This window comes from Spongiactinospora sp. 9N601 (assembly GCF_044326295.1).
Taxonomy (GTDB): domain Bacteria; phylum Actinomycetota; class Actinomycetes; order Streptosporangiales; family Streptosporangiaceae; genus Spongiactinospora; species Spongiactinospora gelatinilytica.
Genome location: NZ_JBIRBB010000025.1, coordinates 1 through 111,630, shown reverse-complemented (window position 1 = coordinate 111,630; position 111,630 = coordinate 1). Strand labels below are relative to the sequence as shown.

The following is a 111,630-nucleotide window of genomic DNA, read 5'->3' as shown; positions in this document are numbered from 1 at the left end:
GCATACGCCGGCAACTCCACCCGCCGGCCCCGCCCCACCAGCTCACCCCAGACCGGCGAAACCCCCCGCACATGCAACGCCGCCACCGCACCCAGCACCGACTCCACCTCAGAGCGACCCCGCCGCAACACGGAAACCGACGTGACCTCGGCCATCTCGCCGACGAACGACGACAACACCGCATCCGGGCCGAACTCCACGAAAGCCGAAACCCCGTCGCCAAGCAGCCACCCCACGGCGTCGGCGAACAGCACCGGCTCACGAACCTGACGCACCCAATACTCCGGCGACGCCAACTCCTCCACCGAAACCACACCCCCGGTCACCGTCGACACCAGCGGAACCACCGCAGGCCCGAACGACACCGACTCCACCACCGCACGAAACTCCGCCAGCATCGGATCCATCCGATGCGAATGAAACGCATGACTCGCCCGCACCCGCCGCGACCCCGCAAACCGCGCCGCCACCCGCAAAACCGCGTCCTCATCCCCCGACACCACCACCGACGACGGCCCGTTCACCGCCGCCATACACACCCCCGCCTCCAACACCGCCGACACCTCGGCCACCGACGCCGGCACCGACACCATCAACCCACCCACCGGCAACGCCTGCATCAACCGCCCACGCGCCACCACCAACCGCGCCGCATCCGCCAGCGACACCACCCCCGCCACATGCGCCGCCGCCAGCTCACCCACCGAATGCCCCACCACGAAATCCGGCCGCAACCCCCACGACTCCCACAGCCGGAACAACGCCACCTCAACCGCGAACAACGCCGGCTGAGTGAACCCCGTCCACCCCAACGCCTCCGCGTCATCGAGAACCTCGAACAGGTCCCACTCGACGTGTTCCGCCAACGCGGCGGCGATCTCCCGCAGGTGCGCGGCGAAGACCGGGGAGGCGGCCATCAGCTCGGCGGCCATCCCGGCGCGCTGGGCACCCTGCCCGGTGAACAGCCCGGCCCACCGCACATCCCCGGCCGCGACACCACGCACCACCCCGGCACCCGCGTCGCCCTCGGCCAGACCGCCCAGAGCCGTCAGCAGCTCGTCCCGGTCCGAGGCCAGGATCACCGCACGGTCGGTGAGGCCGGAGCGGGCGAGGCCCTGGGAGAGGGCGAGCGAGGACAGGGAGATCTCGGGAGCAGCGGTGACGAACTCGCGCAGCCGCGCGGCCTGAGCCCGGAGGGCGACGGAGCCGCGCGCGGACAGCGGCACCGGCACCAGGGCCGGGCAGTCGGCGAGGTCGTCTGAGAGGTCGTCGGCGGGGATCTCCGCCGGAACGTGCTCGATGATGACGTGCGCGTTGGTACCGCTCACCCCGAACGCCGAGACCCCCGCCCGCCGCGGCCGATCCACCGAGGGCCACTCGACGGCCTCGGTCAGCAACGCCACCTGCCCGGCACTCCAGTCGACATGCGGCGTCGGCTCATCCACATGCAACGTCTTCGGCAACCGGCCGTGCCGCATCGCCTGAACCATCTTGATCACACCGCCGACGCCCGCCGCCGCCTGGGTGTGCCCGATGTTCGACTTCAACGACCCCAAAAACAACGGCGCCTCACGCTCCCGGCCATAAGTCGCCAGCAACGCCTGCGCCTCGATCGGATCACCCAGCCGCGTACCGGTCCCATGCGCCTCCACCACATCCACCCCGGCCGAAGACACCCCCGCATCCGCCAGCGCCGCCCGGATCACCCGCTGCTGCGACGGCCCGTTCGGCGCGGTCAGCCCATTCGACGCACCGTCCTGATTCACCGCCGACCCGCGCACCACCGCCAGCACCTGATGACCATTACGCCGCGCGTCCGAAAGCTTCTCCAGCACCAGCATCCCGACGCCCTCGCCCCAGCCGGTGCCGTCCGCCGCCGCCGCGAACGACTTGCACCGCCCGTCGGCGGCCAGCCCGCGCTGGCGGCTGAACTCCACGAAGACACCGGGTGAGGACATCACCGCAACGCCACCGGCGAGCGCCAGCGTGCACTCGCCCCGGCGCAGCGCCTGCACCGCCAGGTGCAGCGCCACCAGCGACGACGAACACGCCGTGTCAACCGTCATCGCCGGGCCTTCGAGGCCCAGTTCGTAGGCGATCCGGCCGGAGATCACCGCGTCCAGGCTGCCGGTGAGGACGTGTCCTTCCAGGCCGGCGGGCACCTGGTGCAGGCGCGGGCCGTAGTCCTGGCTGCTCGCGCCGATGAACACACCGGTGCTCGTGCCGCGCAGGCGGGTCGGATCGACACCGGCCCGCTCGAAGCCCTCCCAGGACGCCTCCAGCACCAGCCGTTGCTGCGGATCCATCGCCAGCGCCTCACGCGGCGAAATCCGGAAGAAGGCGGCGTCGAAGTCGCCCGCGCCGTCCAGGAAGCCGCCGTTGCGGGTGTAGGTCGTCCCGGGGTGGTCGGGGTCCGGGTGGTAGAGGGACGCGATGTCCCAGCCTCGGTCCTGCGGGAACTCCGCCACCGCGTCGATCTCCCGCTCGACGAGCCGCCACAGGTCGTCCGGCGATTCCACCCCGCCGGGGTAACGGCAGCTCATGCCCACGATCGCGATCGGCTCGTCGGCCGCCGCCCGCGCGACCGGCACCGGATCGGGAGCGGGGGCGGGGGCGCCGAACACCCGCTCCAGCAGGTGGTCGGTGAGCGCGTCGGGGGTCGGATAGTCGAAGACGAGGCTGCTCGGCAGCTTGACGCCGGTGGCCGCGGACAGCCGGTTGCGGATGTCCACCGCGGTGAGCGAGTCGAAGCCCAGCTCCTTGAACGTGCGCCCGGCGATCTCCTCGGCCGCCAACCCGCCGAGCACCGCGACCACGGCCGCCTGGACCATCTCGCGGACCGTGCGGCGGCGGTCGGCCGCAGCGACGGCGCCGAGCCCCGCCGATCCGGCGGGCGTCTCGGCGAGCGCGCGGCGCGCCTCGGGCAGCTCGGAGATCAGCGCGCTGGGCCGGGCGACGGTGAACGTGGGCGCGAACCTCTCCCAATCCACGTCCGCCACGGTGAGGAAGGTCTCGTCGTCGGCGAGCGCCTGCGTCAGCGCCGTCAGGGCGTCATCCGGCCGCATGAGCCCGAGCCCGAGCCGCTGGAAGCGGGCGCCGGCGTCGCCCGCCGCCATGCCGTCGCCCGCCCAGGAGCCCCACGCCAGCGAGACGGCGTGCAGTCCCCGGGCGCGGCGCCGTACGGCGAGCGCGTCGAGCGCCGCGTTGGCCGATGCGTACGCGCCCTGGCCACTGCCGCCCCACACGCCCGCGCCGGAGGACATCAGCACGAAGGCGTCGAGTTCCCGGTCGAACAGCGCGTCCAGGTTCTCCGCGCCGGTGACCTTGGCCGCGCTCGCCGCAGTGACCTCAGCCGCCGTGAGGTCCCGCAGGTCTCCCCAGTGCGGCACACCGGCCGCGTGCACGACGGCGTGAACCGGGCCCTCCGCCTCCACTGAGGCCACCAGCGCGGCCAGCGCGGCCCGGTCGGCGACGTCGCAGGCGGCGATGGTCACCCGGGCGCCGAACGCGGTCAGCTCCGCCTCCAGCTCGGCGGCGCCGGGGGCGTCCGGGCCGCGGCGGCCGGTCAGCACCAGGTGCTCCACGCCGTCGGCGGCGAACCGGCGGGCGATGTGCGCCCCGATGGCGCCGGTGCCGCCCGTGATCAGCACCGTGCCGCGAGGCCGCCACGCGGCGTCGGCGGGCGCCGCCCGGGGGGCGCGTACCAGTCGCCTGCCGAGGACGCCGGACGGCCGCAGCGCGACCTGGTCCTCGCCCATGCCCGCGAGCACGGCGGCGAGCCGCAGGCAGAGGGTCTCATCCGGGTCGGCGGGCAGGTCGATGAGGCCGCCCCACCGGGCGGGCAGTTCCAGCGCGGCGGTACGGCCGAGCCCCCACACGGCCGCCTGCGCGGTGACGGGCGCGTCCACCGCGACCGCGTCGCGAGTGACCGTCCACAGCGGCGCGGGGAGGTCCGCCTGGATCATGGCCAGCGTGGCGGCGAGCGGGTCCGGGTGCGTGAGCGCGACGAGGCTCAGCACTCCGGCGATCCCGGGAGTGCGCGCGACGGTTTCGGCGAGCGAGCCGGGTGAGGTGACCACCGGTACGGCGCCGCGGGCGGCGAGGGCCGCGCTGATCGGTCCGGCGGGCTCGCCGTCCGTCACCACCAGCCAGGTCCCGGACAGCGCGGGCACGGGAGGCTCGCTGACGCGTCGCCACTCGACGCGGTAGCGCCGGCCGTCCAGGACCGATCCGGCGGCGGCCCGTGCCCGCGGGGGCTCCAGCCAGAAGCGGGCGCGCTGGAACGCGTAGGTCGGCAGGTCGATCGTCCGGCGACCCGGCCCGAAGGCGGACCGCCACTCCACGGGCACGCCCTGGACGTACGCCTCGGCGACGGACGTGAGGAACCTCCGCAGGTCGCCCTCTCCGCGGCGCAGCGAGCCGACCGTGAGGACGTCGTGCCCGGACCGCTCGGCGGTGCTCGCGACGCCGTAGGTCAGGACGGGATGCGTGCTCGACTCCACGAACGCGCCCACGCCGTCGTCGATCAGCGCGTCCACGGCCAGGTCGAAACGGACGGGTTCGCGCAGGTTCCGGTACCAGTAGGCGGCGTCGAGCGCGGCGGTGTCCAGGCGTCCCCCGGTGACCGCGGAGTAGAACGGCACCGCCGACGGGCGCGGGCCGATCGGGGCGAGCAGTTCCAGCAGTTCGTCCCGGACGGCTTCGACGTCCGCGGAGTGCGAGGCGTAGTCCACCGGGATCACCCGCGCTTCGGTGCGGGCCTCGAACTCGCGCAGTGCGTCGGCGTCGCCGGAGACCACGGTGGCCGCCGGGCCGTTGACGGCCGCGACCCCGATCCGGCCCGCCCACGGCGTCAGCAACTCGCGCACGTCCTCGTACGGCAACGGAACCGACACCATGCCGCCCCGCCCCGCCAGCGACCGGCCGATCACCTGACTGCGCAGCGCCACCACCCGCGCGGCGTCCTCCAAGCTCAACGCCCCGGCGACGCAGGCGGCGGCGATCTCGCCCTGGGAATGCCCGACCACCGCCGACGGCTCCACACCGACCGACCGCCACAACTCCGCCAGCGACACCATCACCGCGAACAACGCCGGCTGCACCACATCCACCCGCTCCAGCGCGTCGGCGTCGTCCAGGACCTCGAACAGATCCCAGTCCACGAACTCGCCCAGCGCCCGCGCGCACTCCCGCATCCGCCGCCGGAACACCGGCGAAGACGCCAGCAACTCCACCGCCATCCCCGGCCACTGCGACCCCTGACCCGGGAACACGAACGCGACCCGGCGGGCCGTGCCGCCGTCGCCGCGCACCGCGTCGGCGACGAGCAGTTCGGCCCGGTCCGCGCCGATCAGCACCCCCCGGTACGGCAGGCGCGCCCGCGTGGTGGCCAGCGACCAGCCGATGTCGGCCACGGCCGCCTCCGGGTTCGCCGCAGCGAACTCCTTGATCCGCTCAACCTGCGCGGCCAGCGCCGACGCCGTCCTGGCGGACACCACCCACGGCACCACCGCAGGCGCGGCGGGAGTCTCGGCGGCGACCGCCGGCAGCGGCTCGGCCTGCTCCAGCACCACGTGCGCGTTGGTGCCGCTCACCCCGAACGACGACACCCCCGCCCGCCGCGGCCGATCCACCGAGGGCCACTCGACGGCCTCGGTCAGCAACGCCACCTGTCCGGCGGTCCAGTCCACGTGCGGCGTCGGCTCGTCCACGTGCAGGGTCTTGGGCAGCACCCCGCGCCGCATCGCCTGCACCATCTTGATCACACCGCCGACGCCCGCCGCCGCCTGCGCGTGCCCGATGTTCGACTTCAACGACCCCAAAAGCAGCGGCCGATCCCGGTCACGCCCGTAGGTGGCCAGCAACGCCTGTGCCTCGATCGGGTCGCCCAGCCGGGTACCGGTGCCGTGCGCCTCCACCGCGTCCACTTCGGCCGGAGACAGCCCCGCGTCCGCGAGCGCCGCCCGGATCACCCGCTGCTGGGAGGGACCGTTCGGCGAGGCGAGCCCGTTGGACGCGCCGTCCTGGTTCACCGCCGACCCGCGCACCACCGCGAGCACTTGGTGACCGTTGCGCCGCGCGTCCGACAACCGCTCCAGCAGCAGCACGCCCGCGCCCTCCGACCAGCCGGTGCCGTCCGCCGCCGCCGCGAACGACTTGCACCGCCCGTCGGCGGCCAGCCCACGCTGCCTGCTGAACTCCACGAACAGTGAAGGCGTGGACATGACGGTCACACCCCCGGCCAGCGCCATCGTGCACTCGCCCCGGCGCAGCGCCTGCGCTGCCAGGTGCAGTGCCACCAGCGACGACGAGCACGCCGTGTCCACGGTGAGCGCCGGGCCCTCCAGGCCGAGGGTGTAGGCGACGCGACCGGAGGCCACGCTGGCGGCCGTGCCGCTGGCGAGATACCCCTCGAACTCGCCGGAATCGTCCTGCGCGGTGAACTGCTGCGCGCCGTACCCGCCGTTCATCACTCCGGCGAACACGCCGATCTGGGCGCCGCGCACCGAGTCCGGCGCGATCCCGGCCCGCTCGAACGCCTCCCAGGAGGTCTCCAGCAGCAGCCGCTGCTGCGGGTCCATCGCGGTGGCCTCGCGCGGGGCGATGCCGAAGAACGTCGCGTCGAACTCACCCGCGTCGTGCAGGAACCCGCCCTCCCGGACATAGCTGCGCCCGGTGCGCTCGGGGTCGGCGTCGAAGAGGCCGGTCAGGTCCCAGCCGCGATCGGTGGGGAAGGCGGTGACGGCGTCGCCGCCGGACTCGACCAGCCGCCACAGGTCCTCCGGCGAGCGCACGTCGCCCGGATAGCGGCAGCTCATGCCGATGATCGCGATCGGCTCGTCGGCCCGGACGGCGACGGCCTCCGGCGCGGGCACGTCCTCCCGGACCCCGGAGAGCCCGGCGACCAGATGCTCGGCCACCGCCTGGGGGGTCGGATGGTCGAAGACCAGCGTGGCGGACAGCCGCACGTCGAGCGCGGAGTTCAGCCGGTTGCGCAGTTCGACCGCGGTGAGCGAGTCGAAGCCGAGTTCCTTGAACGGGCGGTCGGCCTGGACCGCGTTCGCGGAGCTGTATCCGAGGACTCCGGCGATGTGGTCTCGCACCAGCCGCAGCACGGCGTCCAGCCGTTCGGCCGGGGGCAGGGCGGTGAGGTCGCCGCCGGAGACGGCGGAGACGGCGGAAACGCGCCTGGCCGGCGTGCGCGTCAGGCCGCGCAGCATCGCGGGGAGCATTCCGGCGGTGGCCTGGGCGCGCAGCGCGGCGTGGTCCAGCCGTACGGCGGCCGGGGCGGCCACGTCGCCGCGCAGGCCCGCGTCGAACAACGCCAGCGCGTCGGACGTGGACATCTCGGCCATCCCGGACCGGGCGAGGCGGGCGCGGTCGGCGGCGGTGAGGTCGCCGGTCAAGGTGCTCGCCTCCGACCACAGGCCCCAGGCGATCGAGGTCGCGGGCAGGCCCTCGGCGCGGCGGATCTCGGCGAGCGCGTCCAGCACGGAGTTGGCGGCGGCGTAGTTGCCCTGGCCCGCGGTACCGAGCACCCCGGCCACCGAGCTGAACAGCACGAACGCGGTGAGCTTCCGGTCGCGGGTCAGCTCGTGCAGATGGACGGCGGCGCCCGCCTTCGGGGCGTGCACCGCGGCCATCCGCTCGGGTGTCAGCGCCTCGACGATGCCGTCGTCCAGGACGGCCGAGGCGTGCACGACCGCCGTGATCGGATACTCGTCGAGCAGCGCGGCGAGGGCGTCCCGGTCCGTCACGTCGCATGCGACGATCGCGACCTCGGCGTCCAGCGCCGCCGCCCCGGCCGCGCCCGGGGCCTCCATGCCGCGGCGGCTCGCCAGCACCAGGCGGCGCACGCCATGCGCCTCCACCAGGTGGCGGGCCACCGCCGCGCCGACCGTCCCGGTTCCCCCGGTGATCAGGACACAGTCGTCCTCGGACCACGCGATGCCGTCGTCCGGCGACGGCGTTCGGACGGCCGCGAGGCGCGGTGCGGCGAACGCGCCGCCGTGGACCCACAGTTCGGGTTCGCCGGTCGCGACGATCTCCGCCGCCAGCGCGGCGATCGTGTCCGGCGCGTCGGTGTCCACCAGCACGAACCGGCCGGGGTGCTCGGTGACGGCCGAGCGTGTCAGGCCGCGGACCGCCGCTTGGGCGAGGTCGCGCCCGGCGTCCCGGGTGACCACGAGCAGCCTCGCCCGGCCGAACCGCTCGTCCGCGAGCCACGCCCGCACGACTCCCAGGGCGTCGTTCGCGGACGGCTCCAGCAACAGCACGGCGTCCGGCACCGGGTCGAGCCCGGCGAGGTCGGCGGCCGTCTTGACGACGGCGGACGACCCGGCCGGCGCAGCGGCGGGCCGCGCGACGGCCACGGGTTCGACGGCGAGCAGCACGCCCGCGTTCCGCGAGATCAGGTGATCCGGTACCGGCCGGAGCACCAGTGACTCGACGGTCAGCACGGGGTTCCCCGCGTCGTCGGCCGCCTGGACGGCGAGCCCGTTCTCGGTCGGGGTGAGCCGCATCCGCAGCGCCGCCGCGCCGGTGCTGTGCAGCGACACGTTCCGCCAGGAGAACGGCAGGCCGGAGGATTCGAGGACCACCGGATGCAGGGCCGCGTCCAGCAGTGCGGGGTGCAGCCCGAACCCGGTGGGGCTCGGCGTCTCGGGCAGGACCGCCTCGGCGTAGATCTCGGAGCCGCTGCGCCACGCCCGCCGTAGTCCCTGGAAGACGGGACCGTAGTCGTATCCCCGGTCGCTCAGCGCGGTATAGACGTCGCTGACGTCGATCTCCTCGGCGGCAGGTGGCCATTGCCGCAGCGCCTCGCCGCGTGCCGTCCCGGTCGCGAGCACACCGGTGGCGTGCGGGGTCCAGGAAGAGTCGTCGGCGGCGTCGTCGGGGAGGGAGTACATGGTGAACCGGCGTCGCCCGGCGTCATCGGGCGCGGCCACCGCCACCTGGAGGCGGACGCCGGCGTCCGCCGCGAGCAGCAGCGGGGCCTCCAGGACGAGTTCCTCCACCAGGTCGCAGCCGAACTGGTCGCCCGCGCGGACGGCGAGCTCGGCGAACGCGGTGCCCGGCAGCAGGACGGTTCCGCGTACGGCGTGGTCGGCCAGCCACGGGTGGTCGGCGAGGGAGATTCTGGCGGTGAAGAGGTACCCGCCGGAGCCGGGGAGTGCGACGGCGGCGCCGAGCAGCGGATGTTCCGGTGCGAACATGCCGAGTCCGGCGGGGCCGGCGGCCCGGGGACGGCTGTCCAGCCAGTAGCTGCGGTGTTGGAAGGCATACGTCGGCAGATCCACCCGGCCGCCGCCACCGATCACCCCCGCCCAATCCACCCCGACCCCAGCGGTGAACGCCTCCCCCAGCGACGTCAGGAACCGGCGCCGATCCCCCTCACCCCGCCGCAACGACCCCGCCACCGGGCCGTCCACCCCCACCACCACAACCGGATGCGCACTGCACTCGATCAACACCGCATCCGCGAACGCCTCCAACGCCACATCGAACCGCACCGGACGCCGCAGATTCGCAAACCAATACCCCCCCTCCAACTCCGTCCCGTCCACGAACCCGCCACGGACGGTGGAGAAGAACGGCACGCTCCCCGCGCGGGGGCGGACCGGCGCCAGCAGGCCGGCCAGTTCCTCGGCGATGGCGTCCACCTGCGGCGAATGCGACGCGTAATCCACCGCCACCCGCCGCGCCCGCTCCCACAACACGAGCACCTCATCCAGCGCCGCCGGATCACCCGCCACCACCACCGAAGACGGCCCGTTCACCACCGCCACACACACCCGCCCCTCCCACCGGGCAAGCTCCCCCTCCACCACACCCACCGGCAACGGAACCGACACCATCCCACCCCGCCCCGCCAGCGACCGCCCGATCACCTGACTGCGCAGCGCCACCACCCGCGCCGCATCCTCCAAACTCAACGCCCCCGCCACGCAGGCGGCGGCGATCTCGCCCTGGGAATGCCCCACCACCGCCGACGGCTCCACACCGACCGACCGCCACAACTCCGCCAGCGACACCATCACCGCGAACAACGCCGGCTGCACCACATCCACCCGCTCCAGCGCGTCGGCGTCCTCCAGGACCTCGAACAGATCCCAGTCCACGAAAACGCCCAGCGCCCGCGCGCACTCCTCCATCCGCCGCCGGAACACCGGCGAAGACGCCAGCAACTCCACCGCCATCCCCGGCCACTGCGAACCCTGACCGGGGAACACGAACACCGGCCCCCCAGAGGTAGCCGCGACACCACGCACCACCCCGGCACCCGCGCCGCCCCCGGCCAGATCACCCAGAGCCGTCAGCAGCTCGTCCCGATCAGCGGCCACCACCACCGCCCGGTGATCCATCACCGACCGATGCGCCGCCAGCGACCAGGCGACATCACCAACCGAAACCTCCGGCCGCCCGGCCAGCCACGACCGCAACCGCACCGCCTGCCCCGCCAGGCCAGCGGCATCCCGCGCCGACAACACCACCGGCAACGGACCCTCCACCGGCTCACCCCCCGCCACCACCGGCTGGTCGGGAGCCTGCTCCAGCACCACATGCGCATTCGTGCCGCTCACCCCGAACGACGACACCCCCGCCCGCCGCGGCCGATCCACCGAGGGCCACTCCACCGCCTCGGTCAGCAACGCCACCCGTCCGGCACTCCAGTCCACATGCGGCGTCGGCTCATCCACATGCAACGTCTTCGGCAACACCCCATGCCGCATCGCCTGAACCATCTTGATCACACCGCCGACGCCCGCCGCCGCCTGGGTGTGCCCGATGTTCGACTTCAACGACCCCAAAAACAACGGCGCCTCACGCTCCCGGCCATAAGTCGCCAGCAACGCCTGCGCCTCGATCGGATCACCCAGCCGCGTACCGGTCCCATGCGCCTCCACCACATCCACCCCGGCCGCGGACACCCCCGCATCCGCCAGCGCCGCCCGGATCACCCGCTGCTGCGACGGCCCGTTCGGCGCGGTCAGCCCATTCGACGCACCGTCCTGATTCACCGCCGACCCGCGCACCACCGCCAGCACTTGGTGACCATTACGCCGCGCGTCCGATAGCCGCTCGACCACGAGCACGCCCACGCCCTCGGACATGCCGAAGCCGTCGGCGGCGGCGGAGAACGCCTTGCTCCGGCCGTCCGGGGACAGGCCGCCCTGGCGGGAGAACTCGACGAACATCCCGGTGCCGGGCATCACGGTGACCCCCGCCGCCAGGGCCATGCCGCACTCGCCCCGCCGTACCGACTGGACGGCCAGGTGCAGCGCCACCAGCGACGACGAACACGCCGTGTCAACCGTCACCGCCGGGCCCTCCAGGCCGAACAGGTAGGCGATCCGGCCCGACATGACGCTGCCGGTGTTGCCGATGAAGACGTATCCCTCGACGTCGGAGCCCTCGTCCATGCGGGGGCCGTAGTCCATGGTGAACGCGCCGACGAAGACTCCGGTACGGGTGCCGCGCAGCTCGGCCGGGCGGATTCCGGCGTGCTCGAACGCCTCCCAGGTGGTCTCCAGCAACAGGCGCTGCTGCGGGTCCATCGCGGCGGCCTCGCGCGGGGAGATGCCGAAGAACTCCGCGTCGAACAGGTCGGCGTCCTGGAGCAGGGCCGCCTCCCGCTGGTAGAACGTGCCAGGTGGGCGGGTCTCGTCGTCGAGGGAGGCGGCGACGTCCCAGCCCCGTCGCTCGGGCCAGCGGGCCGACACGGCGTCGATCTCGTCCCGGACCAGCCGCCACAGGTCGTCCGGCGACGCCACCCCGCCCGGGTAGCGGCACCCGATGCCCACGATCACGACGGGGTCGTCGTCCGCCCCCGCGACCGGGCGCGTCTCGTCCTCCGGCGCGCCGCCGCCGACCAGGGTGACCCGTACGAACTCCGCCACCTGGGCCGGGGTGGGGTAGTCGAAGACCATGGTGGCGGGCAGGTCCGCGCCGACCGCGCGGGCCACGCGGGCGCGGATCTCCAGTGCCGTCACCGAGTCGAACCCCAGGTCGCGGAACTGCGTGCCGGGCGGGATCTCGCCGGGGGCCGTGAGCAGCGCGCCGACCTCGCGGCACACCAGCGCGACGAGCAGCGCCCGCTGGTCGTCCTCGGACAGGCCGGCCAGCCGTCCGCGCAGTGACGACTCGGGGTGGGCGGGGGTGTCGTCCGCCACCTCCGGCAGCGGCACGATCCGGGGGTCGTGCCCGGCGTACAGGGCGTCCCAGTCAAGGGCCACGCCGTCCACATACAGCTCGCCCAGCGTGCGCATGACCTGGCCCAGGTCGGCCTGGTCGCGGCGGACCGACCCGCGCACGACCACGTCGGCACCGGCCGCCTCGGCGGTGTCCTGGACGGCGGCGGTGAGCACCGGGTGCGGGCTGATCTCCAGCAGGACACCGGCCCCCGCGGCCAGCGCGGCCTCGGTGGCGTCCTGGAACCGCACGGTGTCGCGCAGGTTGCGGCACCAGTAGCCGGCGTCCAGCGGCACGTCGGCGGGCAGCGGGCCGCCGAGCGCCGAGGAGTAGAACGGGATGCGCGGCGGGCGCGGCCGGATGGGGGCGAGCGACTCGCGGATGTCCGGGATGATCCGGTCGATGTGCGCGCAGTGCGCGGCCAGCGCGACGTTGATCTCCCGGGCCTGGATGCCGTCGGCGACGAGTTCGGTGAGCAGCCGCAGGGCGGGATCCCGGTCGCCGGAGACGATCACCGCGCGGGGACCGTTGACGACGGCGATCTCCAGCGCGCCGCCGTACGCGGCGAGCCGCGGGCGCACCTCGTCCAGCGGGGCGGGGACGGCGATCATCGTGCCCGCACCGGTCAGCGTCGCCTGGGCCTGGCTCCACAGCGTCACCACGCGGGCGCCGTCGTCGAGGGACAGGGCCTCGGACACGACGGCGGCCACGATCTCGCCCAGGCTGTGCCCGAGCACGGCCGACGGCTCCACGCCGAAGCCACGCCACAGCCGCGCCAGCGATACCATCACCGCGAACAGCGCCGGCTGCACGACGTCGGTACGGTCGAGCGAGGCCGCCCCCGGCGCGCCGGTCACGACGTCCGTCAGGGACCAGTCGGTGAACCGCTCGATCGCCGTGGCGCACTCCGCCATGCTCGCCCGGAAGACCGGCGAGGAGGCCATCAGCCCGGCGGCCATGCCCTGCCACTGCGAGCCCTGGCCGGGGAAGAAGAAGACCACGCCGCCCCGCGCGGGGCCGCCGCCCACGGTCAGGCCGGGCGCGCCGTGTCCCTCCGCGAGCGCCCGCAGCCCCGCGGTGAAACCGTCCACGTCGTGGGCGGCGACGGCCGCCCGCCGTACGGCCCGCGCGCCGGAGCCCGGCGGCGTGCGCCGCGACAGCGACAGCCCGATGTCGGCGGGCCGCCAGTCCGGGTCCGCGCCCAACGCCTCCAGCAGCAGGCGGGCCTGCACGCGCAGCGCGCCCTCACTTGCCGCGGACAGCCCCCACACCAGCGAGTCGGGATAGCCTTGCACGATCTCTCATCGCTCCTTAGTCACCGCGGGATTCGCCGCGGAGGGTTCAGCCTGCGGCCGGGGAACCGCTGCGGCCGAGTGCCAGCCGCACGAGGTCTTCGGCGGCCATGTCCTTGATCGCCGCTGCGCCGTCCGGCGGCTCGGCGGTCTCCTCGCCCGGGACGGCCAGCCCGAGCAGCGGGTCCAGCAGCCCGGCGGCACGCAGCCGGTCCACCGGTACGGTGGCGAGCAGCCGCCGGATCACGGCGTCGTCGGGTTCCGGCCCGGACTGGTCCGCCGGGGGCAGCAGCCCGGCGAGGACGTGGTCCGCCAGGGCCTTCGGCGTGGGATGGTCGAAGATGGCCGTGGAGGACAGACGCAGCCCGGTGACGGCGTCCAGGCGGTTGCGCAGCTCCACGGCCATCACCGAGTCCATGCCCATGTCCAGGAACCCCCGGTCCACGGCCACGGAGGCCGGAGCGGCGTGCCCCAGCACTGCGGCGACGTGCTCGCGGACCAGATCCAGCGCCTCGCGCTCGCGGGCCGCGCCGGTGAGCCCGCCCAGCCGGGCGCGCAGCGCCTCCGCCCGGCCGCCGGACGCGCCCGCCCGGGGCCTCGGCATCCTGATCAGGCCGCGCAGCAGCGGCGGCAGCCGGTCGAACGCGGTGAACACCCGCCGCATGGCCCGGAGGTCCAGGTGGGCCGCGACGACCGCGGGCTCGCCCGCGCCCGTGGCACGGTCGAGAAGGGCGAGCGCCTCGCCGGACGGCATCGCGGTCAGCCCGGCGTGGGTGAGCCTGGCCCGGTCGGTGGCGGCGACCCGGCCCGCCATGCCGTCGCCCGCCCATGGCCCCCAGGCCACGGACATGGCGGGCAGGCCGTCCGCCCGGCGGAGCGCGGCGAGGGCGTCCAGGAACCCGTTGGCCGCCGCGTAGTTGGCCTGCCCGGCGCTGCCGAGGGTGCCGGCGAGCGAGGAGAACAGGACGAACGCCCGCAGGTCCAGGTCCTTGGTCAGCTCGTGCAGATGCCAGGCGGCGTCCACCTTGGGGCGGAACACCTCGGCAAGGTGCGCAGGGGTCAGCGTCTCGATGACGCCGTCGTCCACGACGCCGGCGGCATGGACGACGCCCGTCAGCGGGTGCGTGTCCTGGATGCCGTCCAGCACCCTGCCCAGCGCGGCGCGGTCGGCGGCATCGCAGGCGACGGCCGTCACGTGCGCGCCCGCCGCGGCCAGCTCCGCCGCCACCCCGTCCGGCACCGCCCCGCTCCGGCTGAGCAGCAGCAGGCGGCGTACGCCGTGCGCGGTCACCAGGTGCCGGGCCACGGCCGTGCCCAGCGCGCCCGTGCCGCCGGTGATCAGGACCGTCCCTTCCGGGTCGAACGCGGCCGGTACGGCGGGCGGCGCCGCGAGGCGGGCCAGCCGCGGCGCGAGCGGCTCGCCGTCCCGGATCGCGAGCTGCGGCTCGTCCGCCAAGGCCACCGCGGGCAGGGCGCGGAAGGACGCGTCCACGTCGTCCAGGTCCACCAGCGCGAAGCGGCCCGGATGCTCGATCTGCGCCGAACGCACCAGGCCCCACACCGCCGCGCCGGCCAGGTTCCGCGCGGGCCCGCGCGCCGCCACCGCGTCCCTGGTCGCGATCAGCAGGCGGGAGCCGGCGAAACGCTCGTCCGCCGTCCATTCCCGGAGCAGCGCCAGCGTCGTGGCGGTCGCGCGGAGCGCGCCCGCCGAACCCGGCTCGGCCGCCGGATCGCCGGACACGACCACCAGCCCGGGAGCGGGGCCGTCCGGCGACACGGCGGCCCGCAGCGATTCGAGGTCGGCGTGCCAGCGGCCGTCCCCGAAGGCCGAGCGCAGGGCGGCGGACAGCCGTACGTCGTCGGGGCCGACCACGGCCCAGCCGCCGCGCGGCTCGTCCGGCGCGGGTGTCACCGGCGTCCACTCGACGGTGAACAGCGCGTCCTTGGCCGGGTCGCCGAACGCGAGCTGATCGGGCGAGACCTCGCGCAGGCGCAGCGCGTCCACGGTGAGCACGGGGCCCCCCGCCGGGTCGACGGCGGTCAGCGACACCTCGTCCCGGATCCCGGCGGGGGCGATCCTGACCCGCAGCGCGCGGGCACCGGTCGCGTGCACCGACACGCCCTGCCAGGCGGACGGCAGGCGGGCGGGCTGCTCCTCCTCGGTCTCGCCGAAGCGGGACACCGCGATCGCCTGCACGGCCGCGTCCCACAGCGCCGGATGGACGGCGTAGGCCCCGGCGTCCTGGTCGTCGGCGAGCGCGACCTCGGCGAACACCTCCTCGCCGCGCCGCCACACCGCGCGCAGTCCCTGGAAGGCGGGCCCGTAGTCGAATCCGTAGCCGGCCAGGCGCTCGTAGGCATCGGCGTGGCCGATCTCGGTCGCCCCGGCGGGCGGCCATTCGCCGGGCATGGCCGCACCCGCGACGTGCGGGCCGCCCGCGAGCGTGCCGGAGGCGTGACAGACCCACGGCTCCTCCGCGTCGCCGTGCTCCGGCCGGGAGTACACGCCGACCGCCCGGCGGCCCTTGTCGTCCACAGCCTCCACGACGAGCCGCAGGTGCACCGGCGCGTCCGGGAGGAGCGGCAGCGGGGCGTGCAGGGTGAGGTCGCGCACCGCGACCGGGCCGAGCCGTTCGCCGGTCCACGCGGCGAGCTCGACGAACGCGGTGCCCGGCACCAGCGCGGTTCCCCCCACGGCGTGGTCGGCGAGCCACGGGTGGGTGTCCGGCGACAGACGCCCGGTGAAAAGCGCCCCTCCGGAGGACGGGATGTCGGCGGCGGCGCCGAGCAGCGGGTGGCTCAGCCCGGTCAGCCCGAGCCTTCCCGGATCGTGGGCGCCCGTCTCGGCGACCCAGTACCTCCGCCGCTGGAATGGGTAGGTCGGCAGGTCCAGGTGGGGCACCGGACGGCCCGCGTGCACGGCCGTCCAGTCCACGGCGTCACCATGGGCGTGCAGCGCGCCCAGGGCCGCGGTGACGGTCTCGGTCTCGGGGCGGTTACGCAACAGCGTGGCCATGACCAGGTCGGCCCGGTCGTCCAGGGTGTCCCGGGCGGCGACGGTGAGCGCGCCGTCCGGTCCCAGCTCGACGAACCGGGTGACGCCCTGGGCACGCAGCCACCGCAGGCCGTCGGCGAAGCGGACGGTCTCCCGCACGTGCGACAGCCAGTACTCCGGCGAGCACGCCTGCTCGCCGGTGAGCCCGGTCCCGGTCACGTTCGAGACCATCGGGACGCGCGGCGGCGCGGCGTCCACGGCGGCGAGCACGCGGGCGAACTCGGCCAGTATGGGTTCCATCCGCGAGGAGTGGAAGGCGTGCGAGACGCGCAGCGGCTTGGTGCGGATTCCCTGGGCCCGGCACTCGGCGACGATCTTGGTGACGTACGTCAGGTCGCCGGAGATCACCACGGCGGACGGGCCGTTCACCGCCGCCACGCTGACGTCGACGCCGAGTTCGGCGATGAGGTCGCGCATCCACTCCTCGGTCACCGCGACGGCGGCCATCGCCCCGCCGTCGGGCAGCGCGCTCATCAACCGGCCCCTGGCGGCCACCACCCGGGCGGCGTCGGCGAGGGAGAACACCCCGGCCACGTGCGCGGCGGCCAGTTCGCCGACGGAGTGCCCGATGAGGAACGCGGGCCGTACGCCGAAGCCCTCGGCCAGCCGGAACAGCGCGACCTCCAGGGCGAAGGTGGCCGCCTGGGTGTAGTCGGTGCGGTCGAGCAGCCGTGCCTCCGCGGTGTCCGGGCGGGCGAACACCACCGACCTCACCGGCCGGTCCATGTGCTCGTCCAGTGCGGCGCAGGCCGCGTCGAACGCCTCGGCGAACGCGGGGAACGCCAGGTGAAGCTCCCGGCCCATCTGCGCGCGCTGCGCCCCCTGGCCGGAGAACATCCAGGCCAGGCCGCCGGGGGACGGCACGCCCCGGACCACGGCGGGATCGGGCTCGCCGTCGGCCAGCGCGCCGAGGCCGCGCAGCAGGTCGGCGCGGTCGGTGGCGAGCACCGCCGCCCGGCACGCCATCGCGGGCCGCCTCGTCAGCGCCACCCCCACCGCAGCGGGGTCGGCCGCGGGGTCGGCCGCAAGGTAGGTGCGCAGCCGCCCGGCCTGGACGCGGAGTGCCTCGTCCGTCCGCGCCGACAGGACCCACGGCACCGCGCCCGGGACCGCCGGGGCGGGGGCGGGTTCCGGCACGTGTTCGAGGATGAGGTGCGCGTTGGTGCCGCTCAGCCCGAACGAGGACACGGCGGCGCGGCGCGGGCGGCCCGTCTCCGGCCACGGGGCCGGGGCGGTGACCAGTTCGAGCCGGCCGTCCGACCAGTCCACGTGCGGCGAGGGGGAGTCCACGTGCAGGGTGGGCGGCACGGTGCCGTGCCGCATCGCCAGCACCATCTTGATCACACCGGCCACGCCCGCCGCCGCCTGGGTGTGGCCGAAGTTCGACTTGACCGACCCGAGCAGCACCGGCCGGTCGGCGGGCCGGTCCTGCCCGTAGGTCGCCAGGACGGCCTGCGCCTCGATCGGGTCGCCGAGGGTGGTGCCGGTGCCGTGCGCCTCGACCACGTCCACGTCGGCCGCCGAGAGCCGAGCCGCGCTCATCGCCTGCCGGATCACCCGCCGCTGGGACGGGCCGTTGGGGGCGGTGAGACCGTTGGACCGGCCGTCCTGGTTGACCGCGGAGCCCCGGATGACGGCCAGCACGGGGTGACCGTTGCGGCGGGCGTCGGCGAGCCGTTCCAGCACCAGCACGCCGACCCCTTCGGCGAAGCCGGTGCCGTCCGCGGCCCGGGCGAACGACTTGCACCGGCCGTCCGGAGACAGCCCGCGCTGCCTGCTGAAGTCGACGAACAGGCCCGGCGTGGTCATCACCGTCGCGCCGCCCGCGAGCGCCAGCGAGCAGTCACCCGCGTTGAGCGCCTGACCTGCCAGGTGGACGGCCACCAGCGATGACGAGCACGCCGTGTCCACGGTGATCGCCGGGCCCTCCAGGCCGAACGCGTACGCCACCCGCCCGGAGGCGAGGCTGCTCATCTGGGCGGCCGAACCGTTGGCCATCACGCCGGTGAACACGCCGGTCGGGCTGCCGCGCAGGGCGCCGGGATCGAGCCCGGCGCGTTCGATCGCCTCGGCGGAGCACTCCAGCAGCAGCCGGTGCTGCGGGTCCATCCACAGTGCCTCGCGCGGGCTGATCCCGAAGTGGTCGGCGTCGAACATTGCGGCGTCGGCCAGGAAGCCGCCGTGCCGCGTGTAGCTCTTGCCCGGGGCCTCGGGATCGGGGTCGTAGACGGCGGCGACGTCCCAGCCACGGTCGCGCGGGAACTCCGTCACCGCGTCGACGCCCCGGGACACCAGCGTCCAGAAGTCGGCGGGCGAGCCCACCCCGCCCGGATAGCGGCAGCCGATGCCGACGATCGCGATCGGCTCCTGATCGCGGCTTTCCGCCTCGTGGAGCCGCCGGCGCAGATCCTTGATTTCACCCGTCGCACGGCGGAGATAGGCGACATATTTCTGTTCGTCGATCAATGTTGAGTCTCCCGACCGACCTGCCTGAGATCCGCCCAATCAAACGTCACCATCATCAGGAGGCCGACAGGCATCCTCCAGGCGGTTTCAGCGGCGGTTTCCCCGGGCCATTGCCGCCTTCTGCCGACAATCACTTCCAGCGGAATTCCGGCAGAAATCCCGGCAGAATCGCCGGCGGAACCAGAGTGGTCAGGCGGCGGGGCCGCGCGGGGCCGGGTCGCCGGACAGCAGCTCGGTGAGGCGGGCCGCCTGCCGGTCCCAGCCCCACTCCGCCTCGACCCAGGCCCGCCCGGCGCGCCCGAGCCGGGCGGCGAGCGCGGGGTCGGAGAGCAGCGCCACCAGCCGACCGGCGATCACCGGGAGGTCCCGGCCGTCCACGACGTATCCGGTCTCGCCGTCCAGCACGGCGTCGGGCGCGCCGCCCGAGTCGCCCGCCACGACCGGCAGCCCGCAGGCCGACGCCTCCAGATAGACGATGCCCAGGCCCTCGACGTCGAGCCCGGCCCGGCGGGTACGGCACGGCATCGCGTAGACGTTCCCCGCCGCGTAGTGGGCGGGCAGCTCCGCCCACGGCACCGCGCCGGTGAACACGACCGCGTCGGACACCGCGGCGTCCCGGGCGACCTTGGCCAGCCGCGCCCGGTCGGGGCCGTCGCCGACGATCAGCAGCACGGCGTCCGGCACCGACCTGCGGACCAGCGGCATCGCCCGGATCAAGGCGTCCTGCCCCTTACGCGGGATCAGCCGGGACACGCACACCACCACCGGCCGGTCGCCGAGGCCGTACCGGCGGCGCACGGCCGAGCCGTCCGCCCCGGGGTGGTAGACGCCGGAATCGACCCCCGGGGTGAGCCGTTCCAGGCGGGGCAGCACCCGGGCGAGCCGGCTGCGGGTGTATTCGCCCAGGTAGGTGACCACGTCAACGACGCGGCCGACGCGGCGCAGCACCGACCGCGCGCCCGGCAGGGCGGCCCAGGCGATGTCGCGCCCGTGGGTCAGCGCCACCGCACGACCGATCCCGGTCCGGCTCCGCAGCTCCGCCGTCATCACCCCGAGCGGCGCGGCCGTGCCGTACCACACCGCGTCGCACCCGGTCGCCCGCGCGATGTCCGCCGCCTGGCGGGTCACCGCGGACACCGGCAGCAGCATCCGGGTGTCCGCACGGACGATCTCGAACGGCTGCTGCCGGTCGAAGTCGGCCGCCCCGGGCGCGGCGGTGGTGTAGACGACCACCGACCCGGCCGGCTGGCGGACGGCGAGGTTGTGCACGAACGCCTGGATGCCTCCCGGCGTGGGAGGGAAGTCGTGAGTCACCAGCAGGGTGCGCGGCATCGTCAACCGGCCCGCGTCATCGGGCCGCGCTTGCGCGCCGGTACGGAAAAAGCATTCCGGCATCATATACACGGCCGCCGGGCGGACAAGAGGATGATTTCCCAGGGCATTTTATCCATCGTTTCTGCCTGGTTCCGCACGCACCGGCCGACCATCATTCCTGGAGAACTGCACGGCATTCCTGCCGACATGCCGGAAGACGGGAAGCAACCGAATGGACAGGGATGCCGGGACACTCACACCCGCGCGGATACTTCGCATCGCCGTACTCGGCGGGACGGGTTTCGTCGGACGGCGGCTCAGTGCCGCCCTCACCGCACTCGGCCACGAGGTGGTGCGGGTGGCGCGGCACGAGGACGGCGGCGCGCAGCCGGTGCGGATGCTGGACCTCGCCACGGCCGATGTCGGCGCCGTCGCCGGATTGCTGAGCCCCTGCGACGTGATCGTCAACACCGCGGGCGGCATGTGGGGTCTCAAGGACGACCAGATGGCCGGGGCCAACCTCACGCTCGTCGAGAAGGTGCTCGCGGCGGCCGGGTCGCTGCCGCACCGGCCGCGGATGGTGCAGTTCGGCAGCGTCCACGAGTACGGCATCGCCCCCGTCGGCGTCTCGATGTCCGAGGACGACGAGCCCCGGCCGGTCAACGCCTACGCCCGGGTGAAGCTGGAGTGCGCGCTGGCCGTCGCCCGGGCCACCGAGGAGGGCGTCGTGGACGGCGTCACGCTGCGGGCCGGCAACATCACCGGCGCCAGGCAGCCGCCCGCGAGCCTGCTCGGCGTGGTGGCGGCCGAGCTGTCGGCGGCGAGCCGGGAGGGCCGGACGGCGGTGCTGCGGATGAAGTCGCTCGGCGCGCTGCGCGACTTCGTCAACCTGTCCGACGCCGTGGAGGCGATCGTGACCGCGGCGACGATCCCGGAGCTCCCCGCCCGCGTCTTCAACATCGGCACCGGCGAGGCGACCAGCGCCCGGGAGATGGTCCAGCGGCTCATCGAGGTCAGCGGCGTGCCGGCCGAGCTGGTCGAGACCGAGCCGGCCACGGAGGAGACCACCTGGCAGCGGATGCGCATCGACCGGGCCCGGCTGCTACTGGACTGGTCGCCCAGGTACGACCTGAACGACGGGATCAAGGAACTGTGGGAGGACCACGCCTGCGGCCGTGAGCCCGACCGGCCTCTTTCCCCGCCGGGCGGCGGCCCCGTCATGACGGCACGCGCCGCGAGAGCGGAATAGCCGGGACCTCCGATGCTGGCCAGACTCCTGCGCACCCACCTCGCCCGCCACGCGCGGCCGATCGCGGCCGTGGTGTCGCTCCAGCTCGTGGGCGCGGTCGCGGCTCTGAACCTGCCCAGCCTTAGCGCGGGCATCATCGACCGGGGCGTGGCCACCGGCGACGTCCCCTACATCCTCGGCACCGGCGGCTGGATGCTCCTGGTCGCCGCGCTCCAGGCGGTCTGCCTGGTATCGGCGGTCCACATCGGCGCCCGCGCCGCGATGGGGTTCGGGCGGGAGCTCCGCGCGGCGATCTTCCGGCGGGTCGGCGAGTTCTCCGGCCGCGAGATGGCCCGCTTCGGGACCGCCTCGCTGATCACCCGCAACACCAACGACGTGCAGCAGGTGCAGAACCTCGTGCTGATGATGTGCACGATGTTCGTCGCCGCGCCGCTGATGTGCGTGGGCGGGGTGATCATGGCAGTCCGCGAGGACGTGGGACTCACCTGGCTGATGGTGCTCGCCGTGGCCGTGCTCGCCGTCGCCGTCCTGCTGGTCGCCCGGCGCCTGATCCCGCAGTACCGGCTGATGCAGACGCTCATCGACGGCGTCAACCGGGTGCTGCGCGAGCAGCTCACCGGCATCCGGGTGGTGCGGGCATTCGTGCGGGAGTCGTATGAGACCGACCGCTTCGGCCGGACGAACGCCGACCTGACCCTCGCCGCGCTGCGCGCGGGCCGGTTGATGACGCTGATCTTCCCGATCGTGCTGCTGGTCCTGAACGTGTCCAGCGTGGCCGTCGTGTGGTTCGGCGCGGCGCGGGTGGAGGCCGGGGCGATCCAGGTCGGGTCGCTGACCGCCTTCCTCAGCTACCTCCTCCAGATCCTCATGTCAGTGCTGATGGCGACCTTCATGCTGCTGATGGTGCCGCGGGCGGCGGCCTGCGCGGAGCGGATCATGGAGGTGCTGGACACGCCATCATCGGTGGCCCCGCCGGTGCGGCCGGCGGCCGGGCCGTCCGGACCGGGCGACCTGGAGCTGCGCGCCGTCCGGTTCCAATATCCGGGCGCCGCCGAGCCGGTGCTGCGCGACATCGGCTTCCGGGCGGAGGCCGGGCGCACCACCGCCGTCATCGGCGGCACCGGCGCGGGCAAGACGACCCTGCTGTCACTGGTCCCCCGGCTGATCGACGCGAGCGGCGGCGCGGTGCTCATCGACGGCGCCGATGTCCGCGACCTGGACATGGAGTTCCTGTGGAGCCGGATCGGGCTGGTGCCGCAGCGGCCGTACCTGTTCTCCGGTACCGTCGCCACCAACCTGCGGTACGGCCGGCCGGACGCCACGGACGACGAGCTGTGGGCCGCCCTGGAGATCGCCCAGGCGCGCGAGTTCGTCGCGGCCATGCCCGAAGGTCTGAACGCCCCCATCGCGCAGGGCGGCACCAACGTCTCCGGCGGTCAGCGGCAACGGCTGGCCATCGCCCGCGTGGTGGTGAAGCGGCCGGACATCTACCTGTTCGACGACGCCTTCTCGGCGCTCGACTACCGCACCGACGCCCGGCTGCGCGCCGCGCTGCGGCCCGTCACCGCCGGCGCGGCGGTCGTCATCGTGGCCCAGCGGGTGTCCACTATCGCGGACGCCGACCAGATCGTGGTCCTGGAGGACGGTGCCGTCGCGGGAATCGGGCGACACGCCGAGTTGCTGGAAAGCTGCCGGACGTACGCCGAGATCGTGGCGTCCCAGCTCGCGACCGGACCGCTGGCATGAGCGGGCCGGATGCCGGCAAGGCCGGGCGGGAGGCACCGGGGCCGGTCGCCGGGCGGCTGGTCCGCAGGCTCGCGCCGCACCGGCTCCACCTGGTGGCGATCATCGGGATGGCGGTGGCGGGCGTCACGCTGGGCGTCATCGGCCCGAGGATCCTGGGGCACGCCACGGACATCGTCTTCTCCGGCGTGATCGGCAGGAGTCTGCCCGCCGGCGCGAGCCTGGACCAGGTCGTCGCCGGACTGCGCGCGGACGACGAGCACAACGTGGCCGCCATGCTCGTCCGCATGGGCGTGGTCCCGGGCGCGGGCATCGACTTCGCCTGGCTGGGCCAGGTCGTGCTGCTGGCACTGGCGCTGTTCGCGGGCGCGAGCGCGCTGAACGGGGTGCAGGGGGTCCTGCTCAACGGTCTGGTGCACCGTACGGTCCGGCGGCTCCGCGCCGACGTCGAAGCGAAGATCAACCGGCTGCCGCTGGCGTACTTCGACGACCGGCCGCGCGGCGAACTGCTCAGCCGGGTGACGAACGACATCGACAACGTCACCCAGTGCCTGCAACAGACGCTCAACCAGATGCTCACCGCGGTGCTGACCGTGATCGGCGTGCTGACCATGATGTTCGTCGTGTCGCCGCTGCTCGCGGTCATCTCCCTGGTGACGGTCCCGCTGTCGGTACTGGTCACCAAGTGGATCGCGACGCGCTCCCGGCCGCACTTCGACGCCCAGTGGGCGGCCACCGGCGAGGTCAACGCGCTGGTCGAGGAGGCGTTCACCGGGCACGAGCTGGTCAAGGTCTTCGGCCGCCGGGCCGAGGTCGAGGCGGCGTTCGCGGCGAAGAACGACGAGATGTTCCGGGCCGGCTTCGGCGCCCAGCTCATGTCGGGCGTGATCATGCCGGCGATGATGTTCATCGGGAATCTCGGCTACGTGGCCATCGCCGTGGTCGGCGGCCTGCGCGTGGCGTCGGGCTCGATGACGCTGGGCGACGTGCAGGCGTTCATCCAGTACACCGGTCAGTTCACCTCGCCGCTGTCGCAGGTCGCGTCGGTGGCGAACCTGCTCCAATCCGGCCTGGCCTCGGCGGGGCGGGTCTTCGAGCTGCTGGACGCGCCCGACGAGCGGCCCGACCCGCTGGTCCCGGTACGGCACGGCCCGGTGAAGGGGCGCGTCGCGTTCGAGCGGGTGTCCTTCCGGTACCGGCCGGACGAGCCGCTGATCGAGGACCTGTCGCTGGTGGCCGAACCGGGACAGACGGTGGCGATCGTCGGCCCGACCGGCGCGGGCAAGACCACGCTGGTCAACCTGATCATGCGCTTCTACGAGGTCGGGTCCGGGCGCATCACACTCGACGGCGTCGACATCACCGAGATGCGCCGGGACGCCCTCCGCAGCAAGATCGGCATGGTCCTCCAGGACACCTGGCTGTTCGGCGGCACCATCCGGGACAACATCGCCTACGGACGCCCGGGCGCCGGCGAGGCGGAGATCTCCGCCGCCGCCCGGGCGGCCTTCGTGGACCGCTTCGCGCACAGCCTGCCCCACGGGTACGACACCGTCATCGACGCCGACGGCGACAACGTCAGTGCCGGTGAGAGACAGCTGATCACCATCGCCCGCGCGTTCCTCGCCGATCCGGCGCTGCTGATCCTGGACGAGGCCACCAGTTCGGTGGACACCCGCACCGAGGTGCTGGTGCAGCGCGCGATGAGCACGCTTCGTTCGGGACGGACCAGCTTCGTGATCGCGCACCGGCTGTCCACCATCCTCGACGCCGACCTGATCTTGGTGATGGAGCAGGGACGTATCGTCGAGCAGGGCGGACACGCCGAGCTGCTCGCCGCGCGCGGAGCGTACTACCTGCTGCACGAAGCGCAGTTCGCGCGGGCGACCGGTGAACCCTCAGATCGGAGCCGTCATCAGTTCGGAGGATGAGGTGGATGCAGGTGGACGGCCGGCCACGGCCGCGGCGCGGCCACCCGCACGGGCCTGGTCACAGTACGCCGCTGCACGCGTCGACCGGCGCGGAGTCGCCCGCGTCGATCGTCCAGACGCCCTCCAGGGCCGCCAGCCGGCGCGGGGTCAACACGATGATCGCACTCGCGCCACCGCTCGTCAGCAGCGGACGTACCTGCGCCGCCTCCTTCACGTTGTCGAGTACGAGCAGCGCCTGCCGGGATCGAAGCGTCGTGCGGAGCCATCCGGTCTGTTCCTCCAGAGTCCCATGACGTGCGGGTTCGATCTCGAAGACGCGCAGGAGCCGGCCGACCAGCCCGTCCGGGCCGTGCGCGTCGGCCTCGGCGTGCACGTAGAACTGGCCGTCGGGAAAGTACGGGCGGAAGCGGGCCGCGGCCTGGACCGCCAGGGCGATCTTGCCGGGCCCCTGGCTCCCGACGAGTTCGACCAGCCGGGGAGCGAGCGGACCGGCTGCGTGCGCGGCCTGCCTGGACGGCTCCTCGATCAACACCTGCCGCATCCACTCGATGAGCGCGGACAGGCCGGTGTCCGACGGGTCGGGGAAAGCACTCACCACGGAATGGGGGATTCGGGGTGGCCCCACCGATTTCCGCGGCCCGGCGCCGACCCGGTACCGGGCCGTCCGCCGAAACAGCTCCAGAAACTCGCCTTCTATGCGCAGCGCGCGGGCGAGCAGCCTCACTGAATTTCGATGAGGCTTGACCGTTCTGCCACGTTCCAGATCAGAAATCGCGCGAATACTCAGGCCGGAACGCTCGGCCAATTCCTCCTGAGTAAGGCAGGCACGCATACGAAGCGTCCTGAGCAGCGCGGCGAAATCGCCATCTGAACTAGCGTGACTTTCTAATACCTCCGGTATTTCCATCTAACGCAGATCCTTCCATGCGCCGGCCGGCACAACCGCGCGGAAATCTGCCTCGCCTGGAAGCGTCCTGCGACGTCGATGGGACATGGGCAGGCCAGACCGGTCGCCCGGAAGAATAACGCCACAACCGGCCACCACGTTTGCAACCTCCGAAGTCGCGACTCCGCAGCGAACAACGTGCATACTCAGTCATGGTCCACCACAAGCCCCCGTCGGCCGGTCGCTTACACGAGCATTCCTCGCGTTATGCGGTACGCATTGACCACTATGCCAAACCGGACTGTAGCACACAAGCGCCAAACGACCAGGTGACCACGCACGAGCTTCCTCGCCCAACCCTTCAACAAACTGTAGAATTTTCAAAAATTCTCCGGGTGATGCTGTAGGCATTGCCGGGACCTCGACGACATATGAACTGAACGCGTTCAGCAGTCGCGTGGAAGTGTGGATTTACCGGCGAAGGTACCCGCCTAGGGTTTTGGCACGTGCCAATGGGGGCGCCCGGACCCCCTTAAGGACGCCCTGCGACGTCCCGCCCGCCCGCAAAGGCACACCCTCGCCGCCGGGGAGGCGGAAGCAGATCGAACCACCGGTCTCGCCGGCACACCCCCGCGCCGATCAACGGCCGCTACACCCGAACTCAACCGGAAAACCACGGATAGGCGACGCGGGGGTATTCACCACCCGGCCCGACAGCGAACTCGGCTCGCGCCTGCGAAGCCCGGACGCCGAGGACGCCGACTCCAGCAGGGTCTTCAGAAGTCCGTCCGAGGCCGTGGAGCCGAGGTCAGCGAGCTGTAGGCGGAATTCACCGGACGGCCCGACGGCGTCCCCCTGAGTCACATCCAGCCCAAGCCGAGCACCGTCGTGCATCGAGCGCACGTGATGCACAGAGCCTTTCCCCGGCCGCCTGAGCCAGGTCAACAGCCGACCTTTCCACGGTCGCCCGACACTTGTTTCATTCCATGAATTCCGCCATTTCCACCCTTCATGTTATTTTCGGCAGGCCACCATAAAGAAATAGACATGAATTCATTCTCCCGGGTGGCCGCGTCACCACCACCGACCGGCCCGCGGAACGCGTCCTGGTGAAGGTGACCGCCGGTGGGCTCACCGGATGGGGTGAGGCGACGCCGACTCCCGCATGGACGTACGAGACCACCGAGTCGATCTCTACGACGATTCACCACTACCTCGCCCCGGCCCTGGCCGGCCGGCCACGCAAAACGCTCGGCTGGGAAACCCCAGCCGAGCGCCTTACCACTCCGCCGGCCGGCGGTCACCCCGGCGGCCTCTCGCGACGCCGCTCAGCGCCCTCCCCCACATCGGGGCCCGGGCCGGACGAGGCCATCACGGGACGCCTGAACGACGAACGCCTCTGATCGCCGGGAACAGGGCCGACCGCTTCCAGTCCTCGGGTGGAGATGCTGCCTTGATCCCAGCCTTTCCCTGTCCAGCGCTGCCGGCATCGACAGCATACATACTAGTATGTATGCTGCCTTTTGTGACCCTCACCTGCACCGCACACGAGCGCCGAGTGCACTATGCAAGCCTGCTGGAAGTCGCCGCGAAGCTACGCGCACGCGAACTCACGCCAGTGGAGTTGACCGAGACACTGCTGGCCCGGATCGACCAGGTCGATCCGGTGCTGCGCAGCTACGCCACGGTGACGGCGGACGTCGCCCTTGCTCAAGCCAGGAACGCCGAGGCCGAGCTGGCAGCGGGCCGGTACCGAGGCCCCCTGCACGGCGTGCCGATCGCCGTGAAAGACCTCTGCTTCACCGCCGGCATCGCCACCGCGGCCGGCACCACGATCCGCTCCGGCTACGTGCCCGCCTACGACGCGACAGTCGTCCAGCGTCTTTCGCAAGCCGGGGCCATCCTGCTCGGAAAGCTACAGCTCACCGAAGGCGCATTCGCCGAGCACCACCCGTCCGTCACACCGCCCCGCAACCCGTGGAACCCGGACTACTGGTCCGGTGCCTCTTCGAGCGGCTCCGGCGTCGCGGTGGCGGCCGGCCTCGCCTTCGGTTCCCTGGGCACCGACACCGGCGGGTCGATCCGGTACCCGTCGGCGGCCAACGGCCTCACCGGCATCAAACCCACGTGGGGACGGGTGAGCAGGCACGGGGTCTTCGCGCTCGCCGCGAGCCTCGACCACGTCGGCCCGATGGCACGCTCGGCCCAGGACGTGGCCGCGATCCTGGGAGCGATCGCCGGGGCAGACCCGTACGACCCGACCGCGGCCGGCGTACCGGTGCCCGACTACCTGGCCGGCCTCGGCGCCCCGATCGGGCCGGTACGCATCGGAGTGGACCGCGCCTACAACGAGACCCGTGTCGACCAGGCGACCATCGGCATGCTCGATGACGTCGTCGCCGTACTGCGCCGCCTCGGCGCGACGATCGTCGAGGTCACCCTTCCTGACACCAGCACCATCAATGCCATGTGGCCCCGGTACGCCGGTGTGGAGGCCGCGATCGCCCACCAGGCGACCTATCCCTCGCGCGCCTCGGAATACGGCCCGGCCGACACACCCGGCTCGATCGCCGGGCTCATCACGCACGGCCACACCGTCTCCGCGATCGAGCTGATGCACGCGCACCATCAGCGGCTCGCGTTCACCGGCGGACTGGCGCGTACCCTGTGCGACGTGGATGTCCTGCTGGCTCCGGTGCAGCCGACCACGAGCCTCACGCTTGCGCAGAAGGAGGCGCTGTATGCCGACCCCGAAGCCCTGACGGACTTCCTCCGCTTCGTCACCCCGTTCAACATGGCCGGCGCCCCGACCATCACCCTGCCGGGCGGTGTCGGCGAGGATGACATGCCGCTGGGGTTCCAGTTCGCCGGTAGGCCGTTCGAGGAACAACTACTGATTCGGCTCGGCCACGCCTACCAGCGTGAGACGGACTGGCACCTGCGGCATCCGGCCCTGTGATACGGGCCGCGACAGGCACCGCACCGCATTGCCGGGAGGCACCATGAAACCGAACGCTCGGGAGCGCTTGATCGAGGGCACGCGGCAACTGCTGTGGGAGCGCGGCTACGTCGGCACCAGTCCGACCGCGATCCTGGCGCGCTCCGGCGTCGGCCAGGGCAGCATGTACCACCACTTCGATGGCAAGCCGGACCTGGTGCTGGCGGCCGAGCAGCGCAGTGCGGAACTGATGCAACAACAGATCGCCGAGGCGTTCGCCGTGGAAGGCACCGCGCTCGAACGCGTCACGAGATATCTGGGGCGCGAACGCGATGTGTTGCGTGGGTGCAGCGTGGGACGGCTCACCGCCGATCCGGAGGTCATGGCCGACGACACCTTGCGCGCACCGATCCGGGAGACCTTCGAGGTGCTGCACGAACACCTCCGGCGCACGGTCGCCGAAGGTGTGGCGGCCGGTGAATTCGCCGGCGAGCTGGACATCGACGAGACCGCTTCCGCCATCGCCGCCGTCATCCAGGGCGGCTACGCCCTGGCCCGCGCGGCGCAGGCGGTAGAGCCCTTCGACCGCGCCATCAGGGGAGTGCTCTCACTCTTGCGGGCGAGCGCTCCGCGCGCGAACTGAACCCCGAGCACCACCACCCATCGACCAGGGCCCTCGACAAGCTCGAAGGCCCTTCTCCTCCCGTGCGCAAGACGTCGTCCGGCGTAGGCCCTCGGGGCAGAGCCGCTACTCGCTCGACCCACAGCCCCATCGGGTAGCGACACCACAGGCACCGGGAATCTTCTCCGCCCACTGACCTTCGCCGGCTTCGGCGCGCGGCCAAGGCGTGTTCTCCCATACCCCCATCGGAGTGACCGTGTCACCTGACGCCGCCCAAAGTCGGCGACCACCACCTGCTTCTGCCACCAGCCGGACACTGGGCCTCACCGGCCTGTGTCTCGGCACCGCTCTGATCATCATGGAAGCGAACGTCATCAACGTCGCGATCCCAGTGATACGTGCCGACCTGCACGCAAGCCTGGCCGGCGGACTGTGGGCCATCGACGCCTACACGCTCGTGTTCGCCGCTCTGCTACTGTCCGCCGGCCGGCTCGGAGATCGGATCGGTGCCCGACGCGGCTACCTGACCGGACTGGGGCTGTTCGCCGTCGCCTCGATCGCCTGCACTGTCGCTCCCAATACGGGTCTGCTCGTCCTTGGCCGCGCCTGCCAAGGTCTGGGAGCGGCGCTCCTCGCCCCGGCACCACTGACCCTGATCACCCGCATCTTCACCGTGCCGGCCGAACGCACCAGAGCGGTCTCGGCCTGGGTGAGCGTAGGGGGTATCGGCTTCGTGATCGGCCCGTTCATCGGTGGACTGCTGGTCGACACGCTCGGCTGGCGGAGCATCTTCCTGCTCAACGTCCCGGTCGCCGCCGCCACCGGCTGGCTTGTCGCCCGGTACGTGGCGGAGGTTCCGCCGCAACGCGTGTCGTTCGACATCCGCGGGCAGGCCCTCGCGATCGTGGGCCTCGCCGCCATGGTGTGGGCGCTGGTCGAGTCGAGTGTCGCAGGCTGGTTCGACCCCGCCGTGCTCACCGCTCTCGTGGGCGGCACCGCGACCCTCGTCGTGTTCGTCGCAGCGCAGCATTCCTGGGCGCGAGACGGGCGGCAGGTCCTCCTGCCCCCGGCCATCATCGCCGCGCGTCCCGTGCTCGCCGGTCTGCTCGGCGGTGCGACGTACAACTTCACGCTCTACGGGATGCTGATCGTCTACACGTTCAACTTCCAGCAGCTACGCGGCTACTCCGCCTTGCAGACCGGGTCGGCCTTCCTCCCCTTGACCGTGGCCGCCACCCTCGCCTCGGCCTTCCTCGGCGCCCGTTTCATCACCGCGTTCGGTCCGCGTACCGGCTTGGCCACCGGAATGACCCTCTCTGCCATCGGACTCGCGCCTCTCACCATCGCCTCCGCACCGTATCCACTCATCGCGGCCGGCTTCTGCGTCTTCTCCATCGGTATGGGGCTCTCCGCGCCCTCCCAGACGCTCGCCGTCATGACGTTCGCCCCCGACCGGCACCAGAACATGGGATCGAGTGCCCTGAACACGGCTCGGCAGACAGGCGGCGCAATCGGGGTCGCCCTCCTCGGAGCGGTCGTCGCAACAGACCCCGACCGGGGCACCCTCGCAGCCATCGCCATCGCCATCGGCATGTGCCTGATCGCAGCCGCGACCGCCCTGCGTCTCATTCCACGTGAAATAGCCCGCCCCGGCACGAGCCGGTGCTCTGAGCTCGAACCACTCCATGATGGCCAGACGTAAGCGATCGTGGCAGCGTACCGCCCAGCACAACGTCCCGCCAGGACGCTGTGCGACTCCGGCACGTTATCCGGTACATCGCGGCGGACGCCGCACGACGGCCGGCATGGGCACCGCGCCGAAGATCGCCGCCCTGCGCGGTACGCACATGACCCTCGCCGCGGCCACCGACGCCTTTCTCGCCACCCCGCGCACGGCCAACACAATTCGGACTGGAGCGCATCCTGGCCGGTATCGAGGCGCTCATCGCCGCGCGGAACGCCGCCCACACGAGACCGGCGTGTTCGAACAGCGTCCCCGTACCGGTAATGATCGACGCCTCGGAGACCAGGACGGTGTCGCCCGCGACCAGGAGCATGTCCTCCAGGACGGCCGGGATCGGACGAACCGTGTCATCGCCCGGCTCCTGTGTACTGGTCTACGGCCGCAAAGACAGTGAGCGCGTCTCGGAGTGCGGCCACATCGTGGGTCCGGATGAAGTCGACGCCTTGGCCGGCGGCGTACAGCTCTGCGGCCAGGCTGGCCGGCCCGATACCTGACAGATCCCGCCCGGTGATCGCGCGGAGGAACGACTTCCGCGACGGGGAGACCATGATCGGCACATCATAACGGGCTCTGATCGCGTGGAGTTCGGCCAGGACGGTCAGCGACGGTTCCGGTGTGTCGCCGAGGAAGTAGCCGAGCCCGGGGTCGATGATCAGCCGCTCGTTGTCGATGCGTGCTGCTTGGAGTGCGGGCAGCCGCCGGTCGAAGAACTGCACCAATTCGTCCAGAACCGTCTGCGGATCGGTTCGCACCTTGGTTGCGGGGCCGTGGCGCTGCACCGAGTGCATGACGACGAGACGGCATCCCGTGTCGGCCAACTCCTCGTACCGCCCCTGGTCAGGGAAGCCCTGGATGTCGTTGAGAAACGTCGCACCACGGGCCGCGGCGAACCGCTGGGTCTGGGGTTGGTATGAGTCGACCGACACCGGAATCCCGGCGGCGACCAACCGGTCCAGGATCGGGTCCAACCGCCGTACCTCCTCGGCGGCGGTCACGTGCGCGGCTCCTGGATGACTGGCGGCCGGCCCGAGCTCGATGACGTCGGCGCCCGCTGCGTGCAGTCGGCGAGCCTGCGCAAGCGCGTCCTCCGGCGCCAGGAACCTGCCACCGTCCGAGAACGAGTCCTCGGTGACGTTGACGATGCCTACCAGCCGAGGCCGGCGCCAGGGCCCTCCCGATGGAGCAAGATGATCCACAGCCGTGTCTCCCGGATCGCGATCCACAAGAGCCCAGGCGCACGGCACAACGTCACATCGACGGGGCCGCTCCCTGATGGTGATCCATCGCGACACGCCAGTTACGGCCCAGCCATACGGTAGCAGGAGCGGTCTGAACGGCATGGCTACGAATCAGCCGGGCAGGAGCCACCGTCGTCCAGGAGATCGGCCCGCGTCGCAGGGGCTCGGGTGCCCAGGGCGGCCGGCACCCCGATCAGCACCACAGCCAGGGCCTTGGCCAGGCGCCGCCACCACGTGGATAAACCTGAGTCGCGCCTCCTCGCCACGGCGGGTGGCGGCCTTCTGAAGGAGCCTCCTGAGGATGCCGTCCAAAGACCTGGACGGTCGTATGGGCTGCCGTATCCCTCTGTCGGCCGCCGGTTCGCCATCGACCGCGCTCAGCCACAGCCGATCAGCGGGCGGCATCGCCGGTCGGCGCCGCCAAGCGGAAGAGATGCCGCGGACGTCGGTAGATCGTCAGCGGGCAGTTGTGCTGCTGGTCAGCCGCCGCGTGGACCTGACAGGCCCCCCGGCAGAAGCGATGTGACAGAAGATTCCCGGGCTCTAGTCCAGCGGATAGCGGGCCGCAGAACACGTGTTGCCGTGAATCGCCCCGTGCTCGATGTACCAGCGATCCGGGCGAACGCCTGCTCCCGGGTGATCCCGGAAGGACATGGCCATGCCCCCATGCGGTCGCAGCGCCGACCAGATGAGTCCCGTCCCATGGCCGTCACAGGCTGCGAGTGGATTCGGGCAGAGGGCTGCCGCCCGACGACGGCACCAACCGCCGCGTGCGGGCCGTCCTCGCCTACCTGCGCAGCACCGCGACGGCATGACCGGCTCGGCCACGATGCCGCTCAGGTGATGTCGCGGCGCAGCGGCGCTGAACAGGGCCGCGCCCGTGTAGCCGATCGGACGAGGCCCCGATGAAGGCCGGCGGAGGTTCCGGACGTGGGCGGCCTTGAAGGGAGGAATTGCCGGTGCAAGGATGAAAGCTGACGGAAAGGGGGGACCGTCATGCTGCAGGTGAAGAGCACTGAGAAGCCGGACGAGCGCCGTGACTTCCCGATGGGACACATCGAGATCTGCAACCTGACCGGGCTGAGCTTCGGCGTGGCGACATTCGAGCCGGGCTGGCGGTGGTCGGAGTCCGTCAGGCCCATCGTGGGCACCGACTCGTGTCAGGTTCACCACCACGGGTTCGTGGTCAAGGGGAGGCTGCGCATCCGGATGGACGACGGCGCCGAGGCCGAGGCCGGGCCGGGCGAGGTGTTCGTGTGCTCGCCCGGGCACGACGCCTGGGTGGTCGGCGACGAAGAGGTCATCGCCTACGACTTCGCGGGCGGCGCCGCAGAGTACGCCCGGGCGTAGACCGCCCGGCCGGTTCGAGCCGGGGCGCGCCCGGCGCACGTCCGCGTCGGCCGCGCCCCGTCGAATGTCATGAAGAGTCCGGCCCGCGCCGGGCCGGACCCGGTTCCTGCGTGTCGATCTTGATGACCCGTCGCCTGCTAACTGTGAGTGACGAAGGGCTCATCGGGTCGAGAGCGGAAAGCCCAGCCGGCAGGGGAACCATGTCCGAACCACCACGGGAGCCTTGTAAGGGGTAGATCTGACCGCATCACCGAAGTGAACCCGGAAGAGCACAGGAGACTTCAGGCCCGGGGCACCTCGGACGGCGGCAAGGACGGCGCGTCCATCCAGGGCGAGCACGACCACGACGTGGTGGAACTGCAGGGCCGCGCGCATGGGAGACGACGAACTCTTCCCGATGCTGAAGGCGGTCCTCGCCCGGCACCGGCGACAGCGCCTACATCCACGAGCGGATGCACCTCTACTACCAGGACCGGGCTGGAGCGACTCGCGGTCCACATGCCCGCCACCCGCAAGCTCGCGGACGCCATGGCGCACGCCGGCGGCCACGACCGTTACCGCCCGGGATACTACGACAGGCCGGCCTGAAGGGGCAGTACTAGCCCGACCTGCCGGCCGAAGGTCTGAAACTGCTGGTTCTGATCGCCGGCGGATGGTCAGGCTTCGGCGCGTACTCGGGATCGGGCGAGCCGATAGGGCGCGGGTCGGTGAAGGTGCGGGTCCAGCCGGAGAACGACTCGTTGGATGCGATGGCGACGCTGTTCTTCTCCTCGCGTTCGGTCAGAGCCTGAAAGAGGAGTGCGGCGCCGTGCCGGTCGAACTCCATTCCCGCGGTCAGGCCGCGGGGCAGTCGCCTGTGCGGCGGCAGGAACATCACCGCGCCCGGGATCGCGGCCGGCACCGAGCCCGCGAGCACCAGGTCAACCCGGCGGCTCCGCTCCGTACAGTGCCTGAATACCCAGACCGGTCTCCGTGTTTCCCGGCGCGAGCAGTGGGCGATGCTCGACCCGACGTGGCGATCGCCGTGCCGGTCACCCCTGACCGTGACCGTTGATCAGCCAGCGCCCGCCGACACGATCGAGGAAGAACCGCTCACTGTAGTCGCCGTCGTCACCGGTGTAGAACTCACACTGCTCGAAGACATAGCTGACCCGCACTCGTACGCACTTGTCGATGTCTCCGCAGTTTTCCACCTCCGGTTCGCCGATCTCCACATCGGTGACACTGATCCAGTTGGTAAAACTGCTCGCCGGGCCGGTGAATTCTGCCTCGTACTGCGGACTCGTGGTATCCCACATCAGCCGGCCGGTCTCCTTGTCGTGTCCGGCCAGCGCGTCGAAATAGGCGCGCACGACCTCGACCGGGGACGCGCCCGCGGCAGGCGGCTCGGCACGCCGTACTTCGACGCCCTCGCCACACGCCGAGCATCCGGCCACCGCCCCGCCGGGCAGGACCAGAAAAAGCGCCAAGAGCCAACGGCGTAAATGCATTCGAAGATCCTCAAGAAGCGGCGGGCGCCGCCAGGGGCGCCCGCCGATGGACGAAGAGTTCGTTACTTGTTCACCCTACCGAATCCCATCCCCTTGAACTCCTTGGGATCCCAGCGTTCCCCGAGGTTCATGTAAGGACCGCTGCCGGTGCCGTTCACGCCGCCGTGCTGGGCGTACCAGATGTCCTCCAGCGCGTACGGATCCGCCATGTTCTTGAAGGTCACTATGCCCATATGCGATGGCCGACCGCTTTTCCGGTTGGTGAACCAGATTACATCACCGATGCGAACCTGACTCAAAGTCCGGCGGACCGTTATACGGTTCTCCCCGCGGAAGTGATTCCAGTTGTTATCCGCCGCGGCGAACGTCCAGGAGTCGTTCTGATGGCCGTTGTCCTCCCACCAGGAGCGTTTGGCGCGTTTGTCCAGCCAGCTCCACGAGGAGCCGTGGATCTGCCGGTAACGTCCGCCTCGGGCGAGCGCCTTAGAGATGAAGTTCGCGCAGTCGTTCGGATACTCCCAGCCCTTGTTCGTGGGACCGCCGACATTCTTGACCGCCCAGGAGGCCGCGGCGTCCGGGCTGCCCGCGAGGTCGCGCGCGGGCGGCGCGCCCTGGTCGAAGTGCAACTCGGTGTACTCGGGCGGCTCGACGTCCGAGTACGGCACGCCGCCGGGCCACGCGTTGATCTCGACGCCGTCGATGGCGCTCAGAGCATCGGACGCGCCGCTGCTGTTCTGGCGGGTCAATCGGAACCCTGAACCGACCGCGGCGAAGACGCAGTCGCTCTGATCCTCCCAGTCATTGTCCAGTTCCGTGCCTTCGCCCGGAGCATAGGACGTCACCCCGCTGATCCCGGCGCGCATGATGACGCTTCCATTCGCCGCGGGCGACAGCAGGATGTCCGACAACTTGATGTCATAGGTCGCCCGATTGCGGGCTCCGCTGGTCAGCAGGCGATTCTCGTTACCGTAGAGGATGGGGGCGATGGCGGCGGCCTCCGAGTAACCGCCCGTGGCATCGCCGGTGTTCTCGTACCGCTTGTCGCGCATGCCCTCCGTCGCGTCGAGGAAGCGCTCGACCGCCTCCACATATCGACCCGGGTTCTGGACGGCCTGCGGCGCGACCGGGGCGGACGTCTCCCAGGGGCCGTCGCCGTACGCCGTCCGGGCCCGGACCCGGAACCGGTAGCCCGTCCCGTTCGTCAGGCCATCGACGATCACGCGGTCGGCTTCGGCGTCCAGCGTCCGCAGCACGCCGCCCGAGGCGTTGAGGACCTGAACATCGTAGCCGTCGATCGGCGCGTCCGATCCGAGCGACTCCGGCTTGCCCCAGGTCAGCAGCACGCCCTGGTGACCCGCGCGCGTCCGAAGACCGGTGACCTTGCCCGGCGCGGTCGCCGGCAGGTACTTGACCGTGATCGACACCGACGACATGCCCAGCGTGGTCGGGGGAAGAGTCTCGTCACCGAGCAGCACGAGACCGGGGTCGACGAAGTACTCGCCGGTCTCCTCCTGCCGCCACTGCCGCAGGTTCCCCGCCACGTCGAACCGCGCCGCACTCACCGCCGCCCGTTGCTGCGGCGACTCGGCCAGGTCCGCGACCGCCTCGGCCCCGGTGGGCGAATCGGACAGCTCGGCCATCGGCGGGTAGATCGCGACTTCGGCGCCCGCTGGGCAGGGGCCGCCGCAGTCGGCTCCCGCGAGGTTCAGGACGGCGGACGTGATCTCCGCCCCCGCCGGGACGCTCTCCAGATCGGCCTTGACGAGCGAGACGCGTCGCCGGTCGCCGCTGCCACCGATCTCCACCGTGCCGGAGTCGGTGAGCGCACACGGCTCGTCGTCGCAGACCGCGCCGACCTCGGCCGTCCTGATGCTCAGATCCTCGCCGTCCAGCACGACGGTGTGGGTGCCGATCGGCTCCTGCGGCGCCGAGCCCGAGGTGGTGAAGCCGATCGCGGGCGTCTTGTCCGAGCAGACCCCTTCCACACATGCCTGCATCTGCCAGGTGTAGGACCGGTTGGCGGCGAGGACGCCGCCGGGCACCCGCAGCGAGACGCGACTGCCGCCGCTGACCGTGCCCTCTCCGTACGGTGTGCCGCCCACCGGTGCGCCGGACGCGTCGTAGAGGAAGAACCGTCCGGTGACCAGCCCGCCAGAGGGGCGTGCGAGCACGCCGGACAGGATGGGGTTGGTGGGTTCGGTCAGCCCGGTGATCAGATCCGTGGGCGGGTGCGGAGCGTCGGAGGTGATTCGGTAGGTGGGGGTCTCGTTGCACACCGCGGGAGCCGGGCCGGTGATGCACGCCTTGAACGACACCCTGAAGGTGTCGGGATTCGCCATGGTGAAGACGTACTCGGAGAGCCGACCCGACGGCACGTTGGTCGCGGGCGGCGGACCCGTGATCGGACCGGAGGCGTCGGAAACGGTCACCGAGTAGTCGACGTTCTCGCCGCCCGAGGTCGTGGATCCGTAAACGACCTTCACTTTGTCGCTGTGCGCGATCACGTCGTTCCCCGAGATCGAGTCGACGCTCTCCAGCGTGACTTCCGGCATGGAGGGAGGCAGCCGGTAGTCCACGGTCAGCTTGGGCGGGCTGGCGAACTCCACGGTCTCTTCAGATGAGGTGAACACCCGGTGGTTCCCGGTCACGGTCTCCGCCGGTGCGCGCAGCACAATGCCGTGATTGGCGGCACCCGCCTGCCAGTCCCGCACGATCCCGGTGACGTTCCAGCGCATGAACCCGCTGCCGCAGACGCCGGCCTGCGACCCTTCACGGCTGATGGCCGCGTCCTCGGTCGTGTTGGCGGGTTGCGGCGACCAGTCGATGGTGCGGGCGTCCCACGCACCGGTGATCCGTCGTGCCTCGACACCCGGGCCGACCGAAGGGCCGCACGCCGGCGCGTCCACGTTCCGCAAGGAGAGTTCCGCCGAAACAACGGAGTGCGGAAGGTCGGTGGTGTCGAAACGGAGATACGTTCGCGCCACTTCGCCGGGGTAGGGCGTGCCCGCCGACAAATACTCTCCGCCCACGTTGTTATGGTCGTGCACGCTGTTGACGTCGGTGTCGTCGCTGAGCGGCAGCAGCACCCCGGACTCGATGGTCACGGGATACTTCGTCGCGGGATCGCGCAGAAAATCGGAATCCGGTGTGAGAACGAGGGCAGTGCCTGCGCCGCCACCTTTGACGCGGGCTTCGACGCCGCCGGAGTCGCCCTTGCCCGCCCGGCGGACCGCGGCGGCCCGTCCCGGCTCTCCCGCCGCTCGCATCACAGGCCGGGCGGACGACGCGAGCACCTTCCCCGCGCCTTCGGAGACGATCAGCCGGCCGTCGTCCGTCTGTCGCACGCTCGCCCCGCCGGCCGCGATCGGGATCTTGAACTCCACCGCGCCCGCCGGGCGCTCGTTGAGCACGATGCCGAAGCGCAGCCCGGCCGGCAGGGCGGTGACCACCAGATCCCCGGCCGGTCCCGCGACGCCCGGGTAGACGGCGGTGTTCTTCTCCACCTTGGGCTTGGCGAGGTCGGACGGCCAGCGCAACTCCAGTGATCTGCCGCCTCCGTAGTCGAGCGCGGCAAAGGGCGCGCCTCCTCCGGTGGACAGGCGGATGTCGGCCTTCGCGGTCTTGGGCCGCAGGACGCCCTGTGAGTCGATCAGAGTGGTATCGATATTCCGCCACATGCCATCGGGCTGCTTGACCCGGACCGGGCCTCCGTGGACTTCGGAGACCAACCGCCCGTCGGGGTGCGCGGTGGTGCTCATCGTTTCTGTGGTGGTCGCGGAAACGTGGACGGGCCGTCCTCGTTCCTTCGCAGCGGCCAGCGCTTCCGCCAAAGCGGCGTGTTTCACGACTTCGTCCGCCGGACGCGGTAGTCGCGTCTTGGCGGGCGCGACGGAGATCTCCTTGAAAGGCGGCGCCGCCGACGCTGGAGTGGGGGTGGCGAGAGTGCCAGCTATGGTGAGAAAAGCGACGACGAGCACACCGACGCCGCGTTTCCCTTCTTTCGGATGGTACACAGAACCCTCCTTGACACTGCGTTCGCAAAGGATCACGTGAACCATAGGCGGGCGCACAGGGGGCGTAAAGGATCGCCTGAGTGACGAGCCGTGCGCCAAACGTGGCACCAGGAAGAAGAGTAGTAACAACGGATATCGGGCCGCACCCTACACAGGTCATGGGCTCGCCGTATGGTGAGAATCGTTATCTGGAAATCAATCTTCTCTGCATTCCACCGATAACTCGGAGCCCATATCCCGCCCGATGTCAATATCAGGAGGGAGAAATTCCCTCCGGGGCGAGCGCGGTGGTGGGAAGGGGGACGGATGCCATCCTGGGGGCGGAGGGGCTTCGCGGGCGCCGCAGGCCGATCCTCCGAGCAGGCCGTACCAGAAGTGATCGGTGACCAACCGGCCGCCGATTAGTGGCGCAGCCGACGAAGCCGGTCAGGTCAGGCTGAGCAGGGCTGCATGGTCGCCGCAACGGCCTTGTGGGGCAACGGTGAGCCGGAGATCGGCCGCCACGACCGTTACGCCGCTGGCGCGGATCTTGCGCAGCTTCTCAGGCCACTCGGCGCCCGGATGGTCACTGAAGGGAAACTCGCCCATGGGCGAGAAGCATGGGGGCCGCCCCCGAAGAGGTGACGTGAGCTCGCGGTGATCGCGCCGGGTGTCCCCCATCGCCGGCGAAGAGGCCGCCGTCTTCCTGCGCCGGGGCGGCGGTGAGCGGGTTGTAGTGGCGGATGAAGGGCGCCGCGGAGAACATCCTGGTCTGGAGTTCGTCCGGGAGCCGCAGCAGGGACACGCTGTCCGCCTGGCTGGTGTAGGCCTTCAGCGCCTTGATCTTGCGTTCCGCGTAGTCCGCGGTGTCGTTCACGGTGGTGATCAGCTCGTTGGGAATGCCGAAGTCGGCGGCAGTTCGTCCTCCATCTGCACGCCGAGCGCCCGCGTCTGCTTGAACAACTCCCAGGCCCGCGAGCGCGGCACGGCTGTGTAGTAGAACTTGTCCGGAATGCCGGTCACCTCGGTCGTCGCCACCGCGATGCGGTGGGCCTGAAGGTGGTCGGGGTGGCCATAGCCGCTGAACGACCGGGCCAGATAAGGAAATCGGTGACGCGGAGATCGCGATAGCCGAACTCGCCGCCAACGCGGAAACACACGCCCGCCCGCCGTACGCACTACGGATCGCGGCCAGCAACGGTGAGCCCGCCTGGTGCGAGATCATCGACGGCGATCCCGAATTGCGCGTGGTCTCCCGCCTTCTGCGCGGGATGAGCGGCTTCGACCCGTGCGCCATGCGGGCGGCGTTGTTGATGGTCCACTGGAGGGCGAGGGCCTCCCTGGGAACGGATAGCTGTTTTATGAGTCCGGTCAGGCGGCTGCACGTCGGGTCCAGGACGATCGTCCACGGTCCGTACCGGGCGGCCACGACTACTCCCTGGTCCTCGTCCTCCTCATCGATCAGATCCCATGCGGTGCTCTCGATGTCGTCCCAGGTGGCGGGGTGGACACCCAGGCGGGGTCGCCGCCCAGGGCACCTACCACGCCATCGAAGTCGGTATTTCTGATCCATGCGATGGACGCATGGTCGGGTAGGTAGGTGTGGGCGTTGAGATAGTGCCGGCGAAGTGCAGCTGTCCGGCTGTTCCTCCGGGAGGAAATAAAGCGCCGGAGGCGGCCCAGCCGGTGGACCGCCTCCGTGATGCTTACCTGAGTTCCCCGTCATGCGGCAATGCTCGTTCCTCTTCGTCGGTGGAAGGGCTTGTCTGCCCTCGCATAAGGATCCGGAGCAGCACCGGCAGCCAGCTCGCGCACAAAACCGGCGGCGCTTCAGGAAACATCACCCGAACCGGAACCTGCACCCTTCGGGATGTAGACGGTTTCCGGCGTCCAGCCTCCGATGGGCCGCTGTCGTCCCCTGCCTGAGAGGTCATGATGGGTCATCGCCTCCCCGCCCTATGGAGGCAGGTGCCGTGGCCGAGATCTCCCCGGACGATGGGACGGATCTAAGGCTGGCTGATGATCTGTGATCCACCGCAACAGTCGCTGAGCGAGCTGCCGGCCGCTCTCACCGGGCTGGAATCACGCCTTTCCCTCTGACGTCGTGGACATCCCGACGGCGGTGGGAGTTCCTGAGCGAGGTCAGCCGGGGCGGGGTCAGCGGGTCTGCTGGTGCCAGCGGTGCAGCAGGGCGGGGAGTTCGCCGAGCAGGAATTCGTAGAAGGCGTGCATCTGGGCCAGGCGCTGGTGGGCGGGGTCGCCGTTGTCGGTGGCGGCGATCCCCGTGGCCGCGGCCTGGAGCATGTCCTGGATGACGGTGTTCTGGCTGGTGAACAGGATGGCCCAGGCATCGTCGCGGAGCCGGTAGTGCTCGCGTCGGCTGCCGGGAGCGGGCAGGCGTTCGATCAGGCTGACCGTCAGCAGGGATTTGATGGCGCCGGAGACCGCGCCCGCGCTGGCCTCCAGCCGCTCGGCGATCTCGCCGGCGGTGACGCTCTCCTGGTCGGTGAACAGGAAGACCATCAGGGTGCGGGCGGCCATGCGCTGCATGCCGCCCTCGATCAGGGTCAGGGCCAGCCGTTCGGCCGCCTGCCACCGCTCATGCCTGTCGTTCACGTATGCCTCCTTGCGCGAAGCAGGATACCGAACATCTCAATCCTTCAGAAATTTCTGAAAGTCCGGTATAGTCTTCACATCGGCCTCTCGCGAGAGCGGTTCGATGGTGTGCCGGGAAGCCTGGTCGGCGATGTGACCCTCTCATCAGCCTCGACAGGAAGTTGACCGGCCATGACCCTGCTCAGTCGTTTGTACGGCGTGCGCCCAGCCCTGCACCACCGGGTGCGCGTCCGGCGGAACGTGGAGATACCGGCCGCCGATGGTGTGCGGCTGCTGGCCACGCACTACTACCCGGCCGGTCAGCGGCGACCGCCGCTCGTGCTGCTGCGCAGCCCCTACGGCCGAGGCAACGCCCTGGACCGGCTCCCGGCGCTGCTGGCCGAGCGCGGCTACCAGGTGCTGTACCAGAGCCTGCGCGGCACGGCCGGGTCCGGCGGGCGCTTCGACGGCTTCGTCATCGACCCAGCCGACGGCGACGGCACGCTGAGCTGGCTGCGCGCTCAGCCGTGGTTCGGCGGCGAGCTGGCCACGTGGGGCGCCAGCTACCTCGGTTACGTGCAGTGGGAGCTGGCCGCCCGGGACATCCCCGAATGGAAGATCGCGCTGATCCAGGACGCGCCGTCCAGCTTCGCCGAAGACTTCATGTACCCCGGCGGAGCGTTCGCGACGGGGAACGCGCTGGGCTGGGTGCAACTGGTGGACCGGATGTTCACCGCCGGTGGCGGCATCACCCGCCAGGTGGCCGGCATGGTCGGCGCCGCGCGGCGGTTGTCGCGTGCCACGCTTGCCCTTCCGTTGCAGGAGGCCGATCGGGCCCTGACCGGGCACCCTGTGCCCTGGTTCCGGGAATGGGTCCGCCACGGCCCCGGTGAGGAGTACTGGACGAGCACCGACCACCGCGCCAACACCGCCCGCATGCCGCCGGCGGTGCACCTACAGGGCGGCTGGCACGACTTCTTCCTCACGGGCATGCTTGCCGACTACGCCGCCCTGCTCGCCGCCGGGCGTCAGGTGCGGCTGCTGGTCGGCCCGTGGAGCCACGGCCGCGGCCTCTACACCCGCGAAGGGCTGGCCGACGCCCTCGCCATGCTGGACGCCGCGCTGGTCGGCCGGCAGGCGCCCACGGGCGTGCGGCTCTTCGTCACCGGTGCGGGCCGCTGGATCGACGTGCCCGCCTGGCCGCCCGCGCACGAACCGGCCCCCTGGTTCCTGCGCCCGGACGGCAGGCTCAGCCGTACCCTGGAGGATGGCCAGGCCGGCCCCAGCCGCTACCGCTACGACCCCACCGATCCGACCCTCACCGTGGGTGGCACGCAGGTGGGCCTGTCGGCGGGGGCGAAGGACAACCGCGCCATCGAGGCCAGAGCCGATGTCCTGACCTTCACCACCGCGCCCCTAGCCGAAAACGTCGAAGCCGTCGGCCCCGTACGCGTGACGCTGCACACGCGCTCCGACAACCCGCACGTCGACTACTTCGCCCGGTTGTGCGACGTGGACACGCGCGGCCGGTCGGTCAACGTATGCGACGGCATCGTCCGGCTGCACGACCCCGGCGACGTCCGGGTGGCCGACATCGCCCTGTGGCCGATGGCCCATCGCTTCCGGCGCGGCCACCGCATCCGGCTGCAGGTCTCCAGCGGCGCCCACCCACGCTTCGGCCGGAATCCCGGAGTCGGCGAACCGCTCGCGACCGGTAGGAGCCTGCGCCCTTCGGAGCACGAGATCTTCCACGACCGTCAGCACCCGTCAGCCCTCTGGCTGCCCCTCGCCCCAGGAGAGTCATGAAGGTCCTAGTTCTCGGCGGTACCCACCACGTGGGTCGCGCTGTCGTGGAAGCCGCGCTGGAGCGCGGTGATGAGGTGAGCACGCTCAACCGCGGCCTCAGCCGCGACCCCGCCCCGGGGGTACGGGCGCTGGTCGCCGATCGCACTGATCCTGAGTCTGTACGGCGGGCGCTGGGCGATGGGGAGTGGGACGCGGTCATCGACACCTGGGCCTGGGCCCCGCGGGTGGTGCGCGACAGCGCACGCCTGCTGTCCGGCCGGGCCGGCCACTACGGCTACGTCTCCAGCCGCGGCGTGCACCGCTGGCCCTGGCCGCCCGGCGCCGACGAGCAGGCGCCCCTGGTCGACGGCGACCCCGGCAGCGAGGAAGCCGCCGACTACGCCGCCGCCAAGCGCGGCGGCGAACTCGCCGTCCTGGAGTCTTTCGCGGGACGGGCGTTGCTGGCCAGGGCCGGGATGATCCTCGGCCCGTATGAAGACGTCGGTCGTATCCCGTGGTGGCTACGCCGCCTGGAGAAGGGCGGCCGGGTCCTGGCGCCCGCCCCTGCCGACACGCCCCTGCAGTACCTCGACGTCCGGGACCTGGCCGTCTGGATGCTTTCGTCGGCCGAACGCGGCCTTGCCGGCGCCTTCACCGTGACCGGCCCGCCCGGCGCGATCACCCTCGGCGACCTGCTCACCACGATGCTGGAGGTCACCGGCTTCGGCGCCGAGCTGGTGTGGGCGCCGCCGGAGCTGCTCATGCGGTACGGCCTGCCGCTCGGCATGGAGTTCGGGCTGCGGCTGCCCGACGGGAGCGCGCCGAGCGGCATGCACGACGCCGACGTCAGCGCCGCCCTGGCCGAAGGTCTCACCACGCGCCCGCTGCGCGAGACCCTCGCCGACACCTGGGACTGGCTCCAGGCCGAAGGCGACCCGGCACCCCGCGCGGACGCCCCCTCTCCTGACACCTGGCTGGATGCCGCCGCGGAACAGCGGCTGCTCAGCCGGCTCTCCCACTAAGAAGAAGGCAGCATCTGTCATGCGCGCCATCATCATCGGAGCCGGCATCGCCGGCCTGGCCACTGCCCTGCGCCTGCACCAGATCGGCTGGGACACCCTCATCGTCGAACGCGCGCCCGCCCGCCGCGGCGGCGGCTACGCGGTCACCTTCGGCGGCATCGGCTACGACGCCGCCGAACGCATGGACATCCTGAACGCGCTGCTCAAGAAGGGCTTCATCACCGACGAACTCGTCTACCACAAGCCGAGTGGCGAACGCCGCTTCGCCCTCGACCGCGCTACCATCGCCGCCACCACGGGCGCGCGCTCGATCACCATCCTGCGCGGCGACCTCGAAGCCGTCCTGTATGAAAAGGTACGCGATCACACCGAGATCCGCTTCGGCGCCACCCTCACCGCCGTCGACCAGGACGACCACGCCGTCCGCGTGACCTTGACCGACGGCACCATCGAGGAGGCTGACCTGCTGATCGGCGCCGATGGCCTGCACTCGGCCACCCGCGCCCTGCTGTTCGGCCCGGAGGAGGACTTCCTGCTCGACCTGAAGCACAAGGTCGCCGTCTACATGCTGGATCGGCGTCCCGCCACCATCGCGCCCGGCGCCACCGGCACCCTGTCGTCCGGTGGCCGCACCGCCGCGGTCATCAGCATCCCCGACGGCCGCAACGTCGCCTTCTTCGGCTACCGCGCAAGCCACGCCCGCCCAGGTGAGGACGTGACCACCGAACTGCGGCGCGTCTACGGCGACCTCGGCTGGGTCATCCCCGAAGCCCTGGCGGGGCTCCAGCGGGCCGACTCGGTGTACTTCGACACCATCAGCCAGGTCGTGGCCCCGTCCTGGAGCAAAGGCCGGGTGATCCTGCTCGGCGACGCCGCCTGGTGCGTCACCCTGTTCGCCGGGTACGGCTCCTCACTGGCCGTCGGCGGCGCCGACCGCCTCGGCACCGAACTGACCGCCCACCCCGGCGACATCCCCGCTGCACTGGCCGCGTGGGAGGCGGCCATCCGGCCCGAAGCCGAACGCAAGCAGAAACTCGGCCGCCGCGTCAAAGGCGTCTACGCCCCCACCAACCCGATGTTGCTGTGGCTGAGCCAGTTGCCGCTGCGGCTGGCCTCCCTGCCGCCGGTCCGCCGGTACATGACCCGCCGCTTCATCAAAGGTTGAATGGACCCGGGGAGTGAACCCGTTGGCAGCGGCTGCCATCGTCAGGTGGCGCTCTCGCCACCTGACGATGAGCGGGATCATCTCGTTCGTCATGTAGGGGTAGAAGTCGCGCATCTCGTGCAGGCGCCGAACGGTGGCGCTGTCCTCGCCTGCCGCCCTGACGCGACCACGGCGGTGAACCGCGGGATGCCCCTGTCTCTTGACGGCACCACATCCGCGCTATTTAATAAACCAGCAGTCGGTTTATTAAAGGAGTATGTGGTGGCCCGTACCGTCGATCCAGCGGCGCACGCCTCGCGCCGGGAGGAGTACCTCCAGGCCGCTCAGCATCTTGTGGAGAGCCGGGGATATGCGCAGATGAGTGTGCAGGACGTGCTGGCCGAGACCGGTACGTCCAAGGGCGCCTTCTACCACTACTTCGACTCCAAGCAGGCGCTGCTGGAGGCGCTGATCGAGCGCAACGCCGATCTGCTGCGGGCGCACCTGGCGCCGATCGCGCACGAGGGGGAGCTACTCGCGCTGGAGCGGCTGCAGAACTTCTTCACCGCCCTGGCCGGTTGGAAGAGCCAACGGCGCGACCTCCTGATCGCCCTGCTGCGCATCTGGTACTCCGACGACAACGCCGTCGTCCGGCACAAGACGCGCGCAACCGTCTCGGCCCGGATTCTGCCCCTGCTGGCCGCGATCGTCGGCCAGGGGATGAACGAAGGGGTCTTCGCGGCACGCGACGCCGATGGCACGGCCCGCGTACTGCTCTCGCTCGTCAACGAAGTCAACGACGCCCTCGGCGAACTGTTGCTGGCGGCAGCGCCAAACGCCGCGCCGCTGTCGGCGATCGAATCGGTCGCCGACGCCTACACCGACGCCCTGGAACGCGTGCTCGGTCTGGCGCCCGGCTCACTGCTGCTCTTGGACGCGGCGGCGGTGGCGGCCTGGCTCGACGACAGCGCCCCTGCCAGTGCCTCGAACAGTACTCCCGTCAAGGAGTGAACCATGGTCATCGTCCTGAAGGTTCTGCTCGGCCTGTACATATTGCAGGCGCTGATCAAATTCATCAACTTCTTCGCCATCCCCTACCCGGCCCGCATCAAGCGCATCGCCGCGGTCTACAGCGGCGGGGGACGCTTCATCAGATGGTTCGACGACATCCTGCTCATCTTCATGGCCGTCCTGGTCGCGCTGCTGGCGGCCGTCGGACTGGAGCACCTCAGCTTCATCACCGGGCTCCTGGTCGGCCTGACCCTGACCCAGGTGTTCTTCCATCGCTTCACCCAGCCCTTGACACCGGACCGATCGCCGCCACCGCCCGTCACCCCGATCAAGACGCTGTCGTACGCCATCCAGGCCAACCCCCGCCTGGCCTGGCGTGACCTGGCGATCCAGGGGGCCCTGTTCATCTGGGCGCTCACCATGCTGGCCACGCAAAGCTGACACGCGCAAGCGCGCCCCTCCCGAGGGCGAGCCGCCTTATACCCGCACACCTCTGGCCGCACCTGCGCCTGGCCGCTTCGGCCGATGGCCGGCGTGATCCGGCAGGCGCGGATGCTCCTATGCCTTGCGGGTACGCCGAGTTCGACTTCATCGTGGTCGGGCTCGCAGCCGGAGCATGAACAGGACGACGGCGACGCCGGGGCCCAGTCCCCATGCCACCGGTGCGATCGCGCCCATGAGCCTGGTGGAATCGACCAGGAGTCCGAGCGCGCCGCCCAGGCTGAGCACGCCCGTGATCGCGAAGGCCATGGCGATGCCACGGTCCAGCCCATGACCGCGGAAGGCCGGGATCAGGAAGAGGCAGGCGAGGGAGAAGAAGACCCCCCAGCCGAGCAGTTCGAAGGCGAACATCAGTGACGGCCAGCCGTAGGGCTGGAACCATTCCAGGCCGGCCGTCTGCCCCAGGGCGGGGCTCTGCCGGACCATTGTCAGCGCCACGAAGCGATTGGCGCAGGTGAAGACGGCGCACATGACGGCGAAGGCCAGCGCGACGAGCGTGAACACCTGTCTGTCCGGCGGGGTGGCGAGATGAATTGCGCACCACAGCGGCACTATGGCCAGGCCCGCGAGCATCATGATCGCGTGGAAGGCGGTCGTGAAGGGCTCCTGAGGCGGGAACGGCGCCCCCTGCGCCGTCATCACGGCGAGAGCCGCCATATAGACCAGCAGCAGGGCGACGAAGCCGCCGCCTGCCCACATCCCCACCGACGCGACCGACGTTCTCTGCTTCATGGGCTTCTCTCGCTCCTAGTGGCGTATATCGTTCACCACAATGGTGAACGATATACGCCACTATAGACTTCCTCTGACCGCACCGCAGCACGGGAAGAGGTCGCGATGGGTGAGCAGCACAGGAGGCGCATGCCGGCGGGCGTCGAACTGGCCTGGCGCGCCTCCAGCCGCGCCGCCCGGACAAGCGGCGAGCCCGGCAACGGACACAAACCGGGCCCTCGCCCGGGTCTCACCCTGGAGCGCATCGTCACGGCCGCGATCGACATCGCCGACAGGGAAGGACTCACCGCCGTATCGCTGGCTCGCGTCGCCTCCGCCCTCGGCGTCGCGACGACCTCGTTGTACCGCCACGTCCGTTCCAAGGACGACCTGGTCGTGGTGATGCGCGACGCCGCCGCCGCACCGCTCCATGAGCTGCCGCCGCCCGGCACCGGACGCTGGCGAGAGTCGCTCGCCGACATCGCCTGGCAGATCTACGACCTCTACCGGCGCCATCCATGGGTCCTGCACGTGCCCACGTCCGGCCCGCCCAGCACGCCGAACGACCTCCTGTGGGGTGAGCGCATGCTCAGCGCCCTGTCCCAGACCACCCTGAGCCCGGCCGACCGGCTCCGTGCCGTCACCCTGCTCTTCGGCTACGTCCGCGAACAGGCTCGTCTGACCCTGGATCCGGTCATCGCCGACGATGGCGATACCGCGACGGACGACTACTTCCGTTTCCTCGGGAGGGTCATGACGCCGGATCGCTATCCCATGTTCTGCCGCCTCTTCGCCGACCAGGCGAACACCGCCTCCATCGGCTACACCGCCGAGGACTTCCAGTTCGGCCTGGACCGCATTCTGGCCGGACTGACCGAACTCGATCGAAACGGCGACGGCCGGTGACCGCCGGCACGAACGGTTCGCCACGAATGTCCGCCGCCGGACAGCAACGCCCCGAGGATCGTGGCGGGCCCAGGCCCGTGCGGTGGGACATCCCCGCCGGCGACTTGTCGATGGCGAGGAAACAGGCCCTGGCCCGCACAGCCGCGCGGCGACCGGCCGCCCCACCGAGCGCCCAGGCGGCCGTCGAGGTCAGTCGGCGGTGCCGGTGAGTTCGTTCGGGGGCTGGGGCAGGGAGGTGGTCTTGGTCACCTTCCCGGAGGTGAAGTCGATCGCGTGCACCTGCTCGCCCGCCGGGTCGCTCACATAGACGACCTGGTCACGGACGAAGATATTCGGCCGGGGCTGCTGCCACTCCAGTGGCTCCTTCCACTCGTCCAGGACCTTGATGGTCCTTACGACCTTGGCCGCGGCCGGGTCGATGACGTGGACGGCGCCGTCGGTGCCGAGGACCAGGGCTTCCCCTTGGGGACCGCGCGCCAGAGAGCGGAAGGTGTAGCTGGTGCCCAGCTCGACCAGCTTCAGCTTGCCGGTCTCGGTGTCGATGAGGGAGACACGGGTGGGGCGTTCCAGTTCGGCGTCGGGGTCCTTCTTGTAGTCGCCCAGGATGATCGGCGACAGGTCCGAGCCGGCCTGGGTGCCGATGCGCCCGTGCTCGCCGGGGCTCGCGATCTTGCTGATCTTGCCATCCTTGTAGAGCAGGACGCCGTTCTCACAGCCGACCACGACGGCCTCGCCCTGGGCGACGGCCTCGCCGTGCACGCCGGGGCAGTCCTCGCTGCGGGTGACCTCCTTGCGGTCCTTGTCGAGAACGACGATGCCGGTGCGCTCCTCTTCGGTGCCGAGGGTGACGACCAGCTCGCCGTTCTCCAGTTCGATCGCGACGCCGTGATGCGGCGCGGTCGCCTTGTACGTCTCGCCCTTCGGCAGTCCCGTAGCGAGATCATCGGGATTGAAGAGGGTGACTTCGCCGGTGCCGTCGGCGAACAGGACGGTGCTTCCGGCGTGCCTGACCACATGGCCCGGCTTGGATCCCTTGAATTCGTCGGCCTTCAGTGTGGCGGAGGCGGCGTCCAGGACCCGGAATCCGGTCGAGGTGGAGACCAGGACGTGCCGTTCGTCACCGGCGGGGTTGACGCGGTTGTATCCGGCGAGGGGAATGTCCTTGACCAGCTCCAGGGTCTGCCCGTCCAGGACGTACAGGCCGCCGGCGTAGGTCGTGACGATGGGGTCCGTCACTGTTCTCTGGGCGGTGCCGACCGTGGGTGCGGCGCGCGCGGGCGCCGCCGCCGGCTTTTGCGCCGCGCAGGCGGTGAGGAGGAAGCCCGTTGCGAGCAGTGCGGTGGTCCAGGATCGGACGGTCATATGCCATGTGCCTTTCTGAGCAGGAGGTTTCTCAACGGCCGTTGAGGCCGTCGGTCATGGCCTCGGTGTTGCTGCGGATCATGTCGAGGTAGGTGGCCGCGCCCGGTGACCTGCGGCTCAGTGACTCGGAGAACATCGGGACGACTTTGACGTCCACACCGGCTTCCGAGGCGAGGACCTGGGCGAGGCGGTCGGGCTGGGAGGAATCGGCGAAGATGGCCTTGACCTTCGCCGACCTGATCGCATCCGTCAGCGACTTCAGGTCAGAGGCGCTCGGGGAGGCCAGGGTCGTGCCGCTGGGGATCACCGCGCCGATGACCTGGAAGCCGTACCGCTGAGCGAAGTAGCCGAAGACGTGGTGGTTGGTGACCAGGCGGCGGGACCGGGGCGGGATGGTGGCGACCTGCCGCTCGACCCACGAGTCGAGCTGCTCGACCCTGGACCGGTAGGTCGTGGCGGCGGCCCGGACGGCGGCGGGGTCGATGCCGTCCACGTGCGTGACGACCTGCTCCGCGATCAGGTCCACGGCCTTGGCCATGCGCCGTGGGTCCGTCCAGAAGTGGGGGTCGAACTGCCCCGCCGTCTCGTCGGCGGTGAAGCGGATCGGGTCGACGCCCTCCGCCACGGCCAGGGCGGGCACGCCGGCCCGCCTGGCGGCCTCGACGTTGCGCAGCACGCCTTCCTCCAGGCCGAGCCCGTTGTAGACGATCAGATCGGCGCGCTCGATCAGTGCGGCTTCCTGAGCGGAGACGCCGAAGGAGTGCGGGTCGGAGTCGGGTTTCATCAGCACGGTGACCTCGGCTTGGTCACCGATGATGGTGCGCGTGACGTCACCGAGGATGTTGGTGGTGACGACCACGCTGGGGGCGGTTTCGCCGGTGTCCGAGCATCCGGCCACCAGCACGAACGCGATCGCCGTCACGAGCCGGGCCAGCGGCCGGGTCATCGTCCGGTCTCCGTCATGTAGGTGGGCGTGAAGCCGGGCTTGAACGTGCGGGCTCGCCGGAGGTCATCGTTGTAGTCGATCTCGTAGACGGCCTTGCCGGCCGGGTCGTTGACGTAGGCGCGACCGGTGTCCACCTGGAGGTCGGGCGCACCGGTCAGCGGTCCGGTCAGGAGCTTCGTCCTGGCGGTCTCCTTGCCGGAGGCGGGATCGTGCGCGTGCAGGACGCCGTCCTTGGTCAGGGACAGGACCGGCGCGTCCTCACCCGCCGCGCTCACCGCGACCACGGGGCCGGTCTTCAGGAGTCTCCACGTTCGGGCGGCGACGTCGAGCACCCATGTCCCGGACTCACCGGCCCTGGCCGCCAGGGTAGAGCTGCCCGGACGATGCCGGAACGCCTTCGCCCGGTCGCCCTCGGCCGGCTTGCGCGGATATCGGATTTTCACGCCATCGAACGCACCGCCCTTCTCGGTGACCAGGAGGGCCCCGTCGGCGCATCCGAAGAGCACGCCCCGCCGTGTCACCGCCGTACCTGCCGCATCCACGCAGGCGCCGACGTCAGCGCCTCCTTCGACCCGTACGGCCCCGCCCTCGGCGACCAGCAGGCGGCCCCGGTAGGGCACGGCGGCGGCACCCTTGATGGTTCCCTTCTCGACGAGTTCGCCCTTCTCCATGCGGGCACGGTCGAGCAGCTTGACCGTGCCGTCGCCGCCCCGGACGGCGGCGGTCGCCGTGTCGGCGGCGGCGTCGTGCGGAGGTCGCCCGGCAACGGCACCGAGATCACGCGCCGCGGCCCGGTAGTAGTGGAAATGATCGCCGTGATCGACGGCCCAGGCACCGCTGTCGATCACGCGCAGCCCGTCCGTGCCGGTGGTGACATAGGCGAACCGGCCGTCACCGGCGACACCGCGCACGTCCTCGGCCTCGGCCACCTCGGTGGTCTTCTCCGTGAGCAGGTCGAGCACGTGGACCTTGCCCGTATCGCCGTCGGCCAGCACGAGGCGGGACTGCGGCTCGGCCATCTCCTCGGCGCCCTCGACGTATCCGTGCGGAACCTCGTCCGTCACACGCGGTGCCGCGCCGTTGCCGCTCTCCTGAGCACACCCTCCGAGCAGGCCGACGAGGGCGAGCGCCACGACTGTGCACCGCCTCACGGCGCTACCGCCTTCCGCAAGACCCGGTGCCGCAGCCCATCGCCCAACGCCGACAGGAAGAACAACCCCACGGCCACCGCCGCGATCGTGGCGCCCGCCGCGGTGGCCGCGTGCCACGACACCACCAGCCCGATCACGGTCGAGACGATCCCGAGCAGCGCGGCTCCGAGCATGATCGTCGGAATGCGCCGGGCCCACAGTGCGGCGGCGGCCGGCGGCCCGATCAGCAGCCCGAACACCAGCAGTGTCCCGACGATGTGGAACGAGGCGACGATCGCCAGTGTGACCAGGCCGAGCATCAGGACGTGTGCCAGCCGGGGACGCATCCCCAGCGTGTGGGCCTTGCGCGCGTCGAAGGCGAGCGCGACGAAGATCCGATGCCCGAGCACCGCCACCAGCGCCGTCACCGCGAGCGCGACACCCAGCCGGGCCAGATCCCGCCCCTCGACCGCCAGTACGTCACCGAACAGGAACCCGGTCAGGTCCACCGCGAAGGACTGGGAATGCGAGACCACGATCACGCCCAGCGACAACATCCCCGCGAACAGCAGCCCGATGCTGGTGTCCTGCGACAGCCGGCCCGACCGGCCGAGGAGGCCGACCCCGATCGCCATCCCGCCGGCACTCAGCAGTGCGCCGAGCAGGATGTTCGCTCCGGCCATCGACGCGACCGCCACTCCCAGGAGCATGCCGTGGGACATCGCGTCGCCCAGGAACGCCAGGCCGCGCAGCACCACCCAGGTACCGGCCGACGCGCAGAGCAGCGACACCAGGATGCCTGCCCATAGCGCTTGCCGGACAAAGGACACCTGAAAGGGATCAAACAACCAATCCATGAGGCAATACCCTACAATGAAAACCGTTGTCATTCTCAAGAGGGGGTCTCATGGCGGTCGACGGAGTCGTGATCAGCGAGGTCACGGCGGGCTACGGCCGCAAGACGGTCCTGCACGGGCTCTCGGCCCGGTTACCACGCCCCGGTGTGACCGCTGTCGTCGGACCGAACGGGTCCGGCAAGTCGACGCTGCTGGGTGTGCTCGCCGGGACCGTACGCCCGTCAGGCGGCACGGTCGAGCGCCCGGCCAATGGCCGCCCCGGCTTCGTGGTCCAACGTGACGCCATCTCCGATTCCCTGCCGATCACCGTGCGGGAAACGGTGGCGATGGGGCGCTGGGCCCTGCGCGGCCCGTGGAGGCGGCTGAGGCCGCACGACTGGGCGATCGTCGACGCCTGCATGGCCATGCTGGACGTCTCCGACCTGGCCCCGCGCCGGCTGGGCACGTTGTCAGGAGGTCAGCGCCAGCGCGTCCTCGTCGCCCAAGGGCTCGCCCAGGAGCCCGCACTGCTCCTGCTGGACGAACCCACGACCGGCCTGGACGCCAGCGCCAGGCAGCACATCATCGCCGCACTCGACCGCGACAAGGCGCGAGGCGTCACGGTCGTCCACGCCACACACGACCTGGATTTGGCCATGCGTGCCGACCACTGCCTCCTCCTCGACAGAGGACGACTCCTGGCCCAGGGCCTGCCCGGCTCCGTCCTGACGCCGCAGGCACTGGGCCGGGTGTTCCATGGGCTCCATGACGCGACCACGCGGCATGAAGCCACACTCCTGCGGGATGGAGAGGGCTCGGGATGAGCACAGGGTCGCGGGCTGCGGGACGATACCCCCCGGCAAATCCCACGGCGCGCGCGGGCTGGGTCATGTCGATTGCCGGGGGGACGAAGGGGTCACTGCACGGCGCGCCAGACTGTGCCGCGGCGCTGGTACTCCAGCACCTCCTCGGCCAGCAGCGCGGCCTGCGGGCCGTAGAAACGTTCGGCCAGCCACAATCCCAGGTCGAGGCCAGAGGTGACGCCGCCGGAGGTGACCAGGTCGCCGTCGTCGACGACTCTGGCCCTGACGACGTCGCCACCTCGCGCTCGAACGTCGTCTTCGGCGATGTGGTGGGTGGCGCAGGGGCGGCCGTCGGTGAGCCCGGCCGCGGCGAGCAGTTGCGTGCCGGTGCACACCGCCGCCAGGATGAGGCCAGGCCGGGCAGCCGAGGCCAGTGCACGCGGCAGCGCGCCGCGGATCATCTCGCGATCCACGCCGGAGCCCTCGCCGTAACCGCCTCCTGGCACCAAGATCACGTCTGCGGTGCCGGGCGACCAGGGGGCCCGGACGGTGATCTCGGCCCCAGACGCGGTGGTCACCGCCCGTGGAAGGGCTGGATCTGTGCCTGCACATGGTGCGACGAGACCTCGGCGCGGCCACCGCGGCCGACGCCGCCCGGGCGATCGTCATGCCGCCGCAGCGCTCCGGGGGCCAGGCCCAGTTCATCGAGCACCGCGACCCCGAGGGCGACCCCGACGATCTGGCCCCGGCCCTGCAGTGGATGCACGACAACCTGGACAAGCCGCTGACCCTGGCCGACATCGCGGCGCAGGCCGCCATGAGTACGCGCAGCCTGTCGCGCCGCTTCCGCGCCAGGCTGGGCATGACCCCGCTGCAATGGCTGCTCGACCAGCGTGTGCGGCGGGCCAGGGAACTGCTGGAGACAACCGGCCTGCCAGTGGAGCGGATCGCGCGGATAACGGGATTCGGTTCGGTCGAGGCCCTACGGCACCATTTCGCCAGACAGGTCGGGTTGCGTCCGCGGAACCCGCATCCGCTCCTGCTGACTTTGCCCGTTCCCGGACATGCTTACGCCCCATCCATCCACCCCCCGATGGGGCTGGTGCGGACGGGGCGTAAGCCGTACCGGATCTGCTAGGTGCTAGACGCGACCCCACAGGGCCGGTACGTTCGGCGGCTCCCATCCAGGCAGCGATGTGTGCGCCTGGATGCACCGGTAGGAGACGCCCTGATAGGTCACTACCTGGCCCGTGGTGTACGAACTCCACGTCGCCCAGGAGGTCTCTCCGCCGACTTCGTTCACGGTCAGGCTGAAGGAGGCGGAGCGGTCGGCCGAGGTTCCGTCACCGTTCAGGCTGATGGTGTGCGTGCCCGCAGGTGCGCCGGCAGAGGTCGCGATGGTCACCGTCGATGACTGGCCGGCGGTGATGGTGGCCGGGCTGAACGTGACGGTCACGCCCGTCGGCAGGGTGCCCGCGGAGAGCGCGACGGGCTGCGGGCTGCCGTTGGTGACCGTGGTGTTCAGCGTGGTCTGGGCGGCCTCGCCCGCGTTGACGCTTGCCGAGGCCGGGTTGAGGGCGATCGAGTAGTCGTCCTGCTGGATCGTGCCCACGTTCAGTGAGAAGGTCGTCTCCTTGTCGGCGGACGCGCCGTCGGCGAGGATCCGGATGGAGTGCGTGCCCGAAGGGGTGCTTGAGGTGGTGCTCACCCGCACGGTCGAAGTCTGGCCGGACTGGATGGTGGCCGGGGTGAAGGTGACCGAGACGCCCGTGGGCAGCGTGCCGGTCGTGCGCAGGCTGACCGGCTGCGCGCTGCCGGCGGTGACCGTGGTGTTCAGCGTGCTCTGGGCGGCCTCGCCCGCGTTGACGCTTCCCGAGGCCGGGTTGAGGGCGACCGAGAAGTCGTTGTTCTGTGAGGTGCAGGTCGGGTCGTTCGTCGCCGGGACGTTCACCGCGGTCCAGGCGGCCTTCGTCGCGTTGAACTCGGTGCAGCTACCCGGGAACAGCGACTTGGCGGCGTTCAGCGTGGCGATGCGCGCCTTGGCGTGGTTCCACGGAGCGGTCTTGGTGTTCAGGCCGCCCAGGAAGATCTGGCCGGCCTTCTGGATGCCGATGCCGGTCAGTGGCGTGGGGCCGGAGCAGACCGGACTGGCCGGCTTGCCCGCGGGGTTGGTGCCCTCGGCCAGTAGGTAGAACCAGTGGTTCTGCGGTCCCGCCGCAGCGTGGACGCCCGACGGAGGCGATGAGCTGTAGCAGTTCGGGTGGCCCTTGGCCTGCGGGTTGTACATGTTGCGGATCTCGCCGGATCCGGCCAGGTTGACCTCTTCGCCGACCAGGTAGTCCGGCGGGTCGAGGCTGGCCGGGTGGTTGACGTAGTGCTCGGTGAGCGCGCCCATGATGTCGCCGGTGGACTCGTTCATGCCGCCGGTCTCGGTGCCCGAGCCGGACCCGCCGCTGCCGGAGTACTGGAAGACGCCGTGACCGAACTCGTGGCCCACCACGTCCATCGCCACGGCCTGGCGGGTGTTGCTGGAGTTGTGGCCGAACTCGGTGTAGGTGCCGTACCAGAAGGCGTTGACGTCATTGAGGCCGACGCGAATGGGGTAGTGAGCGCCCGAGCCGTTGATCCCGTTACGGCCGAGCCACTCGCGGAGCATGTCCCATTCCTTCTGCGCCCCGAACATCGCATCGACGCAGGCGGTCTCCAGATTGGTGCCGGCTCCGGTGCCCCAGTTGTCGTCGGTGCCGGTGTAGGTCTGGCCGTTCATGCCGCCGCACCGCAGGCCGGGGCGGGTGCTGTCGGACATCGAGTAGCTGCTGCCGGAGCCCGACGTGGTGATCGTCACCGGGTTGCCGTTGTAGTGGCTGTTCCCCATGCCCGCCCGGACGTCGTCCCAGGCGTCGACGACCTTGCCGTTGACGGCGTCGACGTACACGTGCTGGACGCTGGGGGCGTTCTCGGTCCTGCCGGTGACATCGACCGCCCACGCGAGCCGCGGGTTCTTCGTCGCCGCGTAGATCGCCAGGGTCGGCGTGCCGACGGTCTCGACCTTTGTCAGCCGCTTGCGTGCGGTCAGCGCCGCCTGATCGGCGGTGATCTTCGGGGTGGAGGTCACCGCCAGTTCGGTCTGCTGGCCAGTGGTTACCGAATGGACGACTTGACCAGATATGTCCGTGGTGACGATCGCCTCGCCGCCATATACCGGCAGGCCCTTGTGGAGCCGCGTGTAGGTCAGGTACTGCACGCCGCGAGCGCCGGAGATGGCTCGTTCCAGCTGGAAGTCGTCCGACGGCGCCACCTTGAGCTCATCGGCGGCGGCCGTGAGCGCGTTCTCCCCGCTCGACAGGGCTTTGGCGCGCTGTCTCGGGTCTGGAGCGGCGGTCACGGCGAGGGGCTGTGCGGGGCCTTGAGATTGGGCTTTGGTCGGGGCAGATGCACGCTCGGTTTGCGGTAGGTCTGATGCCCATGTTGGAGCGGACATGGGCGACACGGTGAGGGCGACGGTCGCCAGTACGGCGACGCCACCTCGCCTGATTTTGGGGTTCACATGGCTCCTTGGGGGGTGCGAAGGAGCCCGGCCGGGTTGCGTCAGGCTCGCACTCACCGCTTTGGAGTAGTAACCCCACAAGTTTCCATAGCATGGTGTTATGTGAAGGTCTGCTATATAGCACTGTGTTATGGGGTGCCGAGGACCGGGCACTGTCATCTGCTTGAAGGATCGGCACCGGCCGGACGGCGAGGGCGCTGCACGCGAGCACCGGCAGCAGGTCCATGCCCTGCTCGACCAGGGTGCCGGGCTGCTGGGACGTGCCCAACGCCGGGCTGAGGACCCCGCTGTGCCGGTTCGGCAACTCCTCGTCGAGATCAAGGAACTCGGTTCCACCGGCGGTCAGAACCTGACCTCGCCCAAGCGTTCGGCCGGCCTCATCCGGGGCGCCGTGCTGGTTTCGACACCGGGCAGCAAGTGGCAGACTCGTCGGTCACCTCACCGCGCAAGGGCCGCCGCGCACGCGGGTGACAGGCCGCCACGCGTGGTATCGACGTCCGCGGCGAGGGTCACCCTCGGGCGGGGGAGGCGGTGCGTCCAGGGGCGACGACGCGCTGCGGCGCGGAGTGGATCAGCTCGTACTCGCGGCTGATCGCGCTCGCCGCGCTGAGCACGAGCGGGAGCAGTTCTTCGATCAGCCGTTCCTGGCTGACCTCGGCGGTGATGGCCGTGATGTTGACGGCCGCGATGGTCCTCCCGTCGCCGTCGCGCAGCGGGGCCGCGACGGACCGGATCCCGGCCGCGACCTCCTCGTCGGTCGAGGCCCAGCCCCTGGCCCGAATCTCGCGCAGCTCGGCGTCCAGGTCCTCGGCCGTCCGCTGCCTGCGCGGGGTGACCGGCGACCGCGTCGGGGTCTCCAGGGCGGCGCGGAGGCCGTCCGCGTCGAGAGAGGCGAGGAGGACCTTCCCGAGGGCCGTGCTCGCGGCGGGGAGGCGGGCCCCGACGTCCACACGGACGGAGACGACCTTGGGGACCTCGACGCGTGCGACGTAGAGGATGTCGGACCCGTCGAGCTGAGCCACGGACGCGGCCTGGTCCGTGTGGGTGACGAGGTCGCGCAGGTGCGGGTGGGCGACCTCCCAGAGCCCGGTGGAGAGGGTGTAGGCCATGCCCAGTTCAAGCACGCGAGGGGTGAGGACGACGCCTTCGGGGGTCGGACGGACGTACCCGAGGTGTTCGAGCGTGAGGATGATGCGGCGCGCGGTCGGCCGGGCCAGGCCGGTGGCGGTCGCGATGTCGGTGAGGGACATCGGCACGCGGCGTGACCCGAAGCACCTGAGCACGTCGAGCCCGCGGGCCAGCGCCTCGATGAAGTCGGGGCCGGCGTTGTCGCGTGGCATCTGGGTCCTTTCGTCGGGCTCCGGGTGCCAGGGTAGCGGGCGCGCCCGCCCCTTTGAACCGCCATACGGCCAGGCGACCGCTGAGCGGCGGCAGCCTGTGACAGGCTCCCGGCTGGATCCCGGCGGCGGGGACCTGGAAACCGGCCGGTGAGGGCGAGGAGGACTGGTCCCAGGGTCTCGGCGGCCTGGACCCGCCGGCCGCGTCCGGCCAGGCGTCAGTCGGCGGACCCGGGGGTTCGCCGCCACGGCCGCGGCACCTCTGCCCCATGGCGAGGCCCCCGGCGTCCAGGACACCGGGGGCCGGTGGGGGCGGGGCGGGCGGTCGCCCGGAACCGGCTCGGATGCGTCCGGCGCACACCCAAGGTCTCGGAGTGCCGAGCGGTGGCTCGGCCGTCCAAGGCCCTGGTGTGCTCAACGGTCGCGCAGACCCGGTTCTCGAACGTCGACGGCGGCGCGACCGCCCAGTTCAGGGACGCCCGGCAGTGGCGCGGGCCAGCCGTGCCGCGGCGGCGGGAAAGAGGTCCGCCGCACGCCGCCGCACGCCCTCGACCTCCTCCGAGGACAGGGCGCCGCACTGCACGAGGCCCCGCAGGTTCGCGTCGGCCGACGCCTCCGTCGTACACGGGGCGCCCCAGTCGCTGCCGTACACGATGCGCCCCGCGCCCACGGTCGCCACGGCGGGCAGCAGCGACTCCGCCGCGGCGGTCGCCGCCATGTCCACATAGACCGACCCGAGCTGCGCGTCGATTTCGTCCGCCGTGATGCCCTGGGGCACCCACGCCTCCGCGCCGAGCAGCCTGAGCCGTCCGGTCAGCGCCGGAAAGGCGCCGCCGCAGTGGGCGATGACGAAGGTGATGTCCGGGTACCGCGTGAACGTCTTGCGGAACAGCATGTCGAAGACGGTCCTGGCGGTCTCGAAGGCCACCTCGTACAGCGGGGCGGGGTGGTCGAGAACCGGAGGGCGGCGGGCGTCCGGGTGTACGAACACCACGGCGCCCCAGTCATTGAGCCGCGTCCACAGCGGCGCCAGCGACTCGTCGCCCAGGTGGACGCCGTTATAGCAGGCGGTGACGGCGAAACCCTCGGCTCCGAGGTCTTCGCGGGCCCGGACGGCCTCGCGCACGGCGGCCTCCGGGTCGTCGGTGGGAAGCGCCGCCAGGAGGCCGAACCGCGACGGGTGGTCCGCGACGAGCCGCGCCCCGTAGTCGTTCGAGGCGCGGAGGGCGGGCAGGGCACCCGGGATGTTGCTCAGGAGTTGCATGTCGGTCCCGGACGCGTCCATGTACGCGAGCGTCCGTTCCAAGGACCATTCGTGGGGTTCCGGGAAGTAGATTCCCCTGCCGAGCATGGCCTGCCACCCCCGCAGGCGCTCGTCCTGCGTGCTCGGCGGGGAGAAGTGCGCGTGGACGTCGATGTATCCCCCGGTGGGGTAGGTGCTTCCCTGCGTGAGGGCGGTGGTCGTGGGCTGCGCGGCGGCCATGGGCGGGCCCGCCTTTCTGTGAGGTCGTGCGTCCGCGAAGGTGTCCAGGGCGAAGGGCAGGGGGCGGGGGCTAGGGCCTACACGCGCCGCCGCGCCCCGGTGAACAGGGCGAGGCCCTCCTCGATCTCCGCGAGCGGGCTCCTGGCCAGGTTCGGCGCCAGCAGCGCGCGCGCCTCGGCCGGTGCGACGAGCGCGGACGGGTCCACCTCGTCCACCCGCCAGCTTCCGCTGTCGTCGTAGATGAACTCGCCCACGAGCCGTCCGTCCCGGTAGGGCCAGCTCGCCGCGAAGTTGTGCGAGATCTGGTAGGTGCCCTCGGGCTCGGCGTCCTCGCCCGCGAGCGCCGGGTCGGTGCCGCGGACCACCTGGGCGAACACCGCCTCGATGAAGACGCCGTGGTCCGAGACCGCCACCTGCTCGTCAAGAGCGCCGAACACGTTGGCCCCCTCCGAGACGATGGCCGAGTAGAAGGCGCGGACCTCGGCCATGCCGTCGCACACCGTGGTCCGCCCCCGCTCGGTGATCCGGTAGACGGGGTGGTCCACCGTCATGGCCGGCGTGAGGATGTCCTCCCAGAACCCCGACACCTCCAGCAGTGCGTGCCGGCGGTAGTTCTTCAGCATGTGCCGGTGCCGCGGGTTCTCGACCACGGCGAGCGCGGCGTCCACGCCGGTGGTGATGTCCCGGACGTCGAAGACCTTCATGGTTTCTCTCCTTCCCGACCCGCGTGCGGGCCGGCTGATCCGGGCGCGGACGGCGGTGCCGCCGCGTCCCCGAGGTAGGCGCCGGCGACGTCGTCGATCCTCGGCCGCATCTCGTCCGCGGTACCCGAGGCCGCCACTGTCCCACCGGCCATGACGTAGACGCGGTCCGCCCAGCGCAGGGCCAGGTGGACGTGCTGCTCGACGATGACCACCCCGCACCCCCGCTCGGCCGCGATCCGGCGGAGCACGGGGAAGAACGCGTTGACGACCATCGGGGCGAGCCCGAGGCTCATCTCGTCCACGATGAGCAGGCGCGGGTCGCGGCACAGGGCCCGCGCGAGGGCGAGCATCTGCTGCTCCCCGCCGGAGAGCGCGGCGACCCTGCGCCCACCGAGCCGCCGCAGCGCGGGGAAGTACCCGAGCAGCCACCCTGGCGGCCTTCTGGTCCCGGCGGCGAGCCTGATCGTCTCGTCCACGGTCAGCGACGGGAAGAGCGAGCGGTCCTCGGGGACGTGCTGGACGCCGGCGCGAGCCCGCCGCGCGGGGGCCAGCCCGGCGAGCGTCCGGCCGTCCAGCCGGATCTCGCCCGCGTATGTGCTCACCAGCCCGGAGATCGCGAGGAGCGTCGTGGTCTTGCCCGCGCCGTTCGCGCCGAGCAGGGCCACCAGCTCGCCCGGCTCCACCGAGAGGCTGACGTCGCGCACGACGGGCACCGCCGCGTACCCGGCCGACAGGCCCCTCACGTCCAGCAGGCTCACGGCGCCTCCCCGGCCGGACGGCCGCCGCGGCGCCACCCGTCGTCTCGTGTCCCCCGTCGCGTCTCCAGCCCGGTTTGTGCGCCCGGGGCGGGAACGGTCCCCCGGCCGTACTCGTGATCCCACTCGCGGCCTCCCTCGCCGCCCGGCTCCCCGTCGTTTCCGGAGCCACGCTCACTCTCCGGCTCCGCGTCGTCGGTGCCGAGGTAGGCCGCGACGACCCCGGGGTCGTTCCGCACCGCCGCGGGCTCGCCGGCCGCTATGACCACGCCGAAGTCGAGGACGTACACACGGTCGCAGATCCCGAGGACGAGCGGCATGTCGTGGTCGACAAGGACGACCGACGCGCCGGAGGCGGCGACGTCGCGCAGCATCCCGCCCAGCAGGCCGCGCTCGCGCGAGTCCAGCCCTGCCGCGGGCTCGTCCATGAGCAGCAGCGTGGGATCCGCGGCCAGCGCGCGGGCGACGCCGACCAGCACACGGCGGCCGTGCGGCAGCTCGCCGGGCAGCCTGTCGGCCAGAGCGCTGATGCCGAGGCGCGCGAGGACGTCGCCCTCGGCGTCGCGGGCCCGGCCGTGCGCCGCCACCCGGACGTTCTCCGCGACGGTCAGGTCCTCGAAGAGTTGCAGGGTCTGCCAGGTTCTCGCCATCCCCAGGCGGGCCCGTTCCGACGGCCCGCACCCGCGGACGTCGCGCCCGGCGAACGTGAGGGAGCCGCCGCTGAGCGAGGCGAACCCGGTGATCGCGTCGAGCAGCGTGCTCTTCCCCGCGCCGTTCGGTCCGATGATCCCGACCAGTTCCCCCGGCGCGATCTCGACGTCCACCTCGTGCAGCGCGCGCACGCCGCCGTAATGCAGGGAGACGGCCTCAGCGCGCAGTAGCGCGCCGGACGCAGTCACGACTCCCCCATCGCGCGGCGTGGCCCGCGCAGGCCCCGCACGGCGTCGGAGACGGTCACGGCGACGCCGTCGGGCGACCCGATCACGGTGAGGATCACGGCGAGCCCCGCGAACAGGGGCTGGTAGTCCGGGCTCATCCCCGTCCAGGTCGTGACGGCGTGGAACAGCAGGCCCTGCGACACCAGCAGGCCGCCGACGAGCGCGCCGCCGACCGTCCCGACACCGCCCAGCACGGCGACCGCGAAGAACGCGATGGAGATCAGCGGCCCGAAGCGGTCGGCGCTGACGCCGGAGAAGTTGTAGCCGTACAGTACTCCGGCGGTGCCCGCGAGCATGCCGCCGATCGCGAAGGCGGCGGTCTTGGCGGCCCCCACGTTCACGCCCGCGGCAGCGGCGGCGGCCTCGCTCGACCGGACGGCCAGCATGCGGGCACCGAGGGCCGAGCGCCGCAGCGCGACCACGAGCAGCGCGCACCCCAGCAGGACGGCGAGCACGAGGAGTCCGAACCCCTGGCTCGGCGGCTCGGTGCCCCAGAACGACCGGGCCGGCGAGATCTCCAGGCCGAAGACCGAGACGGGCTCGACGTTCGCGGGCCGCAGGCCGCTGCCCCATTGCGGGTTGCCGAACCAGAACCGCTGCGCGGCCACGCCCCCGGCCAGCGTCAGCACGGCGAGCTGGAGACCGCGCACCCGGCGGGCGGGCAGCGAGAACAGCAGGCTGACCGCCACCGCCGCCGCGACGCCTGCGACCGGGGGCAGGGGGAACGGGAGGCCCGCGTCCGTCCCCGCGGCGGCGGTGACGTACCCGGCGGCCCCGGCCACGGCCATCTGGGCGAAGGAGATCTGGCCCACGAAGCCGGTCGTGACGACGACGGACAGGCAGAGCACCGCCCCGAGCATCGAGTTGATCAGCGCCTGCCGCCAGTCGAACGGGAGCCCGGCCAGGGCCAGGACGGCGACGGCCGCGGCGGCGAGGGCGGCGGGCCCCGCGCGCCGGGGCCGGGGGGCGCGCGGCATGGCCGGCGCGGCCTGCGTCAGCCGGTCCGGCAGCGTGCGTCCCCGGAGGTAGAGCGCGACGGCCAGTACGAGGAACGGCACCAGCTCGGCCACGCCCGGCAGCGGCCCGCCGTCCACCGTGGGGAACCATGGCTGCCCCTGGAACAGGGCGATCAGCGAGTTGACGGCCCCGAGCCCGAACGCCGTGGCGACGGTGACGCCGAACGACGCGAAGCCGCCGAGCAGGGCTGCGGTCAGCACAGGGACGACCAGGAGGGTGAAGGTCACCGGCTGGAGCTGGGTCGTCGGGGCCGCGAGCATGCCGAAGAGCCCGCCGAGTACGCTCGCGATCATCCAGTTGGCGCACTCCAGGCGGGCGGTGGACAGCCCGAGGAGCACCGCGCCCTTTCCGCTGTCGGCGGCGGCCCGTGTCGCGATTCCGAAGCGGGTGACGCGGTAGAGCGCCCAGAGCAGGATCGTCGCGGCGACCACGAGGCCGGCCAGCAGCAGGCGGTCCGCCGGGATCGAAACGCCGAGCAGGGCGACCGGCTCCTGCGGCAGGACCGCCGGAGCGGTGACGGGGTCGGCGCCCCAGCGCAGGACGATCACCGCCTGCACCGTCAGCAGGACGCCCGACGCCGCCACGATCTTGGCCAGTGGCCCCGCCTCCGCCAGCGGCCGGTACAACAGCAGGTACTGGAGCATGCCGAGGCCCGCCGCCACCGCCAGGCCGACCGCGAGCGCGGGCAGGGCGGCGAGCGGCTCGCCACCGGCCGTCAGGCGGATCTGCGGGAGAATCAGCGTACCCGTCGTACGCAGCTCGGAGTAGGTGTAGGCGGAGAAGGCCGCGGTGGCGCCCGCCGCGATGTCAATGACCCCCGACGAGCGGTACGTCACCACCATCCCCGTCGCCAGCCCGGCGATCAGCGCGCCGTACCCGAGCCCGAGCGCCAGGAAGGCGAGGATCTGCTCGGCCGTCATTCGCTGCTCCCGGCCGGTGGAAGGCGTCGCGGCGTCATCCGGCGATGCCGATGCTCTCGGCGTTCACCTCGACCGAGCGGTCCCACCGGCCCGCGCCCCGGTACGGGGACAGGAAGACGGTGGTCGAGCAGAGCGAGGGCAGGCCCTTGCCGGCGAGGAAGCCGCAGGAGATGCGCTCGGGCCCAAGGAACAGCGGGCCGCGGAACCCCTTCCACCAGGCGGAGACGGCGTCGGGCGCGGGCTCGGGGCCGATCTCGTTCAGCATCTTCGCCGTCAGGATGACGGAGTTCCAGGCGTACGGGGCGAGCCCGCCCGCCTTGGCGCCGGGCGCGTAGGCGTTCATGACGCTCCGGTAGACCGCCGCCTGCCGGTCCGTCTCGGGGGACAGCACGTTGCGGGACTGCCCGACGTACGTCCACGCGGGCAGGTCGCCGCCGTTCGCCCGGCGCACGGAGTCGTCGGTGCAGAAGTCGAGCGCGATGACCGGCGCCTTGACGCCGAGCTGCTGCACGGCGCGTGCGGTGGGGAGGCAACTCGGCGTGCTTGCGATGCGCACCACGGCGTCGGCGTCGAGCGCTCCCGCGGAGACGAGCGCGGAGGCGACGTCGGCGGAGCCCGTCTGGGTGGCGACCTGCTTGAAAGTGACCCCGAGCTGCCCGAAGGCGCTCGCGACGGACTTCGCGCCGAAGGACGAGCCGGGGTCGTCGCCGTCGTACACCACGGCGACGCGCTTGGCCTTGAGGACCTCGGCGACGTACTTCGCGATGCCGCCCTGGATGCCGTACGACCCGGGCCACGGCTGGTACACCCCCTCGGCCGTGACGTCCGTCGGGGACGCGGGCGTCTGCCCGACCACCGCCTTGCGACCGCGGAGGGTGCTGTAGACGGACGCCGTCCCGACGGTCAGCAGGCTGAGCTGCACCACGCGGACGCGCTCGTCGCCGGCCAGCTTCTGCGCGCAGTTCAACGCCTCCTCCTGCGCGGAGACGACCACGCAGGGGACGAGGGCGAGAGTGCGCCCGCCGACGCCGCCCAGCCTCTCGTTGACGAACTTGACGGCCGCGTCCGCCGCGGCCTGCGCCTCGGGGAAGCCGGGGATGCCGCCGTGCTGGGTGATGAAGCCGACGTGCACCGGCGGCTTGGCGGAGTCCGCGCGGCCCGGCGTGCCGCCGACGTAGGGGCTCAGCGTGCTCCGCGCGGCGTCCAGGTTCGGCAGGGCACCCGGGACCTGCGCCGACGGGCTCGCGGCCGTCCCACTGCCCGAGCCGGGGGCGGCGCAGGCCGTGAGGCCCAGCAGGAGTCCGGCGCCCGCCGCGACGGCCGCCCGGCTCCCGCGGGCGCGAGTGTGTTCAGTCATTCGTTGGCACCTCTCATCACACGGCCGTCCGGCGCGAGCTCGGCTTCGGGGTCGTGGCCGTAGATCCATCCGTTGTGGGTCAGCGGGTCCTCGGTCGCGAACGACGCGTCCCTGGCCCGCTGGGCAGGTCCGTCGGGCAGGTGGTTGCTCTCGGCCCGGCCCCGGCTCGCCCGCTGGAGCCGGGTGGCGCGCGGGCGGCGGATCTCCTCGTAGCGCGTGAGCGCGGCGGGCGGGTCCTCCGGGCGGTCGGCGAGGCAGTGGGCGAGGACCGCGGCGTCCTCCAGCGCCTGGGCGGCGCCCTGGGCGTAGAACGGGAACATGGGATGCGCGGCGTCGCCGATCAGCGCGACCGGGCCCCTGGTCCAGCGGGACAGCGGGTCGCGGTCGAGGAGTGCCCACTGACCGGTGCGGTCGGCCGCCGCGAGCAGTGCGATCAGCTCTGGCGCCCATCCGGCGAACTCGGCGCGCAGGTCTTCGACCCGGCCCTCGGCCGACCAGGACTCGGTCGTCCAGTCCTTCGCCGGCCCGAAGGCGACGATGTTGACCAGCCCGCCGCCGGAGATCGGGTAGTGCACCAGGTGGTGGCCGGGCCCCAGCCAGAGGGTCTGCACCGGGCGCAGCGCGAACCCGGGGGCCCGGTCCGCCGGCACGAGACACCGGTAGGCGCACATCCCCGAGAACCGCGGCGGGCCGGTCTGGCCCACGAAGCGCCCGACGGTCGAGTGCACGCCGTCGGCGCCGATGACGACGTCGGCCACCGCCCGCGTCCCGTCCGCGAAGCCGATCGCGACGGCCCGGCCGAGCCGCGCCAGCTCGACGACCCGGTGGCCCAGCCGCAGCACGGGCTCCGGCACCGCCGCCCTGACCACGTCGAGGAGGTCGGCGCGGTGGGTGACGAAGCACTGCTCCCCGTAGCGGCGCTCACACTCGTCGCCGAGCCGCTGGGAGAACAGCACCCGCCCATCGGCCCAGCGCCGGAACTCCCAGCCCACTCGCAGGGCCACCGCGCGCTCCCGCAGCCTGTCGTACTGGCCGAGCCTGCGCAGCAGCCGGACGGCGTTGGGTGACACGACGAGCCCCGCCCCCACCTCGGTCAGCTCCCTGGCCTGCTCGTACACGGTCACATCCAGGCCGGCGCGGTGCAGGAACGCCGCAGCGGCGAGACCGCCGATCCCCCCGCCGACCACGGCGACCCGCAGGCCGGGCGGGCGGGCCTGGGCACTGATGGGCATTCGCGTACTCCTGTCGGTTCTGGGGTGTGGACCGGCGACGGCGCGGCGCGCGCGTCCCGCGGAACGGGGACGATGAAAGGGGCTCCCACCTGGACGTAGACTCGCCGGCGGGCTGCCACCAACGATCGGGCGCGGGGGCGGCGCGCCGCAGCACGATGTCCGCCCAACGGACTCCTTCCTGGTCCGCCCCACCGGACGGACCGCACAATGACCCCGTAACCGCGTCGGGAGGAGGTGTTCGACATGGCCAACAGCGCCGAACGCGGCCGGACGGTCACGTCCAGGGCGCTCGCCGTCCTCGGCGCGTTCACGCCGGCCAGGGCGGAACTGACACTCGCCCGGATCTGCCGGATCACCGGCCTGCGCCACGCGACCGCGCACCGGCTGGTGCGGGAGCTGACCGGCTGGGGGGCGCTGGAGCGCACCTCCTCGGGGGCGTACGTGATCGGCTTGCGGCTGTGGGAGCTGGGTACGCTCAACCCGCGCGGGCTGCCGCTGCGCGTCCGCGCGATGCCCGTCATGGAGGACCTCTACACCGCCACCCGGCAGCACGTGCAGCTCGCCGTCCTCGACGGTGCCGAGGCCCTCGTCGTCGAGCGGATCTCCGCGGCGGGCGCGGTGCCCGTCGTGTCGCAGGTGGGCGGACGGCTGCCGCTGCACGCCTCCGCCGTGGGCAAGGTCCTGCTGGCGCACGCGGACGAGGACCTGTTCGCCGAGGTGGTCAGGGGCGGCCTGGCCAGGTTCACCACGGCGACGATCACCGAGGCGGAGGGCTTGCGCGCGGCGCTGGCCGAGTGCCGCCGGACGGGCGTCGCCATCGTGCGCGAGGAGATGAGCGCGGGCGCCTACTCGGCGGCGGTGCCGATCACCGACGCGAGGGGGCGGGTGATCGCCGGGCTGTCCGTGGTGGGGGCCGACCCGGCGATCCATCGGCTGGTTCCGGCCGTCGTGATGGCCGGGCGCGGCATCTCTCGCGCGGCCTGAGCGCCCGCCCGTCCGTCCGTCAGGACGGCCGTACGCGGGCTCAGACGCCCGTCCGGACGTTCGAGCGTCCCGAGGAGCCCGCCGCGGTCACGCCTCCTCCGCCGCGAGGACGATGTCGAAGCGCACGCGCGACCAAGCTCCGTCGATCGCCCTGCCGTCCGGGGCCGGGGTGCCCGGTGGCTGCCGCTCGAAGTCCTTGACCAGCGACTCCTTGACGCCGAAGACGCTGTCGGAGTCGAGCAGTTCGTCGCCGCGGACGAAGATGTGCGTCACGAGGCGCCTGCGCCCCGGCGCGGTGACCATGAAGTGCAGGTGGGAGGCGCGCATCGGCGACCTGCCGGTGGCGGCGAGCAGCGCGCCGACCGGGCCGTCGTGCGGGATCGGGTACGGCGTCGGGGTGATTCCCCAGAAGGCGTAGTGCCCTCGGTCGTCGGTGAACAGGTGGGCCCGGGCGGCGATCCGCCCGTCGTCGTACTGGACGTCGTACCTGCCGTCCTCGTCGGCCTCCCAGACCTCGATCCGGGCGCCGGGCACGGGCCTTCCGGCCGTGTCCGTCACGGTGCCCTCGACCCGGCACGGCTCGCCGGAGGCGCCGAAGGTGATGTCCCCGCCGATCGGCACACGGGGGCTGCCCTCGACGAAGAAGGGCCCGAAGACGGTGGCCTCGGTCGCGTCGCCGCTCGCCGCGTTGTTGATCGTGATGGTCTGCATGGACGCCCCGAGGACGTCGGAGAGCAGGATGAACTCCTGCCGCCTGTCGTCCGTGATGCGGCCCGCCGCGGTGAGGAAGGCGATGCCCGCGGCCCACTCCTCCTCGGTGAGCCGCACCTCGCGCAGGAAGCCGTGCAGGTGCCGGACCAGCGACCGCATCACCTCCGCGAGCCGCGGGTCCTGGCACCCGTCGAACGAACCGAGCACCCGGTCGGTGAGGGCGACCTCCCGGCGCTCCTGCTCAGCAGGGACGCCTCCATGCGGCGTGGTCATGGCGTTCCTCCCAGATCTCCTGTCCAGGCCGCGCGCAGCAGCGCGGCCAGCTCCGGCCCGGTCACGGGCCGGGGATTGGCGTACGGATTCGCCAGCACCTCGGCGGCCACCCGGGCCAGGTCGCCCTCGGCGACGCCCAGCCCGCGCAGACTCCCCGGCACTCCGAGCGCGGCGGCGAGGGCCGCGAGGCCGGCCGCCGGGTCCGCCGTGCCGAGGGCCCTGCGCAGGGCGTCGGCGGCGGCCGGGACCGCCGGCAGGTTGTACGCGGCGACGTGCGGCAGCACGACGGCGTGGGTCGCGGCGTGCGGCAGGTCCAGCATGCCGCCGAGGACGTGGCACAGCTTGTGGTGCAGGCCCATCGTGGTGGCGCCGAGGCAGGCCCCGCACAGCCACGCCCCCCGCAGCGCCGCCGCCCGGGCCTCCCCGTCGCGCGGATCGCGGACGAGGCGCGGCAGGGCGGCGGCCATGTCCCGCACGCCCTGCTCCGCCATGGCCGCGACCACGGGGGAGCCGTCCGGCGCGTACAGGGCCTCGACGGCGTGGGCGACGGCGTTCAGCCCGCTGGTCGCCGAGACGGCGGCCGGGAGCGTCAAGGTCAGGTCGGGGTCGTAGACCACGCTCCGCGGCAGGACGGCCGGGTCGCGCCCGGTCCGCTTGCGGGCGTCCTCGGTGAGCCCCCAGATCGGCGTCATCTCCGAACCCGCGTAGGTGGTGGGCAGCGCCAGTACGGGAAGTCCCCGCCGCAGCGCGAGCGCCTTGCCGAGGCCGATCGTCGATCCGCCGCCCGCGGCGACGCACCCGTCGGCGCCCAGCTCGGCGGCGACCGCCTCCGCGGCGGCGACGGTCTGGACCGGCACATGCATCCTGGCCCCGTCGAACACGCCCGCGGCGCGTCCGCCGAGCAGCCCGGCCACCCGCCGGGCCAGGTCCCGCTGTTCGGGGGCGGACAGCACCAGCAGCCGCCGCGCCCCGAGCCGCTCGGCCTCGCCAGGGAGCCGGGAGATGCTCCCCGAGCCGAACACGACCCGCATCGGCAGAGCCTCGTACACGAATCCGTCCGTCATCTTGACTCCTCGAGGCCTCACGCGTTCGTGGGGAAGTCGAAGGTGGCCGCGGCGCCCTCCGGGACGGCGGCGCGCGGCCGGGGCCAGCGGGCCGTGACGACCTTGGCACGAGTGTAGAAGCCGACGCCCTCGGGCCCATGGACGTGCTTGTCCCCGAACAGCGACTCCTTCCACCCGCCGAACGAGTAGAAGGCCATCGGGACGGGCACGGGCACGTTGATGCCGATCATCCCCACGCGGACGCCGCGCTGGAACCGCCGCGCCGCCTCGCCGCCCGAGGTGAACAGGGCCGTTCCGTTGCCGTACGGGTTCGCGTTGATCAGTGCGATCGCCTCGTCCACGTCGTCGGCGCGCACGACGCACAGCACCGGGCCGAAGACCTCCTCCCGGTAGACGTCCATGTCGCGCCGTACCTGGTCGATCAGCGTGGGGCCGAGGAAGAAGCCCTCCTCGTGCCCGGGCACGACGTACCCGCGGCCGTCCACGACGATCCGCCCGCCCTGCTCGGCTCCGGTGCCGATCAGCCCGGTGATGCGCTCCCGGGCCTCCCGCGTGACCACGGGCCCCATCTGGCTGTCCGGGCTCGTGCCGGGCCCGACCCGGACCGCCCGCGCCCGTTCCGCGACCGCCTCGACCACCCGGTCGGCACCCTGGCCGACGGCGACGGCGGCGGAGATCGCCATGCAGCGCTCCCCCGCCGAGCCGTAGGCGGCGGCGACCAGGTGGTCGGCCGCGTAGTCCGGGTCGGCGTCGGGCAGGACGACGGCGTGGTTCTTGGCCCCGCCGAGCGCCTGCACCCGCTTGCCCGCCGCCGAGGCGCGCTCGTGTACGTACCGGGCGACGGGGGTGGAGCCGACGAAGGAGACCGCGGCGACGTCCGGGGCGTCGATCAGCGCGTCCACGGCGGCCCTGTCGCCGTGCAGGACGTTGAAGACGCCGTCCGGCAGCCCGGCCTCCCGCCACAGCTCGGCCAGCAGCATCGCCGCTGACGGAGCGCGCTCGCTCGGCTTGAGGACGAACGTGTTCCCGCACGCGATGGCGACGGGGAACATCCACATCGGGACCATCACCGGGAAGTTGAAGGGCGTGATCCCCGTGCAGACGCCGAGCGGCTCACGGAACGACCAGGTGTCCACCCCCGTGGACACCTGGTCGGAAAAGTCGCCCTTGAGCAGGGTCGGGATGCCGCAGGCGAACTCGACGACCTCCAAGCCGCGGTGGACCTCTCCGAGCGCGTCCGACAGCACCTTGCCGTGCTCGGCGGTGACCAGCTCGGCGAGCCGGACGGCGTGGCGGTTGACCAGCTCGCGGAAGGCGAACAGCACTCGGGTGCGCCGCATCAGCGGTGTCTGGCTCCACCCGTCGAAGGCCGCCCGGGCGGCGTCCACCGCGGCGGCGGCGTCCGCGGGTGACGCCAGCAGCACCTCGTGTCGCTGCCGGCCTGTGGCAGGGTCGTGGACGGGGGCGGTCCCCGCCGGCGATCCAGTGGCGGTCCTGCCGCCGATCCAGTGCTCGATGACGGCCATGCTGGACAACGTCGTACCTCCTGGGGTCCTGGTGGCGAAGCGGCACCCCCGCGCGGCGGAACGAGGGGGCGGGCGGGCGTCAGCCGAGTTCCGCCGCGAACAGCGCGGTCAGCTCGGCGACGGCCCGGTCGGCGCCCGGCGACACGGCCGGCATGCCGAAGAAGGGATGGATCAGATCGGCGTAGACCCTGAGCGCGACGGGAACGCCCGCCCGCAGCAGCCGGCCCGCGAAGACGACGCCGTCGTCGCGCAGCGGGTCGAACCCGGCGACGCCCACGACGGCCGGGGGCAGCGCGCCGAGGTCTCCGGCGAGGGCCGGGGACACCCGCTCGTCCTTCGCGGTCTCCTCGTCGCCGCCGAAGTAGAGCCGCCTGATCACGTCCAGGTCCCCCGCCTGGAGGAAGTAGCCCGTGCCGTTCTCGGCGACCGAGGGGTACGACGCCGTGAAGTCCGTGACGGGCGAGGCGAGCAGCAGCGCCCGGACCGGGTTCCCCTCCCGGGCGGCGAGCAGCGCGGCGACGGCCGCCAGGTTGGCGCCCGAGCTCTCCCCGGCCAGGCCGATCCGGCCCGCGTCGCCGCCGAGGTCGCCGATGTTGTCCCGCACCCAGGCGAGCGCGGCCGATGCGTCCTCGACGGCGGCGGGGAACGGGGCCTCGGGGGCGAGCCGGTAGTCCACGGACACCACCACGGCGGGCAGTTCGTGGCTCAGCCGGCGGGCGACGTCCTGCATGAGGTGGGCGCTGCCCATGACGAAGCCGCCGGGATGGAAGTACAGCACCGTCGGGACGGACCCGTCGGCGACCGGCTTGAACACCTTCAGGCGCAGGTGGGGGCCGACGGCGACATCCTCGGCTGAGGCGACGGGCGCGAAGGCCGCCGGATCCCAGCCGCTCTCGGCCGCCTGGGCCATCCTGGCGCGCATCTCGCCGGGCTCGCCGTCGAACGACCCCGGGGCTCCGGTGTCGCGGAGCATGCCAAGGAGCGCGGCGAAACCACTGTCGAGGGTCATGAGATTCCTTTTCATCCGTCGTCGTGTCGTTCGGGGTGTTCTGGTCCGGTCGCGGACGGCCCGGTCCCGGCCCGCCGGGGCCTCCAGGGGAGACAGGGGGCGAAGGCTCAGGTCGCGAGGATGTGGCGGCGGGACTCCTCGGCCAGCTCGCGCAGCCGGTCCAGGTCGACGCCGACCAGCGCGCCGCCCCGCTTGCGGACCACGCCCGCGACGAGAACGGTGTCCACGTTGCCCGCGTGCGCCGCGTTCACGACGGCGGCCACCGGATCGGTGACCGGGTAGAGGTTGAGGTCGGTCGCCCGGATCAGCACGATGTCGGCGGCCTTGCCGGGTGTCAGGCTCCCCACCCTGTCGCCGAGCCCGAGCACGTCGGCGGCGCCCTGGGTGGCCAGGTGGAACGCGTCGCCGGCGGAGAAGGCGCTCGGCGGGTCCTCGAAGCGCGATTCCCCGATGTTCACCCGGCTCCGGGTGGCGGCCAGTGCCGCCTTCATCTGGGTGAACAGGTCGGCGGCGCCGAACGTTTCGGTGTCGGTGCTGAGCCCGGTCGTGACGCCGAGGCCGCGCAGCCGGTCGATCGGAGTGTGCCCGATGCCGGGGAGGCCCTGCTCGTGCTGCGGGGCGACGGCGGCGCCGACACCGTGGTCGGCCATCATCCGCAGCTCGTCGTCGCTGTTCTCGCTGCAGTGTACGAACGTCAGGTCGGGGCCGAGCAGCCCGGCGTCGTTCATCTGGGCGATCGCGGCCATCGCCCCGAAGTCCCTGCCGGAGCCCATGTGGATGGACGTGCGGATACCGAGGTCGCGGGCCATCGCGAGGTCGGCGCGGGTCACGTCCATCGTCGACAGTTCGGGCCCGCGCCCGGCCAGCATCAGCGTGACGAGCGCGTCGTCGTCGGCCAGCAACCCGGCGCGGATCCGGCGCAGGTCCGAGGTGTGGGGGCGGCTGCTTTCCATGATCCACTCGGGAAGGTCCACCAGCGGCCAGCCGTGGCCGAACACCGCGCGCCCGCCCGCCTCCCGCAGGCCCCGGATCGCGGCGTCCCCGTGCTCGGGCGAGTTCTGCACATGCGACCAGTCCATGAGCGTCGTCGTGCCCGCGTCGAGGGCGGACAGCGCGCCGAGCAGAGTGCCCGCGTAGACGTCCTCGGGCCGGTAGCGCGGGCCGAGGCGGCCGAACATCTCGCCGAAATAGGTCATGAGGTCCATGTCCGTGCACCGGTGGCGCACGGCGGACTGCCAGGTGTGCTTGTGGGCGTCGACGAGGCCGGGCAGCACGAGCGCCCCGGAGGCGTCGAGCACCTCGGCCCCGGGCGCCTCGATCCCCGGGCCCACCTCGCGGATCGTTCCATCGCGTACCAGGACGTCGGTGTCTTTGACGGTCCCGATCAGCGGATCGCCGGAGACGACCCAGCCACCCCTGATCAGCAGGGCGGCGTCGGCGTTGCTCATTCGATGTGCCTTCCGTGGTCCGTCACTGGCCGGCGAGCGTGAGCGGGGCGCGGACACCCCGGCCGACCGCCTCGTCGTACGCGGCCGTGATGTGCCGGTCGGACGGGCTCGCCGTCCAGGCCCGCGCGACGTACGCGTCGGGGCGGATCAGGGCCGCGGACGCGCCCGTCAGCTCGCGGGTGAAGCCGGGGTCGCCGGCCACGACCCGGGTGACCCGTGCGGGCAGCTCCCTGTCGGCGGGGGCACGGTCCGACCGCTCGACGAGTACGAACGCGCTGCGGGCCGCGACCTCCGTGTAGCGGTGGTCGCCGAGGGGAAACTCGCCGACCCGGGTGCCGTCGGCGGGGTGGGGGTCGTTCTCGCGGTGGTAGGAGGTCTTGAAGCCGCTCAGCCGATCGCAGAGGATCTTGTTGACCTCCGGGACGGGGATCATCTCCGCCTCGAAGAACTCCTTGAGCCGGAGCCCGCCGGGCGAGAAGTCGAAGTGCAGCGCGCACTGGGCGGCGACGTCGTCCATGAGGTCCTTCAGCACCGGGTGCCGTTCCTCGTCGTACGCCTGGAGCAGCGTCTCCGGGGCGTCGCCCGTGGCGACCAGGCCGAGCTTCCAGCCGAGGTTGAAGGCGTCCTGGATGCAGTAGTTCATGCCGATGCCGCTGGCCGGATAGTGCACGCGGGTGGACTCGCCGACGAGCGAGACCCGCCCGCGGTGCAGGTAGGGGGTCATCTTGTGGGTGTCGCCGTACCGCGACATCCATTTGGCGCCGGTGATGCCGAAGTCCTCGCCGAAGATCGCGCGCAGACTCTCGCGCACCTCCTCGATCGTCACCGGCTCGCCGCGCGGCACGGTGCGGCGTGCCTCGGCGACGATGATGAAGCGGGTGGTCTGCTGCCCGAACGGGTAGGCCAGGACCCAGCCGTTCTCGTTGCGGCGCATCTGCATCGACGCAGCCCAGGGGAACGTCAGGTCGGCGTCCACCGACACCGCCGTCATCTTCGCGTCACGCCCCTCGAAGGGGACGCCCGCCCTCGTCCGCACGGCACTGCGGGCGCCGTCCGCACCGACCAGGAAACGGCCGCGCAGCCTGATGGTGTTCCTGTCGGCGTCGAGCGCGGTCACCGTGACGCCGTCCGCGTCCTCGGTGTGGTCGACGTAGGTCACCCCGCGGCGCACGTCGGCGCCCGACTCGGCGGCCCAGCCGCGCAGCAGGTGCTCGGTGGTGGTCTGCGGCAGGATCAGCGCGTACGGATGCGTGCTGTCCAGGAGGTCGTAGCGCAGGCCGACGAGCCCGGCGTAGATGTAGCGGGGGACCTCGAAGTCGCGCCGCCAGTTCTTTGCGGCCTGGCGGAACGGCGCCATGAGCCCTCGGGCGTCGAGGAGTTCGAGCACCCGCGGCTGGATGATGCCGGCCCGCGACGGGCTGTCGCCCTCCCGCTTCTCCAGCACGGTCACGTGCGCCCCGAGCCGGGCCGCCTCGGCCGCGACGGTCGCACCGGAGGGACCGCCACCGATGACGACCACATCCGCCACATCCGCATCATTCCTGCGCATGAGTCCTGCCTCGCTCCCTGCTGCCTGTCCGCTCTGCGGACAGTTGTTCGCTTGACGGCGTGCACCGAGCCTAAGCTGCTACTCACTCCGCGTCAATCCCGGAAACGCCGAGTTAAAAGCCTAGGTGAGACAACAGGAGAGTTGCGTACACTTGTCCGCCGTACGGATATTCGCTCCAGCCTGGGCCCGATCTGAGGACGGTGACCACATGCCCCGGGAGAACGCCGGCCCCGACTTCATCGAGGCCCTCGCGCGCGGCCTCGACGTGATCAGAGCTTTCGGCGCCCAACGCCGGTCGATGTCCCTCAGCGAGATCGCGGCCGAGGCGTCCTTGGCCCGCCCGACCGCGCGGCGGGTCCTCCGCACGCTCGAACAACTCGGTTACGTGCGCCTCGAAGGCGGCGGATTCGCCCTGACCCCCCGCGTCCTGGAGTTGGGCGTCGCCTACACACTGTCGGCCGGCCTCTGGGACATCGCCGGGCCGTGCCTGCGCGACCTGGTCCTCGCGACCGACCAGGCCGCCTCCGTCGCCCTGCTCGACGGCTCGGACATCATCTACATCGCCCGCGCCGCCGTCCCGAAGGTGGTCTCGGCCAACATCAACGCCGGCATGCGGCTGCCCGCGCGCAGCACCGCGCTCGGCAAGGTCCTGCTGTCCGCGCTCGCCCCCGAGGCGCTCGTCGCAGCCCTCGCGACCCCGTCGGCCGCGACGACCCGTCCCTTCAGAGAGCGGCCCCTCGACGGCCTCCAGGACGAACTGCGCGAGATCCGGGCCCGCGGGTGGGCCGCGACCGACGAGGAGATGACCCCCGGCGTCCGGTCGATCGCCGCGCCCGTCCGCGACGGCGACGGTGCCGTCATCGCCGCCGTCAACCTCAGCGCCATCGCCGCCGAGGTCAGCCGGGAGCGGATGACGACAGAACTCCTTCCCCCGGTCCTGCTGGCGGCCGGGAAGATCGGGGCCACCTACGCGCTGGCCCGGAGCGCACCCCAGGCCGTCGTCTCGGAGCCCGCCACGATCTGACCCGGCCCTCCCTTCGTTCTGACTCCGCCCCTGTCCCCGCCCTCTTGCAGCCCTGACCGGCCCCTCCAGAGGCCCCGGAGCCCTCCGCCCCGGTCCCGGTCAGGCCGGCAACGTCCACCCCGCCCCCGAACGGTGCGCATTACGCACCCTGCCGGCACAAGACGGGCACGCCATCCCACGCTCGTTCAACTCCCGGGCGATCCCCGCCATGCTCACCCCGGACAAGCGGCGCGCGAAGACCCACCGCACCCGTGGCGCGGTCACCGGATCCGGATCCGGCCGCCGCAACCGCCGCCCCGCCCGGCATGCACACGAATCGGATGCGGCGCGCCCGGTGTTGGAGGCAAAGCGGCTGTAGCGGAAACCGAGCACCTTCGGCGGTTCTCGGCCGAACTCGAGCAAGGAATCAACCTAACCTTCAATAGACCCGCGGACGAGTTGCGCCCGACTCGGGCGCACCAGCCACACGGCAGCGGCGAGCGTGAGCACCCAGCCGATCACTTCGATGAGCAGGTGATCCGTTGCGTTGGGGACGGATTGCAGCAGGTACACCCGGACGCTGTTGATCGCTCCGTGCGTCAAAACCGCGGGCCAGACGCTTCCCGACTGCCAGCGAAGCGCGAGCAACAGCGGCGCCCATGGCAGCATGCCCGCGAAGTAGATGACGATGTCCCAGAGAGGTCGATCACCGATCACGGCGAGGACCGGCAGGTGCCAGACGATCCAGACCATACCGCTGACAAGGGCCAGCGGCCAGAATCCCCATGACGCGGCGCGCGTCGCCAGCCAGCCGCGCCAGCCGAACTCTTCGCCGATGGCGAAGACCGACTGCATGAGGAAGACCGGAACGATCCATATGGTCGCCGCGGAGATCTGGTCAAGCGGGTTGAGCTGCCAGATCCCCAATGCCAGTGCGATGGCGGTTTGGATCACGGCGATCGTGGCGATGAGGCCGATGCCGATGCCGGCCCACTTGGGTGTGCCGCGCCACCTGGTGGCGAACGTCTCTCGGAACGTTCCGGGTCGTCGGGCAAGCCACATGATGATCGCTGCGAGCAGCGGGGTCAGTTGCAGGATCGGAGTGATCAGGTTGTACAAGTCCCTCGGGACGAGCCGGAAGACCATTGGAACGGACAGCGCGAAACACAGCAGGACGGCGATCGCGAAAAACCACGTGACATCGGTAACAGTTGATCTGGCAGAACTGGAGCGTGTAGGGGATGCAGTCATGATGACCTCGTTTCGTGCGGGCGCGAGGATCTAGCTCGATGCGCGTACGGTGATCTTGGTGTAGCGCGGATCGGCAAATCTTGAACCCGGGGAGAACCTTGACGACCGGGTCGTCCACGGAGAATCGGTCCGTCAGCGGCATGATCGCCGTCGCCGTCGCCGTCATCGGCTTGCTCAAGGACGCGATACGGAACGGCGTCCGGGGCGTCACCGCGTTGTCGTCCCGATCCCGGACGCGGACGATCGTCTCGACGGGTCGCAGGCGGAGCGGTGGTCGTCGATCAGCTCCTGGTCACCGGCATAGGCCGGGGCTGTCCAGCCGACGACCATGACGACGCTGAGAAGTATGAGTCTTATGAGACGTAGGAGACGCACAATCTCGACGCTAGGCCGGGCGGAATCGTCCGGCCTCACCCGAAGGGGTGAACCTGGTACCGCCCGTCAGGATGGAATTCGTGCCGAGCGACGAGCCCGTTCTCGTAGGCGTAGATCACCACGTGCGCGCGGTCGCGCAGCAGGTCCAGCTTCTGCGGGATCGCCCGGACGTGCGACTTCACCGTGTTCTCGCTCAGCACCAATTCCGCGCAGATCTCGCTTTTGGACCTGCCGCGGGCGAGCAAGCCGAAGATGCCGGCCCCGCGAGGGGACAGAGCGTCCAGGGCCGCTGTCCGCCGCGTCGCCGGCCGCGCCCCTGCGGCCCGCAGTCGCTGGCCTGCCCGGCCGCACCATCATGCGAAGGGGACGCGCTCCCCGCCGCGCCGCCTACAGGATGCTCCGGGCGATGCCCGCGCTGTGCTCATCACCGGTCGCCTCGAAACAGGTCATGGCCCGCCCCCGGGCGGTGATCGCCTCGCCGAATCGGCCTGCATGGCGCACCCAGGCCCCGCTCAGGCCTCCGCGGGGATGCGCCCGCCGGCCCGGCGGACGCCGCGGACTTCCTTCCCGGCGCGGCGGGAGGAGGCGGAGACAGAAAAAGATGAGAGACCGTCTGGGGCAGCGAATGTACTGGTCAGTGGCTTGGTCAGGATGACAGCCGACTCAATGCCTGCTCGATCCGATGATCGAGGATCTCCTCCATGGCCGGGCATGCCGCGGGGTTGGGGCTGGTGCACTCCAGGAAGTGGTCCAGTGCCTCCTTGGCATTTTGCAGGTGGGTGATCTGCCTGGCCAGGTCATCGGCACGCCGTAGCAGAGTGTTCCTCCAACTGGCGGGCTCTGGTTCGCCCATCAGGACCGCGGTGTCGTCCAGGTTCATCATCCCGTCGTGATGCCACAGCCGCACCAGGGCCAGCGACCGGAGCGCGGCGCGATCGTAGTGCCGGACCCGCGCCAGTCTGCAGGCCGGGCGTATCAGGCCGCGTTCCTCGTAATAGCGCAGCGCCGAGACGCGCAGGCCGAACGCGGCGGCGACGTCGGTGATCGAGTACAGCTCATCGTCTGCCACGGTACCCTCCGGGTAGGTTGCGCTCAAGCCGACTTGAGCGGCCAGCATACGACCATGAGCCAACAGCAGACCTCCGCGCCCGGCACCGGCCGGCACACCGGACCTCCCGCGCACCTGAGCGGCACCATCACCCTCGGCGATCTACGAGTACACCGGCTCGGGTACGGCGCCATCCGGCTGACCGGCCCCGGGACCTGGGGCGATCCCGCCGACCGCGCAGGGGCGATCGCGGTGCTGCGACGCGCCGTCGACCTGGGCGTGGACTTCATCGACACGGCCGAGGCGTACGGGCCGTACACCAACGAGGAGCTGATCAGGGACGCGCTGCACCCCTACACCGGGATCGTGGTCGCCACGAAGGGCGGCGGTGTGCGGCCCGGCCCAGACCAGTGGGAGGCCGTGGGACGGCCCGGTTTCATCCGGCAGGGCGTCGAAATGAGCCTGCGCCGCCTGGGCGTCGACTGCCTGGACCTGTACCAGTTGCACCGCATCGACCCGCACGTACCGCTCGCCGACACCCTCGGCGCCCTCAGGGACCTGCAGCAGGCCGGGAAGATCCGCCACATCGGCCTATCGGAGGCCGACATCGACGACATCCACGCCGCCCGCCAGATCCTCGACATCGTCTCGGTGCAAAACCACTACAACCTCGCCACCCGGCACTGGGAACACGTCGTGGACTACTGTCAGGACGAAGGCATCGCCTTCATCCCCTGGGGGCCGCTGGGCAGCGGCGATCTGTCCTGTCTCGGTTCCTTCGCTCACGTCGATGGTCTCGCCGATCGCCCTCCGGCCCAGATCGCCTTGGCCTGGCTGTTGCGTCGATGCCCGTTGATGCTCCCCATCCCGGGCACCGCGACCCTGTCACGGGTGGAGGAGAACGCGCACGCGGCCGGCCTCCGGCTCAGCGACGACCAATACGAACAGCTGAACACACTCGCCGGCCCATCACCGGCCAGTGCCCACTGAAATCCCGGTCGTCGCCTGCAACCTCGCCCCTTCCCGAAGTGCCCCTTGTCGTGGATCGCGGCGCGCTTGTCGTCGCCGACGACCGGTCGGCGGCCCGCGAAGCCGTTCTTGGTCTTGAGGACGATGTCACGGCGGCGGTCCTCAGCCAGGGCGAGGTTCAGGACCTTGACGCCGACGCCTTGCTGGAACAGTTCGTTCGAGGACGATCAGCGCGTCCAGGAGGTTGCGGCCGAGCCGGTCGACCTCCTGGACGGTCGGCAGGTCGCCCTCGCGGATGTAGGACAGCGCGGTGAGCACGTCGGGCCGATCGCGGGTGGCGAGCCTGCCGCCGGCCTTCTCCTCAATGACCTCCAGGCAGGTCGGGCCGAGGCAGTCGTGCCGCCACTGGGTCTTCTGCTTGTCGGTGCCGACTCGGACCAGGCCCACCTCGAGACCTGGCGTCGGGAGAAACCTGGCCGTTCGCGTCCATCAAACGATCGTCAGACGAACACTATGCCCAGGCCGGCACTCGATCCCGCGATTCCCGCGCCGCCGCGCTGCCCCACTATCAGCAGTTCGGATCCTCCTAGCGGGCCCTTCTCGGGATTCCGGCAAGCTGCCATGCCCCGACGATGAACACTATCCGCCCGAAGGCAACCCTGGATCTCTCGCATGCCCGGTCGGACAACCAGGGACTGGAGGGACTGGTCTGGTTGTCCTCGGTGGAGACCCGCCCGTAGAAACCGAATCTGATCATTTCTGCTGCTCCTTCACAGGTTGCATCCGGTTGCCTGGCGCGGGCGGCGGCCTTGAGCAGGATCCGCAGCAGCATGGTGGCGGCACCAGGGGTAAGCCGCACCTCCTCCCCCGGCACCACCGACCGCAGCGTGCGGCGTGCGCCGCACGCTGCGGTCGGGCCACCCCCCCGTGGACCCCCATGACCGCTCGCCTCAATGCCCGATGTCAATGACGGTCTGGACACCGGACCGGACACGGCCTCGTGCCCATCCCCCGGGCGCACATGGTCATGCACACGCTGTGGACAACGAGAAGCGATTCACCCACGGGCAACCCCGTCGGCGGAAGACGAGCAGGTCCTCGTGAGCGGTGACGCACACCGGCGCCCCCTCTCCTGATGCCTGCGCACAGCCGGCATCTGGAAGAACGACGCCCTCCATCACGCACCCCCGCACGGCAACGCCACCACCCTGTACGCCAGCACCAGACCGCCGTCGACGCGGATCGGCCGGACCGTGACGGCGACGATCCCGCCCGCCCGTAGCAACTCGCCACATCCGGCCAGAATCTCCCCAAAGCCCTCCACAAGCTCCGGCAGCCGCCGATCAGCCAGATTCACCGGCCCCCCGTCACCATCCCGCATACCCGAGCGGATGCGCCCATGGGTCCGCGCCCCATACGGCGGCGGACCCGGCCGCGCCGCTTCCCCGAGGACGAGCGCGCCACCATCGACGCCGGTCGGGACTGGGGCGGGCGCATCCTGCCCGGCCACGTCGAAGTCGCCCGGCGCCTGCTGCTCGATCCCCTGCCGGAGGAGGACGTGCGCGACCACATGTGCGTGCCGCGGCCCTGCTCGGCGGCCCGGCGCAAGCGCCGTACCCGGTCAGAGACCTAGCACGGCCTCGAGGTCGTCGATGGCGGCCAGGGGCTGGGCGAGTTGCTCGCGTTCTGCCTCGGTCAGGGTGAGGGCGCGCGCCCGGGCCAGGGCGTGCCCGGCGGCGGCGTGGTCCTTGGCGCGGGCGGCGAGTTCGGCCCGGTAGACCAGTGCCTCCAGCAGCTCGGCCGCCGACGCGGTGTCCTTGTCCCGCTCCAGGGCGCCGTCCAGGATCTCGGCCGCCCGCTCGTGCTTGCCTTGGGAGTCGCCCATCACGACCGCCCGGTTCAGCGAGGTGGTGAGCCTGCTCGTGGCCCCCTCCTTCTCCGGTAGGGGGCGGGCGGACATGAAGCGGATCCAGTTGCCACCAGGGTCGATGACGGCGAAGCCGGAGTGGTTGCCGTCGTTCTTCCGCCTGCGCGGCCGGGTCATCCGGGGGATGCCGGAGACCAGGAGCTTGCCGTGCGCCGCGCGCATGCCCGCGGCGAACGCCTCGAACAGCTCTCCGGTGTCCGGCACGACGATCACGCAGGTCCCGTAGGAGTCTTCAGGCTTGAACGCCTCCGGCATGCCGAAGAAGCCGAGCTGGAGATCCTCGCGTTTGAGCAGCACGTACGGGTTCGGCCGGACCTGGTAGTAGGCCCGGCCGAAACCGAGCATGGTGTAGAAATCGGCCATCTCGTCGATGGAGCGGCAGGGAAGCAGCGGTATGGCGATCTCGTTGGCCATCGGGGGACTCCTATTCGTCGGCCATGGTGAACGCGCCCTCTTCCAGGCGGCGGATCATCCGGTCGGTCCACTGGGCACCGGCGTCGGCGGTGCTCAGCCACAGGGACAGCACCTCGCCGACCGGGCCCCAGGTCTCCAGATCCGTGCCCTCGGGTAGGTGCGCGGTGATGCTCGCGCGCCACTCGCGCATGGCGCGGGCCCGCCGGCGCAGCAACTCCAGGGCCCGCTCCCGGGGAAGGTCCTCGATGAGGCCGATGGCGGCGCCCAGCACGTCCAGGCTCGGCTCGCGGTCGGCCAGCGCCTGGCCCAGCAGATCGAGGTACTCCCGCTCGCCCTGCTGGGTCAGCTCGTACTCGATCCGCGGCGGGCCCCCGGCCTCGGAGGTGACCGTCTCGTGCGTTACCAGCAGGCCCTGACCGGCCATGCTCTTGAGCGCGTGATAGACCGAGCCCGAGGTGGCGGTTGACCACTCGTGCGCGCCCCACGACTCCAGATCCGCCCGGACCTGGTAGCCGTGGGCGCGCCCGCGCCTGCGCAGCGCGCCCAGGACCAGCAGCCGTACCGGCTTCATCGAACCCTCCCGACCTTCACTAGCCAAATTTGGCTAGCTGCTACCAGCAGCGTACCGCACCAACGTGGAGGAAAACGGCGTAGCGGCCGTCGCGGCGTACCGGCTTCTCGTGATCGCCCTCCTCGACGGCGCGCGCCGCCGGCCGGCGCTCAAGTACGTAGGTGTCCAGCAGGGCGGGCCCAGCGCCGCCGAGCACGGCGGCGAATTTCCAGCCGAGGCGGCAGGCGTCCTGAATGCCGGTGTTCATGCCCTGACCTCCCGCCGGGGAGTGGATGTGCGCGGCGTCCCCGGCGAGGAAGACCCGGCCGGACCTGTACCGGTCGACGAGGCAGACGTTGATCTTGTAGAGCGACAGCCGGTCCGCATCCGCGATGGTGACGTCAGTCAGTCCGGCGTGGTCGGCGAAGAGGCGCCGGAACAGTTCCAGCGACGGCTGGACGGGATCCGCCTCGTGGGCGGGAGCGGGAACGGACGCCTGGAACTGCCAGGCATCCGTGCCCGGTAGCCGGAACAGCGACAGCACCCCGTGCTCGGGACTCATCCACAGGTGCCGGCAGTGCCGGGCTGATCATCACTTGCTTCGCGTCTGGGAACCGGACGGGCAGAACTCGGCCTCTATCACGGTCTTGGCCATGTCGAGCGAGTTGTACTGGCCGTACCGGTCGATGTTCATGTTGGTGGAGATCATGCGCTTGGCGTCCCGGGTGCCCATCGCGAAGGAGAACCCACCGGTGATGGCGCCGCCGATGCCCCAGACCTTCGCACCGCACGACAGCTTCCACGAAAAGACGCCGGTACCGTACGTGGTGCCCGAGATCCACGTGTCCTTCCAGGTGCCGTCCGGCAGCTTGATCCCGGTCTTGACCATGGCGAACATCTCCCGCTGCTGGGCGGGCGGGAGAAGCTCGCCGCGCAGCAGCGCGCCGGAGAATCGGCGCAGATCGCCGACCGAGGAGACCACGCCGCCGGCCGCCCAGGCGGTGGTGGCGCTCTGGTCGGTCACGTCGTAGACCTTGGCGTCGGCTTCGGCGGCGAACAACGTCGAGTAGTGCCGGGGGTGCGGGCCGCGTATCTTCGTTCCCTTACCCGGCAGGTACGTCCCGGTCAGGCGCAGCGGGCGGACGATCCGCCGCGAGATCTCGCGGGCGAGCGTATTGCCGGTCACCTTCTCAATGATCATCCCGGCCAGGATGTAGCCGGTGTTGGAGTACACGAAGCCGTCACCCGGTGTCTCGAAGGAACGCGGATTGCGCAGGCCGATCTTCACGAGCTGCTCGGGCGTGTAGGTGTCGTAGCGGTGCTCAAGCCAAGCGGGGCCGGAGAACTTGGCGAACTCCTCCTTGTCGTTGCCGTAGTTGAAGATCCCGCTGGTGTGGTTGAGCAGGTGCCTGATGGTGATCTTGTCGCCATCGTTGCCGTTGCCCTTGACCAGGCCGGGCAGCCACTTGTTCACGGTGTCGTCGAGGCTCAGCTTGCCTTCCGCCTCCAGTTGGAGGACCACGGTGGCCGTGAACGCCTTGGCGGCGCTGCCGATACGGAACCGCTCGTGCGGCACGCGCTTGCGGCCGGTTCGGGTGTCGGCCACCCCCGCCGAGCCGAACCACCGCCCACGGCGGTCGTGTACCTCGGCGACCATGCCGGGCACACCACCGTCGGACACGGCCTGGTCGAGCGCCTTTTGGACCTGGGCGTGATCGGGGGCGTCGGCGGTGGAGGCAGATGCCGCGGGGGCCGCGACGGCGGAAGACCCGGCCAACGCCACGGCGGTGATGAGCAGCCCTGCCGTTGAGGGGAGAGATCTGGTCATGTCGATTCCTTCCAGGCGAGGGACGTCAGCGCGACACCGATCGCCTCGCTCGCGATAGTACTTGTTCAGCGCGAATAAAAAGCTAGCTTGCATTCACAAATGGCGCAACACTAACTCCGAACTTCCTCGCATCTATGCAGGTAACTAGCCATGAGGCTTGCAATGGATATGTGAATGAACGCAAGACCAAGCGGGTGTACTTGCAATGAGATGCTGTCGAACGCAATACTGTTCATCCGCGGACACATCAAGCGGGCTGGGCATGGCACACCGATGGGAGGCACGCCCAATGCCAGGAGGCAGGCTGACTTATCAGGACCGCCAGTACATTGCCGCGGGGCTGACAGAAGGACTCACCTACACCGAGATCGCCAAGCACCTGCAACGGCCGATCTCCACCATTACCCGGGAGGTGAGCCGCAACGGAGGAGCCGGCGGCTACCAGGCCGCGCGGGCACATCAGGCGACCCAAGGCCGGGCTCGCCGGCGCAAGCAGGCCGCCGCCCCTCCCCCGGCGCCACCCGGTGCCACCGGCGTATCCGGGCGAGACCCCCAAGCGCTCCACGCCCTGGAAGAACGATTCACCGCAGTGGTGATGGCGACAGGGCTGCCGCGAATGACCGCCCGGGTACTCACCTGCTTGTACACCACCGACAGCGGCAGCCTCACCGCCGCTGAACTCGTCCAGCGTCTCCAGGTCAGCCCGGCGTCCATCTCCAAGGCCATCGGCGAACTCGAACAGCAAGAGCTGATCCGGCGTGTACGCGACACCCGCCGGCGGCGCGACCGGTACGTCATCGACCCCGACGTCTGGTACCGAGCCTGGCTGGTCAGCGCCCGGCAGAACGCCGCAATCGCCGATCTCGCCCGCGACGGAGCCGAGGTCCTCGGCTCCACCACCCCGGCCGGCACCCGGCTGCGGGACATGAGCCAGTTCTTCGAGCACGTCAGCCAGAACTTGATCCGGGCCGCCGAGCAGTGGCGGCAGGATTTCATGGCCAGGCGAACGACAGATCGTTAGAGCGGAGTACGACCCCAGACATATGGGACCGCGCGGGTACAGGCCACGAGCGCGCCACGCCGGGGCGTTGAAAGCGCCCACGACGCGAGATCTTTCCCGAGTGATCCGATTCACGGTCTGCCATCGGACAGGCCCGCCGAACAGGGAGGCGGGTCACCCCGGCGAGCGGGTGCGGTAGCAGCGCAGCCACATCTCGACGCCGTTGCCGACGATCTCCGCGGCCTCCGCGGCCTCCGCGTCCGGCAGGGCGCGCCTGCCGTACTGGGTGCGGGCCAGCGCCTCAATGATCACGACCAGGACGAGCCGGCGCGCCCGCGAGGCCGGTGTCCGGGACGTCCAGTATGCCGCGGTGGGCCTGCCGGGTGATGGCCTCGGCGAGCGCCTGTTCCATGACCGCTCCCGGCCGGGTCCACTCCTCCAGCAGCCGGGGATGGCGGCCCGACTCGGCGATGAGTCTCTCCTTGTCGCCGAAGTGGTTGCAGAGGGTCTGTTTGGACACCCCCGCCTCGGCCGCGAACGCGTCCGAAGGCTATGCCGGCATCGACACGGTGTCCATTCTCATGCGGGACACCTTGACGCCGGAGCGCGTGCCGCTCGCCGCCCTACGCAGCCGGTACTCCGGGCCGGTCGGTCACTGCGCGCTGTCGGGGTTCCAGGAGCGCGCCGACGGGCCCTTGGCCATGTCGGTGAAGTAGCTGTCGTGGTGGATGAAGAAGGCGATCCGCTCCTCGTCGCTCATACCGGCCAGGTCGCCGATCCCCTCAAAGTAGCCTTCCCGGGCCGCGCCCGGCGTGAACAGCATCAGGAAGTCGACCGGCTCGCCGGACTCGTTGCCGAAGGAGTGCAGGCCGCCCGGCGGCACGTGGAAGAAGTCTCCCGCCGACGCGTCGAACCACCGTCGTCCGTCGTAGACCCGCAGCGTCCCGGCCACGATGTAGAACGATTCGGACATCGCTTTGTGGAAGTGAGTACTCGTCCCCATGGCTTCGGGGCTCATCCGGACCCGATAGAGACCGAACTCCCCGCCGGTCGATGCCTTGGTGGCGAGATAGTCGGTCCGTCCGCCGGACGGTGTGACGAGGTCGGCCGGGGTGCCGGCGGGGCGGAAACGTGCGCTGGTCTCTCCCTGGTCTCCGTGGTAGCGGATCGGCGGGTAGTCGTCGTCGATGTTCGGCCAGGACATTTCATCTCCTTGCGGCTGGCGTGATCGGGCCATTCTCTTCCTGGTAAGCTACCACTAAGAGACTAGCAAGAGAGGTGCGGGATGGGCGACGCCGTAGACGCGGTGATGGACGCCTGGCGGCGGGAGCGCCCCGACGTGGACGTCTGGCCGGTCGGGGTCGTGGGTCGGATCCAACGGCTTTCCCGGCTGCTCGAGGCGGAGATCCAGGGCTTCTTCCGCCGGCACGGCCTGGACAACAGCGAGGCCGACGTGCTGACCACCCTCCGGCGTTCAGGCGCGCCCTACGAGCTGACCCCCGGCCAGCTCGTCAAAGCGTCGATGGTCACCTCGGGCGCCATCACCAAGCGCATCGACCGCATGGTGGCCAAGGACCTCGTCGAGCGGGTACCGGACGCCATCGACCGCCGCACGGTCCGAATCCGGCTGACCGCCCACGGCCGCCGGACCATCGACGACCTCTTCGCCCTGCACATCGCCAACGAGGCCCGCCTCCTCCAGGCCCTCGACCGCGACCAGGCCGACCACCTGGCCGACGCGCTGCGCATCCTCCTGCGGTCGCTCGGCGACATCTCCCTCACCTGAGCCGCGTACCGAGGGGACCTGGCGTTGGGACGGGTTCAGTAGCTCAGGGACGGCGGGCGATAGTCCTTCTTCGACTCGCGCAGCCATGCGGCGGCGGCCGAGGCACTCCCGCAGCGCGGCGGGACGCGGCGCGGCCCGCCCTTCGTCTCCAAGAGCACGACGTCCTCCGGTACCACCCATGACCTGCTCACGCCATGGTCACCGCTGCCGGGGTCGATGACGCACCACAGCCCCGCGCCCATCGTCTCCCACCCCAACCGGCTGACCCGGCCTCCGGCCACAGGTACTGTTGCCGCCAGCCCAGCCGTGCCTTCGACCGGTTCCATACCAGCAGGTCGCGGCTCCAGGTGCTGCCCGTACGCAGCCTGACGCCGGGATGGCACCGCACGACCCTCGGCTCACTTCTGCGGGCAGAAGACCGCTTCGGCGGCCTTGACCAGGAGCGGATGCACCGATTCGTCGATGTTGGAGACGGCCAGGGTGGCCGACAGGGCGAACTGCATCCGGCCGTCGGGTGAGGTGAAGGTGACCGCGTTGAAGCCGGGGGCGCTGCCCTTGAGCGGCATGATCACCGGCTCGCCCCCGCACGGCAGCGCGGGCTGCCGCCGGCCGTCCCCGCCCTCGGGCGGCTGCCCGGAGGGCTGTGGCGCGCTTCTCGGCGGTCCCATGAGCACCTTCTTCAGATCTTCGGGCAGCATCCGGTTCTGGGCGAAGGCCCGCTGGAAGGCGCTGATGTCGTGCGCGGTGGAGATGACGCCGCCGGCGGCGTAGCCGTAGCTCATGTTGAGCCGGTCCACATCGCGCGGCTTGCCCGTGCCGTCGGGGAAGTAGCCGTGGCCGTGCGGGCCCTCGATGCCGCCGGGGAACTTGGTGGGCAGGTAGGAGTCGTCCATGCCGACGGGATCGAAGACGCGCCGCTCGAACTCGGCGGCCAGGGTGTGCTTGGTGTACTTCTCGATGATCAGGCCCAGCAGCATGTAATTGGTGTTGGAATAGGAGAACTTCTCGCCCGGCTCCTGGGTCCGGGGCAGGGTGCGGGACTTCTGCACCAGTTCGATCGGCGGGTAATAGGTGGTGAAGTCGAAGGTGCCGACCAGCTTCTCGTCGAAGAAGTTGGGGATGCCGGAGGTGTGCTGGACGAGTTGCTGCAGAGTGATCTCGCCGGCCCGTTCCACCAGGTCCTTCTCGGCCACCTCCGGGAGCAGATCGCTGAGCTTGTCGTCGAGCTTGAGCTTGCCCTCCTTGACCAGTTGCAGCACCACGACGCCGGTCATCTGCTTGGTCTGGGAGCCGACCCGGAAGCGTGACCCGGTCGGGATCTTGCCGCCCTTGCCGTTCAGCAGGCGGGTGCCGGCCGAGCCCTTGCCGACGCGCTTGCCGTCGACGTAGACCTCGCCGATGGCGCCCACCACCTCAGGGGACTTGGCCAGGGCCTCCAGCGCCTGCTGCACGTCGCCCGGCCGAGCCCGGTTCGCAGCAGGCTCCGCCGCGGCGGGCAGAGTGCTCAGCGTGAGCATGGCGCAGGCCAGTCCGGCGAGGCCGGCCGCCGTCACACGATTCACGAGGGAGTTCCTTCCGTCGGGGTACCGCGGTCCAGCGGTGGCGCCGGCCGCGACGTTCGGATTCATGCCTAGACCAGGCGGGGTTTCCGCACGGTTTCCGCCCTCGATCGGCGTGGCGGCGAAAACCGTGCGGAAACAAGCACTGCTCTAGCGATGACTGCCATGACACTCTTCGCGGCACCCGTACGCCGGCTGACCGCCCTCGCGTACCTGACGCTTGCGGCAACGGCGGTGCCGGCTGAGGGTACCGATCCGGTGTGTCGGTCGCGAGGTGCGGGCCTGTGTCCTGGTTGCGCACGAAGGCGTGCGGCTCCGCACCTCTTGACCAGCCGTGCTGTGGGCAGCGGTCACCTGTCGTCGGTGTGGTCGCCCGGACGCATGGTCAGGGCGACCAGCACCGCCGTGGCGAGCGCCACGGCGGCGGCCACGACGGCGACAAGGTGCAGTCCCCCGGTGTAGGCCTGCTCGTAGGAGGCGTGGCCGGCCCCGTCACGGCCGACGGCCAGCAGCGTGCCGAGCAGGGCGATACCCAGGGAGGTGCCGGCCTGCCGGACCGCGTTGATGGTGGCGGCGGCGACGCCGCTGCGCTCGCGGCCCGCCGCGGCCATGGCCGCCGCATTGGACGGCGGGACCGTCAGCCCGTATCCGGCGCCGAGCATGGCCAGGACCGTGGCGGTGAGAGGAACACCATCAGCGCGACCGCGCCGACGGCCAGGGCGACGATGGTCGAGGGCGTGTTCCAGCCGTGGTCGCCCGCGTTGATCAGCCCGTACGACAGCGCGCCGAGCCACAGGACACCGAGCGCCTGTCCGGCGGGGTCGAGCGCGGCGTGCGCGGGATCGGCCGACTCGGGCACGCACCGCCATCCGACGACGAGCGCGACCAGCCCCAGCGGCAGGTTGATCAGGAAGATCGACGGCCAGCCGAACGCGTTGACCAGCAGGCCGCCGAGCACGGGCCCGGTCAGGCCGGCGACTCCGGCCACCGTGCCCCAGCCGCCGATGACCTTGGCCCGCCGGGCGGGATCGGGATAGCTCTGGGCGATCAGTGACAGGGTGCCAGGGACCGCCACGGCTGCTCCCGCGCCTTGAACGAAGCGGCCGGCGATCAGTACGAGGGGGGACGGGGCGACGGCGCAGATCGCGGAGCCCAGGGTGAAGAGGGCGACTCCGGTGAGGAACACCCGCTTGCGCCCGTAGCGGTCTCCCAGCGCGCCCGCCGACAGCGCGAGCGTGGACAGGCACAACGTGTACGCGCCGACCACCCATTGCAGGGCTCCGCCGGACGCGCCGAGTTCGGACTGCATGGACGGCAGCGCGATGACCACGACGTTGACGTCCAGCAGGGCGATGTAGGCCACCAGGTACACCGTGACGATGAGGCCGATGCCGGCCTTCCGGGGCGGGGCCGGGCTGGTGGCAGCGGTCATTGCAGACATATGACTCTTGACTCTTTCTTCGGAATGGCGGATCAGGTGTGGCGGCGAATCCATCGGGGCGCGAGGGCGGTGCCGATGACGCCGGCGACGAGGGCGCCGGCGATGAGCCAGGGGAATCCGATCGCCCCGGCGAGCCCGAGGCCGGCCGAGCTGATGATGGTCACGAAGATGCCCTCGATCGACATGGGCACCGTGAAACGGGTGGCCGCCGACGCCGAGGAGCGGTGGGCGAAGTCCATGGAGACGGTGGAGATCCAGGTGAGCTTGGCCCCGTACACCGCGGACAGGACGACCAGGACGATCCCGGTCGGCACCGTACTGGCCTGGCCTGCCGCCAGAGGCAGGAGACCGGCCACGGCCGCGAGACCCAGCACGCCGATCGCCAGTGCGGGCCGCCGCAGGCCGTAGCGGGAGATGGCGGCGCCGGTGCCGAGCGCGGTGAAGACCTGGACGGTGGTCGCCACGAACTGGACGAGGGCGATGCGGTCCAGCGGCCAACCCGCGGCCAGGAGCATGGCGGACTGGGGCGCGCTCGCCAGCCACTCGCTCATGGCGTACACCGGGATCACGATCAGTGCCCACACGGCCATCCGGCGTTCGTGGAAGACGCCGGCCAGTTCCCGCCACGGGGCGCGTCGCGCCCGGGGGGCCGGTGGTTCGGCCAGGCGGGCCAGCACGGCCAGAGGCAGGGTGTAGATCGCGGCCAGGGCGCCCAGCGTGGGCCCCCAGCCTGCGTGGGCGTACAGCAGCAGCGCGCCGGAGGAGCCGATGAGGATGGACGCGCTGGCCGAGGCGATCTGGATGCCGTTGGCCGTGCCGCGCGCGGCCGTCGGCACCAGGAGCACCGCCAGGCCGTTGAGCGCCACGTCGTGTACCACCGACAGCGCCAGGACCAGCACCAGCAGGGCCAGCGTCGCGGGCAGGTCGCGGACGGGGTCCAGGGGCATCAGCGCGAGCAACGTGGCGATCAGCGCCATCTCTGGCGGCATGCCGTCACGGAGCAGATCGAGCGCATCGACCGGCAGGTCGAGCAGTTGGGCACGGCCCGCGCGTACCTGGAACACCTGCTGTGGTGTCACGGGGATGACATCGCCATGGAGTGCACCGTGTTCGACAAGGAACTGGCCATGCACACGCCACGGGGGCGCATCGACGACCCCGACCTCGTTTCCGCCTCCCGCACTGCCGCCGGCCATCGGCGATGGCCCTGCGGCCCGGCGCCGCGTGACAAAACAAGCGCCGGGGGCGATGACAGTGACGAAATAGAAGTGGCCGCCCATCCGAGATGCACGGAATGTGGTCGGCGGGTAGCGCAGCCCGCGCGCGGACGTCGCCGCACGTACTGCTCACAGGCTTGCAGGCAGCGTGCCTACCGCAAGCGCTCTGGTGATCCCCGGCGTCCCTGATCGGTTGCGTGGCCAGTGGACCGCCCGGGATCAGCCGACGCCGGCGCTGTGATCCTTTACACCTCTCTTCGCGCCCCGGTGCCAGTGGCGCCCATCACGTACGGACCGCTCGGCCTACCGCCCACACGGCGCACTCGAAGTCTTCGGACGCTGGTCAGCGCAGGTCTTCTCTGATGGGCACGCCTGCGTGGACGACGAGTGAGATGTCGCGCATGGCGGCCAGGTCCGCGAGCGGGTCACCGGTCACCGCGACGAAGTCGGCGGCGAAGCCGCAGGCCACGCGGCCGATCCGGGTGTCGGCGCGGAGCAACCGGGCGGCGGTCGTCGTGACGGAGCGGAGGGCGTCCAGCCGGCTGAGCCCGGCTTCGTGCAACAGTTCCAGCTCGTGGATGACGGCGGGGACGCCGCCGACGTCGTCGCCGGGCGGGATGTCGGTGCCGTTGACCAGCCGTACCCCGGCCTTGATCGCGTTGCGGACGCTGCGCAGGTGCACCTCGTTCTGCGCTCGGGCGTTCTCGATCGTCGCTTCGGCGAAGTCGTGTGCCCGCATCCACGGCTCGGACCTGGTCACGCAGAGGGTCGGGGTGACGTAGGCGCCGGCGGCGGCCAGAAGTCCGGCGGTCTCCTCGTCCAGGTCGTAGACGTGCTCGAAGGAGCGTACGCCAAGGGCGAGCGCCTGGCGGATCGCGGTCGAGTGCCCGGCGTGGGCGACCACGTACGCGCCGTGCTCATCCGCCGCGCGCACCGTGGCGGCGATCTCCTCGTCGCTCATCTCCGGGGCGGTGACGTCCTCGCCGGCGGCGGCGATGCCGCCGTTGATGAAGACCTTGACGTGGTCCGCGCCCGCCGCGAGTTCGGCCAGGGCCGCCCTGTGGAACTCCTCGCCGCCACCGGCGAGCACAGAGCCGATGGTGGACCCGTGGCCACCGGGTGTGCTGATGGCCTGGCCGGCGGCGAACACGCGGGGGCCGCGGAACCAGCCGCGCCCCATTGCCTGACGCAGGAACAGGTCCGCGCGGTTCTGCTCGTGAACGCAGCGCACGGTCGTCACCCCGGCCCGCAGTGCCTCGTACGCCCGCTGCGCGGCCCGGAACGCGGTCAGCACGCCCGGCTCCGCCGGGTCGAAGTCGGCGAACGGGAAGACCAGCGACAGGTGGGTGTGACAGGAGATCAGGCCGGGCAGCAGGTGGCGGCCCGCGACGTCGATCACCCGCGCCCCGCGAGGCGGGGCGGCCGTGCCGACCTCGGCGATCACCCCGTCCTCGACCCGCACGTTGTGATCGCGCAGGACGGTTCCCCGGTCCACATCGACGATGTGTCCTCCGGCCAGCCACACCGTGCCGCATTCCTTCATCGCTCCACCTTCACGCTTACCATTACGCCGTATGTGTCCGCGACCGCGGGTCACGGCGGGGTGTCCTCCGGTGCCGCCAGTTCCGCCACGGTCAGCGGCTTCACCGGGGCGCGGGCGGTGAACACGCCCGCCTCCGCCACGGGCCGGCCGCCGTGCTCGGCGACCAGGTGGGCGAGCGTCACGCCGCAGTATCGGCCCTGGCACGCCCCCATGCCGCAGCGGGTGAGCAGCTTCGCCGCGTTGACGGTGGTGACGTACGGATGGCCGGCCAGCTCGCGCCGTATCTGCCCCGCGGTCACCTCCTCGCAGCGGCACACGATCGTGTCCTCGTCCGCCAGCCGCGCCAGCGCGTCCAGGCGGGGCGCGAACTCGCGGCCGACCACGGCCGCGAAGCGGCTGGTCCTGGCCAGTGCGCGCCGGGCGCGGCGCTCCTCGGCGGCGGTGACCGGCCGCCCCAGCCGGCGCAGCAGGCCGAGCGCCGCCAGGTGCCCTTCGGCGGCGGCCTGCTCGGCGCCCGCGACCCCCGTCACCTCTCCGGCCACGAACAGGCCCGGCACGGTCGACTGCTGCCACCGATCATGCACCACGACCCAGCCGCCCTCGGCGGGCGCCCACCGTACGGCGCAGCCCGCCTGCCGTGCCAACTCCGCCGAGGCCAGGAAGCCGAAGCAGAGCGCCACCACGTCGCAGGCGACGCGTCGGGCGGGTCCTCGTGGTCGCCAGCGCGCGTCCACCCTGACCAGCTCGACCGCCGCGACCCGCTCGTCCCCTTCTGGGGCGGCGAGGATCCGCCGGGGCAGCGTCGACCACCGCACAGGCACACCCGCCGACCTCAGCGTGGCCAGCGCCCGCCCGCCCTCGGCCAGTTTGGCCGCCCCCCACAGGGCGGCGGAAGCCGAGCGGGCCGCGGCGGCGGGCCCCGGGCGCGGCCCTGCCATCGCCACCTCCGCGACCTCCACCCCGGCCGCCACGAGCTGGGCGGCGGCGACGAACAGGAGCGGATGGGCACCCGCCAGCACGACCGGCCCGGCCGGCACGAGACCTCCGGCCTTGAGCAGGGTCTGCACGCCGCCCACGGTGAGTACGCCGGGCAGCGTCCAGCCGGGCAGCGCGGCCGGCAGGTCGTAGGCGCCGGAGGTCACAACCAGGGACTCCGCGCGCACTTCCTCGACTCCCGAAGGGCCGAGGACGCCGACGACGTGCCCGCCGTGCCCGATGTCGTCGAAGACGCCCCACGCCAGCGTCGAGTAACGCCAGGTCGCGCCGCGTGCCGCCCGGGCCGCCGCCAGCAGCCGGCGGCGCAGCGGATCGCGGACGGTAGACCTGGGGGCGGCGTCCGACGGCCGGCGCCAGATCTGCCCGCCGGCGGCGCGCTGCTCGTCCACGACCTCGACGGAGAGCCCGGCCCGGGACAGGCGGGCCGTCGCGGCGAGGCCCGCGGGCCCGGCCCCCACCACGACGACGTCGGCGCGGCTCACCGCGCCTCACCCGTCCGGACGCGCATGCCGCCGGCCACGGGGGTGACGCAGGAGCGTACGCCGTGCCTGCCGTCCACCTCCACCGCGCAGTCGAAGCAGGCGCCCATGTTGCACAGCGGCGCCCTGGGCCTGCCCGCCGGCGTACGGCGGAACGCGCCGACGCCGGCCGCCAGCAACGGCACGACCAGCGGCTCGCCGGCGTAGGCCCGGACCACGCGGTCGTCCACGACGATCTCGACCGGCTCGGGCCGCCCGCCGTCGGCGGGCACGCGACGCCTCCACATGCTCTCTCCTTCTCAGCCGAACACAGCCGAACTCAGCCGAACGTGAGGTGGCCGAACCGGGCGGGCGCGTACTCCGCCACCGGCAGGTCGGGCCGCTCACCCGCCAGCATCCCGGCCATCAGCCGCGCGTAGGTGGGCCCCAGGGTGAACGCCGAACCGCCGGTCGCGACGTACAGGCCCGGCCGTCTGGGGATCTCGCCGAGCAGGGGAAGCTGGTCGGGCAGCAGCGCGGTCGTGCCCGTCCACACCCGCAGCAGGCGCAGCGCGGCCACCTGCGGCACCACCAGCGCGGCGGCGGCGTTGCCGCGGATGGAGTCGAGCCGGGGCCGCGGGCCGGCCGACAGGTCGACCCGCCCGTCTCTGGCGACGAGTGTGGCCGGCCAGCCTCCGCCGATCAGCACGTTGCCCTCGGCGGTCTGCTTCATCGAGAGCCTGCGTCCGGCGTGCTGCACCAGGTGGGGCAGGAACGGCCGGGCGCGCTCGGTCACCGACATGGTGAGCGCGACCGGCACCACGGGCAGGCGCACGTCGGCGAGCTGGGCCACCTCGCCGGTCCACACGCCCGCGGCGATCAGGACCTGGCGGGCGGAGATCCGCTGGGGCCGGTCCGGCGCGGCGACGGTCACCCGCCACCGGCCGCCGTCGGGGACGAGCCCGGTGACCCGCGCCCCCGTGCGGATCAGCGCGCCGTGCCTGCGCGCGGCACGGGCGTAGACGTGGGTGACGCGGCGCGGATCGGCCTTGCCCTCCACCGGGCACAGTGCCGCCGCCACGATCCGGGGGGACAGGTACGGCGCGACCGTGCGCAGCGCCGGGCCGTCGAGCAGTTCGATCGGCAGGCCGTGGCCGGTCTCCAGGTCCGCCTTTCGCGCGAGGAAGTCCGCCTGCTCGGAGGTGCCGGCGAGCATCAGCCCGCCGGAGCGGACCACACCGGCCGGCTCGCCCACCCGCTCCTCCAGCTCGCCCCACGCGCGGGCGGCGTCGACGTGCAGCGGCAGCGCCCGGGCGTTCTGCTCCGCCTGTGCGGCACCGTGCTCGAACATCCGGTATTCGAGCTGGAAGTGCAGGCTGCCCGCGTTCTGGCCGGAGGCCTGGAGGCCGAGCTGGTCGCGTTCGAGCAGCAGGACCGACGCCCCCGCGGAGGCGAGGTGGTAGGCGGCGGCGGCGCCCAGCAGCCCGCCGCCGACCACGACGACATCGCAGTTCACCGGGGGCCTCAGGCGGCCCTCAGGCCGAGTTCGTCCATGGTGGCCGCGACCTGGTCGAGTTGCTCGGACGTCAGCGGGAGCAGCGGGCGGCGGACGTGGCCGGCCGGGACGCCGCGCATCCGCAGCGCGGCCTTGAGCACCGCCTGGGCGCTCGCGAAGCGCGGGCCCAGGTCACGGGTGAACCAGCGCTCCATCAGCACCCGGTCACGCTCGCCGCAGCGGCGGGCCGCGTCCAGGTCGCCCGCGGCGACGTGCCGGAAGAAGTCGGCGTGCTCCCTGCCCAGGACGGCACCCGCGCCCATCGTGCCGTCGCCGCCGACGTGCCGCAGCAGCGTGATGCCCACCTCGTTCATCGGGAAGCCGAAGTAACGGACCTGGTCCTTGAGCCGGTAGAGGCCCTCGATCCAGGCGGCGAAGTCTCCCGTGGAGTTCTTGATCGCGACGACGTTCTCCACCTCGGCCAGGCGGGACAGCAGGTCGGCGGACATGTCCACGTTGGTGCCGCGGGGCCAGTTGTAGACGCAGATCGGCAGGCCGATCGCGGCGGACACCTCCTGGTAGAAGGCGACGATCTCATCCGCTCCGGGCACCAGGTAGGGCGGCGGCGTGAGCAGGATGCCGTCGCAGCCGGCCCGCTCGGCGGCGTGCGCGTGCCGGATCGCCTCGTCCGCGGTGTAGGCGGTGCAGCCCGCGATGACGGTGATCCGGCCGGCGATGGCCTTGGCCGCGGCCTCGAACAGGGTGGCGCGCTCACGCTCGGTCATGCTGAACCATTCGCCGGTGGTGCCGGCGAGCACGATGCCGGGCAGCCGCTCATCGACCATCCATTCGAGCTGGACGGCAAGGGCGGCGAGGTCGAGGGCGCCGTCTTCGGCGAACGGTGTGGTGACGGCCGGAATGTAGCCATGCCAGTCGACGGCGGAACGATCCATCAGAGAGCCTTTCTGCGAGGCCGGGCGGGCGGGATGCGGCTCACGGGGAACGACCTTATTTCACCACACTAACAAGCGTGCAACCACATTAAACATGAGCAGGCGGGCGGGACGACGAGGCGTCGCCCGGCCGGATCAGGTCAGGGAGTGGGGGGCGTGACGGCGATGACCAGGCTGGCCGGCTCGGCGGAGTCGTTGACGTAGCGATGCGGAAGGCGCGAGTCGAAGGTCACCGACTCGCCGGTGAGCAGTTCGTGGTCCTCGCCGTTGATCGACACCACGATCCGGCCGCTCAGTATCAGTGCGCATTCGCTGGAGGGGTGCGACCACGGTTCGGCCGAACTGGCGTCACCGGGGGCCAGGTCCGCGCGCAGTACCTCCAGGTCGCCGCGGCCGGGGGTGAGCCGCTCGTAGCTGATCTGCCCCCGGGGGGCCGACAGCAGGTGACGCTCACCAGGCCGACTAATGTGAACGGAAGGTGCGTTGGGGTCACTGAACAGCGAGGAGATGTCGGCGTCGAACACCTTGGCGAGCTTCCGCAGGGTCGCCACGCTGGGATCGGCGTTCCCGTTCTCGATCTGGCTGAGGAGCGCCGCCGAGACGTGTGCCTGTCCGGCGAGTTCCCGCAAGGTGAGCCCGCGCCTCTGACGCAGTTCGCGGAGGCGGTCACCGAGCATTGAGTCCCCCATCTGTTCGATCCCTATGAACATGCTTGACTACGATAAACAGAGTGCTTAATGTGGTCAAACATTGTTCAGCATAGTTAGTTGCAGCGAGCGGCCCGGATGAACGACCGCCCGCGATGCGGTCTCGGCCAGGAGCGCGAGCACGCCAACCGCACAGCTCAACGTGGCCGAAACCGAGAGGGAATCCACGTATGCCCGACCGTCCATCGCTTGACACCGGTTACTTCAAGCCACCGTTCTCTGCCGCCCTGCGCGCCTATCTTGCCGAAGGCTGGGGGGAGCGTACTCCGTTGCGGGAAAGTCCTGCCGAGGTCGCTTCGCATGCCGCCCGACGTCGCGCTCGCCTGTCCGGCCACTTTCCCGGGGAACGCCTCATCGTGCCCTCGGGGCGGCTCAAGACCCGGGTGAACGACTGCCAGTACCCGTTCCGTCCGGGCAGCGACTACGTGTGGGCGACCGGCGACCAGGAGCCCGAGGCGGTTTTGGTACTCGAACCGGTTCCCGGCGGCCACGACGCCGTGCTCTACACCCGGCCGGGCTCGGACCGCGGCGACCCCGACGACGTGTTCGACGGCGCCTTCGGCGAGTTCTACGTCGGGCCGCGCAGGTCGTTGCGGCAGACCGAGATCGCCTACGGAATCGAGGTCCGGCACGTGGACCGGTTCGCCGCCGAGGCCGGCGGCGGGGGACGCGTGCTCCGCGGCATGGACCCGGTCGTGGACGCCGCCGTCCCGCAGGACGACCCCTATCTCGACGGGGAACTCGCGGCGGTGCTCAGCGAACTGCGCGCGGTCAAGGACCCCTGGGAGCTGGACCAGTTGCGCGCCGCGGTGGCCGCCACCGCCCGCGGCTTCGAGGACGTCGTCCGCTCGATGGACCGCGCCGTCGCGGCCGGCGAGCGGTGGCCGGAGGCCGCGTTCTTCATGCGCGCCCGGGTCGAGGGCAACGATGTCGGCTACCAGACCATCGTCGCCTCCGGCCCCCGCGCCACCGCCCTGCACTGGACCCGCAACGACGGCCCCGTGGTCCCCGGCACGATGCTGCTGATGGACGCGGGCGTGGAGACACGCTCCCTCTACACCGCCGACATCACCCGGACCCTCCCGGTAGACGGCCGGTACACCGCCGCCCAGCGCGAGGTGTACGACCTGGTGCTCAGGGCGCAGGAGTCCTCGCTGGCCACGGTACGGCCCGGCACCACGGTCCGCGACTTCAACGAGGCCGCGATCCGCACGCTGGCCGAAGGACTGGCCGACTGGGGCATCCTCCCGGTCAGCGCCGAGGAGTCGCTGCGCGAGGACAGCGGACTGCACCGCCGCTACACCCGGCACGGCATCGGCCACATGCTCGGCCTCGACGTCCACGACTGCGCCAGGGCCCGCGCCCCGCACTACCTTGAGGGCCGCCTCACCGAAGGCCACGTCTTCACCTGCGAACCCGGCCTCTACTTCCAGGACGACGACCTGACCGTGCCCGAGGAGTTGCGCGGCATCGGCGTGCGGATCGAAGACGACCTCGTGGTGACGGCCGACGGATACGAACTTCTCTCGCACATGCTGCCCCGCGAGGCGGCCGAGGTGGAGACGTGGATGGCCGCCCTACGCGCTCGGGACGGCGACGCCTGAGCCTTCTCCAACCCCGGACCGGACGACCGGAATCGATCCCCGCGCCCGGCACGACCCCCAAGTAATCCGGCTCAGCGCGGCCGAAACGCGGTAAGGACGCCAATCGATGAAGACGATCAGACTCACGGCCACCATGGCCGCCGCAGTGGTGGCCATGGCGGGCTGCTCCTCCTCCGGCGGCACGGGCGCCGCCCAGCCCGCGGGGCAGCCCCAGCGCGGCGGCACGCTCAAACTGCTGGGCGCGGCCGACGTGGACCACCTGGACACCGCCAGCGTCTCCGCGCCCAACACCACCGCGCTGATGCGCGCGATCAGCCGCCAACTGGTCACCTTCCCCACCACCACGGACGAGCGGGCGGCCATCGGCCTCGTGCCGGACCTGGCCACCGAGGTGCCCGCCCCCGAGGACGCCAAGTCCTTCACCTTCACCCTGCGCGAGGGCGCGACCTGGGACATCTCCGGCGGCCCCCGGCAGATCACCGCCGAAGACGTCGAGCGGGGCTTCAAGCGACTGTGCAATCCGGTCGTGCCCAGCGTGGGCGCCGCCTACTTCGTCGACGCGATCAAGGGCATGCGCTCCTTCTGCGACGGCTTCGGCAAGGTCGCCAAGGACATCAAGGCGATCAAGGAATATGTCGAGAAGACCGACATCTCCGGGATCGAGGCGGACGGCGAGCTGAAGGTCACGTTCCAGCTCACCTCCGCGATGGGCGACTTCACCAACCTGCTCGCCCTCGTCCCCGCCAGCCCCGCCCCCGTCGAAAGCCTGGACCACCTGCCCGACTCGCCCGACTATCGCCGCGACTTCATCTCCAGCGGGCCCTACCGGATCGGCGAGTACCAGGCGGACAAGAAACTCGTCCTCGTCCGCAACCCCGCCTGGAAGGCGGCGTCCGACCCGCTGCGCAAGGCGTACGTCGACCAGATCGAGATCTCCTTCGGGGCCACGCAGGACTCGGTCATGCAGCAACTTCAGGCCGGCACCATGGACCTGCCGTGGGACACCACCGTGCCGCCCGCGCTGCTGCCCGGCCTGGCGGCCACCCAGGACGACCGGCTGCTGATCGTCAAGACCGGCGCCATCGAGCCGTATCTCGCCCTCAACCTGCGCAGCCCCAACGTCGGCAAGGCCCTGTCCAAGCCGAAGGTCCGTCAGGCCCTGGCCTACGCCGTCGACAAGAAGGCCGTGCTCCAGGCCCAGGGCGGCGCCGCGATCGGCGAGATCCAGAACCAGTTGTTCGTCTCCACGCTGATCGGCTTCAAGCCGTTCGACCCGTACCCCACCCCCGACCACCGCGGCGACCCGGAGAAGGCCAGGAAGCTGCTGGCCGAGGCCGGTTACCCCGGCGGCCTCACGCTCAAGATGCCCTACCGCACCAAGGACCAGTACCCGCAGATCGCCCAGTCCCTCCAGGCGGGGCTCGCCAAGGCCGGCATCACCCTGAAGCTGATCCCGGTCACCCCGACCGACTACTACGGCAAGTGGCTCACCAACGACGAGGCCCAGACCTCCGGCCGCTGGGACATCGCCCCGGCCGGCTGGGCCCCGGACGCGCCCGGCGCCTCCAACCGGACCGTCTACGACCCGCTGATCCGCAAGCCCTCGGTCAGCGGCTCCTACAACTACGGCCACTACAGCAACCCCGAGGCCGACGCCCTGGCGGACAAGGCCCTGGCGGCCGTGGACGAGAAGACCGCAGCCGAGTTGTGGCACCGGATCGACCAGATGGTCATGGCCGACCTGCCACTGATCCCGATCGCCGTGCGCAACCAGGCCCTGTACGCGGGCCCCCGGACGGCCGGCGCCGTCGCCAACAGCCTCAGCAAGTGGCCCGACTGGACCCTGGTCTGGCTGAAGAAGTGACCCTCGGCCCGTTCCTCCGGCCTTCCTGGGGAGGAACGGGCACCTGGAAAACACCGCCGGAAATGGAACGAGCGAAACCGTGACCCTACTCGACGTATCCGCCCTGTCGGTCCGCATCCCCACCGCGGACGGCCTCGTGCAGGCGGTGGACGACCTGTCCTTCTCCGTGGCGGCCGGAGAACTGTTCGGCATCGTCGGGGAGTCGGGGTCCGGCAAGAGCGTCGGCATGAGCACGCTGACCGGGCTGATGCCGGGGGTGCGAACCTCCGGCAGCGCGCTCTTCGACGGCCGCGACCTGCTCGCCCTGCCGCCGTCGGAACTGCGGGCGCTGCGCGGCAGGCGGATCGGCATGATCTTCCAGGACCCGCTCAGCAGCCTGCACCCGAACTTCACCGTGGGCCGGCAGATCGCCGAGATGGTACGCGCCCATGAGCGCGTCACCCGCAAGGAGGCCAAGGCGCGGGCCGTGGCCATGCTCGCCCGGGTCGGGATACCGGACCCGGCCCGCCGGGCGGAGGAGTACCCCCACCACTTCTCCGGCGGCATGCGCCAGCGCGCGATGATCGCCATGGCGCTGGCCCTCAACCCCGCGCTGATCATCGCCGACGAACCGACCACCGCGCTGGACGCCACCGTGCAGGCGCAGATCCTGGAGCTGTTCGCCTCCATCCAGGAGGAGTACGGCACCTCCATCATCATGATCACCCATGACCTGGAGGTCCTCGCCGACATCGCGGACCGGGTCATGGTGATGTACGCCGGCCGCCGCATGGAGATCGGCACCCGCCAGGAGATCTTCGGCAACCCCCGCCACCCCTACACGCGAGGGCTGCTCGAATCCTCCCCGGCCCGGCACGCCGGCAAGGGGCGGCTGCGCACGATCAGTGGCCGCCCGCCCAGCCTGATCTCCCCGCCCGGCGGCTGCGTCTTCCATCCCCGCTGTCCGATCGCCGTCGCGGAGTGCGCGAGCGAGCGCCCGCCGGCGCGCACCGACCCGGCCGGCACCGCGGGCTGGGCCTGCCGGTTCCAGGACGTCCCGGCACCGCCCCCGGCGGACCCGCCGCGACCGCGTCCCCCCGAGGCCGCCCGGACGCCGCCCGCCGAACGGCCCGTGCTGATCCGCGCCGAGGGCATCGTCAAGACGTTCGAGGGAACCGGCGGCCTGTTCCGCCGCCGGCGCGCGGGGGTTCGCGCCCTGGACGGCATCGACCTCGAACTACGTCAGGGCGAGACGTTCGGCCTGGTCGGCGAGTCCGGCTGCGGCAAGTCCACCCTCGCCCGCTGCCTCGCCGGGCTGCACCCGATCACGTCCGGACGGCTGGAGATCAACGGCGCCGACGCCTCCACCCTGGACCCGCGCGTGTGGCAGGCCGTCCGCCGCGACGTCCAGGTCGTCTTCCAGGACCCGTACGGCTCCCTCAACCCCCGCCGCCGCGTCGGCTCCATCATCGCCGAGCCCTTCGTCGTCCACCGCCAGGCGGCGGGCCGGGAACTGCGCCGCCGGGTCCAGGAACTCATGGAGACCGTGGGCCTCGACGCCGGGCACCACAACCGCTTCCCGGCGGAGTTCTCCGGCGGTCAGCGGCAGCGCATCGGCATCGCCCGCGCCCTGGCGCTGCGGCCTCGGATCATCATCTGCGACGAACCGGTGTCCGCCCTCGACGTCTCGGTCCAGGCGCAGGTCCTCAACCTGCTCGCCGACCTTCAGGCGTCCTTCGACCTCACGTACGTCTTCATCACCCACGACCTGTCGGTCGTCCGGCACGTCAGCGACCGCATCGGCGTCATGTACCAGGGCAGGCTCGTCGAGGTCGGCGACAGTGAGCAGGTCACCACCGCCCCGGCGCACCCCTACACCCGGGCGTTGCTGTCGGCCATGCCGTCCGGCGGAGACCCCGAACGCGCCCGCCGGCGCGTCACGCCGAGCGGGGAGCAGCCCGCGTGAACACCACCGAACCCATCGGGCCGCAGCCGCCCGCGGCCCGGCCCGCACGAGAGGAGAGACCCGTGACCGCTTCCGACCGGACGCAGGCCGGCGTCCAAGGGAGCGCGCCAGGGCCCCTCGCGGACGGCTGGCGGCGGTTGCGCAGGGAGCCCGCGTTCGTCGTCTCCGGGGCCTTCGTCATCTTCATCGTGCTGCTCGCCGTGGCCGCGCCCCTGGTCGCGGCGCTGACCGGGCACGGGCCCAACGAGCAGTTCAACGAGACCGGGCTGTCGGAGGCCGGCATCCCCGTCGGCCCCGGCGCGGAGTTCTGGCTGGGCGCCGACCAGCTCGGCCGGGACGTCCTGGTACGCGCCGTCTACGGCAGCCGGGTCTCCTTGCTGGTCGGGGTCGCCGCGTCGGCCGTCGCGGTCACCATCGGCGTCGTGGTCGGAACCGTCGCCGGCTACTTCCGCGGTGTCGCCGACGCCGTCCTGTCGCGCGTGATCGACCTGGTGATGAGCCTTCCCTTCCTCCTGTTCGCCATCGCGCTGGTGTCCCTCGTCGGCCCCAGCGCCCAGGTCAGCGTCATCGTCATCGCCTTCTTCTCCTGGGGGGCCATCGCCCGCGTCGTACGCGGCCAGGTGCTGTCCATCAGGGAACGCGAGTACATCGAGGCCGCCCGCTCCCTGGGGGCGTCCCGGGGGAGGATCATCGTCCGGGACGTCCTGCCCAACCTCACCGTCCCCATCGTGATCTACGCGACGCTGATGATCCCGCAGGCGATCGTGTTCGAGTCGACGCTGTCCTTCCTCGGGCTCGGCGTCGTACCGCCCACCCCCACCTGGGGAGGCATGCTCGCCGAAGCGTCCGGCAACTCGATGTACCTGGTCGCCTGGTGGCTCGTCCTGGTACCCGGCCTCATCCTGCTCGCCACCACCGTCGCCTTCAACGTGCTCGGCGACAGTCTCCGCGACGTACTGGACCCGCGCTCACGCCGCACGACCAAAGGCATCTGAACCATGGCCAGACATCTTGTGACGCGAGTGCTGCACGGCCTGGGCGTGCTGTGGGTGATCAGCCTCGCCGTCTTCCTCATGTTCTACCTGGCCCCGGGCGACCCCGCCCGCGCCATCGCCGGCGACCAGGCGTCACCGGAGATCCTGGCCCAGGTCACCCGCAGCCTCGGGCTCGACGCCCCCATCCACGAGCAGTACCTCCGCTTCGTCGGCAACCTCGTGCGCGGCGACCTCGGCTACTCCTACCGCAACCAGCAGCCGGTGCTGGACGTCATCCTCGGCCACCTTCCGGTCACGCTCTCCCTCATCGCCGGAGCCGTCGTGCTGTGGCTGGCGATCGGCATCCCGGCCGGGATCATGTCGGCCCGCCGCCCCGGATCGCTCCGGGACCGCGTCGGGTCGGTCGTCACCATGACCGGGCTGTCGTTCCCCACGTTCGTCCTCGGGATGCTGGCCATCTACGCGCTGTTCTACCTGCCCAGCAAGGCCGGGCTCACCCTGTTCCCGGCCGGCGGCTACGTGCCGTTCACCGAGGACCCCCTCGGCTGGGCCTGGCACCTGCTGCTGCCCTGGCTCACGCTCGCGTTCGTCACCGCCGCGGTCTACGCCCGCCTGACCCGCGGTCAGATGCTCGACGTGCTCGGCGAGGACTTCATCCGCACCGCCCGCGCCAAGGGGCTGGGCGAGACCCGGGTGGCCTACGTCCACGGCCTGCGCAACTCCCTGACGCCGCTCATCTCGCAGCTCGGCGTGGACCTCGGCACCATGCTCGGCGGCGCCGTGGTCACCGAGCAGGTGTTCGGCCTGCTCGGCGTAGGCAAGCTCATGGTGACCAGCGTGACCACGCAGGACCGTCCGGTGATCATCGGCGTGGTGATCTTCGCGGCCTTCTGTGTCGTCGTCGTCAACATCGTGGTGGACATCCTGTACACCGTTCTCGACACCCGGGTGCGCGTGTCCTGAAAGGATGCCGCCCCGCCGACCTCGTCAGGAAGTGACAGTGCCGTCAGCAGTACATCTCGTCGCGGACGACTATGTCGCCGCGCTCGCCGCGCTCGACCCGCGGGCCGCCGTCGCGCTCGGCCGGACCGATGTGAACCGGGTCCCGGATCTGTCGCCGGAGGCGTTCGCGGAACGAGCCGCGCTGGCCCGCCGGACCGTCGCCGCCCTGGCGGCCACCCCGGCGGACACTCCTGCCGACCGTATCCTCGCGGCGGCCCTGACCGAACGCCTGAACAGCGAGAACGACCTCCACGAGGCCGGGTTCACCACCACGCTGCTGGCCCCGCTGGCCACCCCGGTCCATCATCTGCGGCAGGTCTTCGACGACCTCCCGGACGACCCCGCGACCATCGCCGCGCACCTGGAACGTGTCCCGGAGGCCCTGGGGCAGTACCGCCGGACACTGCGCTCGGCGGTGCGCGAGGGCCACCGCGTCTCGCGCCGGCAGGCGCTCCTGCTGGCCGCGCAGTGCGAGTCGTGGGTCGCCCCGGACGGCTCGAACTTCTACCTCGGCTTGGCCCGCGACCACCCCGGACTCACCGCCGCCGCGCAGCGGGCCAGTGCGGAGATGGCCGCCTTCGCCACATTCCTGCGGAGCGGGCTCCCGGAGTCCTCCACGGCCCTAGGCGCGGGCGCCGACCTGTACGCGATCACCTCCCGCGCCTTCCTCGGCACCGAAGCCGACCCGGACGAGCTGTACGCCTACGGCTGGGCGGAAATGGCCCGCCTGACCCGGGAGGCCCGCACCCTGGCCGCCGAACTCACCGGAGAACCGGACCTCGCCACCGCCATCGCCGCCCTGGACGCCGCTCCCGCCCATCAGGTCGCCACAGGGGAACCGCTGCGCGCCTGGCTTCAGACCAGACTGGACGCTCTGACCGACACCCTCGACGGTGTGTCCTTCGACCTCCCGCCCGCCCTGCGCCGTGTCGAGGCCCGGCTGGACACCTCGGGTGCGGGCGTCATGTACTACACGCCCCCGGAGCCCGGAGCCGGTCGTCCGGGACGGGTGTGGTGGGCCGTACCGCCGGGCAGTGAGCGGGTCGCAACGTGGCGTGAGGTGAGCACGGTGCACCACGAAGGGCTCCCCGGCCACCACCTCCAGTTCGCCATCACCCTCGGCCGGCACGATCTCCACCCCTGGCAGCGCTTCCTGTGCGAAATCCACGGCTACGCCGAAGGCTGGGCGCACTATGCGGAACAACTCGCCGCCGAGTTGGGTCTCCTGGACGATCCGGCCGAACGCCTCGGCATGATCTACGCGCAGATCTGGCGGGCGGCCCGGATCGTCATCGACCTCGGGCTGCACCTGGACCTGCCGATTCCGGCGGGCAACGGCGTGGTCGAAGCGGCCCGCTGGACGCCGTCCGTCGCGGCCGGGTTCCTCACCGCATCGGCCGGGCTGCACCCCGCCACCGCCGCGTTCGAGGTCGACCGCTACCTGGGCTGGCCCGGACAGGCGCTCGCTTTCAAGGTCGGCGCCCGAATCTGGCAGCAGATCCGCGCGGAAACGCAGCGACGCACGATCGGAGCCTTCGACCTCAAAGAGTTCCACATGACCGCGCTCAACCTCGGCCCCATGGGCCTCGCTCCCCTCGAACACGCCCTGCGGACCACCCAGGGCATGCCTTAGTGGTCGGTCACGCACACACGCACACATTGGGCCATCGATTCGTCACCGGCAGAACCGGCCTGGGCCTGCGCCCCTCGAACCTCATGAGGAGGGACGCCGGTAGCAGAGGGCGACGGCGCCTGTGGTGGGGATGGTGGTGGCCTGGGCGAGTCGCCACCGTGATGCGAGGCCGTCGGGGAGCAGGCGTACTCCCGTACCGAGCGTTGCCGGAACGACGGTCAGGTAGAGCTCATCGATGAGGTCCGCCTTGAGCAGTGATTGGATGATGCTGGCGCTGTTCAGGACGAGAATGTCCCGGCCCGGTGCGGTCTTGAGTGACCGGACCTCCGCTTCGAGATCACGGGAGATCCGGGCGTTGGTCCATTCGGTCTTGTCCAGGTCCGCTTGCTGCAGCGTCGTGGAGAAGACGACCTTCTCGACGGTGGCGAGCCAGTTGCCCAGATCACGAGTCCGGGCCGAACTGTTCGGGTCGCTGGTCAGGCCGGGCCATACGGAGGTGAAGCCCTCCCAGTTGGTCCGGCCCACGAGCGCGGTGGTCACACCACGCCAGATCCCCTCATAGAAGACCTCGCTCTCGTCACTGGAGATGTGCTCCATGGCCCAGCTCATGTCGTCATCGGGTCCCGTACTGGTGTACCCGTCCATGGAGACGACGGCGTCGGCTATGACCTTGCGCTGCGGTTCGATGTTATTGGACATAGCGGTTCCTTCCGTTCGACGGCCTACCTTCGGCCGATTCCCGCCAGAACAGGCTGTCCTACCAGGTGGCATGCTGTCGTCATCAGACTTGGTGACATCGAGTCCGGATTTGGGGGGCGGCAGGGTGACGGACGGATCGGTCGCCGGTCCGGTACTGGTCGGCCGGGACGCGCAGAGCACTGCGATCCAGGCGGCCTACGAGCGGGCTCGGACGGGTGGTCCTGTCACCGTGCTCGTCTCCGGTGAGGCGGGCATCGGCAAGTCCCGGCTGGTGTCGGCCGCGACGCGCGAGCTTCCCGGCGAGCCGCTGGTCCTGGTCGGCGGCTGCCTGGAGCTCGGCGCGGAAGGTTCTCCTTACGTGCCGTTCGTGGCCGTCGTACGGGACATCGTCCGTCGGCTTGGGCTTGAACGAGTGAAGCGCCTGCTGCCGCCGGCGGGGTCCGCGCTCGGAGACTGGCTGCCCGAACTCGGCCCGGCGCCACGCCGGTACGGGCGGACCAGGCTGCTGGAAGAGATGCTGGCATTGATCAGCCAGGTGACCGAGGTCGTGCCTGCCGTACTCGTGATCGAAGACCTGCACTGGGCCGACGCCGCGAGCCGGGAGCTGTTCGCCTACCTGGCCCGCAATCTCGCGGGCAGTGCCGTCCTGCTGATCGGCACCGTCCGGACAGGCGAGCTCGCCGCCGGCCACCCGAACCGGCGCCTGCTCGCCGAGCTGGGCCGCGGCGGCGATGTGGTACGCCTGAACCTCGGCCCTCTGGCACACGAACACGTCACCGAACTGCTCACAACCGTCGAAGGACAGCCGCCGGACCTGGTCAGGAGCATGGAGATCCACCGGCGCAGCGGCGGCAACCCGCTGTTCGTCGATGTGCTGCGCGACTCCGACGAGTCGGCGGCCGATGACCTGAAGACCCTTCTGCTGGACCGCATCGACGCCCTGCCCGGCCCCGCACGCGAGGCGATGGAACGCCTCGCGGTGGCCGGTGCGGAGCTCACCGACGAGTTCCTGCCCGAGGAACCGCTGACCGACCTTGTCGGAAGGGAACTGGTGGTAGCCGGACGGGGAGGGTATTCGGTCCGGCATGACCTGATCAGGGAGGCGGTGTACTCCTCACTGCTCCCGGCGAAGCGGCGGCGCATGCACGCCGACTACGCAGTCGCCCTCGCCTCGCGCGCGCCTGACAGCGCCGCGCTGGCGGAGCACTGGATCGCCGCCGGGGAGTTCGCGCGCGCGTTGCCCGCCGCGTGGCGAGCCGCTGCCCGCGCCGGCCGCCAGAACGCCTACGACGAGCAGCTCCACCTGATCGACCAGGTTCTGACCCGATGGACCGAGGTCGAAGGCCCGGAACGCCTCATCGGTGCCGACCGCTCGGTCGTACTCGAACAGGCGGCCACCGCGGCCTTCGCGGCAGGCAGGTCCGCGGCCGGCATCGCCTACTGCACCGCCGCCTTGGACCTGTTCGACCCGGCGGTGGACCCGCGCCGGGTGGCCGCGCTGCTCGGCCTGCGCGGTCGCATGCAGAACCGCACCGACGGCTCCGGAGCCCACGACCTGGAGCGAGCCGTCGCGCTGGTACCACCAGGCCACTCGGACGAGCTGCGCAGCCGGCTGCTGTCCACGCTGGCCTTCATCGGCGTCGTGGCACATCACCCCGATCAGGTACGCCGCCACGCGGCCGAGGCATTGCACCTGGCGGAACGACTCGGCGACGACCGGCTCCGAGCGCCTGCCCTGCTGGTATTGGCCCAGCTTGACGGCACCGCGGGGCGCCTGGAATCGGCCAGGCGCACCTTCGCCGAGGCTCGCCGTATCGCGGAAGCGGCCGGGGACGAGCACACTTTCCTGACCACCTTCCAGTGGGAGGCCGATGTCGTCGAGGCCTCCGGCCAGTACGCGCAGGCGGCGGACATGGCCCAGGCCGGGCAGGAGGCGGCCGAACGGCTTGGCCAGACCCGATCTCGCGGCAGCATGCTCGCCGCGGCACGCGCCTTCTCCCTGATCTTCCTGGGCCGATGGGATGAGGCCCTTGTGATCGTCCAGGACGCCCTGGCCGAAGGCCCTCCGCCGCTGTACGCCGCGTACCTGCGACTGGCGGCGGCCGATATCGCACGCTGCCGCGGCGAGACCAGCCGCTTCGAGTCTCTGATGCGTCAGTTGACCGAGTTCGCCCGGCACACGCTCCGAGCGACCGAGGCGAACGCCGGGCTGGCCCTGCAACGGATCGCCTGGGCGCTCGATCAGGGTGACGCGGACTCGGCGGACCGCATCCTCGACGAGCACCTGACACCGCCGACGGCCTGGCCGGCGCACCACCTGCTGCGGCTCGCCGTCCTCGGTGCCCGCGTTCAGCGGGTACGGCGGGCCTCAGCCCCGCGCAATCGCCAGGTCGCCCGCGAAGTCACCGACCGGCTCGCCGAGCTCCACCGCATCGTCGACACCGTGCACACCACCACCCCGACGCTCGACGCCTACCGGCTCACCTTCCATGCGACGGCCACCCCCGACAGCCTGCCCGCCTGGGACCAGGCCGCCACCGCCTGGCGCGACCTCGGCAACCGCCATGAGGCAGCGGTCGTCCTGACCGACGCGGCGACGACAGCCCTGGCGACCAACAACCGCCCCGGCGCCCGCTCCCGCCTCCGCGAGGCCCACACCATCGCCACCGACCTGAACGCGACCCCACTCCTGACCCGCATCGACGACCTCATCGCCCGGGGCCGCCTCGACGAGGCAACCCCCACCCCCACGAGCAACCCCTTCAACCTCACCAACCGCGAACTGGACGTCCTGCGCCTGCTCACTCTCGGCCGCTCCAACCCCCAGATCGCCGAGGACCTCTTCATCGCCCCCACCACCGTCGCCACCCACGTGGCCAGAATCCTCACCAAACTCAACGTCACCACCAGAACAGAGGCCGCCGCCCAAGCCCACCAAGCCAACCTGTTCACCACCCGACACTGACGATCGAAAAAGCGTCTGCCGACAGCAACGTGTCCCCGCTGGGCGCGGCCGGCATCCTCTCGGCCCAGGTTGTCCAGTGCGCCGGGGGCATGCTGGAGCCATGAGAGATGATCAGATAACCGCTGCCGTCCGTGTACTGATCAATCAGTACGACCCCGAAGGCCTCTTAGAGCGTGTTTGAGAAGATCATTCATGTCCGGCGTGGCGGCGTGATCATCGGGCCCGGGACCGTCAAGCTGGCCCGGTGTCCCCTGATCGCTACCCCTCCGACCTGACCGACGCCCAGTGGGAACTG

General features: G+C 71.3%; 86 protein-coding genes, 3 pseudogenes and 1 riboswitch. Of the genes and pseudogenes, 29 read left to right on the top strand and 60 right to left on the bottom strand.

Going from position 1 to position 111,630, the window contains the following annotated elements; translation table 11 throughout:
* From ACH34R_RS40230 to ACH34R_RS40220, 3 genes are all read right to left on the bottom strand, one after another.
* Positions 1 to 13,487 (bottom strand): SDR family NAD(P)-dependent oxidoreductase (locus tag ACH34R_RS40230; RefSeq protein WP_397566867.1); only part of this gene is annotated, 13,487 nt, incomplete at its 3' end.
* A gap of 46 nt (positions 13,488 to 13,533) precedes the next feature.
* On the bottom strand, positions 13,534 to 19,005 hold the full coding sequence (locus ACH34R_RS40225; protein WP_397566866.1) for a type I polyketide synthase: 5,472 nt from the start codon (positions 19,003 to 19,005) through the stop codon (positions 13,534 to 13,536).
* 189 nt (positions 19,006 to 19,194) lie between these two features.
* Positions 19,195 to 20,337 (bottom strand): glycosyltransferase family 4 protein, encoded by a 1,143-nt coding sequence (locus ACH34R_RS40220; RefSeq protein ID WP_397566873.1) that lies wholly within the window; start codon positions 20,335 to 20,337, stop codon positions 19,195 to 19,197.
* A 214-nt stretch (positions 20,338 to 20,551) separates the two neighbouring features.
* Between ACH34R_RS40220 and ACH34R_RS40215 the strand changes: the two genes are divergently transcribed.
* Genes ACH34R_RS40215 through ACH34R_RS40205 form a run of 3 tightly spaced genes read left to right on the top strand, consistent with a single transcriptional unit; the run spans position 20,552 to position 25,242 of the window.
* Positions 20,552 to 21,568, top strand: a complete 1,017-nt coding sequence (locus ACH34R_RS40215; RefSeq protein WP_397566865.1) for an NAD-dependent epimerase/dehydratase family protein — start codon at positions 20,552 to 20,554, stop codon at positions 21,566 to 21,568.
* A 12-nt stretch (positions 21,569 to 21,580) separates the two neighbouring features.
* Positions 21,581 to 23,314: an ABC transporter ATP-binding protein gene (locus ACH34R_RS40210; protein WP_397566864.1), complete on the top strand. Its 1,734-nt coding sequence runs from the start codon at positions 21,581 to 21,583 to the stop codon at positions 23,312 to 23,314.
* Entirely contained in the window at positions 23,311 to 25,242 is a 1,932-nt protein-coding gene (locus ACH34R_RS40205) for an ABC transporter ATP-binding protein (RefSeq protein ID WP_397566863.1), read from the top strand. Before ACH34R_RS40210 ends, ACH34R_RS40205 begins: the two co-directional genes overlap by 4 nt.
* A gap of 58 nt (positions 25,243 to 25,300) precedes the next feature.
* Here the strand turns inward: ACH34R_RS40205 and ACH34R_RS40200 are convergent, their stop codons facing one another.
* Complete coding sequence (locus tag ACH34R_RS40200) at positions 25,301 to 25,837, bottom strand: hypothetical protein (RefSeq protein WP_397566874.1); 537 nt, start codon at positions 25,835 to 25,837, stop codon at positions 25,301 to 25,303.
* A 102-nt stretch (positions 25,838 to 25,939) separates the two neighbouring features.
* Positions 25,940 to 26,149 (bottom strand): annotated as a pseudogene (locus ACH34R_RS40195) (helix-turn-helix domain-containing protein); the annotation flags it as partial.
* Between the two features lie 1,034 nt (positions 26,150 to 27,183).
* Between ACH34R_RS40195 and ACH34R_RS40190 the strand changes: the two are divergent.
* From ACH34R_RS40190 to ACH34R_RS40175, 4 genes are all read left to right on the top strand, one after another.
* Positions 27,184 to 27,531: a hypothetical protein gene (locus tag ACH34R_RS40190; RefSeq protein ID WP_397566872.1), complete on the top strand. Its 348-nt coding sequence runs from the start codon at positions 27,184 to 27,186 to the stop codon at positions 27,529 to 27,531.
* 50 nt (positions 27,532 to 27,581) lie between these two features.
* Entirely contained in the window at positions 27,582 to 29,087 is a 1,506-nt protein-coding gene (locus ACH34R_RS40185; RefSeq protein WP_397566862.1) for an amidase, read from the top strand.
* Positions 29,088 to 29,154: 67 nt separating this feature from the next.
* The gene (locus ACH34R_RS40180; protein WP_397566861.1) at positions 29,155 to 29,709 is read left to right on the top strand and encodes a TetR/AcrR family transcriptional regulator; all 555 of its coding nucleotides are present in this window, start codon (positions 29,155 to 29,157) and stop codon (positions 29,707 to 29,709) included.
* A 205-nt stretch (positions 29,710 to 29,914) separates the two neighbouring features.
* Entirely contained in the window at positions 29,915 to 31,390 is a 1,476-nt protein-coding gene (locus ACH34R_RS40175) for an MFS transporter (RefSeq protein WP_397566860.1), read from the top strand.
* 389 nt (positions 31,391 to 31,779) lie between these two features.
* On the opposite strand, the gene folP is transcribed toward ACH34R_RS40175, so the two are convergent.
* Entirely contained in the window at positions 31,780 to 32,583 is an 804-nt protein-coding gene (gene folP / locus ACH34R_RS40170) for a dihydropteroate synthase (protein ID WP_397566871.1), read from the bottom strand.
* A gap of 69 nt (positions 32,584 to 32,652) precedes the next feature.
* Positions 32,653 to 32,743, bottom strand: a riboswitch (ZMP/ZTP riboswitch).
* A gap of 923 nt (positions 32,744 to 33,666) precedes the next feature.
* Between folP and ACH34R_RS40165 the strand changes: the two genes are divergently transcribed.
* Positions 33,667 to 34,020 (top strand): cupin domain-containing protein, encoded by a 354-nt coding sequence (locus ACH34R_RS40165; protein WP_397566859.1) that lies wholly within the window; start codon positions 33,667 to 33,669, stop codon positions 34,018 to 34,020.
* Between the two features lie 697 nt (positions 34,021 to 34,717).
* On the opposite strand, the pseudogene ACH34R_RS40160 reads toward ACH34R_RS40165, so the two are convergent.
* The 7 genes and pseudogenes from ACH34R_RS40160 to ACH34R_RS40130 all read right to left on the bottom strand — a co-directional run.
* A pseudogene (locus ACH34R_RS40160) lies at positions 34,718 to 34,846 on the bottom strand (ATP-binding protein); the annotation flags it as partial.
* Between the two features lie 205 nt (positions 34,847 to 35,051).
* On the bottom strand, positions 35,052 to 35,489 hold the full coding sequence (locus ACH34R_RS40155; protein ID WP_397566858.1) for a hypothetical protein: 438 nt from the start codon (positions 35,487 to 35,489) through the stop codon (positions 35,052 to 35,054).
* An 83-nt stretch (positions 35,490 to 35,572) separates the two neighbouring features.
* On the bottom strand, positions 35,573 to 39,268 hold the full coding sequence (locus ACH34R_RS40150) for a DNRLRE domain-containing protein (RefSeq protein WP_397566857.1): 3,696 nt from the start codon (positions 39,266 to 39,268) through the stop codon (positions 35,573 to 35,575).
* Positions 39,269 to 39,949: 681 nt separating this feature from the next.
* Positions 39,950 to 40,111 carry a hypothetical protein gene (locus ACH34R_RS40145; RefSeq protein WP_397566856.1) on the bottom strand — a complete coding sequence of 54 codons (162 nt, stop codon included), beginning with the start codon at positions 40,109 to 40,111 and terminating at the stop codon, positions 39,950 to 39,952.
* Positions 40,089 to 40,379 (bottom strand): hypothetical protein, encoded by a 291-nt coding sequence (locus tag ACH34R_RS40140; RefSeq protein ID WP_397566855.1) that lies wholly within the window; start codon positions 40,377 to 40,379, stop codon positions 40,089 to 40,091. Before ACH34R_RS40140 ends, ACH34R_RS40145 begins: the two co-directional genes overlap by 23 nt.
* A gap of 8 nt (positions 40,380 to 40,387) precedes the next feature.
* Entirely contained in the window at positions 40,388 to 40,540 is a 153-nt protein-coding gene (locus ACH34R_RS40135) for a hypothetical protein (RefSeq protein WP_397566854.1), read from the bottom strand.
* 1,119 nt (positions 40,541 to 41,659) lie between these two features.
* Positions 41,660 to 42,118, bottom strand: a complete 459-nt coding sequence (locus tag ACH34R_RS40130) for a GbsR/MarR family transcriptional regulator (RefSeq protein WP_397566853.1) — start codon at positions 42,116 to 42,118, stop codon at positions 41,660 to 41,662.
* A gap of 171 nt (positions 42,119 to 42,289) precedes the next feature.
* Between ACH34R_RS40130 and ACH34R_RS40125 the strand changes: the two genes are divergently transcribed.
* From ACH34R_RS40125 to ACH34R_RS40105, 5 genes are all read left to right on the top strand, one after another.
* The gene (locus ACH34R_RS40125) at positions 42,290 to 43,903 is read left to right on the top strand and encodes a CocE/NonD family hydrolase (RefSeq protein ID WP_397566852.1); all 1,614 of its coding nucleotides are present in this window, start codon (positions 42,290 to 42,292) and stop codon (positions 43,901 to 43,903) included.
* Positions 43,900 to 44,904, top strand: a complete 1,005-nt coding sequence (locus ACH34R_RS40120) for an NAD-dependent epimerase/dehydratase family protein (RefSeq protein WP_397566851.1) — start codon at positions 43,900 to 43,902, stop codon at positions 44,902 to 44,904. Before ACH34R_RS40125 ends, ACH34R_RS40120 begins: the two co-directional genes overlap by 4 nt.
* A 19-nt stretch (positions 44,905 to 44,923) precedes the next feature.
* The gene (locus ACH34R_RS40115) at positions 44,924 to 46,069 is read left to right on the top strand and encodes an FAD-dependent monooxygenase (RefSeq protein WP_397566850.1); all 1,146 of its coding nucleotides are present in this window, start codon (positions 44,924 to 44,926) and stop codon (positions 46,067 to 46,069) included.
* 261 nt (positions 46,070 to 46,330) lie between these two features.
* On the top strand, positions 46,331 to 47,059 hold the full coding sequence (locus tag ACH34R_RS40110) for a TetR/AcrR family transcriptional regulator (protein ID WP_397566849.1): 729 nt from the start codon (positions 46,331 to 46,333) through the stop codon (positions 47,057 to 47,059).
* A 3-nt stretch (positions 47,060 to 47,062) separates the two neighbouring features.
* Complete coding sequence (locus ACH34R_RS40105) at positions 47,063 to 47,500, top strand: hypothetical protein (protein ID WP_397566848.1); 438 nt, start codon at positions 47,063 to 47,065, stop codon at positions 47,498 to 47,500.
* A 147-nt stretch (positions 47,501 to 47,647) separates the two neighbouring features.
* Here ACH34R_RS40105 and ACH34R_RS40100 read toward each other — a convergent pair whose 3' ends face one another.
* Entirely contained in the window at positions 47,648 to 48,292 is a 645-nt protein-coding gene (locus tag ACH34R_RS40100; RefSeq protein ID WP_397566847.1) for a hypothetical protein, read from the bottom strand.
* Between the two features lie 105 nt (positions 48,293 to 48,397).
* On the opposite strand from ACH34R_RS40100, the gene ACH34R_RS40095 reads away from it, so the two are divergent.
* On the top strand, positions 48,398 to 49,177 hold the full coding sequence (locus ACH34R_RS40095) for a TetR/AcrR family transcriptional regulator (RefSeq protein ID WP_397566846.1): 780 nt from the start codon (positions 48,398 to 48,400) through the stop codon (positions 49,175 to 49,177).
* Between the two features lie 189 nt (positions 49,178 to 49,366).
* On the opposite strand, the gene aztD is transcribed toward ACH34R_RS40095, so the two are convergent.
* The 4 genes from aztD to aztB are packed head-to-tail and all read right to left on the bottom strand — an operon-like array spanning position 49,367 to position 53,472.
* The gene (gene aztD, locus ACH34R_RS40090) at positions 49,367 to 50,539 is read right to left on the bottom strand and encodes a zinc metallochaperone AztD (protein WP_397566845.1); all 1,173 of its coding nucleotides are present in this window, start codon (positions 50,537 to 50,539) and stop codon (positions 49,367 to 49,369) included.
* Positions 50,540 to 50,570: 31 nt separating this feature from the next.
* Complete coding sequence (gene aztC / locus ACH34R_RS40085; RefSeq protein WP_397566844.1) at positions 50,571 to 51,485, bottom strand: zinc ABC transporter substrate-binding protein AztC; 915 nt, start codon at positions 51,483 to 51,485, stop codon at positions 50,571 to 50,573.
* Positions 51,482 to 52,636 carry a hypothetical protein gene (locus ACH34R_RS40080; protein ID WP_397566843.1) on the bottom strand — a complete coding sequence of 385 codons (1,155 nt, stop codon included), beginning with the start codon at positions 52,634 to 52,636 and terminating at the stop codon, positions 51,482 to 51,484. The genes aztC and ACH34R_RS40080 overlap by 4 nt, the downstream gene beginning before the upstream one ends.
* Positions 52,633 to 53,472 (bottom strand): zinc ABC transporter permease AztB, encoded by an 840-nt coding sequence (gene aztB / locus ACH34R_RS40075; protein ID WP_397566842.1) that lies wholly within the window; start codon positions 53,470 to 53,472, stop codon positions 52,633 to 52,635. The genes ACH34R_RS40080 and aztB overlap by 4 nt, the downstream gene beginning before the upstream one ends.
* A 50-nt stretch (positions 53,473 to 53,522) precedes the next feature.
* On the opposite strand from aztB, the gene aztA reads away from it, so the two are divergent.
* A complete protein-coding gene (gene aztA / locus ACH34R_RS40070) occupies positions 53,523 to 54,275 on the top strand; it encodes a zinc ABC transporter ATP-binding protein AztA (RefSeq protein ID WP_397566841.1) in 753 nt (250 codons plus the stop codon).
* A 92-nt stretch (positions 54,276 to 54,367) separates the two neighbouring features.
* Here aztA and ACH34R_RS40065 read toward each other — a convergent pair whose 3' ends face one another.
* Entirely contained in the window at positions 54,368 to 54,832 is a 465-nt protein-coding gene (locus tag ACH34R_RS40065; RefSeq protein ID WP_397566840.1) for a DJ-1/PfpI family protein, read from the bottom strand.
* Positions 54,833 to 54,837: 5 nt separating this feature from the next.
* Between ACH34R_RS40065 and ACH34R_RS40060 the strand changes: the two genes are divergently transcribed.
* Complete coding sequence (locus ACH34R_RS40060; RefSeq protein WP_397566839.1) at positions 54,838 to 55,392, top strand: GlxA family transcriptional regulator; 555 nt, start codon at positions 54,838 to 54,840, stop codon at positions 55,390 to 55,392.
* Between the two features lie 3 nt (positions 55,393 to 55,395).
* On the opposite strand, the gene ACH34R_RS40055 is transcribed toward ACH34R_RS40060, so the two are convergent.
* From ACH34R_RS40055 to ACH34R_RS40015, 9 genes are all read right to left on the bottom strand, one after another.
* Positions 55,396 to 57,639, bottom strand: a complete 2,244-nt coding sequence (locus ACH34R_RS40055; RefSeq protein ID WP_397566838.1) for a M4 family metallopeptidase — start codon at positions 57,637 to 57,639, stop codon at positions 55,396 to 55,398.
* Positions 57,640 to 58,310: 671 nt separating this feature from the next.
* Positions 58,311 to 59,141 carry an IclR family transcriptional regulator C-terminal domain-containing protein gene (locus ACH34R_RS40050; RefSeq protein WP_397566837.1) on the bottom strand — a complete coding sequence of 277 codons (831 nt, stop codon included), beginning with the start codon at positions 59,139 to 59,141 and terminating at the stop codon, positions 58,311 to 58,313.
* A 466-nt stretch (positions 59,142 to 59,607) separates the two neighbouring features.
* The gene (locus tag ACH34R_RS40045; RefSeq protein WP_397566836.1) at positions 59,608 to 60,621 is read right to left on the bottom strand and encodes an amidohydrolase family protein; all 1,014 of its coding nucleotides are present in this window, start codon (positions 60,619 to 60,621) and stop codon (positions 59,608 to 59,610) included.
* 77 nt (positions 60,622 to 60,698) lie between these two features.
* On the bottom strand, positions 60,699 to 61,325 hold the full coding sequence (locus ACH34R_RS40040; RefSeq protein WP_397566835.1) for a hypothetical protein: 627 nt from the start codon (positions 61,323 to 61,325) through the stop codon (positions 60,699 to 60,701).
* Positions 61,322 to 62,083, bottom strand: coding sequence for an ABC transporter ATP-binding protein (locus ACH34R_RS40035; RefSeq protein ID WP_397566834.1), 762 nt, complete (start codon positions 62,081 to 62,083; stop codon positions 61,322 to 61,324). Before ACH34R_RS40035 ends, ACH34R_RS40040 begins: the two co-directional genes overlap by 4 nt.
* Positions 62,080 to 62,979, bottom strand: a complete 900-nt coding sequence (locus ACH34R_RS40030) for an ABC transporter ATP-binding protein (RefSeq protein WP_397566833.1) — start codon at positions 62,977 to 62,979, stop codon at positions 62,080 to 62,082. Before ACH34R_RS40030 ends, ACH34R_RS40035 begins: the two co-directional genes overlap by 4 nt.
* Positions 62,976 to 64,955, bottom strand: coding sequence for a hypothetical protein (locus ACH34R_RS40025; RefSeq protein ID WP_397566832.1), 1,980 nt, complete (start codon positions 64,953 to 64,955; stop codon positions 62,976 to 62,978). Before ACH34R_RS40025 ends, ACH34R_RS40030 begins: the two co-directional genes overlap by 4 nt.
* A gap of 34 nt (positions 64,956 to 64,989) precedes the next feature.
* The gene (locus tag ACH34R_RS40020) at positions 64,990 to 66,312 is read right to left on the bottom strand and encodes an ABC transporter substrate-binding protein (protein WP_397566831.1); all 1,323 of its coding nucleotides are present in this window, start codon (positions 66,310 to 66,312) and stop codon (positions 64,990 to 64,992) included.
* Complete coding sequence (locus tag ACH34R_RS40015) at positions 66,309 to 67,544, bottom strand: FAD-dependent monooxygenase (RefSeq protein ID WP_397566830.1); 1,236 nt, start codon at positions 67,542 to 67,544, stop codon at positions 66,309 to 66,311. Before ACH34R_RS40015 ends, ACH34R_RS40020 begins: the two co-directional genes overlap by 4 nt.
* A gap of 243 nt (positions 67,545 to 67,787) precedes the next feature.
* Between ACH34R_RS40015 and ACH34R_RS40010 the strand changes: the two genes are divergently transcribed.
* Positions 67,788 to 68,528 (top strand): IclR family transcriptional regulator, encoded by a 741-nt coding sequence (locus ACH34R_RS40010; RefSeq protein ID WP_397566829.1) that lies wholly within the window; start codon positions 67,788 to 67,790, stop codon positions 68,526 to 68,528.
* 87 nt (positions 68,529 to 68,615) lie between these two features.
* On the opposite strand, the gene ACH34R_RS40005 is transcribed toward ACH34R_RS40010, so the two are convergent.
* The 6 genes from ACH34R_RS40005 to ACH34R_RS39980 form a co-directional block, all read right to left on the bottom strand.
* Positions 68,616 to 69,512: an intradiol ring-cleavage dioxygenase gene (locus ACH34R_RS40005; RefSeq protein ID WP_397566828.1), complete on the bottom strand. Its 897-nt coding sequence runs from the start codon at positions 69,510 to 69,512 to the stop codon at positions 68,616 to 68,618.
* Positions 69,509 to 70,576, bottom strand: a complete 1,068-nt coding sequence (locus ACH34R_RS40000; RefSeq protein WP_397566827.1) for a maleylacetate reductase — start codon at positions 70,574 to 70,576, stop codon at positions 69,509 to 69,511. The genes ACH34R_RS40005 and ACH34R_RS40000 overlap by 4 nt, the downstream gene beginning before the upstream one ends.
* Before the next feature lie 17 nt (positions 70,577 to 70,593).
* Positions 70,594 to 72,102 (bottom strand): CoA-acylating methylmalonate-semialdehyde dehydrogenase, encoded by a 1,509-nt coding sequence (locus ACH34R_RS39995; RefSeq protein ID WP_397566870.1) that lies wholly within the window; start codon positions 72,100 to 72,102, stop codon positions 70,594 to 70,596.
* A 79-nt stretch (positions 72,103 to 72,181) separates the two neighbouring features.
* Positions 72,182 to 73,111: an alpha/beta hydrolase gene (locus ACH34R_RS39990; protein WP_397566826.1), complete on the bottom strand. Its 930-nt coding sequence runs from the start codon at positions 73,109 to 73,111 to the stop codon at positions 72,182 to 72,184.
* Positions 73,112 to 73,218: 107 nt separating this feature from the next.
* A complete protein-coding gene (locus ACH34R_RS39985) occupies positions 73,219 to 74,559 on the bottom strand; it encodes an amidohydrolase family protein (protein ID WP_397566825.1) in 1,341 nt (446 codons plus the stop codon).
* Positions 74,560 to 74,581: 22 nt separating this feature from the next.
* Positions 74,582 to 76,108, bottom strand: a complete 1,527-nt coding sequence (locus ACH34R_RS39980) for an FAD-dependent oxidoreductase (protein ID WP_397566824.1) — start codon at positions 76,106 to 76,108, stop codon at positions 74,582 to 74,584.
* Positions 76,109 to 76,316: 208 nt separating this feature from the next.
* Here ACH34R_RS39980 and ACH34R_RS39975 point away from each other — a divergent pair, with 208 nt between their 5' ends.
* Entirely contained in the window at positions 76,317 to 77,132 is an 816-nt protein-coding gene (locus ACH34R_RS39975) for an IclR family transcriptional regulator C-terminal domain-containing protein (protein WP_397566823.1), read from the top strand.
* A gap of 99 nt (positions 77,133 to 77,231) precedes the next feature.
* Here ACH34R_RS39975 and ACH34R_RS39970 read toward each other — a convergent pair whose 3' ends face one another.
* The 5 genes and pseudogenes from ACH34R_RS39970 to ACH34R_RS39950 form a co-directional block, all read right to left on the bottom strand.
* Entirely contained in the window at positions 77,232 to 77,396 is a 165-nt protein-coding gene (locus tag ACH34R_RS39970) for a recombinase family protein (RefSeq protein WP_397566869.1), read from the bottom strand.
* Positions 77,397 to 77,543: 147 nt separating this feature from the next.
* Positions 77,544 to 78,362: a type II CAAX prenyl endopeptidase Rce1 family protein gene (locus tag ACH34R_RS39965; protein WP_397566822.1), complete on the bottom strand. Its 819-nt coding sequence runs from the start codon at positions 78,360 to 78,362 to the stop codon at positions 77,544 to 77,546.
* Positions 78,363 to 78,453: 91 nt separating this feature from the next.
* A pseudogene (locus ACH34R_RS39960) lies at positions 78,454 to 78,606 on the bottom strand (serine hydrolase); the annotation flags it as partial.
* Between the two features lie 166 nt (positions 78,607 to 78,772).
* Complete coding sequence (locus ACH34R_RS39955) at positions 78,773 to 79,012, bottom strand: response regulator transcription factor (RefSeq protein WP_397566868.1); 240 nt, start codon at positions 79,010 to 79,012, stop codon at positions 78,773 to 78,775.
* 371 nt (positions 79,013 to 79,383) lie between these two features.
* A complete protein-coding gene (locus ACH34R_RS39950) occupies positions 79,384 to 79,806 on the bottom strand; it encodes a MerR family transcriptional regulator (protein ID WP_397566821.1) in 423 nt (140 codons plus the stop codon).
* 54 nt (positions 79,807 to 79,860) lie between these two features.
* On the opposite strand from ACH34R_RS39950, the gene ACH34R_RS39945 reads away from it, so the two are divergent.
* Positions 79,861 to 80,775, top strand: a complete 915-nt coding sequence (locus ACH34R_RS39945) for an aldo/keto reductase (RefSeq protein ID WP_397566820.1) — start codon at positions 79,861 to 79,863, stop codon at positions 80,773 to 80,775.
* A 141-nt stretch (positions 80,776 to 80,916) separates the two neighbouring features.
* Here the strand turns inward: ACH34R_RS39945 and ACH34R_RS39940 are convergent, their stop codons facing one another.
* On the bottom strand, positions 80,917 to 81,201 hold the full coding sequence (locus tag ACH34R_RS39940; protein WP_397566819.1) for a recombinase family protein: 285 nt from the start codon (positions 81,199 to 81,201) through the stop codon (positions 80,917 to 80,919).
* Positions 81,202 to 81,931: 730 nt separating this feature from the next.
* Entirely contained in the window at positions 81,932 to 82,111 is a 180-nt protein-coding gene (locus ACH34R_RS39935) for a hypothetical protein (RefSeq protein WP_397566818.1), read from the bottom strand.
* A 42-nt stretch (positions 82,112 to 82,153) separates the two neighbouring features.
* Between ACH34R_RS39935 and ACH34R_RS39930 the strand changes: the two genes are divergently transcribed.
* Entirely contained in the window at positions 82,154 to 82,387 is a 234-nt protein-coding gene (locus tag ACH34R_RS39930; RefSeq protein ID WP_397566817.1) for a hypothetical protein, read from the top strand.
* On the opposite strand, the gene ACH34R_RS39925 is transcribed toward ACH34R_RS39930, so the two are convergent.
* From ACH34R_RS39925 to ACH34R_RS39910, 4 genes are read right to left on the bottom strand one after another with little or no spacing between them, the layout of a single operon-like run.
* Positions 82,376 to 83,095 (bottom strand): VOC family protein, encoded by a 720-nt coding sequence (locus tag ACH34R_RS39925; RefSeq protein WP_397566816.1) that lies wholly within the window; start codon positions 83,093 to 83,095, stop codon positions 82,376 to 82,378. The genes ACH34R_RS39930 and ACH34R_RS39925 overlap by 12 nt on opposite strands.
* A 10-nt stretch (positions 83,096 to 83,105) precedes the next feature.
* The gene (locus ACH34R_RS39920) at positions 83,106 to 83,666 is read right to left on the bottom strand and encodes a PadR family transcriptional regulator (RefSeq protein ID WP_397566815.1); all 561 of its coding nucleotides are present in this window, start codon (positions 83,664 to 83,666) and stop codon (positions 83,106 to 83,108) included.
* Positions 83,667 to 83,706: 40 nt separating this feature from the next.
* Positions 83,707 to 84,207, bottom strand: coding sequence for an FAD-dependent monooxygenase (locus ACH34R_RS39915; protein WP_397566814.1), 501 nt, complete (start codon positions 84,205 to 84,207; stop codon positions 83,707 to 83,709).
* Positions 84,208 to 84,237: 30 nt separating this feature from the next.
* Positions 84,238 to 85,473, bottom strand: a complete 1,236-nt coding sequence (locus ACH34R_RS39910) for a serine hydrolase domain-containing protein (protein ID WP_397566813.1) — start codon at positions 85,471 to 85,473, stop codon at positions 84,238 to 84,240.
* Between the two features lie 289 nt (positions 85,474 to 85,762).
* On the opposite strand from ACH34R_RS39910, the gene ACH34R_RS39905 reads away from it, so the two are divergent.
* A complete protein-coding gene (locus tag ACH34R_RS39905) occupies positions 85,763 to 86,494 on the top strand; it encodes a helix-turn-helix domain-containing protein (RefSeq protein ID WP_397566812.1) in 732 nt (243 codons plus the stop codon).
* Between the two features lie 153 nt (positions 86,495 to 86,647).
* Here the strand turns inward: ACH34R_RS39905 and ACH34R_RS39900 are convergent, their stop codons facing one another.
* From ACH34R_RS39900 to ACH34R_RS39890, 3 genes are all read right to left on the bottom strand, one after another.
* Positions 86,648 to 86,785, bottom strand: a complete 138-nt coding sequence (locus tag ACH34R_RS39900; protein WP_397566811.1) for a hypothetical protein — start codon at positions 86,783 to 86,785, stop codon at positions 86,648 to 86,650.
* Positions 86,775 to 86,993, bottom strand: a complete 219-nt coding sequence (locus ACH34R_RS39895; RefSeq protein WP_397566810.1) for a hypothetical protein — start codon at positions 86,991 to 86,993, stop codon at positions 86,775 to 86,777. The genes ACH34R_RS39900 and ACH34R_RS39895 overlap by 11 nt, the downstream gene beginning before the upstream one ends.
* A gap of 132 nt (positions 86,994 to 87,125) precedes the next feature.
* Complete coding sequence (locus ACH34R_RS39890) at positions 87,126 to 87,677, bottom strand: cupin domain-containing protein (RefSeq protein ID WP_397566809.1); 552 nt, start codon at positions 87,675 to 87,677, stop codon at positions 87,126 to 87,128.
* 81 nt (positions 87,678 to 87,758) lie between these two features.
* Here ACH34R_RS39890 and ACH34R_RS39885 point away from each other — a divergent pair, with 81 nt between their 5' ends.
* Complete coding sequence (locus tag ACH34R_RS39885) at positions 87,759 to 88,259, top strand: MarR family winged helix-turn-helix transcriptional regulator (protein ID WP_397566808.1); 501 nt, start codon at positions 87,759 to 87,761, stop codon at positions 88,257 to 88,259.
* Positions 88,260 to 88,294: 35 nt separating this feature from the next.
* Here the strand turns inward: ACH34R_RS39885 and ACH34R_RS39880 are convergent, their stop codons facing one another.
* From ACH34R_RS39880 to ACH34R_RS39830, 11 genes are all read right to left on the bottom strand, one after another.
* Positions 88,295 to 88,585, bottom strand: coding sequence for a hypothetical protein (locus ACH34R_RS39880; protein ID WP_397566807.1), 291 nt, complete (start codon positions 88,583 to 88,585; stop codon positions 88,295 to 88,297).
* Positions 88,586 to 88,657: 72 nt separating this feature from the next.
* Entirely contained in the window at positions 88,658 to 89,821 is a 1,164-nt protein-coding gene (locus ACH34R_RS39875) for a serine hydrolase domain-containing protein (protein ID WP_397566806.1), read from the bottom strand.
* A 347-nt stretch (positions 89,822 to 90,168) separates the two neighbouring features.
* Positions 90,169 to 90,480, bottom strand: coding sequence for a hypothetical protein (locus tag ACH34R_RS39870; protein WP_397566805.1), 312 nt, complete (start codon positions 90,478 to 90,480; stop codon positions 90,169 to 90,171).
* A complete protein-coding gene (locus ACH34R_RS39865; RefSeq protein WP_397566804.1) occupies positions 90,456 to 91,250 on the bottom strand; it encodes an MFS transporter in 795 nt (264 codons plus the stop codon). The genes ACH34R_RS39870 and ACH34R_RS39865 overlap by 25 nt, the downstream gene beginning before the upstream one ends.
* Before the next feature lie 41 nt (positions 91,251 to 91,291).
* A complete protein-coding gene (locus ACH34R_RS39860) occupies positions 91,292 to 92,338 on the bottom strand; it encodes an MFS transporter (RefSeq protein WP_397566803.1) in 1,047 nt (348 codons plus the stop codon).
* A gap of 481 nt (positions 92,339 to 92,819) precedes the next feature.
* Positions 92,820 to 94,019 carry an amidohydrolase family protein gene (locus ACH34R_RS39855; RefSeq protein WP_397566802.1) on the bottom strand — a complete coding sequence of 400 codons (1,200 nt, stop codon included), beginning with the start codon at positions 94,017 to 94,019 and terminating at the stop codon, positions 92,820 to 92,822.
* A gap of 50 nt (positions 94,020 to 94,069) precedes the next feature.
* Positions 94,070 to 95,497, bottom strand: a complete 1,428-nt coding sequence (locus ACH34R_RS39850) for an FAD-dependent oxidoreductase (RefSeq protein ID WP_397566801.1) — start codon at positions 95,495 to 95,497, stop codon at positions 94,070 to 94,072.
* The gene (locus ACH34R_RS39845) at positions 95,494 to 95,781 is read right to left on the bottom strand and encodes a (2Fe-2S)-binding protein (protein WP_397566800.1); all 288 of its coding nucleotides are present in this window, start codon (positions 95,779 to 95,781) and stop codon (positions 95,494 to 95,496) included. Before ACH34R_RS39845 ends, ACH34R_RS39850 begins: the two co-directional genes overlap by 4 nt.
* A 32-nt stretch (positions 95,782 to 95,813) precedes the next feature.
* Positions 95,814 to 96,989: an NAD(P)/FAD-dependent oxidoreductase gene (locus ACH34R_RS39840; RefSeq protein ID WP_397566799.1), complete on the bottom strand. Its 1,176-nt coding sequence runs from the start codon at positions 96,987 to 96,989 to the stop codon at positions 95,814 to 95,816.
* Between the two features lie 8 nt (positions 96,990 to 96,997).
* A complete protein-coding gene (locus ACH34R_RS39835) occupies positions 96,998 to 97,921 on the bottom strand; it encodes a dihydrodipicolinate synthase family protein (RefSeq protein ID WP_397566798.1) in 924 nt (307 codons plus the stop codon).
* 140 nt (positions 97,922 to 98,061) lie between these two features.
* Positions 98,062 to 98,598 (bottom strand): cupin domain-containing protein, encoded by a 537-nt coding sequence (locus ACH34R_RS39830; protein WP_397566797.1) that lies wholly within the window; start codon positions 98,596 to 98,598, stop codon positions 98,062 to 98,064.
* A gap of 125 nt (positions 98,599 to 98,723) precedes the next feature.
* Between ACH34R_RS39830 and ACH34R_RS39825 the strand changes: the two genes are divergently transcribed.
* From ACH34R_RS39825 to ACH34R_RS39800, 6 genes are all read left to right on the top strand, one after another.
* Positions 98,724 to 100,232: an aminopeptidase P family protein gene (locus ACH34R_RS39825; protein ID WP_397566796.1), complete on the top strand. Its 1,509-nt coding sequence runs from the start codon at positions 98,724 to 98,726 to the stop codon at positions 100,230 to 100,232.
* Positions 100,233 to 100,338: 106 nt separating this feature from the next.
* Positions 100,339 to 102,096, top strand: a complete 1,758-nt coding sequence (locus ACH34R_RS39820; protein ID WP_397566795.1) for an ABC transporter substrate-binding protein — start codon at positions 100,339 to 100,341, stop codon at positions 102,094 to 102,096.
* Between the two features lie 79 nt (positions 102,097 to 102,175).
* Complete coding sequence (locus ACH34R_RS39815) at positions 102,176 to 104,041, top strand: ABC transporter ATP-binding protein (protein ID WP_397566794.1); 1,866 nt, start codon at positions 102,176 to 102,178, stop codon at positions 104,039 to 104,041.
* A 62-nt stretch (positions 104,042 to 104,103) separates the two neighbouring features.
* Positions 104,104 to 105,036 carry an ABC transporter permease gene (locus tag ACH34R_RS39810; protein ID WP_397566793.1) on the top strand — a complete coding sequence of 311 codons (933 nt, stop codon included), beginning with the start codon at positions 104,104 to 104,106 and terminating at the stop codon, positions 105,034 to 105,036.
* A 3-nt stretch (positions 105,037 to 105,039) separates the two neighbouring features.
* Positions 105,040 to 105,999 carry an ABC transporter permease gene (locus ACH34R_RS39805; RefSeq protein ID WP_397566792.1) on the top strand — a complete coding sequence of 320 codons (960 nt, stop codon included), beginning with the start codon at positions 105,040 to 105,042 and terminating at the stop codon, positions 105,997 to 105,999.
* 37 nt (positions 106,000 to 106,036) lie between these two features.
* Entirely contained in the window at positions 106,037 to 107,671 is a 1,635-nt protein-coding gene (locus ACH34R_RS39800; protein ID WP_397566791.1) for a DUF885 domain-containing protein, read from the top strand.
* An 81-nt stretch (positions 107,672 to 107,752) separates the two neighbouring features.
* Here the strand turns inward: ACH34R_RS39800 and ACH34R_RS39795 are convergent, their stop codons facing one another.
* Positions 107,753 to 108,370, bottom strand: coding sequence for a dihydrofolate reductase family protein (locus ACH34R_RS39795; RefSeq protein ID WP_397566790.1), 618 nt, complete (start codon positions 108,368 to 108,370; stop codon positions 107,753 to 107,755).
* 124 nt (positions 108,371 to 108,494) lie between these two features.
* On the opposite strand from ACH34R_RS39795, the gene ACH34R_RS39790 reads away from it, so the two are divergent.
* The gene (locus ACH34R_RS39790) at positions 108,495 to 111,335 is read left to right on the top strand and encodes an ATP-binding protein (RefSeq protein WP_397566789.1); all 2,841 of its coding nucleotides are present in this window, start codon (positions 108,495 to 108,497) and stop codon (positions 111,333 to 111,335) included.
* Positions 111,336 to 111,630 lie beyond the last annotated feature (295 nt).

What these genes read in the sequence shown, in the direction of transcription:
- ACH34R_RS40105 (WP_397566848.1), top strand. Translation starts at nt 47,063, where the DNA reads ATGGTCATCGTCCTGAAGGTTCTGCTCGGCCTGTACATATTGCAGGCG.
- ACH34R_RS40165 (WP_397566859.1), top strand. Translation starts at nt 33,667, where the DNA reads ATGCTGCAGGTGAAGAGCACTGAGAAGCCGGACGAGCGCCGTGACTTC.
- ACH34R_RS40100 (WP_397566847.1), bottom strand. Translation starts at nt 48,292, where the DNA reads ATGAAGCAGAGAACGTCGGTCGCGTCGGTGGGGATGTGGGCAGGCGGC.
- ACH34R_RS39910 (WP_397566813.1), bottom strand. Translation starts at nt 85,473, where the DNA reads ATGACCAGATCTCTCCCCTCAACGGCAGGGCTGCTCATCACCGCCGTG.
- ACH34R_RS39880 (WP_397566807.1), bottom strand. Translation starts at nt 88,585, where the DNA reads ATGGAACCGGTCGAAGGCACGGCTGGGCTGGCGGCAACAGTACCTGTG.
- ACH34R_RS40145 (WP_397566856.1), bottom strand. Translation starts at nt 40,111, where the DNA reads ATGGGCGAGTTTCCCTTCAGTGACCATCCGGGCGCCGAGTGGCCTGAG.
- ACH34R_RS39845 (WP_397566800.1), bottom strand. Translation starts at nt 95,781, where the DNA reads ATGTGGAGGCGTCGCGTGCCCGCCGACGGCGGGCGGCCCGAGCCGGTC.
- ACH34R_RS40015 (WP_397566830.1), bottom strand. Translation starts at nt 67,544, where the DNA reads ATGCCCATCAGTGCCCAGGCCCGCCCGCCCGGCCTGCGGGTCGCCGTG.
- ACH34R_RS39870 (WP_397566805.1), bottom strand. Translation starts at nt 90,480, where the DNA reads ATGCTCGGCGCCGGATACGGGCTGACGGTCCCGCCGTCCAATGCGGCG.
- ACH34R_RS40150 (WP_397566857.1), bottom strand. Translation starts at nt 39,268, where the DNA reads ATGAGCACCACCGCGCACCCCGACGGGCGGTTGGTCTCCGAAGTCCAC.
- ACH34R_RS39980 (WP_397566824.1), bottom strand. Translation starts at nt 76,108, where the DNA reads ATGCGCAGGAATGATGCGGATGTGGCGGATGTGGTCGTCATCGGTGGC.
- ACH34R_RS39905 (WP_397566812.1), top strand. Translation starts at nt 85,763, where the DNA reads ATGCCAGGAGGCAGGCTGACTTATCAGGACCGCCAGTACATTGCCGCG.
- ACH34R_RS39925 (WP_397566816.1), bottom strand. Translation starts at nt 83,095, where the DNA reads ATGGCCAACGAGATCGCCATACCGCTGCTTCCCTGCCGCTCCATCGAC.
- aztC (WP_397566844.1), bottom strand. Translation starts at nt 51,485, where the DNA reads ATGACCCGGCCGCTGGCCCGGCTCGTGACGGCGATCGCGTTCGTGCTG.
- ACH34R_RS39990 (WP_397566826.1), bottom strand. Translation starts at nt 73,111, where the DNA reads ATGACCCTCGACAGTGGTTTCGCCGCGCTCCTTGGCATGCTCCGCGAC.
- ACH34R_RS40095 (WP_397566846.1), top strand. Translation starts at nt 48,398, where the DNA reads ATGGGTGAGCAGCACAGGAGGCGCATGCCGGCGGGCGTCGAACTGGCC.
- aztA (WP_397566841.1), top strand. Translation starts at nt 53,523, where the DNA reads ATGGCGGTCGACGGAGTCGTGATCAGCGAGGTCACGGCGGGCTACGGC.
- ACH34R_RS39825 (WP_397566796.1), top strand. Translation starts at nt 98,724, where the DNA reads ATGCGGTCTCGGCCAGGAGCGCGAGCACGCCAACCGCACAGCTCAACG.
- ACH34R_RS39865 (WP_397566804.1), bottom strand. Translation starts at nt 91,250, where the DNA reads ATGACCGCTGCCACCAGCCCGGCCCCGCCCCGGAAGGCCGGCATCGGC.
- aztD (WP_397566845.1), bottom strand. Translation starts at nt 50,539, where the DNA reads ATGACCGTCCGATCCTGGACCACCGCACTGCTCGCAACGGGCTTCCTC.
- ACH34R_RS39945 (WP_397566820.1), top strand. Translation starts at nt 79,861, where the DNA reads ATGAGCCAACAGCAGACCTCCGCGCCCGGCACCGGCCGGCACACCGGA.
- ACH34R_RS40115 (WP_397566850.1), top strand. Translation starts at nt 44,924, where the DNA reads ATGCGCGCCATCATCATCGGAGCCGGCATCGCCGGCCTGGCCACTGCC.
- ACH34R_RS39975 (WP_397566823.1), top strand. Translation starts at nt 76,317, where the DNA reads ATGCCCCGGGAGAACGCCGGCCCCGACTTCATCGAGGCCCTCGCGCGC.
- ACH34R_RS40020 (WP_397566831.1), bottom strand. Translation starts at nt 66,312, where the DNA reads ATGACTGAACACACTCGCGCCCGCGGGAGCCGGGCGGCCGTCGCGGCG.
- ACH34R_RS40215 (WP_397566865.1), top strand. Translation starts at nt 20,552, where the DNA reads ATGGACAGGGATGCCGGGACACTCACACCCGCGCGGATACTTCGCATC.
- ACH34R_RS39920 (WP_397566815.1), bottom strand. Translation starts at nt 83,666, where the DNA reads ATGAAGCCGGTACGGCTGCTGGTCCTGGGCGCGCTGCGCAGGCGCGGG.
- ACH34R_RS40005 (WP_397566828.1), bottom strand. Translation starts at nt 69,512, where the DNA reads ATGACCACGCCGCATGGAGGCGTCCCTGCTGAGCAGGAGCGCCGGGAG.
- aztB (WP_397566842.1), bottom strand. Translation starts at nt 53,472, where the DNA reads ATGGATTGGTTGTTTGATCCCTTTCAGGTGTCCTTTGTCCGGCAAGCG.
- ACH34R_RS40050 (WP_397566837.1), bottom strand. Translation starts at nt 59,141, where the DNA reads ATGCCACGCGACAACGCCGGCCCCGACTTCATCGAGGCGCTGGCCCGC.
- ACH34R_RS40220 (WP_397566873.1), bottom strand. Translation starts at nt 20,337, where the DNA reads ATGCCGCGCACCCTGCTGGTGACTCACGACTTCCCTCCCACGCCGGGA.
- ACH34R_RS39835 (WP_397566798.1), bottom strand. Translation starts at nt 97,921, where the DNA reads ATGGATCGTTCCGCCGTCGACTGGCATGGCTACATTCCGGCCGTCACC.
- ACH34R_RS39985 (WP_397566825.1), bottom strand. Translation starts at nt 74,559, where the DNA reads ATGAGCAACGCCGACGCCGCCCTGCTGATCAGGGGTGGCTGGGTCGTC.
- ACH34R_RS40040 (WP_397566835.1), bottom strand. Translation starts at nt 61,325, where the DNA reads ATGAAGGTCTTCGACGTCCGGGACATCACCACCGGCGTGGACGCCGCG.
- ACH34R_RS39995 (WP_397566870.1), bottom strand. Translation starts at nt 72,102, where the DNA reads ATGGCCGTCATCGAGCACTGGATCGGCGGCAGGACCGCCACTGGATCG.
- ACH34R_RS39805 (WP_397566792.1), top strand. Translation starts at nt 105,040, where the DNA reads ATGGCCAGACATCTTGTGACGCGAGTGCTGCACGGCCTGGGCGTGCTG.
- ACH34R_RS40120 (WP_397566851.1), top strand. Translation starts at nt 43,900, where the DNA reads ATGAAGGTCCTAGTTCTCGGCGGTACCCACCACGTGGGTCGCGCTGTC.
- ACH34R_RS39820 (WP_397566795.1), top strand. Translation starts at nt 100,339, where the DNA reads ATGAAGACGATCAGACTCACGGCCACCATGGCCGCCGCAGTGGTGGCC.
- ACH34R_RS40010 (WP_397566829.1), top strand. Translation starts at nt 67,788, where the DNA reads ATGGCCAACAGCGCCGAACGCGGCCGGACGGTCACGTCCAGGGCGCTC.
- ACH34R_RS39965 (WP_397566822.1), bottom strand. Translation starts at nt 78,362, where the DNA reads ATGACTGCATCCCCTACACGCTCCAGTTCTGCCAGATCAACTGTTACC.
- ACH34R_RS39885 (WP_397566808.1), top strand. Translation starts at nt 87,759, where the DNA reads ATGGGCGACGCCGTAGACGCGGTGATGGACGCCTGGCGGCGGGAGCGC.
- ACH34R_RS39795 (WP_397566790.1), bottom strand. Translation starts at nt 108,370, where the DNA reads ATGTCCAATAACATCGAACCGCAGCGCAAGGTCATAGCCGACGCCGTC.
- ACH34R_RS40045 (WP_397566836.1), bottom strand. Translation starts at nt 60,621, where the DNA reads ATGGCCGCCGCGCAGCCCACGACCACCGCCCTCACGCAGGGAAGCACC.
- ACH34R_RS40205 (WP_397566863.1), top strand. Translation starts at nt 23,311, where the DNA reads ATGAGCGGGCCGGATGCCGGCAAGGCCGGGCGGGAGGCACCGGGGCCG.
- ACH34R_RS40125 (WP_397566852.1), top strand. Translation starts at nt 42,290, where the DNA reads ATGACCCTGCTCAGTCGTTTGTACGGCGTGCGCCCAGCCCTGCACCAC.
- ACH34R_RS39915 (WP_397566814.1), bottom strand. Translation starts at nt 84,207, where the DNA reads ATGAGTCCCGAGCACGGGGTGCTGTCGCTGTTCCGGCTACCGGGCACG.
- ACH34R_RS39890 (WP_397566809.1), bottom strand. Translation starts at nt 87,677, where the DNA reads ATGTCCTGGCCGAACATCGACGACGACTACCCGCCGATCCGCTACCAC.
- ACH34R_RS39855 (WP_397566802.1), bottom strand. Translation starts at nt 94,019, where the DNA reads ATGAAGGAATGCGGCACGGTGTGGCTGGCCGGAGGACACATCGTCGAT.
- ACH34R_RS39930 (WP_397566817.1), top strand. Translation starts at nt 82,154, where the DNA reads ATGGGTCCGCGCCCCATACGGCGGCGGACCCGGCCGCGCCGCTTCCCC.
- ACH34R_RS40210 (WP_397566864.1), top strand. Translation starts at nt 21,581, where the DNA reads ATGCTGGCCAGACTCCTGCGCACCCACCTCGCCCGCCACGCGCGGCCG.
- ACH34R_RS39830 (WP_397566797.1), bottom strand. Translation starts at nt 98,598, where the DNA reads ATGCTCGGTGACCGCCTCCGCGAACTGCGTCAGAGGCGCGGGCTCACC.
- ACH34R_RS40025 (WP_397566832.1), bottom strand. Translation starts at nt 64,955, where the DNA reads ATGACGGCCGAGCAGATCCTCGCCTTCCTGGCGCTCGGGCTCGGGTAC.
- ACH34R_RS40000 (WP_397566827.1), bottom strand. Translation starts at nt 70,576, where the DNA reads ATGACGGACGGATTCGTGTACGAGGCTCTGCCGATGCGGGTCGTGTTC.